Genomic DNA, 113,608 nt, shown 5'->3' with positions numbered 1-113,608 from the left:
AGGCAGTCGACGACGCCGTCCGCACGGCGGTCCGGGCGGCGATGGAGGAGGCGCGGGCGGCGGGAGCGGGCCAGCCCGCGCCGGCGCTGCCGGCGAGCCCGCCCACCCCGCCAGCACCGAGCATCGACGTCGTGCGCACCGGGCTCACGACCTGGCCCGCCGACCTGCCGGAGCTCCCGGAGGTCGTCGAGGTCGGCAAGGTCCGCGCCTTCCCGTCCCTGGTCGAGGAGAAGGGCTCGGTCGCCGTGCGCGCGCTGGCCGACGAGTCCGCCCGGCCGGAGGCGGCCCGCCGAGGCCTGCGCCGCCTGCTCCTGCTCGACGTCGGCCTGACCCCCGGCCGGATCACGACCCGGTGGACGGGCACGCAGGCCCTCACGCTCGCCGCGAGCCCGTACCCCAGCACGGACGCGCTGGTCACGGACGTGCAGCTGGCCGCGATCGAGTCTCTGCTCACCGCGCCGGCCGACACCGTCCGGACCGCCGACGCCTACGCCGCGGCGCGCGCAGGAGTGCGGAACCGGCTCGAGGACACCGTGTTCGCCGTGGTCACCGACCTCGTCGCGGTGCTCACGGCCTGGCACGAGCTGGACGCCGAGATCCGCGACCGGTCCAGCCTCGCGCTGCTGGCCACCGCCCAAGACCTGCGCGCCCAGGCCGCCCGCCTCGTGCACGCCGGCTTCGTCAGCGAGGTCGGCGCCGCACGCCTGCCCCACCTCGCCCGGTACCTGCGGGCCGCACGCCACCGGCTGGTCAAGGCGGCCGAGAACCCGCAGCGCGACGCCGACCTGGCGTGGCAGGTCCAGGACGTCGAGGCGCTCTACGACGACGTCGTCGCCAAGCACCCGCGCGACGCGGAGCTCCGGGAGCTGCGCTGGATGCTCGAGGAGCTGCGCGTCAGCCTGTTCGCCCAGCAGCTGGGCACGCCCGTGCCGGTGTCGACCACCCGCATCAAGAAGGCGCTCGCCGCCTACTGAGGCTCGACGGGCCCGTCGTCGGTACCGGCCACCAGCTCGCCGCAGCTGACCTCCTGCGCCGTCGTCACCACGGGTTCGTCGGCGCCGGCCCCGAGGGCCACCTGCTCCGGCGCCGCGTTGGTCGCGTGCCGGCCGTCGGCGTCGAGATCCACGAACGTCCGGGTCACCGTGTAGGTGCCGGCGTCGTCGGCCACCGCGTTGAGGCCCGCGAGCCGGAGCGAGCCGCCGTCGGTCGAGCACCCGACACCGGTCCCGGTGCCCGCGAAGCCCCGGTCGAACGTGTACGGCTGACCCTGCTCGTTGGCCACCGGGGTCACGGCGCAGCCGGCGAGCGAGTAGACCAGGGCCTCCCGGCTGAGGTCGACCAGCGCGATGGGGATCTGGTCGGCCTGGACGCGATTGACGATCGCGGAGGCGGGGACGGGCGAGGCGGAGTCGATGGTCGCCGAGAACGTCGCGCCCGACGCCGTGGTGATGCCGAACTCGCGGCCGGCGCCGCCGCTGAGCCAGGCCTGGTCGGGTCGTCCGTCGCCGTCCACGTCGATCACGGCGACGACGTCGGCGCCCGCGGGTGCCGTCTCGTCGTTCGGGGCGCAGCCCGCCGCCGCAGCCGTCGACGGTTCCCCCGACGGCTCCTGCGAGGGCACGGGCGACGAGGACGGGGACGGCGAGGTGGTCGACGAAGCGACCGGCTCCGCTCCCTCGTCGTCGGCGGTCACCAGCAGGTACACGATGACGCCGACCGCCGCGGCGAGCAGGACGGCGAGCGCGATGATCCAGCCCCGACGGCGGTTCGGCGGCTCCTCGGGCGGCTCGGAGGCACCGGTGGGCGGGAACGGGCTCGTCATGTCCCTGGTCTACCGCATGCCGGAGGCCGCGCGGCGTACCGCGCGGCCTCGGAGCGGCACTCAGGCCTTGCGACGGAACAGCACCCCCGCCGCGACCCGCGCCACGACGAAGATCCCGACGCACCACGCCACGGCGGCCACCCACGAGTCGCCGATTGGCAGTCCGAGCAGGAGCCCGCGCAGGGTGTCGGTCACGGGCGTGATGGGGTTGTACGTCGCGATCGTCTCCAGCACCGACGGCATCGACTCCGGCGGCACGAACGCGCTCGACACGTACGGCAGGAACAGGATCGCGAAGGTGAACCCGGACGCAGCCTCGGGCCCGGACGCGACCACCCCGATGGCGACCGCCACCCAGGTGAGCGCCAGGACGAACAGCGCGATGAGGCCGATGGCCGCGGCCCAGTCCAGGGGCGACGCCGCGGCGTCGAAGCCGATGAGGAAGGCCACGCCGATCACCAGCGCGGTGGAGACGGCGTTGCGCGCCATGCTCGCGACCACGTGCCCGGTGAGCACGCCCGTGGGCCGGATGGGCAGTGACCGGAACCGGTCGATGATGCCGCCGGTCATGTCGCTGGCGACCTCCACGGCGGTGTTGGCGGAGCCGTACCCGGCGGTGAGCAGGATGATGCCGGGCACCACCCAGTCGACGTAGGCGCCGCCGGTGTCGATGGCGCCGCCGAACACGTAGACGAACATCAGCAGCAGGGCCAGCGGCAGGATCACCGCCATGAGCACGGTGTCCATCTGGCGCAGGGACCGGCGCAGGCACCGGCCGATCAGCGCGGACGTGTCGTGCCAGCTCCAACCGAGGGCGGGCACCTCTGTGGGTGCGGTGAGCGTGGTCATCAGTACTCCCGGGAGGCGACGAGGGCGGGCGTGGTGGTGGTCTCGGGCTCGGTGGGCCGGCCCGTCAGGGTGAGGAAGACGTCGTCGAGCGTGGGGGAGCGGACCTCCCAGGCGTCGACGGCGACGCCGCGGTCCTCGATGCCGGCGAGGATCCGGCGCACGTCCGGCACGGAGCCGTCGGTGAGGATGCGCTCCTCGGACCCGTCCTTGAGGTGGAGCTCGACGTGCGCCGAGCCGACGGCCCGCTTGAGCTCGCGCGCCGTGCCGTCAGCGATCACGCGCCCGCGGTCGATGACGGCGATCCGGTCGGCCAGCTGGTCGGCCTCCTCGAGGTACTGCGTCGTGAGCAGCACGGTGGTGCCCTCGGCGACGACCTCCCGGATGACGTCCCAGAGGTCGTTACGGCTGCGCGGGTCGAGGCCCGTCGTCGGCTCGTCGAGGAACACCACCTGCGGCCGGGCCAGGAGGCCGACCGCGAGGTCGAGCCGGCGCCGCATGCCGCCGGAGTAGGTCTTGACCACCCGCTTGCCGGCGTCGGTCAGGTCGAAGAGCTCGAGCAGCTCCGCGCTGCGGGTGCGCACCTCCGAGCGGCCCAGGTGCGCGAGCTTCGCCATGAGGTGCAGGTTCTCGACGCCCGTGAGCAGGTCGTCGACCGCCGCGAACTGGCCGGTGAGGCTGATCGCCGCCCGCACCTGCTCGGCCTGCCGGACCACGTCCTTGCCGACGACGTGCGCCGTGCCGCCGTCGGGCCGCAGCAGCGTGGACAGGATGCGCACGGTCGTGGTCTTGCCGGCGCCGTTGGGGCCGAGGAGCGCGAGCACCTCGCCCCGAGCGACGTCGAGGTCGACGCCGTCGAGCACGGTCAGGTCGCCGTAGGACTTGCGCAGCCCCCGGGCGACGACAACAGGAGCGGTCATCGCGATCTCGCCTTCTGTGTATGCCATAAACTGTGTGTGTACCTCATACACACTTGTAGGATCGACCGTCAAGGAGGTGTCGTGGACAACGACGACGAGACGCGTGCGGCCGAGGCGCTGCGCCGCGACCGCGAGAAGGCCGAGCGCGCCGAGGCCAAGGAGGCGGACCGGCTGCGCCGCGAGCTGGAGAAGGCCGACCGCGACGCCGAGCGCGCCGCGCAGAAGGAGGCCGAGCGCTCCCGCAAGGACGCCGAACGGCTCGAGCGCGAGCGCCTGAGGGCCGAGCAGGACCTGGCCAAGGAGGCCGAGCGGCTGCGCAACGAGCGCGAGCGCGAGGCGCAGCAGGCGGTCAAGGAGGCCGCGCGGCAGCTCCGCGAGGCCGAGAAGGCCCAGCGCGCGGCAGCCCTGGCCCAGCAGCAGGCGGCCCGCGCGGCCGAGAAGGCCCGACGCCAGGCCGTGCGCGTGGCGGGGGCCGAGGGCCCGCCGGTGGAGCTGCCCCCCGGCATCGCCGTGCTGTGGCGCACGCCGGTCGAGGGTCGGCCGGGTCCGCGCCCCAGCCTCACGCTCGAGCAGATCGCCGATGCGGGGATCGCTCTGGCGGACGCCGAGGGCATCGACGCCGTCTCCATGGCCCGGCTTGCCGAGTCCCTCGGCTTCACGACGATGTCGCTCTACCGGTACGTGTCCTCCAAGGACGAGGTGCTGGCCCTCATGTCCGACCGTGCCGCCGGGCGCCCGCCCGTCCTCGGGCCGGAGGTCGGCGGTTGGCGCGAGCGGCTCGAGCTGATCCTCGCCATCCAGCGGCCGATCCTGCGCGCGCACCCGTGGCTGGCGCGCACGACCACCGTGCTGCACGCGGTGGGTCCCGGCCGGCTCGCGTGGATGGAGGGGATGCTGTCCGCCCTCGAGGACACGCCCTTGTCCGAGCGGCAGAAGGTGGGCGCGATCGGTCTGCTGGCCACGCACGCCCTGGACCAGCTGCGCGTCACCGAGGAGCTGACCGACAGCCGGCGCACGGCGGCCGTGGGTGCGGCGGACGGCGCCGACGAGTCCCCCGACCTGGGCGCCCTCCTCGGCGTCCTGGCGTCGCCGTCCGCGCACCCCGCGCTGCTGAGGGCGGTCGACGAGGGCGCGTTCTCGTTCGGTCCGGACGACCGCGCCGACGACGGCGAGAGCCTCGACTTCGGGACCATCCTCATCCTCGACGGCATCGAGCGCCTCATCGCGCTCGCGACCCCGACGGCCTGAGCCGCCCACAGCCCCCGACACGCACAGAGGGCCGGCGTCGGTGTCGGCGGTCCCGGGCAGACTCGACGCATGACCTCGCAAGACGTCCCGCGCACCGGCCGCTGCTTCGGCGACGGCAACCCGCTCTACGAGCAGTACCACGACGAGGAGTGGGGCGTGCCCGTCCACGACGAGCACGCGCTCTTCGAGCGGTTCGCGCTCGAGGGCTTCCAGTCCGGCCTCGCCTGGATCACCGTGCTGCGCAAGCGGCCGGCCTTCCGCGCGGCGTTCGCCGGGTTCGACCCGGAGGTCGTCGCGGAGTTCGGCGACGAGGACGTCGCGCGACTCATGGGCGACGCGGGCATCGTGCGCAACCGCGCCAAGATCGAGGCCACCATCGCCAACGGGCGCGCACTGCGGGAGCTGCACGCCGCCGGCGGCACCCTGGAGCAGGTCCTGTGGTCGCACGCACCCGACCGGACCGCCCACGTCCGGCCCGTGACCTGGGCCGACGTCCCGGCGCAGACGCCCGAGTCCCGCGCGCTCGCCACGCAGCTCAAGTCGCTCGGCTTCCGGTTCGTCGGTCCCGTCACCGCGTACGCCGCCATGCAGGCCTGCGGAGTCGTCGACGACCACCTCGCCACGTGCCCGTCGGCCGGCGCGCCTCACCCGTCGGAGTGAGCGCTACTCCTGCCGGGTGACGCTGCTGTGCAGCTCTCGGAACCGGGTGTGACGCGGACTACAGTGCGGGCCTATGACGGAGATGCCCGACGACGACGCACGGCGCGATGCCGAGCGCGCGGCGGCGGAGGCTCTCGCGGACAACGTCGCCCCCGACGCCCGGACCCTCGCCGCGGTGCAGGACGGGCTGCTGTCCGTCCCCGCCGGATCCCCGACGTCGTGGTTCGACGTGCCGTCGCAGCGGAGCCGCATGCAGTCGGGGAACCTGTTCCCTCGCCGCCCGCACTGAGGAGGCTCAAGCCACCCGCGCACGCGCCGCTCCTCGCCGGTTGGACGGCGCCGGACACTCACGTCTCACAGGTCGAGCAAGGTTGCCCAGCATGTGATCGCCGGTCTAGCATCGCGCCTACCATCCAGAGCGGCCGAGAGACCTGGCTCGACGACGCCGCAGCAACCCCCCTCCCCGCCGAGGGTGTGGGTGCTTCCGCCAGGGACGATGGAGTGAGCAATGTCCCCGCAGACCACGTGTCCCCGCACCGCACCGGTGCCGACGACCGGACCGGTCGCGCCGTGAGCGCGGCCGCCGTGGAACCGCGCACGCCCGGCCTGCACGCCGCGCCGGCGGCCCGCCCGCAGACCGCGAACGACCGCCCGACGATCTCCTTCGAGCTCTTTCCGCCGCGGAACCCCGATGCGGCACCCCGACTCTGGGCGACCATCCAGGCGCTCGAGTCCGTCCACCCGGACTTCGTGTCCGTCACCTACGGCGCGTCGGGCAAGACCCGCGTCACCACGCGCGCGCTGGTCCGCCGGCTGCTGCGCGAGACGACGCTCAACCCGATCGCGCACCTGACCTGCGTCGGCACGTCGCGCGCGGAGATCACGGAGATCGTCGGGGAGTTCCTCGACGAGGGCCTGCGGTCGTTCCTCGCGTTGCGCGGTGACCCGCCCACCGAGCAGAGCGACTGGGCGGCCCACCCCGACGGTCTGCAGACGGCCGGCGAGCTGGTCGAGCTGCTGCGCGACATCGAGGCCCAGCGCTGCGCGGACAGCCCGTCGCAAGCGGTCCGGGCGAGGGTGCGCCCGCTGTCCGTCGCGGTCGCGGCGTTCCCCCGCGGCAACCACGCCACCGGCGGCACGCGCGCTCAGGACGTCGCCTCGCTCTTGGCCAAGCAGCAGGCCGGCGCCGACTTCGCGATCACGCAGGTGTTCTTCGACGCGGACGACTACCTGGGTATCGTGGCCGAGGCCCGTGAGGCCGGCGTGACCATCCCGATCATCCCGGGCATCATCCCGACCACGGACCCGGCCCGCCTGCTGCGGGTGCAGGAGCTGACCGGCGTCCCGGTGCCGGACAAGCTCCTGGACCTGCTGGGCTCCGCCGACGACGAGCTCGACCGCCACCGCCGGGGGATCCGCGCGAGCGTCGACCTGGTCAACGGCGTCCTGGACGGCGGAGCACCCGGCGTCCACCTGTACACGTTCAACCAGCACCATGCCGCACTTGACCTGCTCGAGGGTGCACACCTCGACGGCGGAGCTCGGACAGCTCCCGACCTGGCCGGATGGCCGCAGGACACGGCACCCGCCCGACCCCCGAGGGACTGAGAAAGCAATGAGCACTCCGAACTTCCCCGCCAGCTCCGTGCTCGGTTACCCGCGCATCGGCCCGCGCCGCGAGCTCAAGAAGGCCCTCGAGGCGTTCTGGGCCGGTCGCACGACGGCCGAGGAGGTCGAGGCGACCGCCGCCGGCCTGCGCAAGCGCACGCGCACGCGCCTGGCCGAGCTGGGCCTGGCCACCGACGTGCCGGCCATCCCGAGCGCGTTCTCCTTCTACGACCACGTGCTCGACGCGACCGCCGTGGTGGGTGCCGTGCCGGCCCGCTTCGCGGACGTCGTCGGCGCCGACGGCGCCCTCGACCTGGCGGGCTACTCGACCGTGGCCCGCGGCCGCGGCGACGACCTGCCGCTCGAGATGACCAAGTGGTTCGACACCAACTACCACTACCTGGTCCCCGAGATCGGTCCGGAGACCGAGTTCCGCTTCGCCAGCGACCGCCCCGTGCGGGAGTTCGCCGAGGCCCTCGCGGACGGCGTCCTAACGCGCCCGGTCATCGTCGGCCCCGTCACCTACCTCGCCCTGGCCAAGGCCACCGAGGACGCGCCCGAGGGCTTCGCGCCGATCGACCGCCTGGCCGACCTGCTGCCGGTCTACGCCGAGCTCCTGCAGGCCCTCGCGGCCGCCGGCGCCACCTGGGTCCAGCTCGAGGAGCCCGCCCTGGTCTCCGACTCGATCGCCGTGCCCGCCGAGCAGCTGCTCGCGTCCGTCATCGAGGCGTACCGCGCGCTGGCGACGGACCTGACCGACCGTCCGGCCATCCTCGTCGCGGCGCCCTACGGCGACCTCGGCGCGGCGTTCCCGGTGCTCGCCGCCACGGACGTCGAGGCCATCGGCATCGACCTGGTCCGCGGCCACGCGCCGACCGAGAAGGTCCCGGGCCTGGAGACCAAGACGCTGGTCGCCGGCGTGATCGACGGCCACAACATCTGGCGTGCGGACCTGGACGCGAAGCTGCAGATCCTCGAGCAGCTCGAGGGTCTCGGCGCCGCCGCGGTCACCGTCGGCACCTCGACGTCGCTGTTCCACGTCCCGCACACGCTCGAGGACGAGCCGAAGCTCGACGCCACGCTGAAGACGTGGCTCGCGTTCGCCGACGAGAAGGTCGTCGAGGTCGTCACCCTGGCCGAAGGTCTCACCGAGGGTCGCGAGGCCATCCACGAGCAGCTGCTCGCCGCGACCGACGCCGCCACCTCCCGCCGCACGGCGCCGGGCGTCGTCAACCCGGCCGTCCGCGACCGTGTGGCCGCGCTCGACGAGGCCGCGTTCAGCCGCGGCTCCTTCGACGAGCGCAAGGCCGCCCAGGCTGCCCGGCTCAACCTGCCGCCGCTGCCGACGACGTCCATCGGCTCGTTCCCGCAGACCACCGAGATCCGCACCGCCCGCGCCGCGTTCGGCAAGGGCGAGCTGACCGAGGAGCAGTACGACGACGAGATGAAGGCGGAGATCCGCCGCGTCGTCGAGCTGCAGGAGAAGATCGGCTTCGACGTGCTGGTGCACGGCGAGCCCGAGCGCAACGACATGGTCCAGTACTTCGCGGAGAACCTCGACGGGTTCGCCGTGACGCAGAACGGCTGGGTCCAGTCGTACGGCTCGCGCTGCACGCGTCCGTCGATCCTGTGGGGCGACGTCTCGCGGCCCAAGCCGATCACGGTCGAGTGGTCGTCGTACACGCAGTCGCTGACCGAGAAGCCGGTCAAGGGCATGCTCACGGGTCCGGTCACCATCCTCGCGTGGTCGTTCGTCCGCGACGACCAGCCCCTCGGCGACACCGCCAACCAGGTCGGCCTGGCCCTGCGCGACGAGATCGCCGACCTCGAGGCCGCCGGCATCGCCGTCATCCAGGTGGACGAGCCCGCGCTGCGCGAGCTGCTGCCCCTGCGCGTCGAGGACCACCCCGCGTACCTCGACTGGTCGGTCCGCTCGTTCCGGCTCTCCACCGCCGGCGTCCGCCCCGACACGCAGATCCACACCCACCTCTGCTACTCGGAGTTCGGCGAGATCATCGGCGCGATCGACGGCCTCGACGCCGACGTGACGTCGATCGAGGCAGCCCGCTCGAAGATGGAGATCCTCGGCGACATCTCGGCGGCCGGCTACCCGCGCGGCATCGGCCCGGGCGTCTACGACATCCACTCGCCCCGGGTGCCCAGCGAGGCCGAGGTCGAGGAGCTGCTCACCGAGGCCGTCAAGGCCATCGCGGTGGACCAGCTCTGGGTCAACCCGGACTGCGGCCTGAAGACCCGCCGCTACGAGGAGGTCGCCCCGTCGCTGGAGCACATCCTCGAGGCGACGCGGAAGGTGCGCGCGACGCTCTGATCCTCCTCACGACGGCCCCGGACATCGCCAAGGTGTCCGGGGCCGTCGTGCGTCCTAGGGTCGGCGCGTGACGATCTTCGACACCGTCCCGCTCGACCAGCTCCGCCGCCGCACCAGCGGCAAGTGGCGGACCTACCCGCCCGACGTCCTGCCTCTCTTCGTCGCCGAGATGGACGTCCCCCAGCCCGAGCCGGTGATCCGCGCGGTGAGCGACGCCATGCGTGCCGGCGACACGGGCTACCCGCACGGCCACGCCTTCGCCGAGGCGATGGCCGAGTTCGCCGCGCAGCGCTGGGGCTGGCAGGTCGACGTCGCCGCCTCGCGCCTGGCGTCCGACGTGATGGTGGGCCTCGTCGAGGCACTGCGGATGGTCACGGACCCCGGCAGCGCCGTGGTCATCAACCCACCGGTCTACCCACCGTTCCGCGCGTTCCTCGAGCACGCCGGCCACCTCGTCGTCCCCGCCCCGCTCGGCCCGGACGGTCGGCTGGACCTGGACGCGCTCGACCAGGCGTTCGCCCGCGCCCGCGCGCACACCTCCCGTCCGGGGTACCTGCTGTGCCACCCGCACAACCCGACCGGCACCCTGCACACCGCGGCCGAGCTGCGGTCCGTGGGCGAGATGGCCGCACGCCACGGAGTCCGCGTCGTCGCCGACGAGATCCACGCGCCGCTGGTGCCGGGCGGGCGGACGTTCGTGCCGACCACCACCCAGATCCCCGACGCCATCGCGGTGCACTCCGCCTCGAAGGCGTTCAACCTCGCCGGCCTGCGCGCCGCGGTGCTGGTCCCCGGTCCGCAGGCCGCCGCGGACCTGGCCCGGATGTCCTACGTCGTGGGCGACGGCGTCATGCACGTCGGCACGCTCGCCGAGACGGTGGCCTACCGCGAGTGCGGGCCGTGGCTGGACCAGGTGCTCGACGGGCTGGCCGACAACCAGCGGCTCCTCGCGGGGCTGTTGGCCGACCGCGTGCCCGACGCCGTCTGGTCCCCGCCCGAGGGGACCTACCTGGCGTGGATCGACCTGCGGGCGTTCGCCGCCGTCCGCGCGGGTGCCGACCCGGCCGAGCTCTGCCTGCGACGCGGGCGCCTCGCCGTCACCTCCGGGCCGACCTTCGGCGACGGGGGCCAGGGGCACGTGCGGCTCAACCTCGCGGCATCGACCTCCACGCTCACCGACGCGGTGGGACGCATGGCCCTGGCCCTGACCGACTGACATCGATTCGTGACGATCTGACCGTCGTCGGGGCTCATGTCCCCCCCATGTGCGTGCCGATCTCGTGAACAGGGCCCGCAAGGCCGATGTCGACGACGACGTAGGGGGAGACCGACGTGACGAAGTGCGACGAGTGCAGCGCAGCCGTGCAGTTCTGCGAGCGGTGCGACGGCGCCGGCCGCAAGCGCTGGTCGGGGGAGTGCAGCTACTGCCGGGGAACCGGTCAGCTCTGCATGAAGAACTCGAACCACCGCTGGTGAGCTGGACCTAGGCCAACCTGACGTACCGCGCCGCCAGGGCCTCGACGATGCGCACGTCCGCGTCGAGCCACGGGACGTCGAGCCACTGGTGACCATGCAGCCACCGCAGCTCGTCGTGCTCGACGAGGGGCTCGGCCGTGCCGTCGACGATCTCGGCCAGCCAGATGCGCATGACGTACTCGTCCGACAGCCGCCACAGGCCGTCGTCGGGACCGGGGAGCTCGTCGCCCAGCCCGATCCGCACGCCGAGCTCTTCGCGGATCTCGCGGTGCAGCGCATCCTCCGGCGTCTCGTCGCCGTCCACCTTGCCGCCCGGGAACTCCCAGCGGCCCGCCAGCCTCGCCGGCACGGCGCGGCGAGCGGCCAACAGCTCACGGGGGTCGTCCAGGTCGTCCACGATCGCGGCGGCAACGACGAGCACGGGTGGGGTCATGCGTGGAGTCTGCCAGGCCCGCGTTGCGCGGACGTGGCTCCCCTGGGTCGGCCCGATTTCTTGAGCCGAGGAGTCCTGCTGAACCTCTGTCAGCGGATGCCGTGCTCGACGGCCCAGGCGACGGCCTCGGACCGCGTGGACACGCCGATCTTGCGGTAGACGCTGCGGACCTGCGACTTGACGGTGTTACGGGTCACGAAGAGACGCGTGGCGATCTCCTCGAGAGTGACGTCCTCGGCAAGCTCGGCCAGCACGACCCGCTCGCGGCGCGTCAGTGCGTCGTTCGAGAGACCGACCGACCTGCTCGTCTCCACCATGCTCATGATGTCCTCCGGTGTGCTGCTGACCCGGGGGGTCCGGGTCGCCACGCTATGGCTGCGTACCGGATGAGAGAGGGCTGGTCGTGAGCCATGACGCCACTTCCAGCAATCTCGTCATGCGCGGGTTCCCCCCCGCCATGCGCCGATCGCGCCTGCCACCCACAATGAACGTCGCACCGCTTCGTTGATACGCCGATCGTGTGAGCACCGTCGGGTTTTCACCCGGACGGCTGATCGGTTTGGCGAGGCAACAAGTCCGTGCCGGTCGAGCTCAGCCCGCGTTCTGCGCCGTGTACTCCTCGGCGGAGAGCAGCGGACCGGTCGATGCCACGTCGACCTTCAGGAGCCAGCCGGCCCCGTACGGGTCTGAGTTGACCACCGACGGATCGTCGACGGCACCCTGATTGATCTCGACGACCGTGCCCGATACCGGCGAGTACAGCTCGGAGACGGACTTGGTCGACTCGATCTCGCCGACGACCGCGCCGGCGACGATCTCCTCGCCGACGGCGGGGAGCTCCAGATAGACGATGTCGCCGAGCGCGTCAGCCGCGATCCCGGTGATGCCGACGGTCGCGGGGGCGCCGTCATCCAGCCATTCGTGCTCGACCGTGTAATGGAGGTGGGTGGGCAGCTCCGTCATGTATCTGGCTCCTGTCGAATTCTCTAGGGCTTGGTTTACCGGGGTCGGCGGTAGAAGGGAAGGGGCACGACGCGGACGAGCTCACCGCGACCGCGCACGTCGACCGCCAGCTCGGTGCCCGGAGCGCTGACCTCGGGGGTCACGTACGCCATCGCCACCGGGTGGCCGAGGGTCGGCGACGGTGCTCCGGAGGTGACGGTACCGACACTGGGGGCGTCCGCCGCGGTCGACCTCTTGACCGGGTAGCCGTGCCGGGCGGCGCGCCGGCCGAGGCCTTCGAGCCCGACGAGCACGCGCGCGGGCTCCGACTGCGCGCGCGCTTCGAGGGCCGCGCGGCCGACGAACGGGAGGGGCTCGCCCTCGTCGTCGACCTTGTCCAGCTTCACCACGCGGCCGAGGCCGGCGTCGTGCGGCGTGGTCGTGCGGTCGAGCTCGTTGCCGTACAGCGGCATGCCGGCCTCCAGCCGGAGGCTGTCGCGCGCAGACAGCCCGGCGGGGACCAGCCCGAACGGCTCGCCGGCGGCGAGGAACGCCTGCCAGAGGGCCGGGGCCAGCGGGGCGTCGAGGAAGAACTCGAAGCCGTCCTCGCCCGTGTAGCCGGTGCGCGCGACGAAGACCGGCTTGCCCTCGAACGTCATCGGGATCGCCGCGTAGTACTTCAGCGCCTCGGCGTCGTGCCCGGCCTCGGCCAACCCCTGGGTGGCGCGGAGGATCTCCAGCGCACGGGGGCCCTGCACGGCGATCAGCGCGGTCTGCGGGGAACGGTCCTCGACGGCGACGTCGAAGCCGTCGGTACGCTCGCCGAGCGCCTCGAGCACCGTGGCGTGGTTCGACGCGTTGGCGACGACCATGAACGTGGACTCGGTGTCGCGGTAGACGATCAGGTCGTCGACGACCCCGCCGTCCTCCGCGCAGATCATCGTGTAGCGCGCACCCAGGACCCGCAGGGCCGACAGGTTGCCGACCAGCGCGAAGTCGAGAAACGCGCCGGCGTCGGGGCCGCTGATCGCGATCTCGCCCATGTGCGACAGGTCGAACAGCCCCGCGGCCGTGCGGACCGCGGTGTGCTCGGCGATGTCGGAGGTGTAGCGCAGGGGCATCTGCCAGCCGGCGAAGCTGGTGAGGGCGGCGCCCAGGGCGACGTGCTCGTCGTGCAGGGGGCTCAACGTGTCCACGGTGTCGTCGTCCTTCATTCGGCGTACGCCTCGATGGGCGGGCAGGAGCAGACCAGGTTGCGGTCGCCGTGCGCGCCGTCGATCCGGCGGACCGGCGGCCAGTACTTGCCCTCGCGCAGCGCGGCCACCGGGAAGGCGGCGAGCTCGCGTGGGTAGGCGTGGTCCCACACGTCGGCGCTGAGCGCGGCCGCGGTGTGCGGCGCGTGGCGCAGCGGGGAGTCGGCGACGGGCCAGCGACCGGCCTCGACGGCGTCGATCTCGTCGCGGATGGCGACCAGGGCGTCGACGAACCGGTCGAGCTCCGCCAGGTCCTCGGACTCGGTCGGCTCGACCATGAGCGTGCCGGCCACCGGGAACGACAGGGTCGGCGCGTGGAAGCCGTAGTCCATGAGGCGCTTGGCGACGTCCTCGGCGGTGACCCCGGTGTCCTTGGTGATGTCGCGCAGGTCGAGGATGCACTCGTGCGCGACGAGACCGTTCGGGCCCGTGTAGAGGACCGGGTAGTGGCCCGACAGGCGCGTGGCCAGGTAGTTCGCCGCGAGGACCGCGGTCTCGGTGGCGGTCTTCAGGCCGTCGGGACCCATGAGCGCGACGTAGGCCCACGAGATCGGCAGGATGCCGGCCGAGCCCCACGGCGCCGCGCTGACCGGCGCCACGGTGTTCTCGGCCGCCGACGCGGGCGTCGGGTCCCCGGGCAGGAACGGGGCGAGGTGCGCCGCGACCGCGACCGGCCCGACGCCGGGGCCACCGCCGCCGTGCGGGATGCAGAACGTCTTGTGCAGGTTGAGGTGGCTCACGTCGCCGCCCAGCTCGCCCGGTCGGGCCAGCCCGACGAGGGCGTTGAGGTTGGCGCCGTCGATGTACACCTGGCCGCCGGCCTCGTGGACGAGCTCGCAGACCGTGCGCACGCCCTCCTCGTAGACACCGTGCGTCGAGGGGTACGTGATCATGATCGCGGCGACCTCGGGGCCGTGCTTCTCCAGCTTGGCGCGCAGGTCGTCCAGGTCGATAGAGCCGTCGCCGGCCGTCGCGACGACCACGACGCGCATGCCCGCGAGCGCCGCCGACGCCGCGTTGGTGCCGTGCGCCGAGGCGGGGATCAGGCACACGTCCCGCTTGTCGCCGCGGCTCGCGTGGTAGCCGTGGATGGCCAGCAGGCCGGCCAGCTCACCCTGCGAGCCCGCGTTCGGCTGCACCGAGACGGCCGCGTAGCCGGTGATCTCGGCCAGCCAGTCCTGCAGCTCCGTGACCAGCTCGGCGTAGCCCTCGGTCTGGTCGGTGGGGGCGTACGGGTGGATGGTGGCGAACTCCGGCCAGGAGATGGGCTCCATCTCCGCCGTCGCGTTGAGCTTCATGGTGCACGAGCCCAGCGGGATCATCGTGCGGTCCAGCGCCAGGTCCTTGTCCGACAGGCGGCGCAGGTAGCGCAGCATCGCGGTCTCGGAGCGGTGCAGGTGGAAGACCGGGTGCGTCAGGTAGGCGCTGGTCCGGCGGAGCTCGGCGGGCAGGGCGTCGGAACCGTCGGTCCCGAGGAACCCGAACGCGTAGGTGCCGTCCTCGGCCTCGAGCGTCGTGGTCCCCGCCGCGGCGAACGCGAGCACGATGCGGAGCAGGTGGTCGTCGCTGGTGCGCTCGTCGGTGGCGATCTGCACGTGGTCGTCGTCGGGCGCCCACAGGTTCACGCCGGCCTGCGCCGCCTGGGCGACGACCTCACGGGCCTTGCCGGGGACGACGGTGCGGACGGTGTCGAAGAACGTGTCGTGCTCGACGGTCACGCCGACGCCCGTGAGCAGCTCGGCCAGGCCGGCCGCGCGTGCGTGCACGGTCGAGGCGATCGCCCGGAGGCCGTCGGGCCCGTGGTAGACCGCGTACATCGAGGCGACGATCGCCAGCAGGGCCTGCGCCGTGCAAATGTTGCTCGTCGCCTTCTCGCGGCGGATGTGCTGCTCACGGGTCTGCAGGGCGAGCCGGTAGGCGCGTGCGCCGTCGGCGTCGATCGAGACCCCGACGAGGCGGCCGGGCAGCATGCGCTCGAGGCCCGTCCGCACCGCCATGAACGCGGCATGCGGTCCGCCGCCGAACAGCGGGACGCCGAAGCGCTGGGCCGAGCCGACCGACACGTCCGCGCCGAGCTCCCCAGGGGAGGTGAGCAGCGTCAGGGCGAGCAGGTCAGCGGCGACCGTCACCAGGCCCCCGCGCTCCTTGGCGGCCGCGACGACGGGGCGCAGGTCGCGGACCCGACCCGATGCGCCGACCTGCTGGACGACGACACCGATGAGGTCGCCCTCGAGCTCGGGCAGCCCATCGGTGAGGTCGGCAACCACGACCGGGAGGCCGATCGCCTCGGCGCGACCGAGCGTCACGGCCAGCGACTGGCCGAACAGGTCCGCGTCGAGCACGACGGTGCCCGGCTTGCCGCGGGCCGCGCGCCACATGAGCGCCACGGCCTCGGCGACCGCGGTGGCCTCGTCGAGGAGAGAGGCGTTCGCCAGGTCGAGGCCCGTGAGGTCGGTGACCATGGTCTGGAAGTTGAGGAGGGCCTCGAGCCGGCCCTGCGAGATCTCCGGCTGGTACGGCGTGTACGCGGTGTACCAGGCGGGCGACTCGAGCACGTTCCGGCGGATCACCGCGGGCGTGATCGTGTCGGAGTAGCCCTGGCCGATCATCTGCGTCATCACCCGGTTCTTGCCGGCGATCGTGCGCAGCGCGGCGAGGACCTCCTCCTCGGAGCGCGCGGCCGGCAGGTCCAGCGGGCGGTCCGTCCGGATGCTCGCGGGGACGGCGTCGTCGACGAGCTCGTCGAGGGATCCGTAGCCGACGACCGACAGCATGTGTGCCGTCTCGCCGCCGCGGGGGCCGATGTGCCGGTCCGCGAAGACCTGCGCCGCGGGCGTGTGCTCGACGCTGGTGAACGCGACGGAGTCGTGGGAGGGGTCCAGGTGGACCGCGGGGACGCCGTTCACGACGGCGGTGGCCAACGAGCTGAGATCGGTCACGAGCTGCTCCGCAGGGGTCGTCCGGACGTGCCGGGACGGTGGGTGGGCTCCCCGCTCTGTCATCCGCACGAGTGGCTACGTGCGACCTGAGAGTTTTGCCGGTCCGCCTGTCGGGGCGCGCCGGCTTGCACCGTCGGTGGGACCTCGTCGCTCGAGCGCGTCGGTCCGCTTTCCAGAGTTGCCTCGCCGTGGCGGTACAGGGGCCTGAGAGATTCCCGGGGAGGATTGCTCCTTCGGCGCCCCGCACGTTCTGCGGGAGCTCTCCCGCCGCGGTTCGAGCAGCATGTGAAGTTGTGGGCTCAGAGTACCCGGCGATGTCCAGGGAGCAGGCGCGCCGTCCGCGCATCCGGGCGCATGCGTAGATTTGGCCGGGTGCAGACGTCCACGCCCCCGCTGGCCGCGGTCGTCGTCGTGTCCGACCGGTCGGCGGCCGGGGAGCGCGAGGACCGGTCGGGTCCCGTCGCCGTCGAGAAGCTGTTCAGCGCGGGCTTCGCCGTCGCCGAGGTGACGGTGGTGCCCGACGGCGAGCTCTCCGTCGAGCGCGCGCTGCGAGCGGCCCTGCAGGCCGGGGCCCGGGTCGTCGTGACCTCCGGCGGCACCGGCGTCGGGCCGCGGGACCAGACGCCCGAGGGCACGCGCCCGGTGCTGGACCGGCATCTCCCCGGCATCGCGGAGCTCCTGCGGCGCGAGGGCGCGAAGACCGTCCCGACAGCGGTCCTCTCGCGCGGCCTCGCGGGCGTGACCGAGAACGGCGCCCTCGTCGTGAACCTGCCGGGCTCGCCGTCCGGCGTGGCCGAAGGGCTCGACGTACTCCTGCCGCTCGTCGACCACCTTCTCGACCAGCTGGCAGGAGGCGACCACTGATGATCGCCCGCGTCGTCGATCATCCACTCGACCTGCAGTTTCACGTGGAACACGTGAGCGACGCGCGCGCCGGTGCCGTCGCCACGTTCGTCGGGCTGGTGCGGGACCACGACCCGTCCGTCGAGGGCCGGGTGGTCGGGCTCGATTACACCGCCCACCCCACGGCGCAGGCCGTGCTCGAGCGTCTCGCCGCCGCGGCCCTCACGGACGGCGTCCTCGGCATCGCGGTGAGCCACCGGGTCGGGCATCTGGCCGTGGGCGAGGCGGCGATCGTCGCCGCCGTGTCCACCGCGCACCGGGCCGAGGCGTTCGACGTGTGCCGCGCCCTCGTCGAGACGGTCAAGGCCGAGCTACCGGTGTGGAAGCGCGAGATCCTCGCCGACGGGTCGCACGTCTGGGTGGGGCTATGACGGGCGAGCAGCTGGTCGACCGGTTCGGGCGCGTGCACCGCGACCTGCGGATCTCGCTGACCGACCGGTGCTCGCTGCGCTGCACCTACTGCATGCCCGCCGACGGTGTCCCGTGGCTGGCCCGCTCGACCATGCTCAGCACCGACGAGATCGTGCACGTCGCCCGGGTGGGCGTGGAGCTGGGCATCGAGGAGATCCGGCTGACCGGCGGCGAGCCGCTGCTGCGCGTGGACATCGTCGACGTCGTCCGCCGGCTGACCGCGCTGACCGGCCCGTCGGGCAGCCCCGAGGTGTCGCTCACGACGAACGCGCTGCGGCTGCCGGGCCTGGCCTCCGAGCTCAAGGACGCCGGGCTGTCGCGGGTCAACATCAGCCTCGACACCCTCGACCGCGCGAAGTTCCTGGAGCTGACGCGTCGGGACAAGCTGGTGGAGACCCTGGCCGGGGTCGCGGCCGCCGACGCCGCCGGGCTGCAGCCCGTGAAGATCAACGCGGTCGCGATGCGCGGGGTGAACGACGACGAGGTGGTCGCGCTGACCCGGTTCGCCGTGGAGCGCGGCTACCAGATGCGGTTCATCGAGCAGATGCCACTCGACGCCGGGCACACCTGGGACCGGGCGGAGATGGTCACGCAGGCGGAGATCCTGGCGCGGCTGACGGCGGAGTTCGAGCTGACCGAGGTGCCCGGCCGCGGGTCCGCGCCGGCCGAGCTCTGGTACGTGGACGGCGGACCGGCGACCGTCGGCGTCATCGCGTCGGTCACCGCGCCGTTCTGCGGGGCGTGCGACCGGTTGCGGCTGACCGCCGACGGCCAGCTGCGGGCGTGCCTGTTCTCGCAGACCGAGACCAACCTGCGGGATCTGCTGCGCGGGGAGGCCCCGGCGGTGGACGGGTCGGCGATCGGCGTCGGCCCTGGGCAGGCGGTGCGGATCGGGACGACGGCGCCCGCTCGCCCCGCACCGGTGCCGACCGACATCGACGCCTCGATCGCCGACGCGTACCGCCGGTGCCTGGCGGGCAAGAAGGCCGGGCACGACATCGACGACCCACGCTTCCTGCAGCCCGACCGCCCGATGAGCGCGATCGGCGGCTGAGGCTCAGCCGCCCGCGAAGGGCGGCAGCACGTCGAGGGTCGCGCCGGCAGCGACCGTGTCGTCGCCCTCGACCCTCGTCCCGTCCGCGAGCAGCGCGCACCGGCCGAGCACGCGCTCCAGCGCCGCGCCATGCCCGGCCACCATCGCGGCCCTGACCTGCGCGGCCGAGCCCGCGGGCAGCTGCTCGGTGTCGACCCCGGCGGCCTCCGCCGCGGCGGCGAAGTAGCGGACGGTGATCACGAGTCGGCGGTCCATGCCTGCGCGCGGGCCTCGATCCAGGCCAGGACGTCGGACGGGTTGGAGCTCGCGGCCGCCAGGCCGGCGACGAACATCGTCACCGGCACGGCCGGCCGGGCCACCTGGTGCGCGACGTCGGACGCCACCTCGAGCAGGCGGTCGATGTCGACGAGCTCGCGCTCGACGCCGAACGCGGTGGTGATCTGGTCGATCCACTCCGGCAGGTCTGCGCCCGGGGCGCGGCGGGGGTCGTCGGTCATGGTCCGATCCTGTCACCGAGCTCCGCGTCGAGGCGCTCGACGTCCGCCCAGGTGTCCGCGTCGGCCGCGGCGTCGGCCGGGTCCGGGACGTCGACCAGGTGCAGCCCGTCCACGAGCCGGTGCATCGCCGCTCCGTGGGCCGTCTGGAGCGCCGCGAGCGCGCGTCCGAGGGCGTCGGCACGGTAGACGGCGACCAGGTGCTGGGGGCGGCCGTCGGCGCTGACCAGCCGGGAACCGTCGACGTCGGCGGCGGACGCTGCGGCGAGCAGCGCCGGGAGCGCCGAGCCGGCACGCGGGACGTCGCAGGCCAGCACCGCGACGAGGCCGTCGGTTTCGAGAAACGCGAGCCCGGCGGCTAGGCCCGCCACCGGACCGCCGTCGGGCGGGTCCTCCAGCACGGTGGGGATGCCGGGGCGGGCGAGGGCCGGGGGTCCGACGACGACGATCTGCCCTGCCGAGGCGACCGCCGCGAGCGCGTGGTCGAGCAGCGCGCGGCCGCCGACCCGCACCTCGGGCTTGTTCCCGCCGAGGCGTCGTCCTCGTCCGCCGGCGAGGACGACCGCGTCGAACGGGACGGCGGCGGGGGTCACGCCTCGCGCCGCCAGTCGCCCGAGCGGCCGCCCGACTTCGCCTCGAGCTGCACGTCGGTGATCCGCACGGACTTGTCGAGGCCCTTGACCATGTCGACGACCGCGAGCGCCGCGACCGAAACCGCGGTGAGCGCCTCCATCTCGACGCCGGTGCGGTCGGCGGTGCGGACCGTGGCGGAGACGGACACGCCGTCGTCGGTGATCTCGAGGTCGACGACGACGCCGTGCACGCCGATGACGTGCGCGAGCGGGAGCAGCTCGGGGGTCCGCTTGGCGGCCGCGATGCCGGCGATGCGCGCGACCGCCAGCACGTCGCCCTTGGGCACCGCGCCGTCGCGCAGCGCCGCGACCACGTCCGGCCCGCAGACCACCCGACCGGTCGCGGTMGCCGACCGGACCGTCGGCTGCTTGGCGGTGACGTCGACCATGCGGGCGTGCCCCGAGGCGTCGAGGTGCGTGAACTCGTCAGTCATGGGCTCACTCTCAGGACGGTGACGGGATCGCCGGCGGCGACCCGGTCGATCTCGGCCGGGATCACGGCGAGCCCCTCGGCCAGGACCAGGCGGGCGACCAGGTGCGAGCCGGACCCGCCMGCGGTGGCGCGCGCGACGCGGTCGGGCGCCACCCAGCGCACCGGCATCAGCTGCGCGCGGCCGGACGGGGTGGTCCAGCCCTCGTCGGCGATCGCGATCTCCGTGGGCCGCTCGACGTGCGCCAGCCCCCGCATCCGGAGGAGCACGGGTCGGACGAACACCTCGAACGACGCGAACGAGCTCACCGGGTTGCCGGGCAGCGTGAAGATCGGCGTGCCGCCCGGGAGGCGGCCCAGGCCCTGGGGCTTGCCTGGCTGGACGGCGACGGCGACGAACTCGACGGACGGCTCGTCGGCGAGCGCGGCCTTCACCACGTCGTACGCGCCGACGCTGACCCCGCCGGAGGTGACGATCGCGTCGACCGACGAGTCCTCGTCAAGGCTCTGCAGGAGTGTCCGCAAGGTCGTGACGTCGTCGGGCACGGGTCCCAGGCGCAGCGCGACACCGCCGGCCTCGCGGACCGCGGAGGCGAGCAGCCACGAGTTCGAGTCGGGCAGCTGCCCGCGGCGCAGCGGGTTGCCCGGCGTGACCAGCTCGTCGCCCGTGGAGATCACGGCGACGCGGGGTCGGCGGTGCACCCGGACGGTCGGGTGCCCGAGGGACGCGACGGCCGCGATCGCGGCGGGGCCCAGCAGCGTGCCGGCCGCCACCACGACGTCGCCCGGCACCGCGTCCTCGCCGGCACGGCGCAGGTGCACCCCGGCGTCGGGCGCATCCCGCACCAGCACGGTCACCGTCCCGGCGTCGGTGAGCTCGACGGGGACGATGGTGTCCGCGCCGGGCGGCACGGGCGCGCCGGTCATGATCCGGGCCGCCGTCCCGGCGGTGACCACCGGCTCGTCGGGCGAGCCCGCGGGCAGGTCGGCCACCACCCGGAGCGTGACGGGGACGTCCACGACGTCGACGTGCCGGACCGCATACCCGTCCATCGCCGAGTTGTCCCACCGGGGCAGCGGCTCGTCGGTGCGCAGGTCGTCGGCCAGCACCAGCCCGTCGGCGTCGTCGAGCGGCACCTCGACCGGGGCGAGCGGCGCTGCGAGCGCGAGCGCGGCCGCGCGGTGGTCGTCGAGGCTGCGCACCGTCAGCGGACAGCCATCCAGGCGAGGATGCCGCCCTCGAGGTTGGACGCCTCGAACCCGGCGTTCTGCAAGATCCGCGCGGCAGTCAGGGATCGGCCGCCCACCTGGCACTGCACGACGATCTCGACGTCGTGCGGGAGGTCGGCCAGCGCCGACCCGTCGAACACCGTGCCCAGCGGCACCAGCACGGCGCCGGGGATCGAGGCCTCGGCGTACTCCGACGGCTCGCGCACGTCGATGAGCAGGAAGTCGTCGGTGCCGGCCTCGCGGGCGGCCAGGCGCTGGACCAGCTCGGGGGCGGTGATGACGGGGACGTCGGACATGGCGGGGACCTCGGGTTCGTCGGGGAGTTCCAGGGATACTGCGGGCCGGGCGGTGGCGACCAGGGGGACCTCGGTCCACCGGCCGCGGAGGGCGTCGACGACGAGCACACGGCCGAGCAGGGGCTCACCCGTGCCGGTGAGGAGCTTGACCACCTCGGTGGCCATCACGGAGCCGATCTGGCCGCACAGCGCGCCGAGCACGCCGGCCTCCGCGCAGGAGGGGACCTCGTCGGCGCGTGGCGGCTCCGGGAACAGGTCGCGCAGCTGCGGCCCGCGGCCCTCCCAGAACACGGTGGTCTGCGCGTCGAACCGCAGGACCGAACCCCACACCTCGGGCAGGCCGAGCCGGGCGCAGGCGTCGTTGACCAGGTAGCGGGTGGGGAAGTTGTCGGTGCCGTCGACGACGACGTCGTACTCGCGCAGGATCTCCTCGACGTTCTCGCTGGTCAGCCGCGTGCGGTGCACCACGACGTCGATGTCCGGATCGAGCGCCTCGATCGCGTCGCGCGCGCTGTCTACCTTCGCGCGGCCCACGTCGGCGGTCCGGTGGATCACCTGGCGCTGCAGGTTGCTGACGTCGACCACGTCGTCGTCGACGATCCCGATCGTGCCGACGCCCGCCGCCGCGAGGTACTGCAGCACGGGCGCTCCGAGGCCGCCCGCACCGACGACGAGCACCCGGGCGTTACGCAGGCGGCGCTGGCCGTCGACCCCGAGCTCGGCGAGCAGGAGGTGCCGCGACCCGCGCGCGACCTGCGCGGGGGTCAGGGGCGGTCCGGGCGGGACCAGGGCGGGCATAGGCACGAGCACCAACCTACGTCGCGGCGGGCGCCTGCAGGTTCCGCTGCCACGCGACGATCCGGTCGACCGCCTCGTGCACCACGTCGACCGACGACGCGAACGACAGCCGCACCCAGCGGTGCCCGTCGACGGGGTCGAAGTCCGTACCGGGCGTCAGTGCCACGCCGGCCTCGTCGAGAAGCCGCGCGCACCACGTGATCGAGTCCAGGCCGCTCGCGGAGACGTCGGCATACAGGTAGAACGCGCCGTCGGCGGGGGCGATGCGCGACCACCCGAGCTCCGGCAGGCGCGCGAGCAGGTGCTCCCGGGCCGCGGCATAGCGCTCGACGTTCGCGCGGGCGGCGGCGTAGCCCTCCGGGCTGAACGCGGCGACGCCGGCGTGCTGCGCGAGCGCCGGCGGGCAGAGGGCGACGTTGCCGGCGAGGGCCCCGATCGGAGCCACGAGGTCCTCGGGCAGCACCAGCCAGCCGAGCCGCCAGCCCGTCATCGCCCAGTACTTGGAGAACGAGTTCACGACGACGGCGCCGCGGTCGAGGTAGTGGGCGGCGGTCGCCGTCGCCTCGGAGCCGTAGGTGATGCCGTGGTAGATCTCGTCGCTGACCAGCCGGACGCCGTGGTCGCCGCACCAGCCGGCGATCGCGGCCAGCTCGGCGGCGTCGATCATCGTGCCCGTCGGATTGGCCGGGCTCGCGATCACCAGGCCCTCGACCGGCGGGTCCAGCGCCTCGAGCTGCGCGACGGTCGGCTGGTACCGGGTCTCCGGGCCGCACGGGACCACCACGACCTCGCAGCCGAGCGCGGACAGGATGTTGGCATACGCCGGATAGCCCGGGACCGCGAGCGCCACGCGGTCACCGACGTCGAACGCCGCGAGAAACGCCAGGAGAAAGCCGCCGGACGAGCCCGTCGTCACCGCGACGCGGCGGGGATCGACGTCGACCGAGTACCAGTCGCGGTAGTGCTGGGCGATCGCCGCACGCATGGGCGGCGCGCCCATCGACTCCGTGTAGCCCAGGTCCCCGGCCGTGAGCAGGTCGATGGCGCGCTGCCGGACCACCTCCGACGCCCCCGTCGACGGTTCTCCGGCGCAGAGGTTGAGCACGTGCTCGCCGGCGGCCTTGCGCGCGTTGGCCGCCGCCAGGATCTCCATCACGGCGAACGGCGGGACGTGGGCTCTGGCGGCGACCTTCATGGGGCCATCGTGGCGTATCAGCTCCGAGGATCGTCCCGGGGTGCCGTCGGCGTGCGTCGACGGTGCTGCCGGTCTGTCGCGCCGGGCGGGGCGCCGCCCGGTCTAGCCTTCGACTCGTGATCGTGGACTGCGCCCTCTACTCCGCCGGCCGGCGACGCCACCGGATCGACGACGTGCGGCTCGCGCTGCGGGAGGCCGAGAAGGAGGACGGGTTCGTCTGGATCGGCCTGAACGCGCCGACGGCCGAGGAGTTCGACCTGCTCGCCGAGGGGTTCGACCTGCCCGAGCTCGCCATCGAGGACGCGATCCTGTCCCACCAGCGGCCCAAGCTCGAGAAGTACGGCGGCGTCACGTTCGCCGTCGTCAAGCCCGTCCACTACGTCGACCACGTCGAGGTGGTCGAGGTCAGCGAGCTGTCGATCTTCCTGGGCGAGCGGTTCGTCATCGTCGTGCGGCACGGCGACACGACGATCCCCGCCCTCGTCCGCACCGCGCTCGAGGCCGACCCCGAGATGCTCCAGCACGGACCGCCCGCGGTGCTGCACGGGATCCTGGACAGGACCGTCGACCAGTACCTCGACGTCACGGCGGCGATCGACGAGGACCTCGACGAGATCGAGGACCAGGTGTTCGGCGACGACCCCGGCAGCGACCACGCCGAGCGCATCTACAAGCTCAAGCGCGAGCTCCAGCAGTTCCGCCGGGCCGTCGTGCCGCTGGTGCAGCCGTTGACCCGGCTCGCCGAGGAGGACGTGACCTGCATCCCCGCGTACTCCCGGCCGTACTTTCGCGACGTCCAGGACCACGTCCTGCGCGCGGCGGAGCTCATCGAGGCCGCCGACGCCCTGCTCACCGGCGTCATGCAGGCCGACCTCGCCCAGGTGACCGTCGAGCAGAACCGCGTGACCGTCCAGCAGAACTCCGACATGCGCAAGATCTCGGCGTGGGCCGCGATCGCGCTGGTGCCCACCGCGATCACCGGGCTCTACGGCATGAACTTCGACAACATCCCCGCCCTGCACACCCGGTTCGGCTTCTGGGTGGTGCTGGCGGGCATCGGCGTCGTCTGCCTGGCGCTCTACCGGGCGTTCCGCCGCAACCTCTGGCTCTAGGCGGGCAGCGACGTCTCGATCAGCTCGACGATCTCCGCGGCGTCCGGCTCAATGGTCGGGCGGAATCGGTGCACCGAGCCGTCCGGGGTGACGACGAACTTCTCGAAGTTCCACGTGATGCGACCGGCCTTACCCGAGGCGTCCGGCGCCTTGGTGAGCTCGGCGTAGAGCGGGTGCTGGTGGCGGCCGTTGACCTTGGTCTTCTCGAACATCGGGAACGTCACGCCCCACGTGGTCGAGCAGTACTCGGCGATGGCCTCCTCGGAGCCGAGCTCCTGGAGGAACTGGTTGCTGGGGAAGCCGAGGACGGTGAACCCGCGCTCGCCGTAGGTCTTCTGGAGCTCCTCGAGCTTGGCGTACTGCGGGGCCAGGCCGCACCGCGAGGCGACGTTGACGACAAGCTTGACCTTGTCCGCGTACTCGCCGAACGTCGTGGCGTCGCCGTGCAGCGTGGTAAGCGGGATCTCGTTGAGGGACATGCCTCGGTCAACCGTTCTGCAAGCGCCGCGCATTCCCCAGATCGTTGCGGACGTGCTCGACGATGCCGTCGGCGGCCGCTTCGATCTGCGCGAGGCAGTCCTCGAAGTCGCGCGGGCCGCCGTACCAGGGGTCCGCGACGTCGAGGTCGCCGACCGCGTCCGGGTCGAACGTGCGGAACAGGACCGGCTCGGCGCCCAGCCGGCGCAGCGCGCGGGCGTGCGCGTTCGTCATCGCCAGGACCAGGTCGCGCTGGTCGCCCGGCTCGACCTGGCGGGCCCGGTGACCGTCGCCGGTCGGGTAGCCGTGCCGCTCGAGGACGGCACGCGCGCGGCGGTCGACCGGGTTGTCGCGCTCCTCGTCGCTGATGCCCGTGGAGTCGACGACCACCTGGTCGGCCAGGCCCGCGGCGGCGAACCGCTCGCGCAGCACGATCTCGGCCATCGGGGAGCGGCAGATGTTGCCCGTGCAGACGACCATGACGGAGTAGGGGTTCGACACCCCGTCATGATCGCCTGCCCGGCGCCACCTGTCAGGGCTTGCTGTTGCCGCTGCCGTTCTTCAGCTGGGCCTTGAACACCTTCGACGCGTCGCCGAGCCGCAGGAGCACGGTCTCGCCCGTCGCGTCCTTGAGCCCGTCGTTGTCGGTCACGGCGTAGACCTGCCCGTCCCCGCCGATGGTGAGGCCCTCGAGCTTCTCCTGCGTCCAGCCGTCGGTCGCCCGCAGGTCCGGGACGACGTCGCGGACCAGCGTCTTGGTCAGCGTGCCGACCGTGCCCGGCGCCGGGTCCGTGGCGGGGATCTGGACCGCGTACACGGCCTTGACCGACGCGTTGGGCCCGTTGAGCTTGTCGCGCTCGATCACCGCGAGGGTGTCACGGTCCACGACCGTGATCTCGGACAGGCCGAGCCAGTCCCCGGCGGTCGTCGTGGTGCCCAGCGGGTAGGCGAACCACGCCCACCCGCCGGTCGACACGTCGTACCGCCCGATCCGCGCAGCGCCCGCGAGCCCGCCCGGGTCGGTGGTCAGGCCGCGCTGCAGGGCGACCCAGACGTGCTCGCCGGCGGTGTCCTGCGCCACGGCCACCCCCTCGATGCCCCACTTGGACAGCCCGGCCGAGACGTCGGCCGGCAGCGGAACCGTCTGCTGCACCGCGCCGGCCGCGTCCGTCCTGACCAGCGCGTTCGCGGCCCCGGTGGCCCCCTCGGAGCCGAGCCAGAACCCGCCCTGACGACGAGCCGAGAGGCCCTCGATGTCCAGCGACGCCGCCGTGCCCCCCTGCGTCACGGCGACGTCACGGTCGATGACGGCCGGCGTGCGAGACACGTCCAGCCGAAGGATGTGCGCCGCGCTGTAGGCCGCGTCGGTCGCGGTCCACAGGTGGTCGCTGTCGGTCGGGTCGGCGCTCAGCGCGCCGAGCGCGCCCCACCCGATCGGGTTGCCCGCGGCGTCGTCGGCCGAGACCACGCTCGGGAACTCCGGCGTGCCGGCCTGCTTCGCGTACGCCTTGCCGCGGCCGAACACGCTGACCGACGAGCGGACCAGCACGCTCGCGTCGTCGGTCTCGCTGGACACCAGCAGCAGGTCGCGGGACGGCACCGGGAGGATGCCCTCGGGGCCGTTGGTCGTCGCGAGCACCTGGACGAACCGCGGGTGAGCGGCGTCGTCGACGTCGTAGACCGCGACGAAGTTCGACCGCTCGGAGCCGACGAACGCGTACTGCTGCCCGCCGAGCGTCGCGACCGCGAGGCCCTCGATCTCCACGCCCTTCTTGCCGGCGCGCGACTCGTTGTGCAGCCCGGTGCGGACGGCGAGCCGCTCGAGCTCGGCGCCCCCGTCCCACACGACCGTGCCCTCGGTGTCGAAGACGGTCCAGCCACGCGTGCCGCCCTTCCAGTCGCCCTCGTTCGCGGTGGCCAGGTGCGTCTCGTCCAGCCACGCCACGGCGTCGGGCTCGCGCGGGGTCAGCGGGATCGAGCCGGTCTGGTTGATCACGCCGTCCTGCGCGCTGTCGATGCCGGTCAGGGCCACGCTTCCCGTGCTGAACACGCGCGTGATGCGACCGGTCGCGACGTCGACGAGCGCGACCCCGTTGTTCTCCTGCAGCGTCACCGCGACGGTCCGGCCCGTCGGGTCCACAGCCACGTACTCGGGCTCGGGGTCCTGCGGAGTGTCGACGCCGGCCGCGACGAACGCCGGCAGCGCGGTCCCGTCGGCCGCCGTGAACGGCACCGCTCGCGTGCTCCACGCCGCCGGGTCGGTGCCCGGCAGGTCGACCAGCTGGAGGAACCCGGCGGGAAGCTGCGGCAGGTCGCCCTTCTTGGCGCCGGCGGGCGTGGCCTCCTCGTCGCGCTGGTTCTCGATGGCGATCGCCGCGTGGGCGCGGTCGGGCGTGAGCGCGATGGAGTCGGGCTGGCCGCCCAGGTCGAGCGTGCGGACCAGCGCGTGGGTGGCCAGGTCGACGACCGCGAGCACGCCGCTGGGTGCCGTGAAGCTCTCCGAGGTGTCGACGACGACGAGCACGTAGCCGCCCACCACAGCGACGGACGTCGGTTCGGCGTGCGCCCCGACGCCGAGGTCCGCCTCGAGGTCGAGCGTGCCGAGACCCGTTGGCGTGCTGGGGTCGCTGATGTCGACGAAGCCGATCCGGCCCGCGAGCGCGTCGGTGTGGATGAAGGTCTTGCCGTCCTCGCTGACGGCGGAGATCTCCGCGACCGTCGGGTCGGCCGCGGCCGCACCCGCCGGTCGGTTGAGGTACACGGGATACGTGGCGAGTCGGTGGAACGTCTCGTTCGCCGAGGGGGAGGTCCACACGGGCAGGGGCTTCGGCTTGGGGCCGGCCGCCGCGGCGGTCGCGCCCAGGCCCGCGCAGAGCACAGCGGTGCAGGTCAGCGTCGCGACGGCGCGGCGGGACGGGCGGGCGTGCAGCATCGAGGTCCCCTTCGGTCGGTGTCGGTCGAGGGTGGCCTGGACCCGTGTCCGAATTCCGGCACCTGGGTGAACGCTGAGAGGCGGATGGATGACGATTGGGACGGAGATCACGAAACACCGGCCGCCGCCACCCGGTTGTGCGAGGCATGCGAGCCATCACCTACTCCCGCTACGGCGGCCCCGACGTCCTCGAAGTCACCGACCTGCCGACCCCCAAGGTCGGGCCCGACAGCGTCCTCGTGCGCGTCCGGGCTGCGTCGGTCAACCCCGTGGACTGGAAGGTCCGCGCGGGCTACCTCGACGCGATCATGGACGTCACGTTCCCCGCGGTCCCCGGCTGGGATGTCGCCGGCGTGGTCGAGCGCGTCGGCCTGGACACCCCTGAGCTGAGCGTCGGCGACGAGGTCTACGGCTACGTCCGCCGCGACTGGGTGCAGGGCGGCACGTTCGCCGAGTACGTCGCGGCGCCGGTCCGGACGCTCGCGCGCAAGCCGGCGAACCTGAGCTTCGAGGAGGCGGCGGCCGTCCCGCTCGCCGGCCTCACCGCGTACCAGGCGATCCGCCGCACCGGCGTCCACGAGGGCCAGACCGTCCTCGTGCACGCCGCGGCCGGCGGCGTGGGCGCGTTCGCGGTGCAGATCGCCACGGGCCTCGGCGCCCGCGTCATCGGGACCGCGTCCGAGCGCAACCACGAGCACCTGCGGGGCCTGGGCGCCGAGCCGGTCACCTACGGCGACGGGCTGGTCGAGCGCGTCCGCGCCCTCGCGCCCGACGGCGTGGACGTCGTCCTCGACTTCGGCGGCGACGACCTGGTCGAGACGACGAAGGCGCTGCTCGCCGACGGCGGCACCGTCGCGTCGATCGTCGACGCCGCCGCGCGCGACGAGCTGGGCGGCCACCACGTCTGGGTGCGCCCCAGCACCGAGGACCTCGACGCCCTCACCGGCCTGATCGAGGCCGGCACGGTGACCGTCGACGTCGCCGAGGTGTTCGAGCTCGCCGACACCGCCGCGGCGCACGAGGCCAGCCAGACCGGTCACGTCCGCGGCAAGGTCGTCGTCCGCGTCGCCTGACCAGCCCGTCCGCAACGGCCCGCGTCCTGTCGCCAGGACGCGGGCCGTTCTGCTTGGCAAACGCGTAATAGTCGAGATATATTCTGGTTCGGACATTCGGAGTCGGACCCGCGAGGAGAAGCCATGGCAGCGCGCAGCCGCAGCAACCCGCTGGCCCTCGCCGTTCTCGCGCTCCTGTGGGAACGCCCGATGCACCCGTACGAGATGTCGATGACCCTGCGCGAGCGGCGCAAGGACGAGTCGGTGAGGCTCAACTTCGGGTCGTTGTACTCGGTGGTCGACTCGCTGGTGAAGCACGGCCTCATCGAGGCGGCGTCGACCGAGCGCGACGGCAACCGCCCGACCCGCACGGTGTACCGGATCACCGACGCCGGCGCGACGGAGGCCATCGACTGGCTCACCGACCTGGTGCGCACGCCGGTCAAGGAGTTCCCGCAGTTCGAGGCCGCCCTGTCGTTCCTGCCGCTGCTGGGCCCCGACGACGTCGTCCGGCTCCTCCGCCTGCGCCTCACGTCGCTCGACCGGCAGGTGGCGGGCATCGAGGCCTCGCTGGCCGACGCGCGGGCCATGGGGCTGCCGGCCATCTTCTCCCTCGAGAGCGACTACGAGCTGGCGATCGTCCGCGCCGAGCGCGCCTTCGTCGCGACCCTCACCGAGAGCATCGCCGACGGGTCGTTCGAAGGCGTCGCCCTCTGGCGCGACCTGCACGAACGCACCGCCGAGCACGGCCGGCTCGACCCCGACGCGCTCGCGGAGGCGCTCGCGCCCTATCTGAGTCCTCCGTAAGGAAGAAGGTCGGCCCGGGTGCTGGAACACCCGGGCCGACCACCACGAACCGACCGGGACCCGTGAGGGCACCTGCGCGATCCGCCGCACGAATCAGCATAGGTGGCAGCTCGGTCGGACCACTCGCCGTCCCCGGACGGCACGACCGAGAGAAGGCGGCAGCATGCCGACACCACCGGTGGTCGAAGCACTCGACCTCGTCAAGAGGTACCCGGGCGGCCGCGGCCGACCCGACGTCCAGGCCCTCGACGGCCTCACGCTCAGCATCCCCGGCGGCACCGTGCACGGGCTGCTCGGCCCCAACGGCGCCGGCAAGTCCACGACGACGAAGGTGCTCACCACCCTCGCCCGGGCCACGTCCGGCACCGCCCGCGTGGCCGGTCACGACGTCGTGCGCGACTCCGACGCCGTCCGGCGCCGCATCGGCTACGTGTCGCAGGGCACGGGCGCCGACCCGCTGCTCAGCCCTCGCGAGAACCTCGTGATGGCCGCGCGGCTCCGTGGGCTGTCGCGCGCCGCCTCCACCGACCGGGCCGCCGCGCTGGTGGACCGGTTCGGCCTCGCGGAGGCCGCCGACCGAGGCGCCGGGAAGCTCTCCGGCGGCACCCGGCGCAAGCTCGACGTCGCGCTCGGCCTAGTCGGCACCCTGCAGGTCCTGTTCCTCGACGAGCCGACCACAGGCCTCGACCCGGAGGCGCGCGCGGCGATGTGGGAGGAGATCCGCAGGCTGGCCGGGGAGGACTCGCTCACCGTCGTCCTCACCACGCACTACCTCGAGGAGGCCGACCGCCTGGCCGACGGGCTCACCATCGTCGACCGCGGCCGCGTGGTCGCCGAGGGGTCGCCGGAGTCGCTCAAGGCCACGCTCGAGGGGGACACGCTCACGGTGGACCTGGTCGAGCCGGTGGAGCCGGCCGTGCGGTCGGCGGTCGCGACCGTCACCGCCCTGCGCGACGTCGTCGTGCACGTCGAGGGGCCGACGGGCCGGCTCGTGGCGCGGACGGTGGATGGCCCGGCCATCGTCGGCACCGTCATCGCCGCCCTGCAGGCGGCCGGCGTGCGGCACGGGGCCGTCGCCGTCTCGCGTCCCACGCTCGACGACGTCTACCTGCGGCATGCCGGCCGCTCGTGGACCTCCGCCGACGTCGCCTCGAAGGAGGCCGTCCGATGAGCACGCTCACCCTCACCCGTCCGGTCACGGCTCCGACCCGCGCGTCCTGGGTCACGCAGACCGCCGAGGTCACGCGCCGCTGGACCGTCGACTCGCTGCGCCAGCCGTGGGGCCTCGGCGTCGCGATCATCCAGCCGGTCATCTGGCTGGTCCTGTTCGGGAACGTCTTCTCGTCGGTCGGCTCGGTGCCCGGCTTCGGGGGCGAGGACTACATGACGTTCCTGGTCCCGGGCATCCTCATGATGACCGTCCTGTACTCGGGCGCCTGGGCGGGCACCGGGTTCATCGACGACATCAACAGCGGCGTCATGGACCGGATGCTCACGTCGCCGGTCTCGCGGTCGTCGCTGGTGGCCGGGCAGCTGGTGCAGCAGCTGCTCATCTGTGTCGTCCAGGGCATCTGCGTCATCGGGATCGGTGCCCTCGCGGGGGCGCACTACGCCGGCGGCGCCGGTGGCATGGCCCTCGCCATCGGAGCGTCGCTGCTGCTCGCGGCCGCGTTCTGCTCGCTGTCGGCGGCCGTCGCGCTGCTGGCCCGCGACCAGACCGCGCTGATCGGGATCTCGACCATCATCGTGCTGCCGGCGACGTTCATCTCGACCGCGCTCATGCCCGCGGCGCTGCTGCCCCAGTGGGTGCAGGCCGCGGCGCGCTACAACCCGCTGACGTGGGCCACGGAGATCGCCCGCACGGCGATGTCGGACGCGGTCGACTGGTCGGTGGTGGCCACCCGCGGCGCCCTGCTGCTGGCCCTCGCGGCGCTGGTCGCGTGGTGGTCGGTCCGCGCGATGCGCACGTACCAGCGCTCCCTGTAGAACTCGCAACGTCCGAGCAGATGAAGGCCAGGGCCCTCATCTGCTCGGACGTTGCGGTGGGTCAGTGCGACGTCGTGCGGCCGAAGTGGAACTTGGCCGTGGCCGGGCTGCTCGGCCAGCGGCTGGTGACCACCTTGGCGCGCGTGTAGAAGCGGACCGCCTCGGGGCCGTAGATGTGGCTCTCGCCGAACAGCGAGTCCTTCCAGCCGCCGAACGAGTGCCAGCCGACCGGCACCGGGATCGGGACGTTGATGCCGATCATGCCGACCTTCACGGCCCGCTGGAACGTGCGGGCGGCGTCGCCGGACGACGTGAACAGCGCCGTGCCGTTGCCGTACGGGTTGGCGTTGACCACCGCGATCGCCTCGGCCAGGTCGGCGACACGGAGCACGACGAGCACCGGCCCGAAGATCTCCTCGACGTAGGCGCGCATGTCGGTGGTGACGCCGTCGAGGACCGTGGGGCCGACGAAGAACCCACCCTCGTGCCCGGCGACCACGTGCCCGCGGCCGTCGACGAGCGCCGACGCACCGCTCTCGACGGCGTCGGTGACGATCTCCTCGATCCGCAGCTGCGAGGCCTTGGTGATGACCGGGCCCATGTCGGAGTCGGGGTCGTTGCCCGGTGCGACCCGGACCTTCTCCGCGGCCGCCGTGAGGCGCTCGAGCAGGGCGTCGGCCACCTCGTCGACGACCACGGCGACCGAGATGGCCATGCACCGCTCGCCCGCTGCGCCGAATGCGGCACCTGTGAGGTGCGTCGCGGCGAGGTCGAGGTCGGCGTCGGCCAGCACGACCGCGTGGTTCTTGGCGCCCCCGAGGGCCTGGACCCGCTTGCCGTGCGCGGTCGCGGTCGCGTGCACGTGCTGCGCGACTCGGGTTGAGCCGACGAACGACACCGCGGCGATGTCGGGGTGTGTGAGCAGCCCGTCGACCGCGACCTTGTCGCCCTGCAGCACCGAGAAGACGCCGTCCGGCAGGCCGGCGGCCTTCCACAGCCGCGCCAGCAGCAGCGACGACGACGGGTCCCGCTCGGACGGCTTGAGCACGAAAGCGTTGCCGGTCGCGATGGCCATCGGCGCCATCCACAGCGGCACCATCGCGGGGAAGTTGAACGGCGTGATGCCCGCGACCACGCCCAGCGGCTCGCGGAACGAGAAGACGTCGACACCCGTCGCCGCCTGGTCCGTGTACTCGCCCTTGAGCAGCGACGGGATGCCGCACGCGAACTCGACGACCTCGAGTCCGCGGCCGACCTCGCCCAGGGAGTCGGCGATGACCTTGCCGTGCTCGGCGGTGATCAGCGCGGCGAGCTCGTCGGTGTGCGCGACCAGCTGCTCGCGGAACGCGAACAGCACGCCGGCCCGCTTGCCGATGGGCTCCTGCCCCCAGCTCTCCGCGGCGGCGACGGCGCCCGCCACGACGGCGTCGACGTCGGCCTGCTCGGCCAGTAGCAGCCGACCCGACACCTCACCGGTCGCGGGGTTGAGCACGTCCTGGGTCCTCGAACCGTCGGGGGTGGTCACCTGACCCCCGACGACGTGGCCGATGAGCGGGACGGTATCGACGAGCGCGGACATCAGAGCCCTCTTTCGTGCCGGATCCGACGGCGTTGCCGGACCCGGCCAATCTAAGTCCGCCGTCAAGAACAGCCGGCAACGTCCGCACATCTGGTCGCTGGGACGCACGTGGATGCCGCACGTCCGCACATTCGGTCGTCGGGACGCACGAATCCGCGGACGTCCGAGCAGATGGAGGTCTGGGGCTACATCTGCTCGGACGTTGCGAGGTGGTCAGTCGCGGGCCGTGAGGACCAGCGGGCCGTCCGCGGTGATCGCGACCGTGTGCTCCGCGTGCGCGGCCAGCGAGCCGTCGCCGGTACGGATGGTCCAGCCGTCCGGGTCGATCGTGTACTCGTCGCCACCCGCCATGAACCACGGCTCGATGGCGATGACCAGGCCCGCCTTGAGCTTGAGGCCCGTGCCGGGGCGCCCGAGGTTGGGCACGTGCGGGTCCTCGTGCATGGTCCGGCCGACGCCGTGGCCGCCGAAGTCGGCATTGATCCCGAACCCGCCGGCGCGTCCGATGGTGCCGATCGCCGACGAGATGTCGCCCATCCGGGCGCCGGGCCGGGCTGCCTTGATGCCGGCGTCGAGCGCCCGCTCGGTGGTCTCGATGAGCTTGGCGACCTCCGGGTCCTGCGTGCCGATCTGGAACGTCAGCGCGGAGTCGGCCACCCAGCCCTGCAGCTGCGCGGCGAAGTCGATGCTCAGCACGTCGCCGTCGGCCAGCACGTAGTCGGACGGGAGGCCGTGCAGCGCGGCGTCGTTGACGGAGGTGCACAGCACGCCCGGGTAGGGCATCGCGCCGAACGACGGGTGGTAGCCGAGGTAGACCGAGTGCGCGCCGGCCGCGTCGATCATCTGGTGCGCGTGGGTGTCCAGCTGCTGGAGGGTCATCCCCTCGCGGGCGACGTCACGCAGGGACGACAGCACGCCCGCGACGAACTTGCCGGCGGGGCGCATCTGGTTGATCTGAGCGGGGTTCTTGAGGGACACGGCTCCACCCTGCCACGAGATGGGCAGGCAACAGCCCGTGGGCCAGGCCTCCGAGGAGGCCCTGCCGCGAAGGACGAGGTCGCGGCTCCCACGGGCTGCGGTGACTGCCATGGATTCGCTCGCCGGTCCGGGTGGGCCTGCGGGCGGATCGTTGTGGGCAATCCGTCCGAGTACTTTCGGGCGACTAGCGGACAGTCACCTCACGCGTCCTGGAATCGAACATGTCCTGGACCACCTCCTTCCCGTGTCCGACGACCGTACGTCCGGCGCCCGGGCCGCGCAAAGGGGTTTTCCGGCTGGCGAACACGGGAACACGTGGCGACGCTGGAGCGATGATCGCCGCGCTGCACGTGCTGCTGGCCAGCTCCGACCCGCCCGCGGACCGGGCGTTCCTGCGGGACGTGCTCGGGTGGTCCTCCGTCGAGGACGTGACCTCGGGCGACGGGTGGCTGATCTTCGCGCTCCCGCCGGCCGAGCTCGGGGTGCACCCCGGCGACAGTGCGGACGGCGCGACGCTGCACCTCATGTGCGACGACCTGGACTCGACGCTGGCCGACCTCGCGACGAAGGGGGTCCGGCCGCTCGAGCCCCCGCGGACCGCTTCGTGGGGCGTCGTCACCCGGATCCCGTTGCCCAGCGGCGGCTGGCTGGGCCTCTACGAGCCGAGTCATCCGTCGCCGCTGACGATCTTCGACGGCCCGGCCGTCCGTGAGCCGAGCACGCGGCAGGCCGGCCTCGACTGGGCCTTGTCGACGACGGTGCTCGAGGCGCGCGACGCCAACGCGCTGGCCGACTTCTACCGCCGGCTGCTCGGCTGGCGGGTCATGGGCGAGGAGCCCGGCTGGGTGCTGCTGCGGCCGCCGGCCGGCGGGACGGGCGTGGCGTTCAGCTCCGACCCGCTCTACGAGCCCCCGGTCTGGCCCGCGACGACCGACCACCAGCGGATGATGGAGCACCTCGACATCTGGGTGAACGACCTGACCGGGGGCGTCGCGCACGCGCTGGCCACGGGTGCCACGCTCGCCGGGTTCCAGCCGCAGGAGGAGGTCCGGGTGCTCCTGGACCCCGCCGGGCACCCGTTCTGCCTGTTCGAGACCTGAGCGGCCTCATCAGACAGCAGGATTCGGGCGTGCGACAGCCGGGACGGCCCCGGGTCCCGTAGACCCGGGGCCGCACCCGTCACTCGTGCGCGACGAGAAACTGCGTGTACGCGGGCACGGTGAGGAACGTCGGGAAGTCCTCGGCCAGCGCGACCTGCCGGAACAGGTCGGCCGCGTCGTCGTACCGGTCTCCGTCGCTGCGCGGGAGCTCGGCCAGGACCTCCTTCAGCACCTGCTCGACCCGAGTCGCGTCGATCCGCGTGCCCTCGGCCGTGACCACCTCCTGGTGCACCCACTGCCACACCTGGGACCGCGAGATCTCGGCCGTCGCCGCGTCCTCCATCAGGTGGTCGATGGCGACCGCGCCGATGCCCCGCAGCCACGCCTCGAGGTATCGGACGCCCACCGAGACGTTCCCGCGCAGCCCGGCGTCGGTGACGGCCCCCGGCTCACCGCCGCCCGCCGAGGGGATGTCCAACAGGTCCGCGGCGGTGACGTGCACGTCCGACCGGAGGCGATGACGCTGGTCGACCCGGTCGCCCAGCGCCTCGTCGAACACCGCGCGCGCCACCGGGACGAGGTCGGGGTGGGCCACCCACGTGCCGTCGTACCCCTGACCCGCCTCCCTCTCCTTGTCCGCGCGCACCTGTGCGAGAGCTGCGGCGGCGACCTCGGGGTCGCGACGGTCGGGGATGAACGCGCTCATGCCGCCGATGGCCTGCGCGCCGCGCTTGTGGCAGGTGGCGACGAGCAGCTCGGTGTACGCCCTCATGAACGGGACCGTCATCGTCACGCTGGCCCGGTCGGGCAGGACGAACCGCGGTCCGCGAGCGCGGAAGTTCTTGATGACGCTGAAGATGTAGTCCCAGCGCCCGGCGTTCAGGCCCGCGCAGTGGTCCCGCAGCTCGTAGAGGATCTCCTCCATCTCGAAGGCGGCCGTGATGGTCTCGATGAGGACCGTCGCGCGGATGGTGCCGTGGCGCAGGCCGAGGTACGTCTCGGTGAACCGGAACACCTCGTCCCACAGCCGCGCCTCCAGGTGCCCCTCGAGCTTGGGCAGGTAGAGGTACGGCCCGTGGCCGGAGTCGATCAGCGCCTGCGCGTTGTGGAACAGGTACAGCCCGGCGTCGACCAGGCTCGCCGACGCCGCGCAGACCTGACCCGCGCGGTCCGTGAACTCGAGGTGCTTCTCGGTCAGGTGCCAGCCGCGGGGTCGGAAGACGATCGTCGGCGTGGTCGCACCGACGCGGTACTCCTTGCCCTCGGGCGACGTGAAGTCGATCTGCCCGCGGACGGCGTCGAACAGCGAGTGCTGCCCGCCGATGACGTTGGCCCAGGTCGGGCTCGTGGCGTCCTCCATGTCCGCCAGCCAGACCTTCGCGCCGCTGTTCAGCGCGTTGACCGTCATCTTGCGGTCGGTCGGGCCGGTGATCTCGACGCGGCGGTCCTCCAGGCCCGGGCCCGGGCCCGCCACGCGCCAGCCCGGATCGGCCCGGATGCCCGCGGTCAGCGGCAGGAAGTCGGGGTCGGCGCCGTTGCTGAACCGGGTCCGGCGGTGCTGGCGGCCCAGCAGGAGGTCGTGGCGTCGGCCGGAGAACCGGACGTGCAGGTCGGCGAGGAAGTCGACCGCCTCGGACGTGAGGATCTGGTCGGACCCGGCGACGGTGGGCCCGCTCAGCGACAGGTGAGGTCGGATCAGCGGCGGGGGGATGGTGATGGTCATGGTCATGCTCCTGAACAGGTCAGTGGGTGAACTGGGCGGTTTCCGTCGAGCCGGCGAGCGCGAGGGTGGCGCTCTGCGGACTGATCGCGGTGGCGACGCGGTCGAAGTAGCCGGTGCCGACCTCGCGCTGGTGGCGCGTGGCGGTGTAGCCGTCGGACTCGGAGGCGATCTCGGCCTCCTGCAGCTCGACGTAGGCGCTCATGCCGCGCTCGGCGTAGCCGCGGGCGAGCGAGAACATCGAGTGGTTCAGGGCGTGGAACCCGGCCAGGGTGATGAACTGGAAGACGTACCCGTGGCCCGCCAGCTCTCGCTGGAAGCGCGCGATCTGCAGGTCGTCCAGCTGCGAGCGCCAGTGGAACGACGGCGAGCAGTTGTAGGCCAGGAGCTTGCCGGGGAACCGGTCGTGGATCCGCTCGGCGAACTCGATGGCCAGCGCGGCGTCGGGCGTCGACGTCTCCACCCAGAGGAGGTCGGAGTGCGGCGCGTACGCCTCGGCGCGCGCCACGACCGGGTCGAGGCCAGAGCGCACGCGGTAGTAGCCCTCCGCCGTGCGCTCCCCGGTGAGGAACGGCTCGTCCCGGGAGTCGACGTCGGACGTCAGCAGGTCCGCGCCCAGGGCGTCGGTGCGGGCGACGATGACCGTCGGCACCCCCGCGACGTCGGCCGCGAGCCGCGCCGCAGACAGCGTCCGCACGTGCTGCGACGTCGGCACCAGCACCTTGCCGCCCAGGTGACCGCACTTCTTCTCCGCCGCGAGCTGGTCCTCCCAGTGCACGCCCGCCGCGCCGGCGGAGATCATCGAGTGCATGAGCTCGTAGGCGTTGAGGGGGCCGCCGAAGCCCGCCTCGGCGTCGGCGACGATCGGCGCGAGCCACTCGCGGGTACGCCGGCCGTTCTCGGCGAACTCGATCTGGTCGGCACGCAGCAGCGCGTTGTTGATCCGACGCACGACGGACGGCACCGAGTTGGCCGGGTACAGCGACTGGTCCGGGTAGGTCTGGCCGGACAGGTTGGCGTCGGCGGCCACCTGCCAGCCGGACAGGTAGATGGCCTCGAGCCCCGCGCGGACCTGCTGCACGGCCTGGTTGCCGGTCAGCGCGMCCAGCGCCGGCAGGAGCGTGCGGGAGTGCAGCAGCTCCCAGAGCCGCTCGGCCCCCCTGCGGGCGAGCGTGCTCTCCTCCCGGACCGAGCCGCGGAGGGCGACGACGTCCTCGGCCGAGTGGGAGCGGCGGATGCCGGCCCAGCGCGGGTCGAGGTCCCAGCTCGCCGCGAGCTCGGCCGCGGTCTGCGTATGGTCGCCGTGCCTGGTGGTGCTCATGGTGTCCTCCGTCATTGGCGCGTTCTTCTCGGCCCTGCGGCCTGACCTCGACTTTCCTCGGTGTTCGGTAGTTCTTTCCGGCCCAGGGCCGCAGAAGATCCGCATTCCTTCTCCTGGACAGAAGCGAGGGCGCCGAGCGAGGGTGAACGGCATGACGACGACGGCCAACGGCGGCCTGGACACGCTGGTGCTGGGACGACGGATCCGGCACCTGCGCACGGGCCGGAACATGACGCTCGACGACCTCGGCACGGCCATCGGCCGCGCGCCCTCGCAGGTCTCGATGCTGGAGAACGGTCACCGGGAGCCCAAGCTCTCGCTGCTCGCGCAGGTGGCCGAGGCGCTCGACGTGCCGCTGTCCGAGCTTCTGCGCACCGAGCCACCCACCCGGCGTGCGGCCCTGGAGGTCGAGCTTGAGCGGGCGCAGCGCGGTCCGCTGTTCGCGTCGCTCGGCGTCTCACCGGTCAAGGTCGGGCGGTCGCTGCCTGCCGACGCCCTCGAGGCGCTGGTCCGTCTGCAGGCCGAGATCCAGCGCCTGCTGACGGAGAACGCGGCGACGCCCGAGGAGGCCCGGCGCGCCAACGCCGAGCTGCGGATCCGGATGCGCGCGCAGGACAACTACTTCCCCGAGCTCGAGGCCCACGCGCGCACGCTGCTCGCCGCGATCGACCACCCGGGTGGCCCCCTCTCGCAGCGCGCCACGGCGGACATCGCCGCGCACCTGGGCTTCGCCCTGCACTACGTCCCGGACCTGCCGCACTCGACCCGGTCCGTCACCGACCTGGCCAACGGCCGCATCTACCTGCCGCAGGGCAACCCCGGCACCAGCGACGCCCGATCACCGCTGCTGCAGGCCATCGCCAGCCACGTCCTCGGCCACGCCGAGCCCAAGGACTACGGCGACTTCCTGCGCCAGCGCGTCGAGGCGAACTACCTCGCCGCGGCGCTGATGCTCCCGGAAGACGGCGCCGTGCCGTTCCTGCAGGAGGCGAAGGCCGAGCGCCGGCTGTCGGTCGAGGACCTTCGCGACGCCTTCGCCGTGCCCTACGAGACCGCCGCGCACCGGTTCACCAACCTGGCGACCCGCCACCTCGGCATCCCCGTGCACTTCATGAAGGTCCACGAGGGCGGCACGCTCCACAAGGCCTACGAGAACGATGGCGTGAAGTTCCCCGCGGACGCGCTGGGTGCCATCGAGGGCCAGCCCGTCTGCCGGCAGTGGACCGCCCGCGTCGTGTTCACGCTGCCCGACCGGTTCACCCCGTACTACCAGTACACCGACACGTCGTCCGGCACGTACTGGTGCACGTCCCGCGTGCAGCCGTCGTCGCAGGGCGCGTTCTCCGTTTCCGTCGGCGTGCCGTTCGCGCACGTCCGGTGGTTCCGCGGCCGCGAGACCACCGAGCGGGCGGCGTCGAAGTGCCCTGACCCGATGTGCTGCCGGCAACCCCCGACCGACCTCGCCGAGCGTTGGTCAGACAAGTCATGGCCGAGCGCCCGCCCGCACGCATCCATGCTCGCGGCGCTCCCCGTCGGGGTGTTCCCCGGCGTGGACACGACCGAGGTCTACCGGTTCCTGGACCGGCACGCGCCGCAAGCGTGAACGGCAGCCACTACTCGCACGCGATCCCGTCACCGTCGCGGTCCAGCTTGCGGCTGTAGCCGGGCTCACCCACGTGGATCGGGTCCGCGCCGGCGGCCCGCACGGCGGTGCAGTTCGCGTAGTAGGCCGACCCACCCGAGGGCGCCGCCGGTGCCTCGACCTCGGCTGCGGCAGCCGCCGCCGCTGCTGCTGCGACGCGCGCGGCCTCGGCATCGGCCGCAGCCTGAGCCTGGCGCGCTGCCTCGTCGGCCGCCGCCTGAGCCGCAGCGGCCTCGGCCGCGACGCGCTGCTCCTCCGAGGCCCGCACCTGCTGGACCGTCGAGGACGCGCCGACGAGGCGCTCGTTGACCGCGACCGTGCGGTCGCGCAGGTCAGAGGCCACGGGCGCGGGGTACCGCGCCGCCGTGTCTCCGTCGAGCAGGGACGCCAGCGCCGTGCCCGCCGCGACCGCTGCCGTGACGGCCGCCCCGCGTCGGTCGACCTCGTCGACACCGACACCCGCGGCCAGCGCGCCGGCCGCGTCGGCCGCCTCCGAGCCGGCCTTCTCCAGGGCGGCGACCTGCGCGGGGACGGTGCACTCCGCGTCCGCACCGAACAGCCCGACGGCGCCCGAGACTGCTTCCTCCTGCGCCTTGCCGACCTGCTTGGCGATCGCCCCCGCCGTCTCGTCGACCGCGAAGCTCAGCCCGAGTCGCGCGAGCTCGGCGTTGACCAGCACGTCACCCGCATACACCGCGGCGGCGACCCCGTCGGCGCCCGCGGCGTCGCCCGTCTCGAGACGCACCTCGGTACCGGGCGGCAGGAGGTCGGACAGGGCGGCCGCGGACTCAGCGCCCAGGCACTCGTCCGGTGCCGGCGACTCGAGCCCGGCCAGCCGGACAGTGAGTGCCTCGTCGCCCTGCACCACGTCGACGGTGTGCCCGTCGACGACACCGACGACGGTCGCGGTGGACGGGTCCGCGCTGGACTTCGCGTGCGGCTCGGCGCCGGCTCCGCACCCGGTCAGGCCCACCGCGAGGACGAGGCCGAGCGCGGCGATCGTGAGCGGACGCGGAGGCAGGCTGAGAGAGCGCATCTCCTGACATCGGCGCCGTGGCGCGCCGGGCCGATCGAAAGCCCGGGTGAATAGTTGCTCCGGGGCACCGCATCCGCGCCACAGCGGCGAGTCGAGCTACGCCGCCGCGGTCGAATCGACGCCGATGCGCTCCGCCGCCCATTGCGCGACCTCGGCCGGGAAGAGGTCACCCGGGAGCCCGGGGATCGTCGCCCACACCGTCGTGCCGTACCGGGCGTTGGCCCACGTGATCGCGTCGAGGAGCATCTCGTCCTGATCCGCGGCGTCCTCGACGGGGAACCGTCGGGCCTTCGACACGTGCGAGACGTCCGCGACGGTCCAGCCCGACACGCGCCAGTCGCGGGCGGCGGCCTTGGTGCGATGGGCGAGGTAGACGCCGGCACCCACACCGGCGGCCTTGGCCCTGGCGACCAGGTGCCAGGAGTTGACCAGGCCGACGTCAAGCAGCGCGTCGTGCGCCGTGCCCATGCTGAACCTCCGAGTGTGATTTCTGTCCGGCGCACCTCGCGTCTTTTTCCAGCATGGCGGACCCGAACGGCCGCCGCGGAGGGCCGAAGTCCCAGAGACGGCGTGTGCGGACCCTAGTCACGACCGACTGCCTTCCTCGCCCGCCGCGTGCGGACCGTGCGAAGCCGGTAGCGTGCCGGACGGACCAGGCAGTCCGCGGCAAGGGGGACAGGTGAGCGGTTTCTCGGTCGACCTGACCGCGCTGAGCAACGCGACGCAGGCGATCCTCGACACCATGGACCAGATGGCGACGACGAAGGTCGCGGACCTGCAGCCGTCGGGGTCGTCGGTCGGGCACGACGGGCTCGCAGACCGGCTCGGTGAGTTCTGTCGGCGCTGGAACATCGGCGTCGAGAACCTCGAGAAGGACGTCAACGCGGTCGTCGGCCAGCTCGTCGACACCGTGCGGGCGTACAGCGGCACGGACGAGGCCGAGGCGGCGAGCTTTGGCGGCGTCATCGGCAGCTCCACCGGCGCGGACCCGGGCGCCTGATGGCGGGGCCACGGGAGCTCGGCCAGACCACCGACCCGGTCGCGCTCGTCCCCGGTTCGGTGGCCGAGCTGGCGGACCTGGTGTGGAAGCTGCGCGCGTACGGCGACTCGCTGATCGAGGCCGGCGAGGGCCTTCGCCGGATCAGCACGGGCGACGGCTGGAGCGGTGAGGCCGCCGACCGGTTCCATGACACCTACCGGGCCCAGCCGAAGAAGTGGCTCGAGGGCGGCGACTCGTTCCACGAGGCGGCGGACGCCGTCGACCGGTACGCGTCGACGTTGTCGTGGGCACAGGACCAGGCCGTCGAGGCGATCCGGCAGTACGCGATGGGCGAGCAGCAGACGACGACCGCGACGAACGAGCACAACGCGCGCGTCGACGACTACAACCGCGTCGCCCACTCGGGCGGCACACCCACGCCCGTCCCTGAGTTCCACGACCCTGGCGCCGCCACGCGCACCGCCGCGCGCGAGCTTCTGGAACGTGCCCGCGACCAGCTTCGGGACGCCGGCGACAGCGCCGAGCGGACCGTGTCCACGGCACGCGACCGGGCGCCCAAGGAGCCCGGCTTCTGGGACAAGGTCGGCTCCGCGCTCGGCGACGCCGGCGAGTGGGTGCTGCACGGCGTCGAGGACGTCGGCATCGGGGTGGTGAACGGCCTGGCGTCGTACGGCAACGCGATGATCCACAACCCCGGCGACACCGCGATGATGCTGGGCGGCCTGCTGCTCATGGGCATCAGCGGCGTCGGAGAGGGCGGCGGCCTGGCGCTCGACGCGACCGGCGTCGGAGCCATCGCGGGCGTGCCCCTGAACATCGTCTCTGCGGCAGGCCTGGCGGCCGGTGCTACTGCGGCGGGCGCGGGGGCCCTGTCGCTGGCGAACCACGCCGCCAACGAGAACCGTGTGGAACCGCTCGAGTCCCGGGCAGAAGAGCCGTCGCCCGGCTCGCAGGGGCAGTCGGGCACCAAGACCGACCGGCTCAAGGAGCACCTGACCGATCGCGACCTGGACGCGGCGCGACGCGAGCTCGACGGCGAGGTCGTCGCGACGAAGTCCGGCGGTCAGCCGTGGGACCACGTCGGTGAGGTGCGCGACGCCCAGCGTGGGCTGGTCAACCGGATCGACCAGCTCAAGCGCATGCTGGGGGACTCGCGACTGTCGGAGGGCGCGAAGGCCGACGCACAGTCCGAGCTCTCCGAGGCCAGCCGCCTGCTGGACTACTCCCGCAACTTCGTGCCCCGCCCGTGAGAGAGGACGTCCGATGACCGAGGTGCCCCCGGAGATCGTCGCCCTCGGCGCGAGCACGCTCGACGAGGTCGACCCGCCGGCGTGGGGGCCCGCGCCCGAGGACGCGAGCAGCCTGGTCCGACGCGTGCACGCTCTGCGCACCGTGCCGCTCACCGCGCTCGGCATCGACGACCTGCGCGTGCTCATCGCCCAGGACGTCGCCCGGGAGACGCTGGTCCCGCTCGCAGTCGGCATGCTGCGCTACCGGCCGTTGCTCGAGGGCGACTTCTATCCCGGCGACCTGCTCCTGGCCGTCCTCCGCGTCCCCGAGCCCCACTGGTCGGCCCACCCCGAGCAGCTCGCGGCTCTGCAGGAAGGCCTCGCCCGGCTCGACCCCGAGGACCCGGACTACCCCGTGTTCGACGACGACGAGTTCGAGACGGCAGTGGCCCGAGCGCGCGCCTGGTGACGCCCTACGCGACGGCCGACCGGCTCCGCTCGCCGTGCTGGGAGAGCTGGGCGATCGCGGCCGCGAGCCCGAGCCGCGCGGCGAGCACGTCGACCCGCGCGAGGCCCTCGCGCCCGTAGGCGCGGTGGGCGGCGACCAGCGCGGGCAGGAGGTCGGCGTGCGGGACCGGCACGGTGGCCTCGAGCAGCGTCTCGGTGCCCTCGGTGACGACGTAGGACATGGCGGGTCCGAACTCGTCCGCGGGGCCGACGCGGAAGCGCACCGGTCCGACCTCGACCGGCGCGGGGAGGGCCTGGCCGCGCACGTGCCCGACCTCGAGCAGCGCGCGGATCGCGGAGGCGCCGTCGGCGTCGAGGCCCGCCGAAGCGTCCAGCGAGTCCAGGTCCGCGAGCACGACGCACGCCTCCGTGGGGGCGTCGGAACCGGGGTGCCAGGAGGCGTCGACCTCGAGGGCCAGGAAGCCCCCGCTCACCGAGAAGGCGTCCCGGATCAGCGCGGCGCGCTCGTCGGCGGACAGGCCGCGCATGGGGTGGCGACGGGTGGTGCCGGTCGAGCCGCACGAGCACGAGAGAGTGATCATGCGACCAGGGTGCACGCGACCACTGACAGACGGTGGGACGACGCGCTGCCTAGAGGTGGCCCGCCGCCCCGCCCGCGCCGCCGATCTTCCCGGCGTTCAGTGCGCCGCGGGTCACGCGAGCGGCCAGCGGCGAGGTTCGCGCGGACCCGCCCGCGGCGACGTGGTCCGCCTGGGCCCGCAGGTCAGCGGCGACACGCGTGCCGCCCGCGGCCTCGTGTGCGACGACCGCGTCGGCGAGCAGGCGGAGCAGGTCCGCCGGCAGCGACCGCTCGACGTAGTCGCTCAGGAGCAGGACCTGGACGAAGACAGCCCTCCCGCCCCGCGGCTGCGCGGCGAGCAGCAGGCCGCCGGCGCGGTTGGTCACCAGGCGGACGTTCGTCGTCGGCCCGAGGGCGACTCGGCGACGCAGGAACCAGAGCCGCGAGCTCTCGACGGTGCCGTGGGTGACGTCGAGCGAGCGGGTGTCCGAGACGGCGAACGCGACCCCGAGCGCGAGAAGCACCAGCACGACCGCGGCCGCCCACCGGTTCTGCGGCTGCGTGACGGCCAGGTACCCGACGACCGCGAGCGTCACCAGGACGGTCGACCCCAGCCAGACCAGCGCCGAGCGCGAGGTCAGCCGCGGGATCCGCACCGTTCCGCTCATCGCGTCGCCCGAGCCCTCGCGACCACCAGGGCCACGTCCCCGCGCAGCCGGGACTCGAGCGCCTCGCGGGTGCTGGGCGTGGCGACGAGCGCATCGCCGGAGCCCTCGTGCGCCTCGACCACCCAGGCGCCCGACGGACCCGTGAACAGGCCGAGCAGGGGCGCCCGGTCGTCGCCGGCCCAGCGGATCACGACGTCGGAGCGCAGCAGCGCGGTGCCGAGCTGCTCGGCGATCTCGAGGGGTGGCTCGGTCGCGCCCGGGTCCAGCTCGATCGGCTCGCCTGACCCGTCGCCGGTCTCCGGGTGGACGACGGCGCCGACGACCAGCGCCGGGAGCTCGTCGGCCGTCGCCAGCGCGAACCGGTGCATGCCGTCCAGGCCCACCTCCTCGAGCAGCGCGACCTCCTCGACCACGTGGGCGTACCAGAAGTCCTGGTGGGCGACGCTCGTGCGCGCCACCGCGACCACGGCCGAGGCCGCGGCGCGCAGCGTGACGATGGAGAGCACGTCCTGCCGCACCTGGAGCTCGACCGCCGGCTCGCCGATCGCGTCGACGCGGGCCTGCGGGGTGGGCGGGTCGACGATGCCGCGCGCGACCAGCCCGCGGTAGGCGGTGCGCAGGGCGACCTCGCGCTCGGCGGCGTCGAAGCCTTCGGCGAACGGCGTCACGACGAGACCGCCGTCGCCGGCCAGGATCGCCAGCTCCTCGTCGGTCAGCACGGCTACGGGCACGGTCGTCGGCTCGGTCATGCGCTCGCTCTCGGGGAGGTGTTGGACGGTCACAGGAAGCCCAGCGACACCACGTGCAGCGCGCCCTTGCCCACGTCGGCGACGGCGTCACCGGCGTCCTCCAGCCGGTCGCCAGCCCACTCCGTGGCGTCGGAGACGGCACCGGTCGTCGCGTTCCAGGCCGCCGAGGCGCCGTCGGCGATGTGCCCGCCCACCGACTGGAAGAAGTCGCCGATCGCCTCGCGGTTGTCGTACACGAGGTTGCCCAGGCTCCACGCGCCGTACGCGAGGACGGCCGCACCGGCGATGCCGAGCCCGACCGGGCCCAGCGCGATGAGCCCCGCACCGGACGCCAGCAGCGCGCCCGCACCGAGGGCGCCGGCGGCGCCGAACCCGCGCGTGGCCCAGCCTCGGCCGCCCTCGTAGCCGCCGCCGGTGACCGCGTCGATGCCACCGGTCAGGACCGTGAGCGGCAGGAAGACCTTGCCGACGGCGGTCGCTGCCTTGGCCCCGACGACGAACCGGAGGATGCCCCCGTTGGTGGCGCCGTTCGAGAAGATGTCGAGCATCTCGTCGGCCTTGGCGAAGTTCTTCACCATCGTGCCGTAGTCGGTGATCGGCGCGAACGACGCCTTGAGGAACGACAGGTAGGCGCTGCCCTTCGTCGCCGTCCCGATGCCCTTCTTGATCATCATCGCGAGCGCCACGCCGCCGGCCCCGACGCTGCCGAGCGAGCCCAGGAGGTCGTGGCTGTCCAGGGCGCGCTGCAGGTAGGCCTGCACGGCCGACTCCAGCGTCTGCGGGACGTCGACCTTGGCCAGGCTCTCGGCCACGTGCTGGTCGGCGACCGCGACGACGGCCAGCGCCGTGCCGATCTGCGCGGCATGGTCCTGCGCGGCGCTGTTCAGCTTGCGCTGCTCGGCGTCGCGCGCCGCCGCCGCGCCCGTGGGGTCGCCCGGCTCCGTCATCACCGGCGGCAGGGTCCGCGGGGTGACCGCGCCGTTCGGGGCGACGGTGAAGCCCTCGCCCTGGACGGACGCCACGGTGGACAACAGTGCGCTGCGCGCGGCGCCGAGGTCGGAGGAGCCGGTCTGGAGCGCGGCGCGCGCGTGCTCGAGCGCGTCCGCGAGCGCGAAGCCCGTCGTCGCCTCCTTGGCCATCCGGTCCGCGGCGGCATCCGCGGCGGTGCCGTGCCAGACGGCGGTGAGCCGGGAGACCGCCGCTTTCGCGGCCTTGACCTCGGCGTCGACGGCCTCGTGCGCCTTGCCGACGCCGATCGCCGCCTCGGCCAGCGCCTCGGGCCGCCAGGCGCGGACGGCGTCGATCGTCAGGGTCGTCGTCACCGGGCCTGCCCCATCGCCCCGAACCGTCGCTGCACGCCGGCGTCCGTGCGCCGGTACGACTCGGCGGTCCCGCGGGCGCTCGCCGACATCCCTCGCAGCCGGTCGCCCATGACCTGGACGGCCGCACCCGCGCGGGTGGAGACCCACACGGCGGCCTCCGCGGTCTGCGTGCCCGGCAGGGCATCGGCGATCGGGCCGAACGGTCCGGCCACGTCCGCGGCCTGCAGGCCGGCGGCGGCGGACTCGAGCTCGCCGGCGGCGGTGTCGAGTGCGGCGATGTCCACGGAGACGCTCATGCAGGGATCCTCTCGTCCGACGACGTCTACTGCAGGCCGAGCTTGGCGATCCGCTCGAGGCCGCCGGCAACCTTGGCGGCGAGCGGTGAGGACTGTACGGGACCGCCGTCGTTCTGCAGGTAGCGGACCTGCGCCTGGAGCAGGGCGAGCGCCTGGTCGGCACCGGACGGTCGGCGGCGGTCCACCTCGGTGATCAGCGCGCGAAGGAGCTCGATCGACTGGCCCACTGCCGCGTTGCCCGTCACCTCGAGCAGCGGCACCGCGGCGGAGCGCCACCCGTTCGCCCGCTCGACCACGAGGTCGACGCCGTTCTTGCGGCCCGAGACGTCGACCCGCGCGCGACCGTCGACGACGACGGGCTTGTGGCGCCACGACCTGGCGGCCGGCGTGAGCAGACCGGTCGCCACGTCCCAGCGAGCCGCCTCCACCCCGCCGGCGGCGGGATCGAGCGCCGGGAAGACGAGCACACCCTGCTGACCGTTCTCGACCACGGCGTCCTCCTGCATCGTTCGCACCACCGGCAGCTGCCCAAGGAGACTAGCGGTCAGAGCGCCAGGAACTGGTGCACAAAGGCGATCGCCATGCCCCCCTCGCCCACCCCGGCGGCCACGCGCTTGACGGAGCCGGAGCGCACATCGCCCGCGGCGAAGACGCCCGGCACGGTGGTCTCGAGCGCGAACGGCTCCCGCTCCGGCACCCACCCGCCGGACGCACGGGCGGCGGGACCGGTCAGCACGTACCCGTGGTCGTCGCGGGCCACCTGCGGCGGCAGCCACCCGGTAACGGCGTCGGCGCCGATCATCACGAAGAGGACCTCGACGTGCCGCGTGACCACCGCGCCGGTGCGCCGGTCGACGACCTCGATCTGCTCGAGGTCGTCCTGCCCGTGCAGCGCCACCACCTCGGAGCGGGTCTGGACGGTGATGCGCCCGTTCGAGCCGAGCTGCTCGATCAGGTACTGGGACATGCTCGCGGCCAGCGACTCGCCGCGCACGACCATCGTCACGCTGCGCGCGTGGCGGGAGAAGAACAGGGCGGCCTGGCCCGCGGAGTTCCCGGCGCCGATGATGACGACGTCCTGGCCGTGCGCGAGGCCCGCGTCACTGCGGGCTGCTCCGTAGTACACGCCCTTGCCGACGAAGCGGTCGACGGCCTCGAGCTCGACGTGCCGCCACTCGACCCCGGACGTCAGCAGGACCACCTGGGCGCCGATCCTGGCGCCACCGTCGAGCGTCAGCGAACGCGTCCCGGGATCGAGGGACTCGACCTGCCGGGTCACCACGATCTCCGCGCCGAGCCGCTTCGCCTGCCGTAGGGCCTTGCTGGCGAGCTCGTCGCCGGAGACCCCGAAGGGGAACCCCGTGTAGTTCTCGATCCGGGTCGAGGTGCCGGCCTGGCCGCCCGGCGCGAACTTCTCGACGAGCAGCGTCCGCAGCCCCTCGGCCGCGCCGTTCACCGCCGCCGTGAGCCCGGTGGGTCCGCCGCCGACGATGACCACGTCGTACTCGTCGTGCGCCGGGGCCACCCCGAGCCCGCCCGCGAGTGCGACCTCGCGCATGGTCGGCTCCACCAGCCTGCGGCCGTCCGCGAGCTCCACGACGACGGCGGCGTCGGGCGTGTTCACGGTGTCGAACGAGATGCGGTTGCGATGCAGGAAGGTCCGCACCTCGTGCACGCGCGGATCCACCAGCGGACCGATGACCACCATGTCGGGCGTGGGCTTCTCGGACGCGAGCTCCTTGAGCCCCTCCATCCGGCCCTGGGCCAGCGCCCCCACGGTCGCCACCACCTGCGGGGCCATGGCCGCCAGCGTGAAGAACGTTCCGACGTCCACCTTGAGCACCCGCGACGGCTCGACCGCCACGCAGCCGGCCGGCATGGCCATGCTGAGCATCACGGGCACCTCGCCGTACAGCTCGCCCGGGCCGCGCGGGCCGATCACCCGCTCGACCCCGTTGACCTCCTTGGTGAGGTCCACCCGTCCTTCGATCACGACGAACAGCGCGCGCTCGTCGCCCTCGTGGACCGCGTACTCCCCGGGCAGCAGCGCGATGTCCTCGACGGCCCGGGCCAGAAAGGTGAGCTGGTCGGACGTGAGGTCGGCGAAGAGCGGGACGGCGGACAGCTCGGCGGCGCTGATCACGTGGCCTCGTGCGCCTCCGCTACCGCGTCTCGGCCGGAACGGTCGCCGTCCCGCAGGCACCGCAGTAGGGATCATCCTCCGCCACGTGGTAGCGGGGGCAGCTCTCGTTCGGGCAGGTCCGGGTCTGCCGCCCGACCGCCGCGGGGGCGTTCTTGGGAGGCATCGGCATCGTGTAGATCGGCCCGATCACCTGGCCCGAGCCTGCCGGCGGGACGCGCAGGACCGTCCAGGTGGTCGGCTTGCCGCACACCGCGCACGTCTTGCCGGTCTGGACCCTGCCCTCCGCGGAGCAGGCCGGGTTGGTGCACCGCAGGGCGACGTTGGCCATCGGATCCCTCAGCTCTCAGCGTCGATGTGACTCGGCCAGGCTAACCGGCCGACGCCTGTCGACGGGCCCGGACGATCAGGGGCACACCGACCCCGGCGCCGACGACGAGGAGGGCGAGCAGCCACCAGACCCACGCCGGTGTCCCGCCCTCGTCGGCCTCGACGGCGTCGTCGGCCGACGGCGACGGAGACGGCGTGACCGTCGCTGTCGGGGTCGGCGTGGGCGTCGGGGTAGGCGTGGGGGTCGGCGACGGCGTGGGCGTCGGCTCCGGTGCGGGGGTCGTCGGTGCGGGCTCCGGGGCGACCGCCGTCTCGCTCGGCTCGCTCGTGGGCACCGGCGCGGGCTCCTCGGTGATCGTCGGCTCCGGCGTGGGGGCCGGCTCCGACGGTTCGGGGACGACCGGCAGCGTGACCGTGGGGGTGGGGAGCGATGGGATGGTGACGGTGGGGGTGGGGGTCGGCCGCGCCGGACGCGTGAAGGTCGGCGTCGGACGCGCGGGGAGGGTGACGGTCGCGGTCGGCGAGATGTCCGGCCGATCGATCGCGTCGCACGACGCCAGGAGGAACATCGTCAGCAGGACGCCGATCACGCTCGCCGGACGGACGACCTTCTTCGGTGCGGTCATGCCACGCCCTCTCGGCTCACTCAGTCCGGCGACACTCGCCGCCGCGGCTGCCGGCGCCGGAGCGCGGAACTGCCTGCGCAGAAGGTACCTATCCAGGTCGCCACTGAAAAGGACCCAGCACCTGCGGGTTTGTCCGACGCTAGCGAGGCGCGACCGGCTGCCGCAGGATCGTCCGCTGCTTCTCGGGAGCGACCCGGCGGAAATCGCTCAGGTAGATCTCGTGATGGGTGCCGACCATCCGCAACCCGTTCTCGGGGATGAACTCGTGGTGCATGCGGGCGAGCACGTCGGCCTCGTCGTCGAACGAGCCGATGTGCAGCGTCTGCACGCACCGCCCCTCGGATAGGGTCGCCAGGCGGAGGTCGCCCAGGCGAGCCGGGCGCTCCTTGGCGTCGACGCGCGCGATCGCGTCCGTGACCATCTCCGGCGCGATCCAGTCCGGGACCAAAAGCATCAGCGTCCAGTCCCACCGCGACTTGTCCCGTGCCGAGGTGAAGGCCTCCATGTCGTCGGCCCGCCACAGTCCCTCCAGCGGCGGGACGACGTAGTCGCGCCCGAGCTCGCGCTTGCTCGCGAACTTCACTGCGTAGGCCACGGGGTAGAGGGTCTCGACCGCCTCGGCGAACGCCGGCGAGGTGTTGGGGTCGCCGCGTCCGTCGACCATCAGGTACTGCAGGTCCGGCACGTCCAGGAGCCGGAACCGGCCGCGTCGCGCCTGGTAGGCGTCGAGGCTCTTCTTGACGTCGGTCTTCTCGTCCATCGCCGTCGATGATCCTCCGCCACAACGACGAACGGCCCGGATCCCGAGGGATCCGAGCCGTTCGATCTGTGCGCGAGGGGGGATTTGAACCCCCACGCCCTTTCGGACACTGGCACCTGAAGCCAGCGCGTCTGCCGTTCCGCCACTCGCGCGCGCCGCAGAACATTAGCACGATCGGGGAGGGCCTCCGGACCGTCCTGGTGCGAGGCCGGGCGGCGGCGCGCACACATCACCCGGCATCCCGGCCCGTACCGGTGGGTCCCGGATACGATCAGGGCGGATCGTCGGCACGCTACGTGCAGGTGGACGCGCGAGAGGGACGGGGGAGGTGGCAGTGGGCATCCTCGACAGGTTCGAGAACGGCGTCGAACGCGTGGTCAACAACGCCATCGCCAAGGCCTTCAAGAGCGAGCTCAAGCCGCTCGACCTCTCCAGCGCCCTGCGCCGCGAGGTGGACGACCGTGCGGCCGTCGTCGGACGGGACCGGACCGTCGTCCCCAACGAGTTCACCATCGAGCTCGCGACCGCCGACTACGACCAGGTGGAGTCGTGGGGTGCCGAGGCGCTCGCCGACGAGTTTGCCAACAACGTCACCGACTACGCCGCCAGCCAGCGGTACGCGTTCGTCGGGCCGGTCACGGTGTCGTTCAGCGAGGACGGTGAGCTCGAGGCCGCGCGGTTCCGGGTGCACAGCGCCACGGTGCGCGGTGCGGTGGCCCCCGCGTCGGCCAGCTCGGCGCCCAGCGCCAGGCACCCCCTGGTCGACATCGACGGGCAGCGCTACATCCTCACGGGTCCGGTGACGGTCATCGGGCGCGGGTCGGAGGCGGACATCATCGTCGACGATCCCGGCGTCTCCCGGCGGCACCTCGAGATCCGCGTGACGGCCGACGGTGTTGTCGCCACGGACATGGGCTCCACCAACGGACTCTTCGTCGAAGGCCACCAGGTGCCGGCCGCGACCCTGCTGGACGGCAACACGCTGACCATCGGGCGCACCCGGATCCTGTTCTGGACAGGCGGCGAGCCGGACCTGGACGAGTGACGCCGGCACATGAGTGAGCTGACGATCACCCTGCTTCGGCTGGGTTACCTGGCCCTGCTGTGGGTGCTCGTGCTCTTCGCCATCGGTGTGCTGCGTCGCGACCTGTACGGCACGAGGATCACGGACCGCCGACGCCGCAAGGCACCGGTGCCGGCCGCCGCAGCCGGCCCGGCCACAGCGGCCGAAGCCCCCGAGGCGCCCCCGGTCCGCACACCGCGCTCCGCCCGCAGCGGTTCCGGCCCCAGCAGGCTCGTCGTCACCGAGGGTCCGCTGCGCGGCACGATCGTGCCGCTGGCTTCGTCGGCGGTGCTCATCGGCCGGGCGCCGGGCTGCACCCTGGTGCTGGACGACGACTACTCCTCGTCGCGGCACGCCCGGATCTTCCCGCAGGGTGGCCAGTGGTTCGTCGAGGACCTCGGATCGACGAACGGGACATTCGTGGCGGACCAGCGCGTCGAGGCTCCGACTCCCGTCCCGACGGGTACACCCGTCCGCGTGGGCCAGAGCGTTCTCGAGCTGCAGAGGTAACCGGTGACCGTCGCACTCAGGTATGCGGCGCGGTCCGACGTCGGACTCGTGCGCTCCAACAACCAGGACTCGGCGTACGCCGGGCCGCACCTGCTCATGGTCGCGGACGGCATGGGCGGCCACGCCGGGGGCGACGTCGCCTCCTCGGTCGCCGTCGCGAGCTTCGCGCCCCTCGACGGCGAGTCCCACGGCCCCGACGACGCGCTGGACCAGCTGGAGACGGCGCTGGCCGACGCGCGGGACGAGATCATCGCCCGCAGCGACGCCGACCCCGAGCTCACGGGCATGGGCACCACCGTGCTGGCCATCCTGCGCGCCGGCAACAAGCTCGCGATGGTGCACCTCGGCGACTCGCGCGGGTACCTCATGCGCGACGGTGTGCTCACGCAGGTCACCACCGACCACACGTTCGTCCAGCACCTGGTGGACATCGGCCGGATCACGCCCGAGGAGGCCGAGCACCACCCGCAGCGGTCGGTGGTCATGCGCGTGCTCGGCGACTTCGACCCGGAGGTCACGCCCGACCTGTCGGTCCGCGAGGCGCGGCCCGGGGACCGCTGGCTGCTGTGCTCCGACGGCCTGTCCGGCTTCGTCAGCGCGGACACGATCGAAGAGACCATGGCGACGATCGACGACGTCGATGCCTGTGCGGACCGCCTCGTGCAGCTCGCGCTGCGGGCCGGGGGTGGCGACAACATCACCGTGGTCCTGGCCGACGTGATCGAGCTCGACTCCGTCGCCGACGGGGCAGGTCCGACGACGACCGCGACGGTGGTCGGCGCCGCGGCGCTGACCCGCAACGACCCCACGTCGGCGGCGGACGGTCCGGCGGCCCGCGCCGCGAGCCTGACGCGCGCGACGAAGGAGCCGGCGGAGGACGACGGCACCGACGCCACGCCGGCACCGACGGAGGACGACGACGACGAGAACCCGCCGACCCGCCGCCGGTGGCGCACGGTCGTGGCGTGGGTGGCCGTCGCCGTCGTCGTGATCGGTGGCGCCGCGATCGCGTACGCGTGGACGCAGTCGCAGTACTACGTGGGCGTCGACGACGGCGAGGTCGTCATCTTCCGCGGCCTGCCGCAGACCATCGGCTCGATCCCGCTGTCGTCGGTGGTCGAGCGCACGGGCACCGACGTGGAGGACCTCTCCTCGGGCTACCTGCAGGTGCGGGTCGAGCAGACGATCCACGCGGACTCGCTCGAGGACGCCCGCAACCTGGTCGCCATGCTCGACGTGGACACAGAGAACACAGCGGACACGGTTCCGTCTCCCACCGCGACCCCCAACCCGACCCCGTCCGGGACGGCCACGCCGTGAGCCGCGCGTGATGGCCACCGTCCAACCGCACCGGGTGCGGGCCGGTCGGGGCGTGGAGCTCGGCTTGCTGGTGCTCGCCCTGGCCATCGGCATCTCGTCGTACGCCCTGGCCGGCATCGGCACCTCCGACAAGATCCCGCCCGACGTGATCGGGTACGGCGCCGGGCTGACCGCGCTGGCCGTCGGCGTCCACCTGGTGCTGCGCTGGCGCGCCCCGTTCGCGGACCCGGTGATCCTCCCGATCACCGTCGCGCTCAACGGCATCGGGCTCGCGATGATCTACCGCATCGACTTCGCGTACACCGCGCGCGGCCGCGACGACACGTTCGCCCAGCGCCAGCTGGTGTGGACCGCGGTCTCGGTCGTGCTCGCGGCGCTCGTCATCGTGCTGCTCCGCGACCACCGGACGCTGCGGCGCTACACGTACACCGCGATGGTCGCCGGTCTCGTGCTCGTCATGCTGCCGCTCGTCCCGGGCCTCGGCGTCCTCATCAACGGCGCCCGGATCTGGGTGCGTGTCGGCGGGGTCGGGTTCCAGCCCGCCGAGTTCGCCAAGATCGCGTTCGCCATCTTCTTCGCCGGCTACCTGGTGACCCACCGCGACACCCTCGCGCTCGCCGGCCCCAAGGTGCTGGGCCTGCAGCTGCCACGCCCGCGCGACCTCGGTCCGATCCTCATCGTCTGGGGCGCGTCGGTCGCCGTCCTCGTGCTCGAGCGCGACCTCGGCACCTCGCTGCTGTTCTTCGGCCTCTTCGTCGCGATGCTCTACCTCGCCACCGAACGGCTGAGCTGGGTCGTCATCGGCCTGCTCCTGTTCCTCGTCGGCGCCGCCCTGGCCGCCAGCGCGTTCTCGCACGTCGGAGCGCGATTCGACGCCTGGCTGCACGCGTTCGACCCTGCCATCTTCGACCAGAGCCCCGGCGGCTCCGGGCAGCTGGTGCGCGGGTTGTTCGGCATGGCCAGCGGCGGGCTGTTCGGCACCGGGTGGGGCCAGGGGCGACCCGACCTCGTGCCGTTCGCGGAGTCGGACTTCATCGTCGCGTCGCTCGGCGAGGAGCTCGGCCTGACCGGGCTGATCGCGATCCTGCTCTTCTACGCCATCCTCACCGAGCGTGGCATGCGCACGGCGATCGGGGTCCGCGACGGGTTCGGCAAGCTGCTGGCCGGCGGCCTCGCGTTCATCGTCGCGCTGCAGACGTTCGTCGTCGTCGGCGGCGTCACACGGCTCATCCCGCTGACCGGGCTGACCACGCCGTTCCTCGCCTACGGCGGCTCGTCGCTGGTGGCGAACTGGGTGATCGTGGCGCTGCTGCTGCGCATCTCCGACGAGGCCCGACGTCCGGCCCCCTCGATGAAGCCCGTGCTCACGCCGATCGCGGGCACGCCCGTGGTCGTGGGCGGCAGCGGCGACGACGACCAGCCGACCGAGATCATCGGCGGTGTCCGGTGAACACACCCCTGCGCCGCCTGGCGACGGTCGTCCTGGTCATGTTCGTCGGCCTCATGGCGGGCGCCACCTGGATCCAGTACTTCCAGGCGGACACGCTCAACAACGACAGCCGCAACGTCCGCACGCTCTACCGGGAGTTCGGCAACGCCCGCGGCCCGATCGTCGTCGCGGGCGAGGCGATCGCTCAGTCCACCAAGGTCGAGGACTCCTACGGCTACCAGCGGTCGTACACCAACGGCGAGCTCTACTCGGCGATGACGGGCTTCTACTCCGTGGTGAACGGCCGCACGCAGCTGGAGAACGCGGCCAACGACGAGCTCACCGGCCGGGGCGACCGGCTGTTCTTCTCGCGCATCCGGGACCTGCTCACCGGCCGCCAGCCCGAGGGTGCCGCGGTCGAGACCACCCTCAATCCGGCCGCCCAGCAGGCCGCGCTCGACGGGCTCGCCGGGCAGCAGGGGGCGGTCGTCGCGCTGGAGCCGTCCACCGGCAAGATCCTCGCGCTCGTCTCGACCCCGGGCTTCGACCCCAACGTGCTGGCGTCGCACGACACTAAGGCCGCCGGCGCCGCGTACAACCAGCTCGCGTCGGCCCCCGGAAACCCGCTCCGCAGCAACGCGACCCTCGAGCGCTACCCCCCGGGGTCGACGTTCAAGCTGGTGACGGCGGCGGCGGCGCTCGAGAGCGGGCAGTACACGCCCGAGAGCACGCTGCCCGCGCCGGTCGAGCTCGCTCTCCCGCAGACCACCGCGACCATCGGCAACTTCGGCGGCGGCGGCTGCGGCAGCGACCCGATCACCCTGGCCGACGCCCTGCGCGTCTCGTGCAACACCGCGTTCGCCCAGCTGGGCATGGACGTCGGCGCCGACGCCCTCCAGGCCCAGGCCGAGCGGTTCGGCTTCAACGACCCGGGCCTCACCATCCCGATGAAGGTCGTCGAGAGCGTATTCCCCGACGACATGAACGCGCCGGTCACCGCCCAGTCCGCCATCGGGCAGCGCGACGTCCAGGCGACGCCGATGCAGATGGCGATGGTCGCGTCGGCGATCGCCAACGGCGGCCAGCTGATGACGCCGTACGTCGTCCAGACGGTCCGCTCGGCCGACCTGCACAAGGTCTCCGAGACCGAGCCCACGTTGTACTCGACCGCGATCTCGCCCGGCACGGCCGCGTCGCTGCGGGACATGATGATCGGCGTCGTGAACGGCGGGTCCGGCACGGCCGCGCAGATCCCCGGCGTGCAGGTGGCCGGCAAGACGGGCACGGCGCAGACGGCCGACGGGCAGCCGCCGCACGCGTGGTTCACCGCCTTCGCGCCCGCCGACGCCCCTCGCGTGGCGGTCGCGGTGCTGGTCGAGCACGGAGGCAACGTGGGCAACGAGGCCACGGGCGGCAAGGTGGCGGCGCCCATCGCCAAGGCCGTCATCGAGGCGGTGCTGGGCTCGTGAAGACGGCATCCGGGGTCCTGCTCGGCGAGCGCTACCGGCTGGTCCGGCAGATCGCCGTCGGCGGCATGGGCGAGGTGTGGGAGGGGTACGACGACGCCCTCGCCCGGCCGGTCGCGGTCAAGGTGCTGCGCTCGGAGTTCGCGGGCGACCGCGGCTTCCTCGAGCGGTTCCGCACCGAGGCCCGCAACTCGGCGTCCCTGTCACACCCCAACATCGCGCAGCTGTTCGACTACGGCGAGCAGGAGGGCTCCGGCTTCCTGGTCATGGAGCTCGTCGTCGGCGAACCCCTGTCCGACCTGCTCGAGCGCGAGCCGGTGCTGCCCACGCGCCGCCTGCTCCCGATCCTCGCGCAGACGTCCCGGGCGCTGCACGCCGCGCACCTGGCCGGCGTCGTGCACCGCGACGTCAAGCCCGGCAACATCCTGCTGGGCCGCGGCGGCCGCGTGAAGATCACCGACTTCGGCGTCTCGCTGGCCCGCAACCAGGTGAACATGACCGCGACCGGCATGGTCATGGGCACCGCCCAGTACCTCTCGCCGGAGCAGGCCGTGGGCAAGCCCGCGACCCCGCTGTCCGACCTGTACTCGCTGGGGATCATCGCCTACGAGGCGCTGGTCGGGCACCGGCCGTTCACCGGGCCGACGGCGGTCGACATCGCCGTGGCGCACGTGAACAACCCGGTGCCGCCGCTGCCCGCGAGCGTCGACAAGCAGCTCGCCGCGCTGGTCACCCGGCTGCTCTCCAAGGAGCCCAGCGCCCGGCCCTCGTCGGGCGAGGAGCTCGCGCAGCTGCTCGACAGGCTCGTGCCCCGCACCCCGCCCTCAGGCGTGCCCGTGTTCGTCGCCACCCAGGAGCGGACGCCGGACACGTTCGCCACCGCCGTCGCGTCGGCGCCGCCCCCCGCCGTCGCACCGCCGCCGTCCTACCCGCCGCGCCGCACCCGGCGCGCCGAGGAGCCGGCGACCCGCCCGGCGGTCCGCAAGAGCACCCCGACCTCGGGCACGCGGCTCGGCCGCACCGGCCGGCTGACCTGGCCCTTGCTCGCCCTCCTGCTGCTGCTCGTCGGCCTGCTCGGCGCCGCTCTCGCGGCGCAGCTCACCAAGGCGGACAGCCCGCCCGACGGCCAGACCCGGCTGTCGGCCACGGCCTCCCATTACTCTCGTGGCGTCACCCTCGATGGGATGATCACCGAGAACGGGTCCACAGCGCTCGCCGCGGACCCGGCATCGACGGAAGCAAAGGACGCCTAGTGGTGGACGACGGATCCCGCATCCTCGCCGGACGGTACGAGGTCGGCGAGCTCATCGGCCGTGGTGGCATGGCCGAGGTGCACATCGGCCACGACACCCGGCTCGGTCGCACGGTGGCCATCAAGATCCTGCGCTCGGACCTCGCGCGCGACCCCAGCTTCCAGAACCGGTTCCGGCGCGAGGCCCAGTCGGCCGCCGCGCTCAACCACCCGGCGATCGTCTCCGTCTACGACACCGGTGAGGACGTCTTCACCGAGCCCACCGGCGTCGTCGCCCACGTGCCGTTCATCGTCATGGAGTACGTCGAGGGCCACACCGTGCGGGACATCCTGCGCGACGGCGCCGCGGTGCCGATCGAGGAGGCCGTGGAGATCACGGCCGGCGTGCTCTCGGCGCTGGAGTACTCGCACCACGCGGGGATCGTGCACCGCGACATCAAGCCGGCGAACGTCATGCTCACGCCGACGGGCGCGGTCAAGGTCATGGACTTCGGCATCGCCCGCGCGGTGGCCGACTCGGCCGCGACCATGACCCAGACGCAGGCCGTCATCGGCACCGCGCAGTACCTGTCGCCCGAGCAGGCGCGCGGCGAGACCGTCGATGCCCGCTCCGACCTGTACTCGACCGGCTGCCTGCTGTTCGAGCTCCTCACCGGCCGCCCGCCGTTCACCGGCGACTCGCCCGTCGCGGTCGCCTACCAGCACGTCCGCGAGGCCGCGCCGGTGCCCAGCACCTTCGCCTCCGACGTGCCGGACGCCCTCGACCGGATCACGCTCAAGGCCCTCGCCAAGGAGCGCGACTCCCGCTACTCGACGGCCGCCGAGTTCCGCTCCGACCTCGAGGCCGCCGTCCGCGGGGGCGCGGTCGGAGCGCCCGCCGTCGGGGCMCTCGCCGCCGCCGCCCTCGTCGCGACCCCCGCCACCGACGCCACGCAGCTCATGGCCCCGCCCGTCGCGACCACGCAGGCCATCCCGCCGGMCACGCCGTGGGCCTCCACCGGTGCCGCGGTCACCACGACGGGTCTCGACGACGAGGAGGAGGAGAACCGGCGTCCGTGGCTGCTGCCGCTGCTCATCGCGATCGCCGTCCTCGCCGTCGCCGGCATCGTCGCGCTGCTCGTCGCCAACGGGCAGAAGAACGACAAGCCGACGACGATCGATGTGCCCTCGCTGGCCGGCATGACCGCCGAGCAGGCCGAGACCACGCTCGACGACCTTGACCTGGTGTTCGTCCGCGCCGAGGAACCCTCCGACACCGTCCCGGCCGAGCAGGTCACGCGGTCGGACCCGGCGGAGGGCACGCCCGTCGAGCCCAAGTCCGACGTCAAGGTCTACATCTCGACCGGACCGTCGAGCCTCGCCGTCCCGGACGTCTCCGGGAAGACCGAGCAGGAGGCCGTCGACCTCCTGACCGCCCAGGGCCTCCAGGTCTCGGCCAACCGCCAGGACGACGACAACCCCGCCTTCCCGCAGGGCCAGGTCACCAAGACGGATCCGCCGGCCGGCCAGGCGGTCGCCGCGGGCTCGCAGGTGACGCTCTTCGTCTCCACCGGCAACGTGCAGGTGCCCGACGTCACCGGCAAGACCAAGGCCGAGGCGACGCAGATCCTCAACGACGCCAAGCTCCAGGCGAACACGAGCCCGGTCGAGTCCGACCAGACGCCCGACACGGTCGTCGCCCAGGACGTCGCGGCCGGCACGCTGGTCAAGCAGGGCCGGGCGATCAACCTGTCGATCGCCGTCGCGCCGACCACCGCGACCATCCCGAACGACCTGGTGGGCAAGCCCTACGACCAGGTCGTCGCCGAGCTGCAGGGTCTGGGCCTGCAGAACGTCAACCGGATCGACGAGCAGTCCGACGAGCCGGCCGGGAACGTGATCCGCACGGACCCGACGGCCGGCGACGAGGTCCCGCTGGACCAGCAGATCGACATCCACGTCTCGAAGGGCCCGAGCGGCAAGGGCGCGAACCCGACGCCGGCGCCGTCGACGACGCCGTAGCAGGAACGACGAAGGGCCGTCCCGAGGTCGGGACGGCCCTTCGTCGTTCGCTCAGAGCCGGACGAGCGGGTGCAGCCCCGCGGAGCGCGCGACGGMCTCGTCGTCGCCGCAGATCTCGAGCCAGTTGGCGAGCAGGCGGTGGCCACCCTCGGTGAGCACCGACTCGGGGTGGAACTGCACGCCGTGAAGCGGGAGCGACACGTGCTGCAGCCCCATGATGATCTCCCGACTGTCGCCTGCGACGACCGCCGTGACCTCCAGCTCGTCCGAGATCGTCCCGTTCACCACCGCCAGCGAGTGGTAACGCGTCGCGGTGAACGGGTCCGGCAGCCCGGCCAGCACCCCGACGCCCTTGTGCTCCACCTGGCTGGTCTTGCCGTGCATGAGCTCGGGCGCGTGGGTGACGACGCCGCCGAACACCTCGCCGAGGGCCTGGTGACCGAGGCACACCCCGAGCATCGGGAGGCCCGCGGCGGCGCAGTCCCGGATCACCTGCATGCTCTGGCCGGCGTCCGCCGGCGTGCCGGGGCCGGGCGAGACGAGCACGCCGTCGAACCCGGTGCGCTCCTCGACGGGCGGCACGGCGTCGTTGCGCACGACCACGGTCTGTGCGCCCAGCTGGTTGAGGTAGCCGACGATCGTGTAGACGAACGAGTCGTAGTTGTCGATCACGAGGATCTTCGTCACGTCATTCCCCCACGGTCGTCTGGTTGAAGGGCATGTACGGCGAGACGGCCGGGAACACCCAGGCGAAGCAGACCGCCAGGACCGCGAGTGCCGCGACCGCGAGGATCAGCACACGCACGGCGACCGGGCCGGGCGTGTGGCGCCACAACCATCCGTACATCTAGCGCTCTCCAAGTCGTTCGAGGGTGCCCATCATGCGCCACCGACCAGCTCGGCCGGAATGCCGTCCGCCGTCGGAGCCCAGTAGTCGAGCACCCCGTGGACGATGAACCGCTGCTTCGCCGAGAACATCGGGTGGCACGTGGTCAGCGTGATCATCCGCTCGGTGGGGACCGCGCCCGGGACGCCCGGTACGGGGGCGATGACGTCGACGTCGGTCGGGGCGACGATCTCGGTCGAGGTCACGCGGTACACGTACCAGATGTTGTCGGTGGTGCGGATGACCAGCGGGTCGCCCACCTGCAGCTCGGCCACGCGGTTGAACGGCTTGGCGTAGGTGGTCCGGTGACCGGCCACCGCGAAGTTGCCGATGCCGCCCGGCATCGCCGTGCCTTCGTAGTGGCCGGCGCCGAGCACGTCGAGCACGGTGGCCCGGTCCGTCCCCTGGCTGATGGGTCGCTCGGGCTCACCGTCCCACCGAGGCACCTGGATGGTCGCGAACGTCGTCGCGTGCGGCGGCTCGGCCATCACCGGGGGGTCGTCGTGGCGCGGCGGCGCGATGACCGGCCCCGCGGGCGCGCTGGCGGACGCGCTGGGGGTGGCGGTGGGCACCGGCTCGAACGGCAGCTCGCGCACGATCTCCGCCTGCGCGCGGTTGCCCACGACGTCGGTCCACCACAGCTGCCAGACGAGGAACGCGAAGAGCAGCACGCCGAGGGTGATGAGGATCTCGCCGATCACGCCGATGGTCGTGTAGACGACGTGGCGCGCTCGCCCGGTGCGCTGCTGCTTGCGGCCTGCCCGCCGGCTGGTCGGTGCGGGTTCGGTCGCCGTCTCGCCGCTCACCGCGTGCCTCCGGGGGTCGGGTCGGACGAGGACTCCGCCCGCTCGCGCTGCTCGGCCTCGGCCGCTTCCAGCCCCGGCAGGATCTCGACGCCGTCGGGCACGGTGGCGGACGACAGCTCGGTGGTCCCCGAGTACGCGGGCAGGTCGAGCGGATCCTGCGCGTCGGTCACGGACCAGCCGAGCCCGACGTCCGCGGCGTCCCGCAGGTACGACTGGACCGGCGGCGACGACGTGAGCGCCTTGCGCAGGTCGGCGGGGTTTCCGATCGCGCGGACCACGTACGGCGGCGAGTACAGCCGGCCATGCAGCCGCAGCACGTTCCCCACGCACCGGACCGCGCTGGTGGAGATCACCCGCTGGTCCATGAGCTCCATCGCCTCGGCCCCGCCCGCCCACAGCGCGTTCATCACGGCCTGGATGTCCTGCTGGTGCACCACGAGCACGTCGGGGCTGACGGTCTCGCGCCGAGGGGAGTCCGCCGGGGCGTCGTCGAGCTCGACCGTGAGGCCGGGGCCGGAGACGGGAACGAGCCCGCCCTCCACCAGGTACCCCACGCTCGGCTCGCCCACCTGCGTCCCCGCGGCCTCGTTCTCGCTCGCGGTGAGCCCGTCGACGTCCGAGCGCAGCGCGTCGACCTCGGTGGACAGCTGCGCGACGCGCTTGACCTCGACCTGCGCCAGCTCGCGCAGGTCCTGCGGGTGGCGCTCCCCGGTCGCGCGCGCGAACTTGGCGTTGGCGGCGAAGAGGGCCCCGGAGAGGGCCAGCACCAGCGCGACCGACAGCGTGCCGCGGGCGACCACGCGACGCGCACGGTGCACGCGGTGCGGGTGGTCGGTCACGAACGGCTCCTGGGGGTGGGACGCCTGAGTACGGGCGGGCACTACGCTAGGTCACGATGCGACGCGTCCGTGACGAAGCGGGCCTGCCGCGTCACGATCGACCGCCCCCCGGCCACGCCGTCACCCCGCGTGGTCCCCCGCGACCGTCGGGTCGCACAGCCGCAGGACAGGAGCACCGGACGTGCCTGAGTCGAAGTCGCGCAAGAAGGCGACGTACACACCGCCGCCCGCCAAGTCTTCGGGGCCCAAGGTGAACCCGCCCTGGTTCCTGCCCGTGATGCTCGGGCTGATGATCCTCGGGCTGGTCTGGATCGTCGTCACGTACCTCACGCGCTCGCAGTACCCGATCCCGGGCATCGAGCAGTGGAACCTGCTCATCGGGTTCGTCCTCATCATCGCTGGCTTCGGCATGACGACCCGCTGGCGCTGACCTGCACATTCGTTCGACCCAGGCGCCGTCCGCACATGCGGGCGGCGCCTTCGTCTATCCGTCGTCCCCACCGTCACCCCCACCCGGGCCCGCACGCGTCCGTCCACAGCCACCGCACCTGACCTGCGCAAACGTCGCCGTTGTCCCCAGCGGTGCACAAGTCTGTGGATAACTACAGCGGTGTAGTTCCACAGGTGTGAGTAACCCTGTTGAGATCGTGCGAGGCCCGCAAACGTGCTGTGGGAGGGCCTGAGAGGCCAGGTCAGCGGACGAACCCGGCCGACGCGTAGACGAGCACGGTGGGGACCAGCAGCAGGGCACCGAGCACGACCGGTGCGACGACCGCGACGAGTCGGCGGCGGTCGGGCGGGGCGTAGGCGTAGGCCGCCGCGAGCAGCCCGCCGGTGACCAGGCCGCCGACGTGCGCCTGCCACGCGATGTTGGCCATGACGAAGCCGAGCGCCAGGTTGATGCCGATGAGAACGAGGATGCCGCGGACGTCGCCACCCAGCCGCAGGCTGACCACGAGGATCGCGCCGAACAGGCCGAACACCGCACCGGACGCGCCGACGCTCCCGGTGGTCCAGCTGTGGGTCGCGTCCGCGAGGAGCACAGAGCCGACCGAGCCGCCGATCGCGGACATCAGATAGAGGGTGATGTACCGCGCGCGGCCCAGGGTGTTCTCGAGAGTGGGCCCGACGTACCAGAGCGCGACCATGTTGAAGACGATGTGCAGGTACTGGCCGGGCGAGTGCAGGAACGCGGCGGTGACGAACCGCCACGGCTCGTAGAACCCGAGCGCCGGTGAGAAGAGCCACCGGGCGGTCCACGACGGCAGCACCAGCTGCAGGATGAAGCTGGCGACGCAGAGCCCGATGAGCGTGAGGGTGACCACGGGGCGGCCGGCATGGCGCACGCCGCCCAGAACGGTCCGGGTGGTCGGTAGCGCCCGTGCAGCCTCGGCGACGCAGTCGACGCAGTGGATGCCGACCGCGGCCTGGCGCTGGCACTCGGGGCAGGTGGGCCGGCCGCACCGCTGGCACCGCACGTACGACACCCGGTCGGGGTGTCGAGGGCAGACCGGCGGCGCGACCGGCGCGCCCGGGACTCCGTCGACTGAAGAGCTGATGGTCGGTCTCAGTCCTCGATGGTGATCGAGTTGATGACGATGTCCTCGACCGGGCGGTCACCGGGGCGGACGCGCGTGTTCTCGATGGCGTCCACGATGGCGCGGCTCTCGTCGTCGGCGACCTTGCCGAAGATCGTGTGCTTGCCGTTGAGCCACTCGGTGGGTGCCACCGAGATGAAGAACTGCGAGCCGTTGGTGCCGCCCACCTTGCCGGTGGTCGGGTCGAGGCGCTTGCCGGCGTTGGCCATGGCCAGCAGGTAGGGCTCGTTGAACGACAGCTCGGGGTGGATCTCGTCGTCGAAGGTGTAGCCCGGGCCGCCGCGGCCGGTGCCCAGGGGGTCACCGCCCTGGATCATGAAGCCGGAGATCACGCGGTGGAAGACCACGCCGTTGTACAGCGGGTCTGTGCGCTCCTCGCCGGTCGTCGGGTCGGTCCACGGGGTCGTTCCCGTGGCCAGTCCCGTGAAGTTCTGCACCGTGCGGGGCGCGTGGTTGGGGTAGAGCTCGATCCGGATGTCTCCGGCGGTCGTGTGCAGGGTCGCAAACATGCGAGAAGTCTCGCACGCGACCCTGGAGCACACCGGTGAATGTGCGGTTGTGCAGGCCACAGGCTCTGTTCTGCACAAAGACCATCCTGCGCTGCCGCTCTCGCGGTGGCAGAGTGGGAGGCCAGTGCAGCCGAACGAGCCGGGAGCCGAGATGCCGTTCACGAAGAGCCCGAAGATCGACGTCGACACGGAGAAGCTGAAGGACCAGGCGGCCGACCTGGGCGCCACCCTCGCTGATGCCGCCAAGACCGCGAAGGATGGCGCCGGGTCAGCGGCCGAGACGCTGAAGGACGCCGCCGCCAAGGCCGGTGACGCGGCGTCGACCGCGAAGGACTGGACGACCCCGAAGGTCGAGGCCTTCATCGACTGGCTCCTCCCGCGGGTGGAGCACCTGTACAAGGAGAGCGTGAAGGCCGCCGCTCCCAAGGTGGAGACGGCCGCGGACAGGGTCTCGCCGGCCATCGACACCGCGCACGACAAGATCGTCGACGACTTCCTGCCCAAGCTCGTCGCCGCCATGAACGAGGCGGCGGTGAAGGCCGGCGCGGCCGTCGAGAAGGCGGCCGACGCTGCGGCCGTGAAGGGCAAGGGCTCTGCCGCGTCGATCGCCGCTGCGGCCGCGGAGGCCTCGGGCAAGAAGAAGCACACGGGCGCCAAGGTCTTCTGGCTGCTCGCGGCCCTCATCGGCCTCGGTGCGGCTGCGGCCGCCTGGACCCGGTCGCGCTCGAGCGTCGACCCGTGGGCCGAGCCGTGGGAGCCGACGGACGCCGGTACGGCGCAAGCCCGGGTCGCCGACGCCGCGGACGCGGTCGGGGAGGCCGCCGGCAGCGCCGTCGCCAAGGGCCTCGACGCCACGCGCAAGGCAGCCGAGAAGGTCAGCGCGGCCACCGGGTCGCTGACCGAGAAGGTGTCCGAGGCCAAGGACGACCTGACCGAGAAGGTCGCGGGCGCCACCGAGGCCGCGAAGGACAAGGTCAGCGAGGCGACCGAGGCAGCGAAGAAGGCGACCGCGCGCCGGACGACGAAGCCGGCAGACGATGCGCCGGAGACGCCGACCGTCCCGCCGACTGAGCCGCCGGCCGAGGGTGGCGCGCCCGCCTTCTGACCCGAGGGCCCCGCGCACCGCCCGACCCCCGGATCCCTCGCGGAGCCGGGGGTCGCGCGCTGTCCGAAACGTTTTGGCCGTTGACCCTCCCGGGAGACGGTCTGCACGATGCGCGAGGCGCGTCGTGCCGGTGCCGCAGCGAGGCGACTCCGGGGCCATCCGCCGACCCCAACGCCTCCAGCGCCGTGGAAGAGGACCCCCATGTACCGCCCCAGAACCCGCGGTCGCGTCGCGATCGCGTTCAGCACCGTTCCCGCGGTGCTCGTCGCAGCCGCCGGACTGCTCGTCGCCCCGCTCGCCGGAGCCGCGACCGCCGCGGACCCGACGTACAACTACGCCGAGGCCCTGCAGAAGTCGATGTTCTTCTACGAGGCCCAGCGCTCGGGCGACCTGCCGGCGAGCAACCCGGTCTCGTGGCGCGGCGACTCCGCGCTGACGGACGGCGCCGACGTCGGCAAGGACCTCACCGGCGGCTGGTACGACGCAGGCGACCACGTGAAGTTCGGGCTGCCGATGGCGTTCAGCGCGACGATGCTCGCGTGGGGCGCCATCGCGTCACCGCAGGGCTACACCAAGGCCGGGCAGCTGGACGAGGTCAAGGACAACCTGCGCTGGGTCGACGACTACTTCGTCAAGGCCCACACCGCACCGAACGAGCTCTACGTGCAGGTGGGTGACGGCGAGGCGGACCACAAGTGGTGGGGTCCCGCCGAGGTGATGACGATGGCCCGACCGTCGTACAAGGTCAGCGCGAGCTGCCCCGGGTCCGACGTCGCCGGGGAGACCGCCGCCGCGCTGGCGTCGTCGGCGATCGTCTTCAAGACGGACGACCCGACGTACTCGGCCAAGCTGCTCACGCACGCCAAGCAGCTGTACACGTTCGCGGACACCTACCGCGGCGCGTACTCCGACTGCGTCACGGCCGCGTCCGCGTACTACAAGTCGTGGTCGGGCTACCAGGACGAGCTGGTCTGGGGCGCCTACTGGCTCTACAAGGCGACGGGCGACGCCTCCTACCTGACGAAGGCCGAGACCGAGTACCTCAAGCTGAGCGTCGAGAACCAGACAACCACCCACTCCTACAAGTGGACCGTCGCGTGGGACGACAAGACGTACGCCATGTACGCGCTGCTCGCCATGGAGACGGGCAAGCAGCAGTACATCGACGACGCCAACCGCTGGTTGGACTACTGGACGGTCGGCGTCAACGGCCAGCGCGTGCCCTACTCACCGGGCGGCCAGGCCGTCCTGGACTCGTGGGGGTCGCTCCGATACGCAGCCAACACGTCGTTCGTCGCGCTGGTCTACTCGGACTGGTTGACGGACGCCACCCGCAAGGCGAGGTACCACGACTTCGGCGTGCGGCAGATCAACTACGCGCTCGGCGACAACCCCCGCAAGTCCAGCTTCGTGGTCGGCTTCGGCGCCAACCCGCCGCAGAGCCCGCACCATCGGACCGCGCACGGCTCGTGGCTCGACTCGATCGCTGACCCGGTGAAGACCCGGCACACCCTGTACGGCGCCCTGGTCGGTGGGCCGTCGTCGGCCAACGACGCCTACACCGACAGCCGGTCGGACTACACCTCCAACGAGGTGGCCACCGACTACAACGCGGGCTTCTCCAGCGCGCTGGCGCGGCTCACGCAGGAGTACGGCGGCACGGCGCTGGCCGGCTTCCCGGTCGCCGAGCAGCCCGACGGCGACGAGATCTTCGTCGAGGCCATGCTCAACCAGCCCGCCGGCGGCACGTTCACCGAGATCAAGTCCATGATCCGCAACCAGTCGGCGTTCCCGGCGCGGTCGCTGAAGAACGGCACGCTGCGCTACTGGTTCACGCTCGACGCCGGTGACTCGGCCGCGAACCTCACCGTGTCCGCGAACTACAGCGAGTGCGGGCCGCAGACCACCAAGCCGGTCAGCGCGGGAGGCTCGCTGTACTACGCCGAGATCAGCTGCATCGGGCAGAACATCTACCCGGGCGGGCAGTCCCAGCACCGGCGCGAGATCCAGTTCCGCATCACCGGTGGTTCCACGTGGAACGCTGCCAACGACGCCTCGTTCGCCGGCCTGAGCACCACGGCGCTCGCCAAGACCAAAGCAATCACGCTCTACGACGGCGGCAAGCTCATCTGGGGCACCGAGCCCACCGGCACCGTCACGGACACCACGGCGCCCACCGTCCCGGGCACCCCGACGGCCTCCGGGATCACCTCGACGGGCGCGTCGCTCACCTGGACGGCGTCCACCGACGCCGGCAGCGGCCTCACGGGCTACGACGTCTACCGGGTGCAGGGCACCACCTCGACGCTCGTCGCCTCGACCACCACGGCGTCGACGGTGCTCTCCGGCCTCACGCCCAGCACCGCGTACTCGTACGCGGTGAGGGCCAAGGACGTCGCGGGCAACGTGTCGGCGGCCTCGGCCACCGGCACGTTCACCACCTCGTCGCCGCCTGTCGACGTCGTGGCACCGGGCAAGCCTGGGGCGCCCGTCGCCTCCGCGATCACCTCGACCGGCGCGACGCTCACCTGGACGGCCTCGACCGCCGGCACGTACGCGGTGGCCGGGTACGACGTGCTGCGGATCAACGGCACGACGTCCACGGTCGTCGGCACGGCGACCGGGACGACGTTCTCGCTCACCGGGCTCACGGCCGGCACCTCGTACACGTACGCCGTCCGGGCCAAGGACTCGGCAGGCAACGCGTCGACCACGTCGTCGTCGGTCGCCTTCACCACGACGGCCGCCGCCGACACCACCGCACCGACCGTCCCCGGCACTCCGGCGGCGTCCGCGGTCACGCAGACGGGGGCGACCCTCACCTGGGCGGCGTCCACCGACGCGGGCGGCAGCGGGCTGGCCGGCTACGACGTGTACCGGGTCCAGGGGACCACCTCGACCCTGGTGTCCTCGTCGACGTCGGCGTCGACGACGCTCACCGGCCTCACGGCGGGCACCGCGTACACCTACGCGGTGCGGGCCAAGGACGGCGCCGGCAACGTCTCGGCGGTCAGTGCGCCGGTGACCTTCACGACGCTCCCGACGACGACCGCGAGCAGCTGCGCCGTGACGTACTCCGCCAACAGCTGGAACGTGGGCTTCACGGGGAGCATCAAGATCACCAACACCTCGACGGCACCGGTGACCTGGACGCTCGGGTTCACGTTCCCGTCGGGTCAGCAGGTGACCCAGGGCTGGAGCGCGACGTGGTCCCAGACCGGGAGCGTCGTCACGGCCACCGGGCTGGGGTGGAACGCCACGCTGGCCCCGGGCGCGAGCACCGACGTCGGGTTCAACGGGTCCCACCCGGGCACCAACACCGCCCCGACCGCCTTCACCGTAAACGGGGTGACCTGCTCGGTCTCCTGATCGCGACCACGAGGGCGCCGCACCACCCGGTGCGGCGCCCTCGTCATCCCCGGGAGGCCGCCCGACGCGTGAGCCGGCGCATMGCCGGCGGCGTGGCCCCGATGCCACCCGCGAGGACGAGCGCGCCGAGCACCGCGGTGACCACGTGGAACACGGGCGACGTCGGCGCCGCGATCCACGGGAGCGCCAGGAGGACGACGCCGCCACCGGCGTAGGCGAGCGCACGGAACCAGGCGACCGCCGTGAGCGCCCGCACGTGCGGCATGACCCCGGGCAGCTCGCGCTCGAGCCCGGCGGTGTCGCCCGTGAAGTCCCGGTCGGCCCAGATCAGGCCGGCCTCCTGGGCCGCGGCCCGCACCGTCGTCACCGGGTACCACCCGGCCTGGTGCTCGGGCAGCGCGGACCCGCTCACGCCCCGCCCCGACGGGAACGAGCCGAGGACGGCGCCGGACGCATCCGTGACGGCGTACCGGTCGACGACGCCCTCGGTGCCGCGGGCAGGGAACGCGGCCTGCACGTGGGTGATCGTGCGCGCCTGCCCGGGCCCGTCCCCGACGGGGACGTCGAACCCGCCGCGGGCATCGGCGGACGCGGGCGGCGCGACCCAGCGGACACGCTCGGGACTGATCTCCAGCCAGGATCCCTCGTACTGGCGGCGCACGAACGCCTCGTCATAGTGGCCGACGTTCGGGGCGAGGATCACGTGCTCATGCTGCCCGACCGGCGCCGGCGGCGTGGGCGTTCAGTCCGCGCTGTGCACCGGGCGGACGCGCTCGCCCAGCTCCCCGAGCTGCGCCTTCATCTCCCCGACGGAGAGCGTGTGCTCGACGCGCGGCGAGTAGAGCATCGAGCTGACGATGGCGCCGGTGGCCCCGATGGCGAAGGCCTGGCTCACGTGGCTGACCAGACCGGCGCCACCGGACGCGATGACGGGCAGCTGGACGGCCTCGGTGATCATGCCGGTGATGTCCAGGTCGTACCCCGCGCCCGTGCCGTCGCGGTCGATGCTGTTGACGACGATCTCGCCGGCGCCCAGGTCCTGCCCGCGCTTCGCCCACTCGACCGCGTCCATGCCGGTGTAGGTCCGTGCGCCGTCGATCGCGATCTCGTACCCGCTGGGGATCTTCGCGGTCTTCTCCACGCGCTTGACCTGCATGCTCAGCACGATGCACTGCCGGCCGAACTCGACCGACCCGTGCGTGATGATCTCCGGCTCGCGCACGGCCATGGAGTCGATGCTGATCTTCTCCGCGCCGGCGCGCAGCACCGCGTGCATGTCCTCGAGGTGCCGGATGCCACCCCCGACCGTCAGCGGCACGAAGGTCCGGTGCGCGGCCTTGCGGACCATGTCGAGGTCGATCTGGCGCTTCTGGGCGCTGGCCATGATGTCGTAGATGACGATCTCGTCGACGTCCTCGTGGTACAGCCGGTCGGCCAGCTCGGCCGGGTCCCCCACGTCGATGTTGTCCTGGAACTGCTGGGCCTTGGTGACCCGGCCGTCCTTCACGTCGAAACAGGCGATGAGCCGGTTAGCGAGCATCGAGATCCTTCACGTCTGAGAGGTCGAGGTCGCAGAACGACTTGAGCACCTGCAGGCCGGCCCGCGCGCTCTTCTCGGTGTGAAACTGCGTCGCCATGATGTTCTTGTGCGCGACCGCGGCGGCGAACTCCTGGCCGTAGGTGGTCACGCCGACCAGCGTGGAATCATCCGTCGGACGGGCATAGAAAGAATTCACGAAATAGTAGAAGCCGCCCGGTGTGAATGACCGTGAGAACGGGTGGTCGCCGCGGACCTCGACATTGTTCCAGCCCATGTGCGGAACGCGGACCTCGGAGCGGTCGAACTCGTGCACGCTCCCGGGCAACCAGCCGAGGCACTCGACATCGCCCTCGGCCGAGTGCTCGAACAGCACCTGGAGACCGACGCAGACACCGAGAAAGGCCTGGCCATCGCCCCGGACCTTCTCGTTCAGGTGGTCGATCCACCCCTCCTGGGCCAACGACTCCATGGTCACGCCGGCAGCCCCGACGCCGGGAAGGATGTACCTGTCGACCTCGTCGCACTCGCTCGGCTTGGCCACGAGCGCGTGCGGGACACCGAGGTGCTCGAGCGCATAGGAAATGCTCTGCGAATTCCCGGTGCGATAGTCGATGATCCCGATCACTTGCCCAATCCTACACGGCACGCGTGTCTCAATATGTGGTCGGAGTCAGTCGAGGAACAGGGCACGCAACCGCACGGTCGTGAACGTCAGACCGAGCCCGATCATGACGACGAAGTACGCGACGTGCACAAGCATCGAGCCGTCGAGCACCCCGAGGGTCAGGCCGCGCACCAGCTCCACCGCGTGCCACAGCGGCAACGCCTTGATGACCCCCTGCAACCACCCCGGGTACACGGTGATGGGGTAGAAGGTGGCCGAGAACAGGAACATCGGGAGCATCACGAAGTTGATCCAGTCCATCTGCTGGAAGGTCTTCATGTAGCTGGTGACGGCCATGCCGACGCTGGCGAACCCGAACGCCACGAGCAGCACCGCCGGGATGGCCAGCGCCGCGGACCACGCGAGGTTGAGCCCCATGACCTGCATGACCGTGAGGAACCCGAGGGCGTACACGCCGCCGCGGAGCAGCGCGTAGGAGATCTCGCCGAACGCCACGTCCAGCGGCCCGAGGGACGTCGCCAGCATCGCGTCGTAGAGCTTGCCGAAGTGCATCTTGAAGAACACGTTCCACGTGGAGTCGTAGACGGCCCCGTTCATCGCGGACACCGCGAGCAGTGCCGGCGCGATGAACGCCGCATAGGACACCGAGCCCCCGGTCGGCAGCTCGACGTCGCCGATGTACGAGCCCAGCCCGACGCCCATGGCGAACAGGAAGAAGACCGGCTCGAAGAACCCGGACAGCACCACGATGCCGCTCGAGCTCTTGGTGGCCTTGAGCCCGCGGGCCACGACCGACCGCGCGTTGCGGGCGTACAGGGCGCTCACGGCGGTGCTGCGCGAGGGGGCGTCAGCGGTGGTGGCGGTCATCCGCGCAACCTCCTGACGAAGGCGCGGCGCGCCAGCACCCAGCCGAGGGCGGCCATGACGAGCAGGATGGCGAGGTGCCAGCCGACGGGCCACGCCCCGGGCGGCGAGCCGTACGACAGGGTCCGGCCGATCTCGCTCGCGTGCCACAAGGGGGAGATCCAGCCGACCCACTGCAGCCAGACCGGCAGGGTGGCCAGGGGGTAGAACGTCCCGGAGAACAGGAACAGCGGCGTGAAGACGAACCGCTGCACCAGCGCGAACTGGCCCTTGTCCTCCGTCAGGCTCGCGGAGAACGCCATGAGGGGTAGCCCGAACGCCAGCCCGGCCAGGACGCCGACCAGCGGCATCAGCGCGCCCCTGACCGGGTCGCCGACGGCGCCGAACGCCACGATCAGCAGGTAGTAGATCGTCGTCGTGAAGAGCATCCGCAGCACCACGGACAGCACGAGCCCGGCCATGATCTGCGGCGGTGCGATCGGCGAGGCGTTCATGCCCCAGAAGATCCGGCGCCACTTGAACCCGGCCATGATGACGAACGTGAACTCGTCCATCGCGACGGTCACGCCGGCGGTCGCCAGCAGCGCGGGGGCGACGAACCACACGTAGCTCACGGGACCGTCGGCGCCGGAGGCCACCGACTGGTCGAGGAACGTCGCCAGGCCCAGCCCGATGCCGAGCAGGTACAGCAGGGGGCTGCCGACGGACCCGACGACGATCGTCCAGCCGTACGCCTTCATGCCGCGCAGCTGGTGCTCCGCGACGTACCAGGCGCCGAACCGGCGCGGTCGGGCCGCCACAGCGACGGCGGCGTCGGGCAGGGTGGTCGTCATTCGATCAGGCTCCGCCCTGTGAGCCGCAGGAACACGTCCTCGAGACTGGAGCGCCGGACCAGTGAGGTCGTGGGGTGCAGGCCGAGGTCGGTGACGCGCTCGAGCACCGCCTCGCCGTCCTCGGCGTACAGCAGCACGCGGTCCGGCAGCACCTCGATCCGCTCCACCAGGCCGGCCATGCGCACGGCGGCATCGGCGTTGCGGTCGGACCCGAAGCGCAGCTCCACCACCTCGCGCGTCGAGTACTGCCGGATCAGGCTCGACGGGCTGCCCTCGGCCATGATCCGGCCCTTGTCGACGACCACCAGGCGGTCGCACAGCTGCTCGGCCTCGTCCATGTAGTGCGTGGTGAGCACCAGCGTGGTGCCGCGCTCCTTGAGCCGGAACAGCCGGTCCCACAGCACGTGGCGCGCCTGCGGGTCGAGCCCGGTGGTCGGCTCGTCGAGCATGAGGATGCGCGGCTCGTTGATGAGCGCCCGGGCGATGGTCAGCCGGCGCTTCATGCCGCCCGAGAGGTCGTCGACCTTGGCGTTGCGCTTCTCCTCGAGCTGCGCGAAGCCCAGGAGCTCGTCGGCCCGCGACGCGCACACCGACCGCGGGATGCCGAAGTAGCGGCCGTAGACGATGAGGTTGTCGCGCACGCGCAGCTCGGTGTCGAGGTTGTCCTCCTGCGGGACCACGCCGAGCAAGGATCGGATCTCGGGCCCGTGCGTGTCCGGGTCGAGGCCGAGCACCCGCAGCTCGCCGGCGGTCCGCGACGAGACCGCGCCGACCATCCGCATCGTGGTGGACTTGCCCGCGCCGTTGGGTCCCAGCAGCCCGAAGGACTCACCGGGCGGCACCTCGAAGTCGATGCCGTCGACGGCGGTGAAGTCGCCGAAGCGCTTGGTGAGACCCTGGGCGGCGATGACGGGAGCGGTCACAGCGGACCAACCTAGACGAGTGCGCCGACAGGCGCTGCAGACTTTGATCTTGACCGCCGCCGCGTCCGACGACACCCTGCAGCGATGACGGACCTCGCCGACCTCTGGCCCCTGGCAGACCTGCGTGTGACCTGCGGCGACCTCGAGCTGCGCTACCTCGACGAGCCCACGCTGACCGGCCTCGCCCAGGTCGCCTCGGAGGGCATCCACGCGCCCGAGACGATGCCGTTCACCGGCACCTGGACCCGCGGCACGCCTCAGGAGGTGGCGCGCAGCATCCTCACGTACCAGTGGGGCAAGCGCGCGGCGACCACCCCGGACGACTGGCACATCGACCTCGCGCTCGTGCGCGCCGGCGAGGTGCTGGGCACGCAGGGGATCATGGCCAAGAACTTCCCGGTCGCGCGCTCTGCGGAGACGGGCTCATGGCTCGGTCGTCGGCACCAGGGCCAAGGGCTCGGCACCCGGATGCGGCTGATGATCCTGCACCTGTTGTTCGACGGCTTCGACGCGCAGGTGGCGACGACCACCGCCTTCGCCGACAACGCCGCCTCGAACGCGGTCACCCGGCGGCTCGGCTACGCGCCGAACGGCGTCGGCGTCGACGCGCGCGAGGGACAGCCCGCGCTCAGCAACCGCTACGTCCTGGACCGGGCCGCCTGGGACGCGCGCCCGGCGGAGCTGCGGCCCGAGGTGACCCTCGTCGGCGTGGACCGCGCACGGGAGCAGCTCGGACTCTGAGCCCGACGACGAAGGCCCCGGACCGCACGCGGTCAGGGGCCTTCGTCACGCCTGTGGAGCCAAGGGGACTCGAACCCCTAACCCCCTGCTTGCAAAGCAGGTGCGCTACCAATTGCGCCATGGCCCCGTGCCCGAGCACACGGCGGGGGCGTCCTTACTCGAAGGTGTCAGTGACCTCGGCCCACAGGTCTCGCTCGTCGCGATCCTGTGCGTACTTCTGCCACACGACGAATCCGAGGGCGGCCAGGGCCACCAGGAGCAGGAGCTTCTTCATCGGTTCCCCCACGGGTCGGGAGTGGGCCTAACAGGACTTGAACCTGTGACCTCTTCCTTATCAGGGAAGCGCTCTAACCGTCTGAGCTATAGGCCCGTGCACTGCCATTGCCTGCGCCGCAGTGGCGCCGGATGAGACTACCCCAGGGCAGGGGTGGCGCCCAAACCGGCTACGGAGTGGCTGTGGTCACTCGTCCGTCATGGTGACGTGCACGCCGCCGACGAGGGCCGCCACGATGTTGTACAGGAACGCGCCGATGGTCGACAGGGCCGTCAGCAGGAAGACGTCGATGACCGCGATGAGCGTCGCGCCGGAGATGATCCGGGAGAACTCGACGTACTGCAGGATGTCGATGCCGCTCTCCGTGCCGGTGATCTGCGTGACGAGGTTGTCGGCCTTGGTGAACACGTGGAGCCCGTTGAGCGTGAACCACACCACCGCCGCGGCGACGACGAACATCACGCCGATGGCGACCGACAGCAGGAACGACAGCTTCATCACCGACCACGGGTCGACGCGCGAGATCGCGAGCCTGACGCGGCGCGGGGCGCCGTGCTGGCCGATCGTCGGGATGCGACCCGTGCTCGGCCGCGCACCGGTGAGGTTCTCGGTCGAGGTCGCCGTCCGCGGGGGGGCGCTCGTGGTCGCCGCCGGGGCGGCTGCCGGGGTGGTCGTCATGGTCGGTTCCTTGGGGGGCCGGGGTCGAGTGGCCGCGGCGAACGCGGTGGTCGTGGCGACACCGGCCTTCTTGAGCCAGACCGTGGCGGTGTCCACTGCGACCATCATCGGGGACGGCGGGTCCTGCTCGTCGTCCACCGTGGCGGTGGTGGTGTCACGATCCTGTGGAGATATCGCGGTGGCGGCCGTGGCGGCCGCCACCGGCGCCGCCGAACCGTTGCTCGTCGACCGCTCCGCCGTGGGCCCGCTCGACGGCTCCGCGCGTGCATCCGGCCGCGTCGACGTCCGTGTCGGGCTCACCGTCGGCGGCATGACGCTGGCCGGCACCGTGAACGCGGTGGTCCCGTTGGTGCCGTTGAGGCCGGGCACCTTCGTCGCCGCGTCGTCGGCACCTGCACCCGGCTCGCTCCACGCCGAGGTCGATCCCTTGCGTGGCGTGGACGTCGTGGTGCGACCTGAGGTCGTCGGCGTCGTCGGGCGTTTGCGTGGTGGGATCGAGGGGGGCGTGGAATCGGTCATGCGTCCTCCGCGGGAAGGTCGTCGGTCACGGCGTCGTCGGCAGGCGCCTCGGCGTCACTGATGACGTCCGCTGAGCCGTCCGTGGCGTCCGATCCGTCGGAAACCTGGCCATTCTCAGCGCCCACGGTACCTGGCTCGTCGGCCAGGTGTCGCTCAGTGTTGCGCGCGACCGCGATGATCCGGTCCCCGCTGTCGGGCTTCGCGAAGATGACGCCCTGCGTCGTGCGACCCGTCGCGTTGACCTCCGACGTGGCCGAACGCACGATCTTGCCGCGCTCCATGATGACCAGGACCTCGTCGTCGGGGTCCACCACGAGCGCCCCGACGAGGTCGCCGTTCGCCTCGGGCAGGTTGGCCACCTTGATGCCCAGACCACCGCGGCCCTGCTGACGGTAGTTCTCGACCGTGAGGGCGGTCCGCTTGGCGATGCCGCCCTCCGTGACGGTGAACAGGAACGCGTCCTCCCGCACGACGTCCATGGCCAGCAGCTCGTCGTCGGCGCGGAACTTCATGCCCGTGACGCCGGACGTGGCCCGGCCCATGGGCCGCAGCGACTCGTCGGACGCGGTGAAGCGCACCGACTGCCCCTTGCGCGACACCAGGATGAGGTCCTGGTCGGAGTCGACCAGCCGCGCGGAGACAAGCTCGTCCGGCAGGCCCTCGTCGTCCTCGCGCAGGTTGATCGCGATGACGCCGCCCGAGCGGTTGGAGTCGTAGTCAGTCAGGCGCGTCTTCTTCACCAGGCCGCGCTGCGTGGCCAGGACCAGGTACTCCGCCTTGGTGTAGTCGCGGATGTCGAGCACTTGCGCGATCTTCTCGCCCGGCTGGAACGCGAGCAGGTTGGCCACGTGCTGACCCTTGGCGTCGCGGCCGCCCTCGGGCAGCTCGTACGCCTTGGCGCGGTAGACGCGGCCGAGGTTGGTGAAGAACAGCAGCCAGTGGTGGGTCGTCGTGACGAAGAAGTGGTCGACCAGGTCGTCCTCGCGCAGCTGCGCGCCGCGCACGCCCTTGCCGCCACGGCGCTGCGCCCGGTAGTTGTCCGAGCGCGTCCGCTTGGCGTACCCGCCGCGGGTGATGGTGACGACCATCTCCTCCTCGGCGATGAGGTCCTCGACGCTGACCTCGCCGTCGAACGGCAGGATCGTCGTGCGTCGCTCGTCGCCGTACTTCGCGACGATCTCGCCCAGCTCGTCGGAGACGATGTCCCGCTGGCGCTGCTCGGAGTCGAGGATCGCCTGGTACTCGAGGATCTCGGCCTCGAGCTTGGCGTAGTTCTCGAGGATCTGCTGGCGCTGCAGGGCCGCGAGCCGTCGCAGCTGCAGGTTGAGGATGGCGTTGGCCTGGACCTCGTCGATGTCGAGCATCTCCATGAGGCCCGTGCGCGCCTCGTCGGAGTCGGGGGAGCGCCGGATGAGGGCGATGACCTCGTCGAGCGCGTCGAGCGCCTTGAGGTACCCGCGGTAGATGTGGATCTCCGCCTCGGCCTCGCGCAGCTTGTACCGGGTCCGGCGGACCACGACGTCGAGCTGGTGGGTGACCCAGTGGCGCACGAACGCGTCGATGCTCAGCGTGCGGGGGACGTCGTCGACGAGCGCGAGCATGTTCGCGCCGAACGTGTCCTGCAGCTGCGTGTGCTTGTAGAGGTTGTTCAGCACGACCTTCGCGACGGCGTCGCGCTTGAGCACGATCACCAGGCGCTGGCCGGCGCGACCACTCGTCTCGTCGCGGATGTCCGCGATGCCGGTGACGCGGTTCTCCTTGACCAGGTCGGCGATCTTCTTGGCCAGGGTGTCGGGGTTCACCTGGTACGGCAGCTCGGTGACCACCAGGCAGATGCGGCCCTGGATCTCCTCGACCTCGACGATCGCGCGCATCGTGATCGAGCCGCGACCGGTCCGGTACGCCTCCTCGATGCCCTTGTGGCCCAGGATCGTCGCGCCCGTGGGGAAGTCGGGTCCCTTGATCCGCACCAGGAGCGCCGCGAGCAGCTCCTCGCGCGACGCCTCGGGGTGGTCGAGGTGCCACTGCACGCCCTCGGCGACCTCGCGCAGGTTGTGCGGCGGGATGTTGGTGGCCATGCCGACGGCGATGCCGGACGAGCCGTTGACCAGCAGGTTCGGGAACCGCGAGGGCAGGACCGTGGGCTCCTGCGTGCGGCCGTCGTAGTTGTCCTGGAAGTCGACGGTGTCCTTGTCGATGTCCCGGACCATCTCCATGGACAGCGGCGCCATCTTGCACTCGGTGTACCGCGGGGCGGCCGCCGGGTCGTCGCCCGGGGAGCCGAAGTTGCCCTGGCCGGCCACCAGCGGGTACCGCAGCGACCAGTCCTGCACCAGGCGCACCAGGGCGTCGTAGATCGCCGTGTCTCCGTGCGGGTGGTACTTGCCCATGACGTCGCCGACGACGCGCGAGCACTTGGAGAACTGGCGGTCCGGCCGGTAGCCGCCGTCGTACATCGCGTAGAGCACGCGGCGGTGCACCGGCTTCAGGCCGTCGCGGACGTCCGGCAGGGCGCGGCCGACGATGACGGACATCGCGTAGTCCAGGTACGAGCGCTGCATCTCGAGCTGCAGGTCGATCTGGTCGATGCGGCCGTGCTCGATCTCGTTGCCGGTGGTCTCGCTCAACGTGTTTCCTTACGTCAGTTGCTCTGCTTGGGGCCCGTACTGCGGAGCGGCCTAGATGACTGTGTTGTCTGTCGACATCTTCCGGGGCTCGCTTCGCTCACTCCTCAGATGTCGAGGAACCGCACGTCCTTCGCGTTGCGCTGGATGAACGAGCGACGGGACTCGACGTCCTCACCCATGAGGACCGAGAAGATCTCGTCGGCCGCCGCGGCCTCGTCGAGCGTGACCTGCAGCAGCGTGCGGTGCTCGGGCGACATCGTCGTCTCCCACAGCTCCTGGTAGTCCATCTCGCCCAGGCCCTTGTAGCGCTGGACCGAGTTCTCCTTGGGAAGCCGCTTGCCGCTGGCCTGCCCGTCCGCGATGACGGCATCCCGCTCGCGATCCGTGTAGACGTAGTCGTGCTCGGCGTTCGCCCACTTGATGCGGTACAGCGGCGGCTGCGCGAGGTACACGTGCCCGTGCGTGATGAGGTTCGGCATGTAGCGGAACAGCAGGGTGAGCAGCAGGGTCCGGATGTGCTGACCGTCGACATCGGCGTCGGCCATGATCACGATCTTGTGGTACCTCAGCTTGGACAGGTCGAAGTCCTCGCCGATGCCGGTGCCGAAGGCCGTGATCAGCGCCTGGACCTCCTGGTTGCCCAACGCCCGGTCCAACCGCGCCCGCTCGACGTTGAGGATCTTCCCGCGGATGGGCAGGATCGCCTGCGTCCGCGGGTTGCGGCCACGGACCGCCGAGCCGCCGGCCGAGTCGCCCTCGACGATGAAGACCTCGCACTCCTCGGCGCGGTTGGACTGGCAGTCGCGGAGCTTGCCCGGCATGCCACCGGACTCGAGCAGGCCCTTGCGCCGGGTGGCCTCGCGGGCCTTGCGCGCTGCCATGCGCGCGGCGGCCGCCTGGATCGACTTGCGGATCACGTCGCGCGCCTCGGTCGGGTGCGACTCCAGCCAGTCGCCCAGCTGGTCGTTGACCACGCGCTGCACGAATGTCTTCGCCTCGGTGTTGCCGAGCTTCGTCTTGGTCTGGCCCTCGAACTGCGGCTCGCCCAGCTTGATGGAGATGACGGCCGTGAGGCCCTCGCGGATGTCGTCGCCCGTGAGGTTCTCGTCCTTCTCCTTGAGGATGCCCTTGTCGCGCGCGTAGCGGTTGATCAGGGAGGTCATCGCCGCACGGAAGCCTTCCTCGTGCGTGCCGCCCTCCGTGGTGGAGATCGTGTTCGCGTACGTGTGGACGGACTCGGAGTACGCGTTGGTCCACTGCAGGGCGATCTCGACGGCGATCCGGCGTTCGGTGTCCTCGGACTCGAAGTCGATGATGTCCGGGTGGACGACCTCCACCTTCTTGGCGCTGTTGAGGTGCTTCACGTAGTCGACCAGGCCGTCGTCGTACTTGTAGGTGACGTTCCGGGAAGGGGCCGGGGCGCCCTCCTCCTTCTCCTCCTCGCCGGCGACCTCGTCGCCGGTGTCGAGGTGGGCCGGACGCTCGTCGGTGAGCGAGATCTGCAGGCCCTTGTTGAGGAACGCGTACTGCTGGAACCGCGCGCGCAGCGTCTCGAAGTCGTAGTCGGTCGTCTCGAAGATGGCCGGGTCGGCCCAGAAGGTCTGCGAGGTCCCGGTCTCGTCGGTGGGCTCGCCCTTCTGCAGCTCGCCCAGCGGCTTGCCGCCGTCGGAGAAGTTCTGCTGCCACGTGAAGCCGTCGCGCTTGACCACGGTCTCCACCCGCGTGGACAGCGCGTTCACGACGGAGATGCCGACGCCGTGCAGGCCGCCGGAGACCGCGTAGCCGGCGCCCCCGAACTTGCCGCCGGCGTGCAGGATCGTCATGACGACCTCGACGGTCGGTCGGCCCTCGGTCGGGTGGATGGCGACCGGGATGCCGCGGCCGTTGTCGACCACCCGCACGCCGCCGTCGGCGAGCAGCGTGACCTCGACGTGGTCGCAGTAGCCGGCCAGGGCCTCGTCCACGGAGTTGTCGACGACCTCGGACACCAGGTGGTGCAGGCCGCGCTCGCCGGTGGAGCCGATGTACATGCCGGGGCGCTTGCGCACCGCCTCGAGCCCCTCGAGCACCGTGATCGCGCTGGCGTCGTACCCGCCGTTGCCGCTCTTCAAGGTGCTGGACGGGGGGGTGCTCTGCTCGGTCACGGGCGGTGGTGCTCCTCAAGCTCTCACACGCGACGGAGGGGGCCGACCGAACTTCACCGGATCGGATCACTCCATGACGCTGGAGTTCCAGGCACAGATGCGCCAGGAATGACCTTTACAGTCTACCTGGTGGAGCGGCCTGGACCGTCTTTTCACACGGCAGTCGGCGCGCGGTGTTCGTGCGGGTCGACCCGCTCAGCGGAACGTGTCGCGCTCGCCCCGCCCGGCGACGCGCTTCGGGCCCGTCTTGAACCGGGGTCCGCCCGGGTTGAGCACGGTGATCTCCAGCACGATCCCCTCACCCAGGTCGGCCGCGAACCGGCCCAGCATCGCGGGCGCCAGGAACTTCAGCTGAGTCGCCCACGACGTCGAGTGTGCGCGCAGCGTCAGGGATCCCCCCTCGAAGGACACGTACTCGCAGTGCTCGGCCACCTGCGGCCCGACCAGCTCGGACCACCGGTGCTTGAGCACGCCGGCGACCTGGTCCGACGTGCCGCCCAGCTGGTCGAGCAGCCCACCGACCGTGGAGCCGATGAGCTGGGGGTCGCGCGCGCCCGGACCTGCCGTGCCCATCTGCACCTGGAGCAGCGGCTTGCGGCGCGCGGGGTCGCCCGGTCGGAAACCTCGCTGCGCGGCGGCGGCCTTCGCCCGGCCCAGCGCGCCGAGCGCCACCTGTCGCGGGGGCGTCAGCTCGACCAGGTCACGCAGCGGCGTGCCGTCCGGCGCCTTGGTCGGGGGAAAGAGGCCGTCGTCAGAGGACACGAGCCACCTCGCCACCCATGACATCGACGCGCGCACCGGCCAGCGGTGCCGGTACGTCGTCGGCGACCGCTGCCGTGATGAGGACCTGCCGCGCCGGGGCCACGAGCTCGGCCAACCGGTCCCTTCGGCGGGCGTCGAGCTCGGCGAACACGTCATCGAGGATCAGCACCGGCTCGCCGTCGGGGCCCCAGTCGCCGCCACCCCATCCGTCGTCGCCCTCGTCGCCGTGGGTGAGCAGCTCGTAGGACGCGAGCCGCAGCGCGAGCGCGAACGACCACGACTCGCCGTGGCTCGCGTACCCCTTGGCCGGCAGCCCGCCCAGGGTCAGCACCAGGTCGTCCCGGTGCGGACCCACCAGGCTGACCCCACGTTCGATCTCCTTCGTGCGCAACCGCCCCATCGCCTCGAGCAGCTGCGCCTCCACCAGGTCGACCGAGGCCGTCTCGTCGTCGGTCTCCAGCACCGCGTCGAGGGACGCCTTGTAGGTGACGATCGCGGCGCCCTGCCCCGCGCTGACCTGCGCATACGCGCGATCGACGTGCGGCGCGAGGGACCTGACCAGGTTTCGTCGTGCCACGATGATCTGCGCCCCGGTCTGCGCGAGCTTCGCGTCCCAGACGTCGAGCGTGCGCAGATCCGCGCCGCCCCCGCGCCGGGCGGCGCCGGCTGACTTCAGCAGGGCCGACCGCTGGCGCAGGACCCGGTCGTAGTCCGCGATCACGCCGGCGACCCGCGGGGTGAGCTGGACCAGGAGGTCGTCGAGGAACCTCCGGCGCCCGTCGGGATCTCCCTTGACCAGCGAGAGGTCCTCCGGCGCGAACAGCACCGTCCGCAGGATGCCGAGGACGTCCCGCGCCCGCGTCGGCGAACCGCCGTTGACACGCGCACGGTTCGCCTTGCCGGGCGTGACCTCGATCTCGACCAGCGACGACCGCGGCTGACCCGGCTCGAGCTCGCGGACGACCTTCGCCCGGACGACCGCCCTCGTCGTCCCGGCCCGCACGAGCGCGGCATCCGTCGGGACCCGGTGGCTGCCCAGGGTCGCGACGTACCCGAGCGCCTCGACCAGGTTCGTCTTGCCCTGCCCGTTCGGTCCGACGAGCGCCGTGATGCCCGGCTCGAGCGGGAGCTCGACCTGGGCGTACGAGCGAAAGTCCGTCAGGGAGAGGTGCGCGACGTACATCGGGTCCCGGCTAGACCGACTGTGCCGGCGGCGTACCCGTGACCGGTCCCGTGGTCCCGGCGGGCTTGACCGCGTGGCCGCCGAACTGCTGACGGAGCGCGGCGACGGCCTTCATGGCGGGCGACTCCTCCTGGCGGGAGGCGAAGCGCGCGAACAGCGACGCCGAGATCACCGGGGCCGGCACGGAGAGGTCGATCGCCTCGTCGACCGTCCACCGACCCTCACCGGAGTCCTCGACCCAGTCGTCGATCGCGCCGAGGCCCGGGTCCTGCTCGAGGGCCTTGACCAGCAGCTCGAGCAGCCAGGAGCGGACGACCGTCCCGCGCTGCCATGCGCGCATGGTGCCGTGCACGTCCGTGACCAGGTCTTTCGCGGCGAGCAGCTCGTAGCCCTCGGCGTACGCCTGCATCAGGCCGTACTCGATCCCGTTGTGCACCATCTTCGCGAAGTGACCCGCGCCGACGGTCCCCGCGTGCACGAATCCCTCGTTGCGCGGGCCTTCCGGCCGCAACGCATCGAACACCGGCATGACCTTGGCGACGGTGTCGGCCTCGCCGCCGACCATGAGCCCGTACCCGTTGGCCAGGCCCCACACGCCGCCCGAGACGCCGGCATCGAGGAATCCGATGCCACGCGACGCCAACAGCTCGGCGTGCGGCAGGTCGTCCTGGTAGTACGAGTTGCCGCCGTCGATGACCACGTCACCGGCCGTGAGCAGGTCGGACAGCTCCGTGATCACGGCATCGGTGATCTTGCCGGACGGCACCATCACCCAGACCACGCGCTCGCCGGCCGGGAGCGCCTCGATCATGGCGGCCAGCGACGGCACGTCGGTGACGTCGGGACTGCGGTCGTACCCCGTGACGTCGATGCCGGCGGCGCGGATGCGCTGCCGCATGTTCCCGCCCATCTTGCCCAGACCCACCAGACCGATGTGCATGCCGTCTGCCTCTTCTTGAGTTCGCGTCGTGCGTGTCCCGCTCACTCTGCCGCAGCAGAGCGTGGTGCGCCGGTCAAGCGTCAGCCGTCAGCTGGCGAATCGGATCGGCACCAGCAGGTAGCGGTACTCGGGGTTGTCCTCGCCGTCCAGCGACTCCTGGCCGGTGAACTCCACGGGCTTGTTGGGGTGCGTGAACGACAGGCGCACGAACGTGGTGCTCAGGGCGCCCAGGCCGTCCAGGAGGAACTGCGGGTTGAACGCGACGGAGATGTCGTCGCCGACGAGCGTCGCCTCGAGCGCCTCGGAGGCCTGCGCGTCGTCGCCCTGGCCGGCGTCGAGAACCACCTGGCCCTCGCTGAACGACAGACGGATCGGGGTGTTCCGCTCGGCGACGAGAGCCACGCGCTTGGCGGCGTCCGCGAGGGCGTGCGTGCCGACGACCGCGTGGATCGGCGTCTCGTCCGGGAACAGCCGGCGGACGGCGGGGTAGTCGCCGTCGACGAGCAGGCTGGTGGTCTGGCGGCCGGCGGCCTCGAAGCCGATCATGTCGACGCCCGAGCCGGTGGACAGCGCGACGGTGACCGACCCGGCGCTGCCGAGCGACTTCGCGGCGTCCGACAGCGTGCGAGCCCGGACCAGCGCGACGGTGGAGATGTCCGGCGACGCCGGCTTCCACGTGAGCTCGCGCAGCGCGAGCCGGTAGCGGTCCGTGGCCAGGAGCGTGACCTTCTCGCCCTCGATCTCGACCCGCACGCCCGTGAGCAGCGGCAACGTGTCGTCGCGGCTGGCGGCGACGGAGACCTGAGCCACCGCGTGCGTGAGCTCGTCACCGTCGACGGTGCCCGTGGTGGGCGGCATCACCGGAAGGTTCGGGTAGTCCTCGACCGGCATGGTCAGCAGCGTGAACCGGCTGGCACCGCAGGTGACGACGACCTTGGTGCCCTCGAGCACCACGTCGACGGGCTTGTCCGGCAGCGCACGGGAGATCTCCGCGAGCAGACGTCCCGAGACGAGCACGGAGCCGGCCTCGCTGACGTCCGCGGGGATCTGCGACCGGGCGGAGACCTCGTAGTCGAAGCTCGAGAGCTGCACGGTGCCCGTGGTGTCGGCCTCGAGGCGCACACCCGCCAGGACGGGGACTGGGGGCCGTGTGGGCAGGCTGCGCGCCGTCCATGTGACGGCGTCCGCGAGAACATCGCGGTCGACCCGGAACCTCATGCCTCAAACCTCTCGTCGTGCGGGCCTGCCGGCGTGCCGTCACAGGTTGTGAGGAGGTCCGGTCGGACAGGCGTCAGGCGAACACTACGCGAGTGGTCCGACGCTCGGTACGGGCATGCGGATGACAACGACAACCGTGTCGTTCGTGGAGCGCCGCAGCCCTCTGGCGGTGTGTGGATCCATGACAGAGAGAAGTGTCGTCATCGTCATCGGTCCTGTGCACTGTGTGGATCATCGATGTCCGCGCAGGTCAGGCCTCGTTCTTGCTGTGCACGCCGCTTGTGGGCCAGATCGGACACACCGTGGACGGGCGTGGAGAGCTGTGATTCGCCGATTCCGCGTCCACCAGAGCCAGCCCTCCCGTCCACATGACACGTGGGGGTCGTCCACCGTCATCCACAGGTGTACGCACAGGTGTGGAGATTCGTCCCATGCCTGTCTCATCCGCAGGGTGAAGGTTGTGGTCAAGCCCCCCGGATCGTTCCGACGGTGAGAGTTGTCTCATGGCGGGACGACCCGAATGCCCGTTTGTGAACTCACACAACGCACCGATTTGCCCAACTTTCCGCATCGCCGCAGGTCAGCGCGGCGCGGGGATCGCGCGGCGTCGTTGATGCGCCGAACGGGTGAATCCCGTCACAAGCATCCCCAGGTACCTGTGGACAGCTGTGGATAACTGTGGGGAAGTGGTCGGTCGAACAGGGCAAAAACGGGCGTTGATCAGCCCCGGTTCTGCTGCTTGATCCGGTTGGTGAGCTCGGTGACCTGGTTGTAGATCGACCGGCGCTCGGCCATGAGCTCGCGGATCTTGCGGTTCGCGTGCATGACGGTCGTGTGGTCGCGACCACCGAACGCCTGGCCGATCTTCGGTAGCGACAGATCAGTGAGCTCACGGCACAGGTACATGGCGATCTGGCGTGCGGTGACCAGCACCCGCGAGCGGCTCGAGCCGCACAGGTCGTCGATGCTCAGTCCGAAGTAGGCGGCCGTCTGGCCGATCACCTGGGTCGCGGTGATCTCGGTGGTCTGGTCGTCGGTGATCAGGTCCTTGAGCACGATCTCCGCGAGGGAGAGGTCGACCTGCTGCCGGTTGAGGTTGGCGAACGCCGTCACGCGGATGAGCGCACCCTCGAGCTCGCGGATGTTCGTCGAGATCTTCGAGGCGATGTACTCGAGCACGTCCGGCGGCGCCTGCAGCCGCTCGCTGCCGGCCTTCTTGCGCAGGATCGCGATGCGCGTCTCGAGGTCCGGCGGCTGGACGTCGGTGATCAGGCCCCACTCGAAGCGGGAGCGCATCCGGTCCTCAAAGCCGTTCAGCTGCTTGGGCGGCAGGTCGGAGGTGATCACGACCTGCTTGTTGGCGTTGTGCAGGGTGTTGAACGTGTGGAAGAACTCCTCCATCGTCTGTTCCTTGCCCTGCAGGAACTGGATGTCGTCGATGAGGAGCACGTCGACCTCGCGGTAGCGCCGCTGGAACGCGCCGGCCTTGCCCTCGCTGATCGAGTTGATGAAGTCGTTCGTGAACTCCTCGGAGTTCACGTAGCGCACACGCACGCTCGGGTAGAGGTTCTGCGCGTAGTGGCCGATCGCGTGCAGCAGGTGCGTCTTGCCCAGGCCCGAGTCGCCGTAGATGAACAACGGGTTGTAGGCCTTGGCCGGCGCCTCGGCGACCGCGACGGCCGCGGCGTGCGCAAAGCGGTTCGAGCTCCCGATGACGAACGTCTCGAAGAGGTACTTCGGGTTGAGGCGCGCCGGCTCGGCCGGCTGGCGTCGGTTGGTGCTCGCTGACGACGGGCGGTCGTCGCCACGCCCGTTGTATCGACCGCCCCGGCGAGAGTCGTGGTCGGTCTCGTCGTCGTCGGACACCAGCGACAGGTCCGGGCGAGCCTCGCGTCGGGCGTCGGCCTCGTCCGCCTCGCGCTCGTCGCGCGAAGGGCTGTACGCCTCGTGTCGCTGCTCCGTGCCGACCACCCGCAGCGCCGGCGGCGCGTCCTCGGCCAGCTCGGGGTCGACGGTGATGGCGAACCGGGCCTCACGGTCGAGGGCTGCGCTCAGGGCGACGGTCACCTCGCCGCGGACGCGAGACTCCAGGTAGTCCTTGGTGAGGTCGTTGCCGACCGCCAGCAGGAGCGTGCCGTCGAGGAGTCCGAGCGGACGGGCCAGGCGGACGAACGCGATCTGCCGTGGCGTGATGTCCGGGCTCGACTCGAGGGTCGACACCACGTGCCCCCAGACCCGGGAGAGCTCTTCGTCCTGTGACACGTGCTACCTCGGCTGTTCGTTCGCGTGGGTGGTCGAGTCTCGCACGAGACTGTGTTGTCCACACAGTTGTCCACACCTGTGAGCAGATGATCAGGGCGGTGTCAGGAGCTTCCACGACACGGTGAGGACGGCGTTCGCTCGGTTGGTCGTCGGGGCTGGCTCGTCGTGTCCTGGGTCTGTCCACCACGTCGTGGTCCACAGGCCGTCGGCCCCCGTGACGATCCTCGATGCTAGTGGCAGACCGTCGACCCGGCGAGGGCTCGGGCGGGTGACGTCGCGGGTGCCCGTCGGGGTGTGCTGTGGCACGATCGGTGCGGCGAGTCGCGCGCATTTGACCGGCCACTGCGGCGGGAAGTACGGTATTGCAGCCTTATCGATGGCTCCTCCTGGCGCGCCCTGACGCCGCACGCATGACTTGTGTGTCCCGGAGCATTCGATCTCGGCAGCCTGAACCTGGTCGCGCGGCACATGCGAGGCCCACCCGATGTAGTTGGAGACTCTCGTGACCAAGCGCACCTTCCAGCCGAACAACCGGCGCCGGGCCAAGACCCACGGCTTCCGCCTGCGCATGCGTACGCGCGCCGGCCGGGCGATCCTGGCGGCACGTCGCCGCAAGGGCCGCTCGGAGCTCTCGGCCTGACGCCACCGTCGGTGCTGTCCGCTGCGCATCGCATGCGCCGCGCTGCCGACTTCGAGCAGGCGGTGCGCAGAGGTGCGCGCGGCGGACGGGACACCCTCGTGGTGCATCTGACGACACGGACCGATCACTCGCCCTCCGGGCCGGTGGTCGGTCTTGTCGTGTCCAAGGCCGTAGGGACCGCGGTGACGCGGAACCTGGTCAAGCGCCGGTTGCGAGAGCTCGTGCGAGCGCGCCTCTCCGGTCTGCCGTCCGATGTGGGCATCGTCATCCGGGCACTTCCGTCGGCGGCTGACCGGCCGTTCGCACTCCTGGGCGCCGACCTGGACGGTGCGCTCGAGACGGCCGCACGTCGGGCACGACGTCGGAGCGAGGCGTAGTCATCCCATGAGTTTCCACTCGGTGGTCCGTGCCGTGGTGCGTTCTCCGGCGACGCTGCTCCTGCTGCTGCTCCGGGGTTATCAGCGGTTCATCTCCCCGATGACGCCTCCCACCTGCAAGTTCTACCCGTCCTGCTCGCAGTACGCCGTGATCGCGGTGCAGCGCCACGGAGCGATCCGTGGCACGCGGCTCGCCGTCTGGCGGCTGCTCCGCTGCAACCCGTGGAACCTGGGTGGCGTGGACGACGTTCCACCTGCGCGGTCCGCTCACCGTCATTCCCACGTGGCTGCTGCCACGCACTGACCCCAACGAGGAGTACTGCCACATGTCGTGGTTCGACGGTCTGCTCAAACCCATCATGGTCGTCGTGGCCTGGATCATGGTCCAGTTCCACGCGCTCCTCTCCGCGCTCGGGCTCGACCCCGACAGCGGCGCCGCCTGGGGGCTCTCCATCGTGGGGCTCGTGATCGTCATCCGGATCGCGCTGATCCCGCTCTTCTTCCGCCAGATCAAGGCGTCGCGCGGCATGCAGCTCATCGCGCCGCAGATGCAGGCGATCCAGAAGAAGTACAAGGGGAAGACCGACCCGGCATCCCGGGAGGCCCTGCAGCGCGAGACGATGGCGCTCTACCGGGAGAACGGGACCAACCCGTTCGCCTCGTGCCTGCCGATCCTGCTGCAGTCCCCCATCTTCTTCGCGCTGTTCCGGGTGCTCATCGAGCTCCCGCAGGTCGCGTCCGGCGCCTACCCGCCGATCGGTCCGATGACGGCCGAGCTCGCGGCGTCGGCCGAGAACGCCACGATCTTCGGCGCCCCGCTGTCCGGGACGTTCATGCAGGCCGGCGACAACTGGCACATCCGTGTGGTCAGTGCCGTCCTGATCGTTGCCATGTCCGCGACGACGTTCCTCACGCAGCGCCAGCTCACCATGAAGAACATGCCGCCGGCCGCACTCCAGGGCCCGATGGCGCAGCAGCAGAAGGTGCTCCTCTACGTCCTGCCGCTGATCTTCGCCTTCTCCGGCGTCAACTTCCCCATCGGTGTCCTCATCTACTGGACCACCACCAACCTCTGGTCGATGGGCCAGCAGTTCTACACGATCCGCCGGATGCCGGCGCCCGGCTCTCAGGCCGAGATCGCGATGAAGGAGCGCAAGGCTCGCAAGGCTGCCGGGCATGCTCCGTCGATCGAGGACGCCCCGTCGACGCCGACCCTCCTCATCGAGGAGAAGCCGCGCGGCCAGCGGCAGCAGCCGAAGCGCAAGGACCGCAACAAGCCTCGTGTCGTCGCCGATGACGTCACAGACAAGCCCGTGAGGTCGACTGACGACGATCCCGACGGGCCGAGCACCAAGGCGCCTGGCGCCCCCACCAAGCCAAAGAAGTAGCGCAGACGCGCGACGTTGATCGGGAGAGACTCCATGACTTCGACCCAGCCTGACGCCCCCGTCGAGACGGTCAGCACCAAGCGCCTCGAGGAAGAGGGCGAGATCGCCGCTGACTACCTCGAGGAGCTGCTCGACATCGCCGACCTCGACGGCGACATCGACATCGACATCGACCACGGCCGTGCCGCCGTGGAGATCGTGTCCGAAGACCCCGCCGACAAGTCGCTGGAGCGGTTGGCCGGCCCCGACGGGGAGGTGCTGGACGCGCTCCAGGAGCTGACCCGCCTGGCCGTCCAGGCCAAGACCGGCGAGCGCAGCCGGCTAATGCTCGATGTGGCCGGCTACCGCGCCGGTCGCCGCGCCGAGCTGGTGACGGTCGCGAACGAGGCAATCGCGCGAGTGCGCGAGTCCGGCGCGGCCGTCGCGCTCGATGCGATGAACCCGTTCGAGCGCAAGGTGGTCCACGACGCCGTGGCCGCCGCTGGGATGTCGAGCGACTCCGATGGTGTCGAGCCCAACCGGCACGTGGTGATCCGTCCGGCGTGACGTGCTAGTTTCCGCTGCTGCGGATGACTCAAGGGGCGGGTTCATTGAGCCGGCCCCTTCGTCATGTCCGGGCGTTCGCACGCGTGGATCCGCGACCGCAGGGCCTGGCTGTTCCACGTGAAACAGTCGTGCGCGGCGCGGCGGGGCCTTCCGGGTGGCCGGACTTTTTCGGTGAGTCAGGTGGTCGTGTTGCGGGGGCGGAGCTGGGACCGTCCGTGAAAGGAACCACTGCCGTTGAGCAGCAGGTCTGGCAGGGGCGCCGTCGTCGCCGGGGGCTGAAACCTGGCGTCGGGGCCCTGGATGCACCGTCGGCCGGATTGAGGCTTGCCCCCTTCACACCATCGCGAGGCGTTGTTCGCATGCAGGTGGCAGTCGAAGCTTCTCTTTAAGTTGCGCGGTTCGGCGTCGGCGGAGGAGGCGCTGCATCCGGACGCGAGACGAGACCTCGTGCCAGGGCCCCAGGTCTGCGGGCTTCGGGGTTGGTCGGAGTCGAGGCTGACCGACCGCCCCGGCGCACTGGGCTCAGCTACCGGCGGCGGTGTTGCGCCGTGCCGGCTTCGATGCGCAAGGGCGACAGCGGTGTTCCACGTGAAACGGTCTTCGCCGCGTGATGAGGCCCCGGCGCGCTTGGCGAGCGAATCACGCACGGTCGCGTGGCGCAGGGTGCGGTGCGCTCGACCGTCGCGCCACGTCAGCGCCGACCGCTGAGAAGGGGCCTCTCGTCACGAGTGGTGCACTCTTCACAGAGCCTCATGCGGCCGCTGCGCACCCGCCTGTTTCACGTGGAACCGTGGAACCCGGGCGGTCTGAGGTGCACGTGGTCGAAGTTCGTCGCAGTCGGCGGGCAGGGAGCTCCCAGACTTTCGGCGGTGCAGGATTGGTGCTCTCTTAAGACGTGTGCCCATGCAACAGGGATGCTCGTGCAGGCAGGCAGGCAGGCAGGCAGGCAGGCAGGCAGGCAGGCAGGCAGGCAGGCAGGCAGGCAGGCAGGCAGGCAGGCAGGCAGGCAGGCAGGCAGGCAGGCAGGCAGGCGGACTGTCCCCGTTCTGGCCTCACGCTGCAACGGACGCCGATGCGGGGTGGGTGTGCTTGGGGCTGGGTCACGTCTTCACAACCCTGGGATGTAGGGCTCGCGGGCCTGCATCGCCACAAGTCTTCGCCACTCGGTGATCGGTGCTCCGCACCTCCGACACCCCATGGAGCGCCGGCGGCACGGCTGTGATCCGCGAGCGCCGTGGTTTCACGTGAAACAGCCCGTGATGGCGCTGGTTGGCGGGCGCCATCAATCCATCCAGCATGCGCTGTGGTCCGCTCCGGTGCTCTCGTGTGCCGCGCAGTCCTTCGCCGCCATGGCTTCGACCGGGGCGGTGTCGGTTTGGCCAACAGAGCCGTGTGGTCAGCACCGTTCAGATCAGGGTGTGAACTGCACGAACGACCACGATCACTTCCCGGGCGCTGAGAAGTCGCCGCGTCCGCGTCCGCCCTTTGGGGGCAGATTCATGTCTCTGGTGGGCGCCCCAGGCGACCGGAACCATGCACGCAACCCGGAGACCCTGCACATGGCGAAGCCCGGACTTGCCCGCGGGACGGGTCGGTCCTCGAAGTCGAGGGGTCGAGCCCAACCGTCGCGCCGCCCGACACGAGGAACCGGAGAGCGGGCACTGCAGCGTGCGGAGTCGTCCCGACAGGGCCCGGGACGGGAATTCCCGGCCTGAGACCGGTATTGATTGCCGATCAGACGCACTCATGCCGTGGCTGTCCCTCGGATGGCAGCTCGCGCCGGTATCACGCGGATGCGCCTGGGCGTCGCCCCGACCGTATAGATCGGCGTGTCTGACGGAGGAACAGCGCCACGCGCTGTACCCGCTCCCAGGCGCCCACCGCGACGCCCGAGCGCTGTTTCACGTGAAACCGAGGCGACGGGCATCTACAAACTCGGGTCACTGCGCGGGTCGCTTCGCGATGTCGCAACTGCGCGAACAATCCGCGAAGGTGGCGTTGGCTGGCGTGCCATGCATGTGGCTTGCCGTTGGCCTCGGGGGATTGGCACTCCGCCTTCTTCGTGCCTGTCTGGCGCACCTCTGCGAGGCGGGGCCGCTCGTGTTCTTCGGTGGTTCTGGATTGATCGACCGAATCAGCCACCGTCTAGATCCTCAGCGGCCCGCGGCGCCGGGCCTTCAGAGGCCGGTGAGCGATTTCGCCTGCGGGGCCCCCGGTCAGGTCCTGGCGAGCTCGGCCGACCTCAGCCGGCGGCGCTCACCCGGGGCGCAACCGTCCGCTTGGGGCAGGACGCGGTCACCGGCACATCCTCACTGCTGGTCACCGACGCCATAGTCGCCACCACACACAGACGGCGTGGTCTAGTGGGAACGTCGAACTCCCAACTGGCCTGCGCGGCCCACCCGGCTGCGACCGCCGATGATTCGTCTGCCGAAAGACCCCCGGGCGAAAAGAGGGCTCCGAAGCAATCAGGAAATGCGGTCAACAGCACCGAGTCTGTTCTGGCGGCATCCAGGCTCACAAGGTCCAGGTGGTGTGCAGCCGCGAACTCCATGGGGAGGCACGCGCGAATGCAGGTGGCCACGGACTTGCGGATGAGGTCGCGCACGGCCTTCGCGGGCCCGGACTGAGGAATTGCGCGACGCCTGGCCGACGCCGCGGGCTTGGCGGATCCGGCAAGTCTGGCTGTCATCTAGCGAGAGTGGGGAGTCTGGTTGTTTGACTCGTAGGTCCGTCCACATGCTCCGGCGGGGGTACGGAGCGAGGGCGTCGCGGCACGGTACGGTAGGGCCGCGCCGATCGGGTGAGGTGTCGGCAGGGCGGCACCGTGGCACTCGCGCGGAGCTCGTGTGCAGTTCGTTTCACGTGAAACCAAGGGGATCAGACGGTGACGGAAGCTCAGTCGATGGACGTCGACGGAGCCGACCCTCTTGACGGTGACCCCCGGCTGGAGCACTTCTTCGGTAGCTCGTGGCCCACCATCCTCGGCTTCCATGACCTGCTCGTCCGCGAGGGCGAGCTTCGTGGGCTGGTCGGGCCGAGGGAGTTTCCCCGGCTCTGGGAGCGTCACATCCTCAACTCTGCCGCTGTGGTGCCGTTCCTTCCGACAACGGGGCGAATCATCGATCTCGGCAGCGGAGCCGGACTTCCCGGGGTGGTGGTCGCCGCAATGTTGCCGGACGTCGAGGTCGTGCTCCTCGAGCCCATGGAGCGGCGAACCGACTGGCTCAGTGAGGTCGCTGAGGCGCTCCGCCTCGAGAATGTCGTCGTGCGCCGAGGACGGGCACAGGACGAGCACGGCCAGCTGACCGCGGACGCGGTGACCGTCCGGGCGGTCGCCTCGCTCGACAAGCTCTACCGATGGGCGCTGCCCCTTCTGCGTGCGGGCGGCTCACTGGTGGCCCTCAAGGGTGGCCGGGCAGAGGAGGAGATCGAGGCGGCCAGGCATGTCGGCCGCAAGCTCGGTGCTGGGGCGGCCTCCGTGGTCGAGGCTCCGACAATCGAGGGAGTCGAAGTGACGAGGGTGGTCCGCGTCGTACGGGAGGCTGTTCCTGGTGTTCGGTAGGAAGAAGCGGCGTCACGACGACCCCGCGATCTCGGAGAACGCGCCCAGCGAACTGGACGCGGGCAGACTCGCCGGTGACGCGGCGGTCCCGAGCGAGGCCGCCGGGCGCGCGGCGGTCCCGAGCGAGGCCGCCGGGCGCGTGGGGGTGCCGAGCGAGGCCGCCAGGCGCGTGGGGGTGCCGAGCGAGGCCGCCAGGCGCGTGGGGGTGCCGAGCGAGGCCGCCGGACGCGCGGTGGTGGCGAGCGAGGCCGCCGGGCGCACCGTGGTGCCAGGGGCATCGGTTGCCGCTGCACCTGTTGTCCCCTCACCGGGCGCGTCCGGCACTAACGACTCGGCGCCGTGGGGCGGCGAACCTGCGCCTGGTTCGCGTGGAGGCACGCCGGGCGCAGAAGGTCCCCGGGTGTTCGAGCCGCGTGTCGCGGCGCCCGCGCCTGCTGGCAGCGCGGTCTCTCCGGGGAGTAACACGTCGAGTTCGGACGGCGGTGGGGATGGCCGATCGATAGCTGCCGCACCCGCGAGCGGAGTCGTCCTCCCCGCGAGCATCCGCGAGGAGGCGAACGGCGCAAGCGGTCCGGCGGACACGACCACCGTCGGCGCTTCACGTGAAACGGAGGAGTCCGAGGGAACTGCCGCTGTGCCGGCCGAGCAGCCGTCGGATCATCACATCGATGCCACGGCTGCCGTTTCACGTGAAACAGATGCAGCCGACACCCCGAGGCAAGCGTCGGCTGAGTCGTTGCCGCCATCGATAGGCGTGCGGGATGCAACTGGGCCCATGGGCGGCGATTCGACGGCGAGCGATGGTGTTGGCGCCGTTTCACGTGAAACAGCAGCAACGTCAGCGATCGCAGAGGGTGGCGTCGCCGATGTGAGCGACGCGTCAGCGCGTGAGGGGGCCGATGGCACCGAAGCAGACGCTGCGCGTGACACCATCTCGCCCATGGCGTCGCGACACGAGCTCGATCCCGAGGAGAGCCGTCGCGCTGCGCTGGTCGAGAGTCTGCCGACCGTCACTGACGACACCCCGTTGATGGCCGAGCTGAAGCAGGACGCCCGGCGACGCATCGAGCTCCGCGGCCGGCGTTTCCCGCGTCCGCCGCAGACGCGGGTGATCACGGTGGCGAACCAGAAGGGTGGCGTCGGCAAGACGACGACGACGGTCAACCTCGCCGCGGCAATGGCTCAGGCGGGCTTGAACGTTCTCGTTCTCGACAACGACCCGCAGGGCAACGCGTCTACCGCGCTCGGCGTCGAGCACCGCGCCGGCACCCCGTCGATCTACGAGGTCCTGGTCGATGGGTCCCCGATGTCCGAGGCAGTCCAGGAGAGCCCCGACGTCCCCAACCTGTGGTGCCTGCCGGCGACGATCGACCTGTCGGGCGCTGAGATCGAGCTCGTCTCCATGGTTGCTCGGGAGACCCGCCTCCGGAACGCGCTCGATACCTACCTCGAGTGGCGGACGGCGACCGGACAGTCGCGCATCGACTACGTCTTCGTCGACTGCCCGCCGAGCCTCGGCCTGCTGACGGTCAACGCGTTCGTGGTGGCTCGTGAGGTCCTCATCCCGATCCAGTGCGAGTACTACGCGCTGGAAGGGTTGAGCCAGCTGCTCAAGACGATCCAGCTCATCCAGGCGCACCTGAACCCTCGGCTGCACGTCTCGACCATCCTGCTCACCATGTACGACGCGCGGACAAACCTCGCGCAGCAGGTGGCGACCGAGGTCAGGACGCATTTCCCCGAGCGCACGCTCAAGACGACCGTCCCGCGCTCTGTCCGCATCTCTGAGGCGCCCAGCTACGGACAGACGGTGATGACGTACGACCCCGGGTCGTCCGGCGCGCTGGCCTATCTCGAGGCTGCTCGGGAGGTGGCCGAGCGGGGTGCCGCGGGGATCGACGACGATGCGGCCGGCGCGACCTCCCACACGAACGGGCAGCCGTCCGGCGAGCCCGCCCAGCACGTACACCACGAACACCAGTCGGCCACGGCCGTGCTTCAGGAGGAACAGTGAGCGAGAAGCGACGCGGCCTGGGCCGGGGCCTCGGAGCCCTCATCCCCACCGGGCTGGACGGCCAGCGTCCCACGGGGGCGGGGCGTCCGGTCGACGTCTTCTTCCCCGACCCCAAGCGCGACAACGGCGACGGCGCCGTCGCGCAGGGGAGCAGTGCGACGGCCGTGCTCACCGAGGCGCCCCCGGTGGAGGTGCCGCCGACCTCGGTCGAGGACCTTCCGGACGCGGTGTCGACGGCCGAGGCAACCACCGCCATCACTGAGACCGTCGAGGCACCGGCAGCGGTCAATGGCGCTGCTGTCGTGCCCCCGGTCGCCTCCACACCGGCCGAGCAGGGCGCTTCCACGCCGGCCGAGGAGACCGTCGACGGCCTGGTGCCCGTACCGGGTGCCCGTTTCGCTGAGCTGCCGGTCGGGGAGATCCGTCCCAACCCGAAGCAGCCCCGCACCGTCTTCGACGAGGACGCCCTCGACGAGCTGGTCGGGTCGATCCGCGAGGTCGGCGTTCTCCAGCCGATCGTCGTCCGCGACGCAGGCGACGGATACGAGCTGATCATGGGTGAGCGCCGCTGGCGCGCCACCCAGGCGGCCGGCCTGGCCACGATCCCCGCGATCATTCGCGACACCGAGGACGGGGACCTGCTGCGCGACGCGCTGCTCGAGAACCTCCACCGGTCGGAGCTCAACCCCCTCGAGGAGGCTGCCGCGTACCAGCAGCTGCTCGACGACTTCGGCTGCACGCACGAGCAGCTGGCCACCCGCATCCAGCGCTCCCGGCCGCAGATCTCCAACACGCTCCGCCTGCTGAAGCTCCCGCCCCTCGTCCAGCGACGCGTTGCTGCCGGGGTGCTGTCGGCCGGCCACGCTCGTGCGCTGCTCGGTCTGAACGACGGCGCGGCGATCGAGCGGCTGGCTCAGCGCATCGTGGCCGAGGGCCTGTCGGTCCGGGCGGTGGAGGAAATCGTGTCCCTCGGGGGTGACTCCGAGCCCGCCGCGCGACGGGCCGCCCCGCGCGCGGGCGTGAAGAACGATGCGCTCGACCACCTGGCCGCCCGGCTCTCCGATCGATTCGACACGCGCGTCAAGGTCAGCCTGGGCAAGTCTCGGGGTCGTCTGACCGTCGAGTTCGCCTCCGTGCAGGACCTGAACCGGATCCTCGCCAGCCTGGCGCCCGAGGACCCGGGTCTGCTCAAGGGCTGATCGGGGCGACGGGGACGTCGCGCGCCGAACGACCGGAACGACGCCGCGAGCGGCTCTCCTGCGGCTGTGCGGTGGATGAGCCCGACGCTGAGCCGATCTGTACATCAACTGAGATACATACCGTACAAATCAGGCGTTGCTGCATGTCAGCGCGTCAGCGCGGCGTCGACCAAGGCGCGATACAGCTGACCGAGGGGCAACCCAGCAGCCTCGGCTGCCTGGGGAAGCAGCGACGTCTCGGTCATGCCGGGGGCCACGTTGACCTCGAGGAACCACACGGTTCCGGCGTCGTCGACGATCAGGTCCGTACGCGACAGTCCATCGAGCCCGAGCGCCACGTGAGCGGCGACGGCGACCTCGGCGACCCGCTCGCTCAAGGCCGTCGAGAGCCGCGCCGGGGCGAAGTACTCGGTGCGCCCGGGGTTGTAGCGGGCATCGAAGTCGTACGGTCCCTCGGTCACGATCTCCACGGCGGGGAGCGCGAACGGACCGTCGCCCGTGTCGACCACGCTGACGGCGACCTCGGTTCCGGACACGGCTCGCTCGACCAGCGCGGTGTCGCTGTAGGCGAAGCAGTCGACCATGGCCTGCGGCAGCGCATCGGCGTCGCTGACGAGCGTGACGCCCAACGCGGAACCGCCGCGGGACGGCTTGACGACGACCGGGAGGCCGAGTCGACGGACGATCGCCCGGAGCACCTGGGCCGCGCCCAGCTCACGGAACAGCGACTGCGGGAGCGTCACGAAGTCGGGCGTCGCCAGGCCCGCGCGCGCGGCGACGGTCTTGGCGATGGGCTTGCTCCACGCGATCCTGCTCTCGCGCGGGCCGGTGCCCAGGAGGCGGAGGCCGAGCATCTGGACGACGTCGCGCACGGAGCCGTCCTCACCGCTGGTCCCGTGCAACAGCGGCCACACGACATCGGGGTTGAGCTGGACGAGCGCGGGGACCAGGTCGGCGTCGACATCGTGCACCGAGACATCGACCCCGACGGAGCGGAGTGCGTCGGCCACGCGACGGCCGGAGCGCAGCGAGACGTCGCGCTCGTGGGAGAGGCCCCCGGCGAGGACGACGACGCGGGGCGACGGTGTGGTGGTCACGGCTGGACGACTCCGATGGCGAGGCGAACGAACGACGCAGGACGGGACAGGTGGGCGGATTGAAAGACCGTCACCGGGACGGACAGACAAACCTGCAGGTCAGAAGGCATCGGGGGCGGGCGACTGGACGTCCCGCTGCCCCGCAGATCCCGTCGTGCCGAAGAGCTCGACGAGCTCCCGCTCGCCGGCGACGACACCCGCGAGGCGTCGGACTCCCTCGCGGATGCGCTCGGGCGTGGGGTAGCAGAACGAGAGCCGCATGTGGTCCGCGCCCGAGCCGTCGAAGTAGAAGGCGGTGCCGGGAACGTACGCGACCCGTGCGGTGACGGCTCGCGGCAGCATGTCCTTGGCGTCGAGGCCGTCGGGGAGCTTGACCCACGTGTAGAAGCCGCCGTCGGGCACGTTCCAGGACGCATCGGGAAGATGTTCGGACAGCGCGGCGACCATGGCGTCGCGCCGCTCGCGGTACTGCTCGCGGTACGACTTGATCTGTCCCTGCCAGTCGCAGGTGGCCAGGTACGTCGAGATGGCGATCTGCGACGCGTTGGACGGGCAGAGGATCGCGGACTCGCTGGCCAGGACGAGCTTCTCGCGGACGGCGTGAGGGGCGACCACCCAGCCGACGCGGTACCCAGGGGCGAACGTCTTGGAGAACGAGCCCAGGTAGAGCACGCCGTCGTCGTCGAGCGACCGCATCGCGGGGCGCGGGTCGCCGGAGAAGCCGAGAAGGCCGTACGGGTTGTCCTCGAGCACGAGGACTCCGTAGCGCTGCGCGATCGCGAGGATCTCGGGCCGTCGTGAGACGGACAGGGAGACGCCGGCGGGGTTGTGGAAGTTGGGCACGGTGTAGAGGAACTTGACCCGGCGACCCTCGCGGGCGAGCGAGGACAGCGTCGACTCCAGGGCGGCCGGGATCAGGCCGTCGGCGTCGATGGGCACGTGCACGACGTCGGCCTGGTACGCCCGGAACACGCCGAGGGCGCCGACGTAGGACGGCGCCTCCGCGACGACGACGTCGCCCGGGTCGATGAAGATGCGAGTGACCAGGTCGAGCGCCTGCTGCGAGCCGGTGGTCACGACGACGTCGTCGGGGTGGGCGTCGATGCCCTCGAGCGCCATGACGTCGAGGATCTGCTCGCGCAGCGTCTCGTCGCCCTGGCCGGACCCGTACTGGAGCGCCTGCAGTCCGCGAGTAGCGACGACGCGCTGGGCGAGATCGCCCAGGATGTCGAGCGGGAGGCCCTCGAGGAACGGCATGCCACCGGCGAGCGAGACGACCTCGGGACGGTTGGCGACGGCGAACAGCGCGCGGATCTCGCTTGAGCGCATGCCGTGCGTGCGTTCGGCGTAGGAGCCGAGCCAACGGTCGAGGCGCGTTCMGGTGCCGGCGGCGGAGGACGTGGGGGGGCCCGACGTCTCGCCGTCGGGAACCGGGTGCTCAGTCATGCACCCGAGTTTCGCATGCTGTCGGCGATGGTCCGTGCACCGTCCCAGCGACACGAGAGCCCCCTGCCGCGGGGCAGGGGGCTCTCGGGGAAGGAACTAGACGGAGGCGAGCACGCTCTCGATGTCCTCGGCGATCATCGACTTGGGCCGGGCGCCGACCACGGACTTCACCAGCTCACCGCCCGCATAGAAGTTGAGCGTCGGGATGGACACGATGCCGTAGTCGCCCGTGACCTGCGGGTTCTCGTCGGAGTTGAGCTTGACGATCTTCACGCGGCCGTCGTACTGCGCGGCGAGCTCCTCCAGCACGGGCGCCACCATGCGGCACGGGCCGCACCACGGCGCCCAGAAGTCGACGATCACGGGGACGGTCGACTCGAGCACCTCGGCCTGGAACGTGGCGTCGGTGACGGGGGTCGTTGTGCTCATCGGATCTCCTGCACGTAGGACTCGATCGGGGGGACGGGCGCGACCAGGTCGCCGAGCGACGCCAGGAAGTGCTGGGCGTCGAGCGCGGCGGCACAGCCCGAGCCGGCAGCCGTGATGGCCTGGCGGTACGTGTGGTCGACGAGGTCGCCGCACGCGAAGACGCCGGTGACGTTCGTGGCGGTCGAGCGACCGATGACCTGCACGTAGCCCTCGTCGTCAAGGTCGACCTGGCCGCGCAGCAGCTCCGAGCGCGGGACGTGGCCGATGGCGACGAACACGCCGGTCGCGGGGTGCTCACGGGTCTCGCCGGTCACGGTGTCGCGCAGGGTCACGCCGGTGACCTTGTTCTCGCCATGGATGGCCACGACCTCGCTGTTCCACGCGAACTCGATCTTCGGGTCGTTCTCGGCGCGGTCGGCCATGATCTTCGAGGCGCGCAGGTGGTCACGACGGTGCACGAGCGTGACGCGCTTGCCGAACCGAGTGAGGAACGTGGCCTCCTCGACGGCCGAGTCGCCGCCGCCGACCACGATGATCTCCTGGTCGCGGAAGAAGAACCCGTCGCAGGTGGCGCACCACGACACGCCGCGGCCCGACATGCGCTTCTCGTCGTCGAGACCCAGCTCGCGGTAGGCGGAGCCGGTGGCCAGGATGACGGCGCGCGCCTGGAAGGTCTCGCCGCCGAGCGTCTCGATCGTCTTGATCTCGCCGGTCAGGTCCAGCGACGAGGCGTCGTCCCACAGCACCTCGGCACCGAACTTCTCGGCCTGCTTCTGCAGACCCTCCATGAGCTCGGGGCCCTGGATTCCGTCGGGGAAGCCCGGGAAGTTCTCGACCTCGGTGGTGTTCATCAGCGCGCCACCAGCGGTGACGGAACCCGCGATGACGAGGGGCGCCAGGCCCGCGCGGGCCGCGTAGATCGCGGCGGTGTAGCCGGCCGGGCCCGAGCCGACGATGACGAGATCGCGGATGGTGGTGGACTGCTCGGTCACGGGGACTTCCTTGCGGCTCGACATGCCGGAGACGTTCCGGCGGGGCTGACGGGATCAACCGATCCTAGGCGGGATCTGTTCCGGAACCGGCGTCAGGACGCCTCAGGAGAGGGCGATCTCGGTGAGCTCGAGCCGGAACGAGCCGTCGGGCATCGTCGGGAGGTCGGTGATCCACAGGACGAGGCTCTGCGTCTCGGTGGCCGGGTTGAGCGTGAAGACGGAGTCGGGGCCGAACGGCCCGGAGGCCAGCACCGGCCCCGTGGTCGGGTTCGCCGCGTCCGTCGCGCGGATCTCGACGTTGCCCCCCGTGGCGTTGGAGTGCAGCGTCACGGTGCTCACGGTCGTCTTCGTCGTGAGCGTGATCGCGTAGCCGACGGCGTCCTTGAAGCCGGCGAAGTCCGAGCGCTTGTACGTCTGGGTGTACCAGAACGTCGACGGGTCGCCGTCGTAGGCCTTGGCGACGTCCTCCTGGTGCTCTCCGTCCGCGTCGGAGGGGTCGATCGTCGTGGCCGAGGCGATGACCGGCGGACCGGCGGCCGGCGCCGCGGGCTCGGCGGGTGGCGCGGCKGCTGCGTCTGTCGGGGCGGCGGGCGTCGCCGCCGCGGAGGTGCTCTGCGCGGGCTCGGGCGACCCGGTGGGGGTCGTGGACGAGAACAGCGCCTTGAAGGCCAGGACCACGCCGATGATCACGGCGATCGCGACGATGATCAGCACCAACGCGGTCGGGTCGAACCGGAGTTTTGTCTGCCGGGGCGCCTGCTCCGCGCCGATGACGTCGCCGAAATCGAATGCCGAGGTCGGCTGGTCGGGCGGCGGTACCGGAACCGGCGGGACGGGAGGGGGCGCAGCCGGCGGCACCGACGGCGGCGCTCCGGCCCCGGTCGTCTGAGCGACGGGCCGGCGGATCACGGTCGGCACGACGGGGGGCGGCGGCGCCGTGGGCGGGAGCGGTGTGGTGGCCGAGAGCGCTGCGGCGGCGGCGATCGGCGGGACGGCCAGGCCGATCGCGGGCGTGTCGTCGGCCGGACCTGCGCCCAGCGAGCCCGCGCGTGCGGGGGTGGCGGGCGGCGGCGTGCCGGGCCGGTTCGCCCCGGGTGGGTCCTGCTGCTGGAACGCCGTCCGCACCGACTGGCGCTGCACGACGACGGGTGCGGTGTCCTGCTGGTCGTCCTCGTCGGGGACGGGAACGCCGCCGCCGGGCGCGGCCGCGCCCGTGGGTGGGAACTGCGCGGCGGCGACCGCTCCGCCGACGGCTGCGACGTTGCCGCCGGAGGTCCGGATCTCGCCCCACGGCTCGAGCTCGCGCACGAGCTCGCCGGGGCTGTGCGGACCGTCGTCGTTCGGGCCGAGCGTCACGACGCACAGCGTGTCGAGGTCGTTGGGCACGCCCGGGACGAGGTCCGCGGGGGCGACGAACGAGCCGTCGACGATCGGCGCGGGCGGGAGCGTCTCGCCGCCCGGGGTCTGGGGTGCGCGGGGGTCTGCCGGCCAGAGACCGGTGAGGGCGGCGTACAGGAGCCGGACGAGCCCGACGGCGTCGGCACGCGTAGTGAAGCGGGCATCACCGCCGGAGTCGCCGAGCAGCGCGGCGTCGAGCGCCAGCCCGCCCAGGAGCACGCGCCCGTCGGGGCTCACGTGCAGCACGGACGGGCGCAGCGCCAGGTGGTGGACGCCGCGCCGCCGAGCGACCTCGAGCGCCGAGGCAGCCTCGCCGACGACCGCGCGGGCCTGATCGGCCGTCAGTGGCGCCTGCGCGACGAGCGCGGCGAGGGACGGCCCCACCAGCTGCTCCGAGACGACGTAGCCGTACCCCTCGTGGGTGCCGACGTCGAGCACGCGGACGAGCCGGGAGTCGGTGACCAGCGCCGCGCGACGGGCGGCATCGAGTGCGGGCGCGACGGCGCCGTGCTCGAGGATGCGGACCCGGACGGGGCGGTCGAGGATCTGGTCGGTGGCCTGCCAGGCGCTGGCCCCCTCGAGGTCTGACTCCACCGGGGCCAGCACGCGGTAGCGGCCCGCGAGCACCGTGCCTCGTCCGACGACCTCGCTCACCAGCACCTCCGTGTCGATCACCTGCCCTGCCACCGGCACGACACCCTGCATGCTAGACGTGCCGGATCAGCGGCGTCCTCCGCGCATGCGGCGGAGCAGCGGCAGAAGCAGGCTGTCGAGCTCGTCGACGCGCAGCAGCCGCAGGCCACCCACGTAGACCAGGCCCATGACGGTGCCGACGACGGCGCACTGGATCAGCGATGCCACGAACCCGGTCGACAGGACGAGACCGAGCAGCTGCAGCACGCCGAACCCGACGCCGGCGGTGACGAGTGCCACGACGCTCGCCCGAGCCAGAACCCGGAGCACCCGGGTGCCGTCGATGCCCCCGAGCCGACGCCGGAGCCGCCACTGCGCGATCCCCGCGCCGACGAGATAGGAGATGCTCATGCCCGCGCCGGCGCCGGCGACCCAGTACATCGGGTCCAGGATCGCCCTCGACAGGACGGCGCCGACGACCACGACGGCCGCCATCACCACCTGGATGGGGACCATGGCGCGGGCGTCCTCGTACGCGTAGTACGCGCGCTGGAACATCGACCAGGCGCCGAACGCGGGCAGCCCGACGATCATCGTCAGCACCACGGTCGCGACGGCGTCGGCGGACCCGGCGGACGCGGTGGCCAGCACGACGCGCGTGAGCGGCAGGGCGAGCACGGCGATGGCGACGGTCGCGAACACGGTGAACACGCCGACCACCCGCAGCCCCGAGGAGAGCGTCGACCGCACGCCGGCGACGTCCTTGTCGTGGGCCTGCCCGGACAGCCGGGTGAACAGGGCCGTCGCGAGGGAGACCGTCACCAGCGAGTGGGGAAGCATGAAGATGAGGAACGCGACGTCGTAGGCAGCCGGGCCGGCGACGGCGGTGGCGGAGGCGCCCTGCGCGACGGCGGCGGCCGGGGCCGAGGAGGACACGCGGGAGACGACGAGGTAGCCCAGCTGCCCCACCGTCAGGCCCAGGAGCGTCCAGGTGGCGACGCCGCCGGCGGTGCTGAGGCCCGAACCGCGCAGCCCCCAGCGCGGCCGGTAGTGCACGCCGGCCCGGCGCAGGGCGGGGAAGAGCACGACCGCCTGCGCGACCACCCCGAGCGTCGCGGCGGCGGCGAGCAGGGTGGTCTGCCCGGTGGTCCACGACGACGCGTCCACGACGCCCGAGCTCTTCCAGCCGCCGAAGAGCACGATGAACACGCCGAACCCGGCGATGGCGACGATGTTGTTGACCGCCGGCGCCCACATGTACGGGCCGAACGACCCGCGTGCGTTCAGCACCTGCCCGAGCAGGGCGTAGGCGCCGTAGAAGAACAGCTGCGGGATGCACCAGTACGCGAAGGTCGTCGCCAGCTGGTTCTGGGCGGCGTTGTCGAAGTCCGAGTAGAGGTCCACCAGCCACGGCGCGAGGAGCGTGAGGACCAGGGTGGCCGCGGCCAGCAGCACGAAGCCGAGCGTGAGGAGGCGGTCGACGTACTCCTGCCCCGCCTTGCGCTTGTAGGCGCGCACGACCTGCGGCACGAGGATCGCGTTGAGCACGCCGCCCGCGAGCAGCATGTAGAGGACGTTGGGCAGCTTGTTGGCCACGGCGAACGCGTCGGCCGCCTGGCCCGTGGCGCCGATCGCGGTGGCCAGGACCATCCCGCGCAGCAGGCCGAGCACGCGCGAGGCGGCCGTGCCCGACGCCATCAGGGCCGCGCCGCGGCGGATCCCGCCATCGGTCGTGGAGCTCATCGGGAGTCCTCTTCGGCCGTCTCGTCGGGGGTGCCACCGAGCACCGGGAGGGACGTCGGTGCGTCTGACTCCGCCACCCTCTTGGCTCCACGGCGGGCGCTCTGGCCGCGGCGGACCGTGCGCACGATGCCGAGGATGAGACCGAGCGCGAGCAGGACGCCGACGACGATGGTGCCGATGCTCTCGATGGTCGGCGCGACCTGCGCCGTGAAGCGCACGGCCGGCGACACGGGGAGGCCGTCCGTGGCCGTGAGCCGGGCGGTGACGACGACCGAGCAGTTCGCCCGGGCGTGGAGGGGGATCCGGACGTTGACCTCGCTCTGCGCGTCGACCGCCACCGGCGAGACCTCGCCGACCTCGAGGCACGCCTTGCGGGGAGTGACCTCGAGCAGGACGGTCGCGGGGACGGCGAGGGTGTTGCGCACGATGACGGGCAGCACGCTGTCCGCCGCAGCGACGCGGACGTCGCTGACCTGCGCGATGCTGAGGCCGGTGGTGCGCGCGTCGACGTCCGCGACCACCGAGGTGACGAGCGCGTCGCGGGCGACCGGTTCCGTGCGCCAGGCGACGGCCAGCGGCGCGAGCACCTCGTCGTCCACGCCGTCCAGCAGGATCGCGGGCTCGCTCGTCACGCTCGCGAAGGCCACGGCCCTGCTGCGGGCGTCGGCCAGGGCGTCGACGCTGGACGGCGCCAGCTCGGCGGGGTTCGTGCTGTCCGCCGGGAGCACGGTGCGCGCCGGGTCGGTCGAGTCGAGCAGCGTGGACACCGAGGTGAGCCGGACCCAGGGGGCGGACTGCAGCGCGGTGAGCTGCGCGGCGACGTTCGCCTGGTCCGGGACCCATGCGCGCCCGGGCGCGAGGAGCATCCGCGGGGGCTCGGACGACTCTCGGCTGATCACGGCGAGCTCCGCGAGCGTCCTCTGCGCGGCCGTCGCCGGCGTCGCACCGGGCTCGACCTTCTCCGGGTTGGCCAGCAGCTGCGTGAGCGTCGCGTCCGGGCCGAGCGTCGCGACCGTGCCCGCGGACGTGCGCGCCGCCCCGCGGGCGTCGGGCGTCTGAGCGGCGTCCGTGTCGGTGCGCGGAGGCAGCACGAGGAGATCGGCATCCACCTGCGGGGTCACGGCCGCGGTCGCCTGGTCCGGCAGGTCGGTCCCGGGCGCCCACAGGAGTCCGGTCGTCGCCGCGAGGCCGGGCACGCCGGCCTGTGCAGTCCGGTCGACGGCCAGCTGCACGAGGTCGTCCTGGTTCGCGTGCGCCGCGGCCGCGAGATCCGGGTCCGACCAGGGCAGCGCGATGACGTCGTGCGAGGTGAGGGCGTCGGTGAGCTCCTCGGCCCAGGCCTGGGTCCGCGGCGTGCCGGCGCCCGCGGAGGCGAGCAGCGCGGGGTCCACGGCCACGCCGATGTCGCGATCGGTCGCGATCGCGGTGGACAGCGCGTGCAGCCGACCGCCCGGTGCGGTCGCCTGGTCGAGCTCGGCGGTCGCCGCGTCGTCGGCCGTCTGCGGGGCGGGCGACGGAGGGCCGACGGCCGGGACGAGGATCGACACCGGCGTCTGCGGGACATCGTCGGTGGTGAGCCAGAGCAGGAACGTGCGCTGCAGGCCGACGCGGTCGGACCCGTCGAGCGCCTCGACCACGAGGCCGCGGGGGCCCCACGTGTCCGGACCCTCGAGCAGGCGGATCCCCGCCGCCGGGACGACGAGGTCGACGGTCGCGCTCGCGCCAGGAGCCAGCGGCGCGGCGACGGGCGCGGTGGCGACCCGGGACGTGCGGCTGAGTCCGACGGTCCCGGCGGAGGACCAGGCCTCCACCTCGGTCCGTGAGGCGATGCGGAACCGGCTGAGCCGCAGTGCGGCACTCGGCGCGGCGATCTCGGTGTCGCCGTCGTTGCGCAGGACCGCCGTCACGTGCAGGTCGTCGCCCGGCTGAAGCACGCTCGGGGAGACCGCCGTGATCTGCACGGAGACAGGCAGGTCAGGGTCGTCGGTCGCCGCCTGCGCGGGGACTGCGAGGCCCGCGAGCGCGCCCGCGACCGCCAGGGCCGCGCAGAGCACCCGGCGTCGCAGCGAGCGGGCGCTCATGCCTCGCCGACGAGCACGAGGAGTGCTGCCTCGGCGAGCCGGCGTTCGTTCGGGTACGCGAGGATCCCGTGCAGCTCGGCCACGGGGATCCACGCGGCGTCCTCGGCCTCGCCGTCCGGGTCGCCCTCGACGGTCAGCGACCCGCCCGTCGCACCCAGCAGGAAGTGGTGCACCACCTTGTGCACGCGGCGGTCGTCCCCGCTGAACCAGTAGTCGATGACACCGAGACGCCGCAGGACCTCTCCGGTGATACCCGTCTCCTCGGCGATCTCCCGCACCGCGGCCTGCTCCGGCGTCTCGTCGCCCTCGAGGTGCCCCTTCGGCAGGCACCACTCCAGGCGGCCGGCTCGGTTGCGGCGGGCGATGACGGCGGCGTGGTCGACGCCGTCGCGGCGGCTGACGACGATGCCGCCGGCCGAGGTCTCGTCGACGACGGGCAACGGGACGGAGGGCACCCGGACGAGCGTGTGACGCGGGTCGATGCGCAGCGGATGACCGCCCGGTGGCGATGGGACGCCCCCGGGGACGGGTGGGTGCGCCGGGCTCGACATATCGACACTGTAACTACTCGGCACGCAGGGTCCCGTCCGCATCGCGGCAGATCCCTCGCTCGCGCTGGGTTGCGCTCCGCTGCGGGCGGGTGCGCTGGCGCGCCCCCACCCTCCGCTGCACTCCACCCAGCACTCGGGACATGGCAGGCTTGGACGAGTGCCGTCCCTCGATCCGCCCGTCAACCCCGAGACCCCCGACCTGAGTGCTGCCCTCGTGGCGCTGCAGAAGCGTGCGCTGGGAGTGCTCGCGGGTCTGCCGCCCGACGCCCTCGAGCTGGGCGAGCTCTTCCGTGCGGCGGGGCACGAGCTCGCGCTCGTCGGTGGCCCGGTGCGCGACGCCTTCCTCGGGCGGGCGTCGGCGGACCTCGACTTCACGACGTCGGCGTCGCCGGAGCAGACCGAGGCGATCCTGGCGCGCTGGGGGGACGCGCACTGGGACATCGGCAAGGAGTTCGGCACGATCGGCGCGCGCCGGTTCGCGGGGCGTCGCTCGCTCGCCCAGGATGTCGTCGTCGAGGTCACCACCTACCGCACCGACGAGTACGACCCCGCGTCGCGCAAGCCGCAGGTCGCGTTCGGCGACTCCCTCGAGGGCGACCTGTCCCGGCGCGACTTCACCGTGAACTCCATGGCCGTCCGGCTCCCGGAGCTGACGTTCGTCGACCCCTTCGACGGCCTCACCGACCTCGCGGCTGGCGTCCTGCGCACCCCGGTGGACCCGCGGCAGTCGTTCGACGACGACCCGCTGCGGATGATGCGTGCCGCGAGGTTCGCGGCTCAACTCGGGTTCGCGGTCGACCCGGCCGCGCGCGAGGCGATCGTCGACATGGCCGACCGCATCGCGATCGTGTCGGCGGAGCGGGTGCGGGACGAGCTGAGCAAGCTGCTGGTCTCGGCGCAGCCGCGGGAGGGCCTCGAGGTGCTCGTCGACACGGGCCTGGCCGACCACGTGCTGCCCGAGCTGCCGGCGCTGCGCCTCGAGATCGACGAGCACCACCGCCACAAGGACGTGTACCAGCACTCGCTCATGGTGCTCGAGCGCGCGATCGCCCTGGAGACCGGCCCGGACGGTGCGGTGCCCGGCCCTGACCTGGTGCTGCGGCTGGCGGCGCTGCTGCACGACATCGGCAAGCCGAAGACCCGGCGGTTCGAGGACGGCGGCGGGGTCAGCTTCCATCACCACGAGATGGTGGGCGCGAAGCTCGTCGCCAAGCGCCTGAAGGAGCTGCGCTTCGACAAGGCGACCGTCCAGGCGGTCGCGCGGCTGACCGAGCTGCACCTGCGCTTCCACGGCTACGGCGAGGGTGGCTGGACCGACTCGGCGGTGCGGCGCTACGTAACCGACGCCGGCCCGCTGCTGGAGCGGCTGCACCGGCTGACCCGGTCCGACTGCACCACGCGGAACCTGCGCAAGGCGGCCAAGCTGTCCGCCGCGTACGACGACCTCGAGGAGCGGATCGCGCGCCTGCAGGAGCAGGAGGAGCTGGACTCGGTGCGGCCGGACCTCGACGGCACACAGATCATGGAGATCCTCGGGCTGGCGCCCGGTCGTGAGGTGGGCGAGGCGTACCGGTACCTGCTCGAGCTGCGGATGGAGCGCGGACCGCTCGGTCCCGACGCGGCGCAGGCAGAGCTGCTCAGCTGGTGGGCAGCGCGCGCCTGACCACGAGCAGGCACACGTCGTCCTCCTGGTGGGTGCCGACGAACGCCTCGACCAGCCGGTCCTTCACCTCGGCCGCGTCGGCGTCGTCGGGCAGCGCCGACAGCACCGCGGTGAGTGCGTGGATCCCCTCGCGCAGGCCGCGGTCGCGCCGCTCGACCAGCCCGTCGGTGTAGAGCACGAGGGTCGCGCCCGGCGGGACGTCGACCTTCCCTTCGGCGCCGCCTGGACCGGCCAGCCCGATGGGCGTCGACAACCCCTCGTCCAGCGCGACCACCTCGCCTCCCGCGAGCCGGAGCAAGGGCGGCGGGTGACCCGCGCGGGCGTAGACGACCTGTGCGCCGTCCACGGTCGAGTGCCAGCGCAGGTACGCGCAGGTGGCGATGTCGGCGATGTCGAGACCGCGCACCAGCTGGTCCGCGCGGGCGAGCACCTCACTCGGCGAGGAGCCCTCCCACGCGTAGGACCGCAGCAGCGACCGCAGCTGGCCCATCGCGGCGGCCGCCCGCAGGTCGTGGCCGACGACGTCGCCGACCGCCAGGCCGATCGCACCGTCGGGTAGGGAGAGCACGTCGAACCAGTCGCCACCCACCTCGGTGCGCCGGGTGGACGGCACGTAGGCGGTGGCGACATCGAGGCCCGCGATGTGGGGGATCTCGGGCAGCAGGCTGTGCTGGAGCGTCAGTGCGGCCGTGCGCTCCGCGAGGAACAGGCGGACGTTGTCCAGCGCCAGCCCCGCGCGACGCCCCAGGTGGGCGGCGGTGACAACCGCGTCGGGACGGAACCCGTCGACGGCCACCAGGCAGAGCACCCCGATCACCCGGTCACGGGCACGCAAGGGCACGATCATGGCGCTGCCGAGGCCCAGTCGGAGCAGGAGGTCGAGCTGCACCGGCGTCATGCGCCCCGGAAGATTCGGGAGGTCGACCTGGTACGGCGTCGCGACGAACCCCGGGCTGCTGTTCAATGCCTCCTGGATCTTGGGTGAACGCGTGAGCCAGCCGTAGTCCTCGTTGGCCAGGGCGTGGGCGATCTCGCGGTCGTCGGGGTCGCCGACGACGAGGTGGACCCGGGCGAAGCGGCCGCGGTCGTCGGTCACCGCGACGAACCCCCACGTCGCCAGCGCCGGCACGGCGATGTCACCGAGCGTGTCGACGGCGCCGTCGTACTCCAGGTGCTGCGCCATCTCGTCGCTGATCCGGGCCAGCAGCTCGAGCCGGGCCGTCGACTCGTGGACGAGGTCGAGCTCCAGGTCCCGGACGGTGTCCACCCGGTCGGACACGTCCACCTGGATCCCCACGTGGTGCGTCACCTGCCCGGCCTCGTCGACCACGGGGCTGATCACGACCTGGTTCCAGAACGCCGAGCCGTCGCGCCGGTAGTTGCGGATGACCGTCGCGACGGCGCGGCCCTCGTCCATCGCGGTCCGGATGCGTCCCACGGCGGTGGGGTCGGTGTCCGCACCCTGCAGGAACCGGCAGTTGCGACCCAGCACCTCGTCGACCGGGTACCCGGTGAGGCGGGAGAACGCGCCGTTGACCCACACCAGCGGGTCGTCGGGCCGGAGCGCGTCGGAGATCGACAGAGCGAGGTCGCTCGAGAGCACCGCGTGCAGCGGGAGGTCGTCCCGGCTGCCGACAAGCTTGTCGTCGCTGCTCACGAGGCCAATCGTGCCTCGGCGACCTCCGCCGCCGGTACCCCCCGAGAGGTGTACCCGTAGAGAGCGGCGAACCCGGCATACGCGAGCGCGAGGACGAAGAACAGCCCGCGGGAGTACCCGGTGTCGGGCAGAGTCAGGGCGCCGAGGGCCGCGGCGCCGACGAACGCCGCGTTGTAGAGGACGTCGTAGAGCGCGAACGCCCGGCCCCGGAAGTCGTCGTCGGTGTCCCGCTGCACGATCGTGTCGACCGAGATCTTCGCGCCCTGCGCGGCCAGACCCAGGGCGCCCGCGGCGACGAGCACCGCGGTCTTGCCCGCCGACGCGACGAGCAGCAGCTGGCTGACCGCGGCCAGCAGCAGGCAGAGCACGATCCACAGGTGCGGGCCGGTGCGCCGGGAGAACACCGGCGTGAGCACCACGGCGAGCACGAACCMGGCCGCCGACGCTGCGAGCACCAGCCCGAACGTGCGCAGCCCCTCGCCGGCGTCGGCCGGGTCGGAGAGGAGGTTGCGGGCGATGAGGATGCTGGCGATGAACGTGACGCCGTAGAGGAACCGGTGTGCAGCCATGATCCCGAGCGCCCGAGCCGGAGTCCGCCGCGCGATCAGGTGCCTTGCGCCCGCGACCAGACCGTGGGCGAGCGTGCCGAGCGCCGCGCGCATCTGGCGGGCGTCGGCGCGTTCGTCGGGACCCAGCCGGTCCTTGCCCAGCCGCGTGGCCAGCCCCGCCGCAGCCGCCATGACRGCCGCCGCGACGAAGAGCGCCGCCGCGTCCTTGCCCCGACCGGCCGGCAACGCCAGGCCCAGGACGAACCCGATCGCGCCGCCGAGGCCCGCGGCCGCCGCCCCGAGGGTCGGGGTCAGGGAGTTCGCCGTGAGCAGCAGCGGGCCGTCGACCGTCCGCGGCAGGGACGCGCTCAGGGCCGACAGCAGGAACCGGTTGATCGACAGGTTCACCAGCGCCAGCACGTACACGGCGGGGCCGACGCCGTCCGTCACCATGATCACGGCGATGAGCAGCGTGATCGCGACGCGCACCAGGTTGCCGACGAACAGCACCTGCCGGCGCCGCCACCGGTCCAGCAGCACACCGGCCCACGGTCCGACGATGGTGAACGGGAGCAGCAGCACCGCGAACGCCGTCGCGACGCCGACAGCCGTGCTCGCGTTCTCCGGCGAGAAGAAGAACAGCGTGGCCAGCCCGACCTGGAACATGCCGTCGGCCGTCTGGCTCGTGAGCCGGACGGCGAACAGCTTGCGGAAGTCCTTCAGGGGCCACAGGGCCTTGAGGTCGGCGATCACCTGCACCGTGTCATCCTCGCACCCGCTTGTCGGCGCCCCCGCCGCCCCGCTCGGCACATCGCGCCGACCTTGTCCCGCGAGGTAGGACGAAGTCGACTCGATCTGCCTCACGGCCGGACCGGGCAGGCGGCGCCGCAGGGTCGGGGGTGGCCCGGCCAGCCTCGCGACCGGAGCGCCGCGACCACCTGCGCCGCCGTCACGCACGGCGCGGCGACGACGTGCCGCCATCGGTAGCGCAGCGTGAGGTCGCCGCGCGCAACCAGGACGGCGTTGTCCCGCCAGGTGTCGTCGTCTGTCCGCCCGAACGGGTGGGCCAGCTGCCCGTCCAGCTCGACCCGCACGCCCAGCCCGACGTAGACCCGGTCGGCCCGGATCCATCGACCCTCCACCTGCTCGTGCGCCTGCGCTCGGGCCGCCGGCAGGCCGTGCCGCCGCTCGACGTCCCGCACGTACCGGTGCTCCAGCGGCGACTCGATGCCGCGACCGGCGTCGCCGAGCAGGTCGAGCAGCAGGGCGCGGTGCCGCACACGGGGCCGGTCGGCGGCGTGCATGAGCACGCGACCCGGCATGACGCCCTGGCGTACCGCGTCGCAGACGAACCCGACGAGGTCGTCCTCGGACTCCAGCTCGTCGGCGACGTCGAGCACCGTCGCGTCCACGCCGACCGTCCGGAGGGCACCGCCGGCGAACGGCATCCGGTTCCGGCGGTGGACGACGAGGCCCGGCTGCGCCGTGACCTTGTGTCCGGCGGGCACGCTCACGACCAGGTCAGCGCCCGTCCGACGGACGAGCCC

108 protein-coding genes, 3 tRNA genes and 2 riboswitches (2 of these 113 cut by a window edge) are annotated in these 113,608 nt (G+C 72.0%); of the genes, 41 read left to right on the top strand and 70 right to left on the bottom strand.

Translation table 11 applies throughout. The features are described from left to right. On the top strand, positions 1-974 hold the 3' portion of the coding sequence (gene hrpA / locus AC1DYZ_RS08520; protein WP_477064762.1) for an ATP-dependent RNA helicase HrpA. It extends 3,172 nt beyond the left edge of the window; only the last 974 of its 4,146 coding nucleotides appear in the window; the start codon falls outside the window, past its left edge; it ends in the stop codon at positions 972-974. On the opposite strand, the gene AC1DYZ_RS08515 is transcribed toward hrpA, so the two are convergent. The 3 genes from AC1DYZ_RS08515 to AC1DYZ_RS08505 are packed head-to-tail and all read right to left on the bottom strand — an operon-like array spanning position 968 to position 3,615. Next, complete coding sequence (locus tag AC1DYZ_RS08515) at positions 968-1,822, bottom strand: hypothetical protein (protein ID WP_477064761.1); 855 nt, start codon at positions 1,820-1,822, stop codon at positions 968-970. The genes hrpA and AC1DYZ_RS08515 overlap by 7 nt on opposite strands. 60 nt (positions 1,823-1,882) lie before the next feature. Next, positions 1,883-2,671, bottom strand: coding sequence for an ABC transporter permease (locus AC1DYZ_RS08510; RefSeq protein ID WP_477064760.1), 789 nt, complete (start codon positions 2,669-2,671; stop codon positions 1,883-1,885). Then, complete coding sequence (locus AC1DYZ_RS08505; RefSeq protein ID WP_477064759.1) at positions 2,671-3,615, bottom strand: ATP-binding cassette domain-containing protein; 945 nt, start codon at positions 3,613-3,615, stop codon at positions 2,671-2,673. Before AC1DYZ_RS08505 ends, AC1DYZ_RS08510 begins: the two co-directional genes overlap by 1 nt. A 54-nt stretch (positions 3,616-3,669) precedes the next feature. Here AC1DYZ_RS08505 and AC1DYZ_RS08500 point away from each other — a divergent pair, with 54 nt between their 5' ends. The 7 genes from AC1DYZ_RS08500 to AC1DYZ_RS08470 all read left to right on the top strand — a co-directional run bounded on the left by AC1DYZ_RS08500 (position 3,670) and on the right by AC1DYZ_RS08470 (position 10,909). Beyond that, positions 3,670-4,836: a TetR/AcrR family transcriptional regulator gene (locus tag AC1DYZ_RS08500; RefSeq protein WP_477064758.1), complete on the top strand. Its 1,167-nt coding sequence runs from the start codon at positions 3,670-3,672 to the stop codon at positions 4,834-4,836. 69 nt (positions 4,837-4,905) lie between these two features. After that, a complete protein-coding gene (locus AC1DYZ_RS08495; RefSeq protein WP_477064757.1) occupies positions 4,906-5,496 on the top strand; it encodes a DNA-3-methyladenine glycosylase I in 591 nt (196 codons plus the stop codon). Positions 5,497-5,569: 73 nt separating this feature from the next. Then, the gene (locus AC1DYZ_RS08490; protein ID WP_477064756.1) at positions 5,570-5,785 is read left to right on the top strand and encodes a hypothetical protein; all 216 of its coding nucleotides are present in this window, start codon (positions 5,570-5,572) and stop codon (positions 5,783-5,785) included. A 117-nt stretch (positions 5,786-5,902) separates the two neighbouring features. Next, a riboswitch (SAM riboswitch) is annotated at positions 5,903-5,999 on the top strand. A 67-nt stretch (positions 6,000-6,066) separates the two neighbouring features. Continuing rightward, the gene (locus AC1DYZ_RS08485) at positions 6,067-7,104 is read left to right on the top strand and encodes a methylenetetrahydrofolate reductase (RefSeq protein WP_477064776.1); all 1,038 of its coding nucleotides are present in this window, start codon (positions 6,067-6,069) and stop codon (positions 7,102-7,104) included. A gap of 7 nt (positions 7,105-7,111) precedes the next feature. Next, positions 7,112-9,433, top strand: coding sequence for a 5-methyltetrahydropteroyltriglutamate--homocysteine S-methyltransferase (metE, locus tag AC1DYZ_RS08480; RefSeq protein ID WP_477064755.1), 2,322 nt, complete (start codon positions 7,112-7,114; stop codon positions 9,431-9,433). A gap of 67 nt (positions 9,434-9,500) precedes the next feature. Continuing rightward, complete coding sequence (locus AC1DYZ_RS08475; RefSeq protein WP_477064754.1) at positions 9,501-10,649, top strand: MalY/PatB family protein; 1,149 nt, start codon at positions 9,501-9,503, stop codon at positions 10,647-10,649. 116 nt (positions 10,650-10,765) lie between these two features. Next, positions 10,766-10,909, top strand: coding sequence for a hypothetical protein (locus tag AC1DYZ_RS08470; protein WP_477064753.1), 144 nt, complete (start codon positions 10,766-10,768; stop codon positions 10,907-10,909). 7 nt (positions 10,910-10,916) lie between these two features. Here the strand turns inward: AC1DYZ_RS08470 and AC1DYZ_RS08465 are convergent, their stop codons facing one another. The 5 genes from AC1DYZ_RS08465 to gcvP form a co-directional block, all read right to left on the bottom strand. Further along, positions 10,917-11,342, bottom strand: a complete 426-nt coding sequence (locus tag AC1DYZ_RS08465) for a (deoxy)nucleoside triphosphate pyrophosphohydrolase (RefSeq protein ID WP_477064752.1) — start codon at positions 11,340-11,342, stop codon at positions 10,917-10,919. 89 nt (positions 11,343-11,431) lie between these two features. Beyond that, positions 11,432-11,665: a LuxR C-terminal-related transcriptional regulator gene (locus AC1DYZ_RS08460; RefSeq protein ID WP_456824944.1), complete on the bottom strand. Its 234-nt coding sequence runs from the start codon at positions 11,663-11,665 to the stop codon at positions 11,432-11,434. 268 nt (positions 11,666-11,933) lie between these two features. Further along, entirely contained in the window at positions 11,934-12,305 is a 372-nt protein-coding gene (gene gcvH / locus AC1DYZ_RS08455; protein WP_456824945.1) for a glycine cleavage system protein GcvH, read from the bottom strand. 35 nt (positions 12,306-12,340) lie between these two features. Further along, positions 12,341-13,498 (bottom strand): glycine cleavage system aminomethyltransferase GcvT, encoded by a 1,158-nt coding sequence (gcvT, locus tag AC1DYZ_RS08450; RefSeq protein ID WP_477064751.1) that lies wholly within the window; start codon positions 13,496-13,498, stop codon positions 12,341-12,343. Then, positions 13,495-16,419 (bottom strand): aminomethyl-transferring glycine dehydrogenase, encoded by a 2,925-nt coding sequence (gene gcvP / locus AC1DYZ_RS08445; protein WP_477064775.1) that lies wholly within the window; start codon positions 16,417-16,419, stop codon positions 13,495-13,497. Before gcvP ends, gcvT begins: the two co-directional genes overlap by 4 nt. A gap of 239 nt (positions 16,420-16,658) precedes the next feature. Beyond that, positions 16,659-16,753, bottom strand: a riboswitch (glycine riboswitch). A 77-nt stretch (positions 16,754-16,830) separates the two neighbouring features. Between gcvP and AC1DYZ_RS08440 the strand changes: the two genes are divergently transcribed. The 3 genes from AC1DYZ_RS08440 to moaA are packed head-to-tail and all read left to right on the top strand — an operon-like array spanning position 16,831 to position 18,844. Next, positions 16,831-17,340: a MogA/MoaB family molybdenum cofactor biosynthesis protein gene (locus AC1DYZ_RS08440; RefSeq protein WP_477064750.1), complete on the top strand. Its 510-nt coding sequence runs from the start codon at positions 16,831-16,833 to the stop codon at positions 17,338-17,340. After that, positions 17,340-17,750, top strand: coding sequence for a molybdenum cofactor biosynthesis protein MoaE (locus AC1DYZ_RS08435; RefSeq protein WP_477064749.1), 411 nt, complete (start codon positions 17,340-17,342; stop codon positions 17,748-17,750). Before AC1DYZ_RS08440 ends, AC1DYZ_RS08435 begins: the two co-directional genes overlap by 1 nt. After that, positions 17,747-18,844 (top strand): GTP 3',8-cyclase MoaA, encoded by a 1,098-nt coding sequence (gene moaA / locus AC1DYZ_RS08430; RefSeq protein WP_477064748.1) that lies wholly within the window; start codon positions 17,747-17,749, stop codon positions 18,842-18,844. The genes AC1DYZ_RS08435 and moaA overlap by 4 nt, the downstream gene beginning before the upstream one ends. Before the next feature lie 3 nt (positions 18,845-18,847). Here the strand turns inward: moaA and AC1DYZ_RS08425 are convergent, their stop codons facing one another. From AC1DYZ_RS08425 to AC1DYZ_RS08395, 7 genes are read right to left on the bottom strand one after another with little or no spacing between them, the layout of a single operon-like run. Then, positions 18,848-19,084, bottom strand: a complete 237-nt coding sequence (locus AC1DYZ_RS08425) for a MoaD/ThiS family protein (RefSeq protein ID WP_477064747.1) — start codon at positions 19,082-19,084, stop codon at positions 18,848-18,850. Further along, on the bottom strand, positions 19,081-19,341 hold the full coding sequence (locus tag AC1DYZ_RS08420) for a DUF6457 domain-containing protein (RefSeq protein ID WP_477064746.1): 261 nt from the start codon (positions 19,339-19,341) through the stop codon (positions 19,081-19,083). Before AC1DYZ_RS08420 ends, AC1DYZ_RS08425 begins: the two co-directional genes overlap by 4 nt. After that, positions 19,338-19,931, bottom strand: a complete 594-nt coding sequence (gene mobA / locus AC1DYZ_RS08415) for a molybdenum cofactor guanylyltransferase (protein ID WP_477064745.1) — start codon at positions 19,929-19,931, stop codon at positions 19,338-19,340. Before mobA ends, AC1DYZ_RS08420 begins: the two co-directional genes overlap by 4 nt. Then, positions 19,928-20,404, bottom strand: coding sequence for a cyclic pyranopterin monophosphate synthase MoaC (gene moaC, locus AC1DYZ_RS08410; protein ID WP_477064744.1), 477 nt, complete (start codon positions 20,402-20,404; stop codon positions 19,928-19,930). The genes mobA and moaC overlap by 4 nt, the downstream gene beginning before the upstream one ends. Further along, positions 20,401-21,603, bottom strand: a complete 1,203-nt coding sequence (locus AC1DYZ_RS08405) for a molybdopterin molybdotransferase MoeA (RefSeq protein ID WP_477064743.1) — start codon at positions 21,601-21,603, stop codon at positions 20,401-20,403. The genes moaC and AC1DYZ_RS08405 overlap by 4 nt, the downstream gene beginning before the upstream one ends. 2 nt (positions 21,604-21,605) lie before the next feature. Next, on the bottom strand, positions 21,606-22,724 hold the full coding sequence (gene moeB / locus AC1DYZ_RS08400; RefSeq protein WP_477064774.1) for a molybdopterin-synthase adenylyltransferase MoeB: 1,119 nt from the start codon (positions 22,722-22,724) through the stop codon (positions 21,606-21,608). A 16-nt stretch (positions 22,725-22,740) separates the two neighbouring features. Then, complete coding sequence (locus tag AC1DYZ_RS08395) at positions 22,741-23,919, bottom strand: pyridoxal phosphate-dependent aminotransferase (protein WP_477064742.1); 1,179 nt, start codon at positions 23,917-23,919, stop codon at positions 22,741-22,743. 116 nt (positions 23,920-24,035) lie between these two features. Between AC1DYZ_RS08395 and AC1DYZ_RS08390 the strand changes: the two genes are divergently transcribed. Beyond that, entirely contained in the window at positions 24,036-25,031 is a 996-nt protein-coding gene (locus AC1DYZ_RS08390; protein WP_477064741.1) for a magnesium and cobalt transport protein CorA, read from the top strand. On the opposite strand, the gene AC1DYZ_RS08385 is transcribed toward AC1DYZ_RS08390, so the two are convergent. Genes AC1DYZ_RS08385 through AC1DYZ_RS08375 form a run of 3 tightly spaced genes read right to left on the bottom strand, consistent with a single transcriptional unit; the run spans position 25,028 to position 28,440 of the window. Continuing rightward, on the bottom strand, positions 25,028-25,510 hold the full coding sequence (locus AC1DYZ_RS08385) for a glutathione peroxidase (protein WP_477064740.1): 483 nt from the start codon (positions 25,508-25,510) through the stop codon (positions 25,028-25,030). The two genes, AC1DYZ_RS08390 and AC1DYZ_RS08385, sit on opposite strands and share 4 nt — an antisense overlap. A 7-nt stretch (positions 25,511-25,517) precedes the next feature. Then, complete coding sequence (locus tag AC1DYZ_RS08380) at positions 25,518-25,988, bottom strand: low molecular weight protein-tyrosine-phosphatase (protein ID WP_477064773.1); 471 nt, start codon at positions 25,986-25,988, stop codon at positions 25,518-25,520. A gap of 52 nt (positions 25,989-26,040) precedes the next feature. Next, the gene (locus AC1DYZ_RS08375) at positions 26,041-28,440 is read right to left on the bottom strand and encodes an esterase-like activity of phytase family protein (protein WP_477064739.1); all 2,400 of its coding nucleotides are present in this window, start codon (positions 28,438-28,440) and stop codon (positions 26,041-26,043) included. A 146-nt stretch (positions 28,441-28,586) separates the two neighbouring features. On the opposite strand from AC1DYZ_RS08375, the gene AC1DYZ_RS08370 reads away from it, so the two are divergent. The 4 genes from AC1DYZ_RS08370 to AC1DYZ_RS08355 all read left to right on the top strand — a co-directional run bounded on the left by AC1DYZ_RS08370 (position 28,587) and on the right by AC1DYZ_RS08355 (position 32,285). Continuing rightward, positions 28,587-29,513: an NADP-dependent oxidoreductase gene (locus AC1DYZ_RS08370; protein ID WP_477064738.1), complete on the top strand. Its 927-nt coding sequence runs from the start codon at positions 28,587-28,589 to the stop codon at positions 29,511-29,513. A gap of 123 nt (positions 29,514-29,636) precedes the next feature. Then, a complete protein-coding gene (locus tag AC1DYZ_RS08365; protein ID WP_477064737.1) occupies positions 29,637-30,299 on the top strand; it encodes a PadR family transcriptional regulator in 663 nt (220 codons plus the stop codon). 163 nt (positions 30,300-30,462) lie between these two features. Beyond that, positions 30,463-31,470, top strand: coding sequence for an ABC transporter ATP-binding protein (locus AC1DYZ_RS08360; RefSeq protein WP_477064736.1), 1,008 nt, complete (start codon positions 30,463-30,465; stop codon positions 31,468-31,470). Continuing rightward, positions 31,467-32,285 carry an ABC transporter permease gene (locus AC1DYZ_RS08355; protein ID WP_477064735.1) on the top strand — a complete coding sequence of 273 codons (819 nt, stop codon included), beginning with the start codon at positions 31,467-31,469 and terminating at the stop codon, positions 32,283-32,285. Before AC1DYZ_RS08360 ends, AC1DYZ_RS08355 begins: the two co-directional genes overlap by 4 nt. Positions 32,286-32,346: 61 nt before the next feature. Here AC1DYZ_RS08355 and AC1DYZ_RS08350 read toward each other — a convergent pair whose 3' ends face one another. After that, positions 32,347-33,864, bottom strand: a complete 1,518-nt coding sequence (locus AC1DYZ_RS08350; RefSeq protein ID WP_477064734.1) for a CoA-acylating methylmalonate-semialdehyde dehydrogenase — start codon at positions 33,862-33,864, stop codon at positions 32,347-32,349. Positions 33,865-34,077: 213 nt separating this feature from the next. Further along, positions 34,078-34,842, bottom strand: coding sequence for a type I methionyl aminopeptidase (gene map, locus AC1DYZ_RS08345; protein ID WP_477064733.1), 765 nt, complete (start codon positions 34,840-34,842; stop codon positions 34,078-34,080). Positions 34,843-35,174: 332 nt separating this feature from the next. Between map and AC1DYZ_RS08340 the strand changes: the two genes are divergently transcribed. Then, positions 35,175-35,942 (top strand): VOC family protein, encoded by a 768-nt coding sequence (locus tag AC1DYZ_RS08340; RefSeq protein WP_477064732.1) that lies wholly within the window; start codon positions 35,175-35,177, stop codon positions 35,940-35,942. Between the two features lie 79 nt (positions 35,943-36,021). Here the strand turns inward: AC1DYZ_RS08340 and aceB are convergent, their stop codons facing one another. Both aceB and aceA read right to left on the bottom strand, forming a co-directional pair. Next, a complete protein-coding gene (gene aceB / locus AC1DYZ_RS08335; RefSeq protein WP_477064731.1) occupies positions 36,022-37,671 on the bottom strand; it encodes a malate synthase A in 1,650 nt (549 codons plus the stop codon). A 13-nt stretch (positions 37,672-37,684) separates the two neighbouring features. Then, positions 37,685-38,983: an isocitrate lyase gene (gene aceA / locus AC1DYZ_RS08330; RefSeq protein ID WP_477064730.1), complete on the bottom strand. Its 1,299-nt coding sequence runs from the start codon at positions 38,981-38,983 to the stop codon at positions 37,685-37,687. A gap of 151 nt (positions 38,984-39,134) precedes the next feature. Here aceA and AC1DYZ_RS08325 point away from each other — a divergent pair, with 151 nt between their 5' ends. Then, a complete protein-coding gene (locus AC1DYZ_RS08325) occupies positions 39,135-40,586 on the top strand; it encodes a helix-turn-helix domain-containing protein (RefSeq protein WP_477064729.1) in 1,452 nt (483 codons plus the stop codon). A 10-nt stretch (positions 40,587-40,596) separates the two neighbouring features. On the opposite strand, the gene AC1DYZ_RS08320 is transcribed toward AC1DYZ_RS08325, so the two are convergent. Continuing rightward, positions 40,597-41,661 (bottom strand): thermonuclease family protein, encoded by a 1,065-nt coding sequence (locus AC1DYZ_RS08320; protein ID WP_477064728.1) that lies wholly within the window; start codon positions 41,659-41,661, stop codon positions 40,597-40,599. Positions 41,662-41,757: 96 nt separating this feature from the next. Then, positions 41,758-42,129, bottom strand: coding sequence for a hypothetical protein (locus tag AC1DYZ_RS08315; RefSeq protein WP_477064727.1), 372 nt, complete (start codon positions 42,127-42,129; stop codon positions 41,758-41,760). Between the two features lie 211 nt (positions 42,130-42,340). On the opposite strand from AC1DYZ_RS08315, the gene AC1DYZ_RS08310 reads away from it, so the two are divergent. From AC1DYZ_RS08310 to AC1DYZ_RS08300, 3 genes are read left to right on the top strand one after another with little or no spacing between them, the layout of a single operon-like run. Beyond that, positions 42,341-42,661, top strand: coding sequence for a hypothetical protein (locus AC1DYZ_RS08310; protein WP_477064726.1), 321 nt, complete (start codon positions 42,341-42,343; stop codon positions 42,659-42,661). After that, positions 42,661-43,911, top strand: coding sequence for a putative T7SS-secreted protein (locus AC1DYZ_RS08305; protein WP_477064725.1), 1,251 nt, complete (start codon positions 42,661-42,663; stop codon positions 43,909-43,911). Before AC1DYZ_RS08310 ends, AC1DYZ_RS08305 begins: the two co-directional genes overlap by 1 nt. Positions 43,912-43,924: 13 nt before the next feature. Continuing rightward, entirely contained in the window at positions 43,925-44,359 is a 435-nt protein-coding gene (locus tag AC1DYZ_RS08300) for a contact-dependent growth inhibition system immunity protein (protein ID WP_477064724.1), read from the top strand. 4 nt (positions 44,360-44,363) lie between these two features. Here the strand turns inward: AC1DYZ_RS08300 and AC1DYZ_RS08295 are convergent, their stop codons facing one another. The 11 genes from AC1DYZ_RS08295 to AC1DYZ_RS08245 all read right to left on the bottom strand — a co-directional run bounded on the left by AC1DYZ_RS08295 (position 44,364) and on the right by AC1DYZ_RS08245 (position 51,960). After that, the gene (locus AC1DYZ_RS08295) at positions 44,364-44,939 is read right to left on the bottom strand and encodes a hypothetical protein (protein WP_477064723.1); all 576 of its coding nucleotides are present in this window, start codon (positions 44,937-44,939) and stop codon (positions 44,364-44,366) included. A 49-nt stretch (positions 44,940-44,988) separates the two neighbouring features. Further along, positions 44,989-45,585 (bottom strand): hypothetical protein, encoded by a 597-nt coding sequence (locus tag AC1DYZ_RS08290; RefSeq protein WP_477064722.1) that lies wholly within the window; start codon positions 45,583-45,585, stop codon positions 44,989-44,991. Next, positions 45,582-46,334, bottom strand: a complete 753-nt coding sequence (locus tag AC1DYZ_RS08285; protein ID WP_477064721.1) for a hypothetical protein — start codon at positions 46,332-46,334, stop codon at positions 45,582-45,584. The genes AC1DYZ_RS08290 and AC1DYZ_RS08285 overlap by 4 nt, the downstream gene beginning before the upstream one ends. Positions 46,335-46,363: 29 nt before the next feature. Further along, positions 46,364-47,656: a hypothetical protein gene (locus AC1DYZ_RS08280; RefSeq protein WP_477064720.1), complete on the bottom strand. Its 1,293-nt coding sequence runs from the start codon at positions 47,654-47,656 to the stop codon at positions 46,364-46,366. After that, positions 47,653-47,952 (bottom strand): hypothetical protein, encoded by a 300-nt coding sequence (locus AC1DYZ_RS08275; RefSeq protein ID WP_477064719.1) that lies wholly within the window; start codon positions 47,950-47,952, stop codon positions 47,653-47,655. The genes AC1DYZ_RS08280 and AC1DYZ_RS08275 overlap by 4 nt, the downstream gene beginning before the upstream one ends. Before the next feature lie 26 nt (positions 47,953-47,978). Then, entirely contained in the window at positions 47,979-48,458 is a 480-nt protein-coding gene (locus AC1DYZ_RS08270; protein ID WP_456824979.1) for a hypothetical protein, read from the bottom strand. A gap of 38 nt (positions 48,459-48,496) precedes the next feature. Beyond that, the gene (locus AC1DYZ_RS08265; protein WP_477064718.1) at positions 48,497-50,095 is read right to left on the bottom strand and encodes an FAD-dependent oxidoreductase; all 1,599 of its coding nucleotides are present in this window, start codon (positions 50,093-50,095) and stop codon (positions 48,497-48,499) included. Between the two features lie 19 nt (positions 50,096-50,114). Continuing rightward, positions 50,115-50,423 carry a hypothetical protein gene (locus AC1DYZ_RS08260; RefSeq protein WP_477064717.1) on the bottom strand — a complete coding sequence of 103 codons (309 nt, stop codon included), beginning with the start codon at positions 50,421-50,423 and terminating at the stop codon, positions 50,115-50,117. A gap of 40 nt (positions 50,424-50,463) precedes the next feature. Then, positions 50,464-51,048 (bottom strand): hypothetical protein, encoded by a 585-nt coding sequence (locus tag AC1DYZ_RS08255; protein WP_477064716.1) that lies wholly within the window; start codon positions 51,046-51,048, stop codon positions 50,464-50,466. A gap of 139 nt (positions 51,049-51,187) precedes the next feature. Further along, positions 51,188-51,808, bottom strand: coding sequence for a GyrI-like domain-containing protein (locus AC1DYZ_RS08250; protein WP_477064715.1), 621 nt, complete (start codon positions 51,806-51,808; stop codon positions 51,188-51,190). A 69-nt stretch (positions 51,809-51,877) separates the two neighbouring features. Then, positions 51,878-51,960 (bottom strand) — tRNA-Leu (locus AC1DYZ_RS08245). A gap of 182 nt (positions 51,961-52,142) precedes the next feature. Here AC1DYZ_RS08245 and AC1DYZ_RS08240 point away from each other — a divergent pair. The 7 genes from AC1DYZ_RS08240 to pknB are packed head-to-tail and all read left to right on the top strand — an operon-like array spanning position 52,143 to position 60,849. Next, complete coding sequence (locus AC1DYZ_RS08240; protein WP_477064772.1) at positions 52,143-52,853, top strand: FhaA domain-containing protein; 711 nt, start codon at positions 52,143-52,145, stop codon at positions 52,851-52,853. A 9-nt stretch (positions 52,854-52,862) separates the two neighbouring features. Further along, positions 52,863-53,381, top strand: a complete 519-nt coding sequence (locus AC1DYZ_RS08235; protein WP_477064714.1) for an FHA domain-containing protein FhaB/FipA — start codon at positions 52,863-52,865, stop codon at positions 53,379-53,381. 3 nt (positions 53,382-53,384) lie between these two features. Beyond that, positions 53,385-54,701 (top strand): Stp1/IreP family PP2C-type Ser/Thr phosphatase, encoded by a 1,317-nt coding sequence (locus AC1DYZ_RS08230; protein ID WP_477064713.1) that lies wholly within the window; start codon positions 53,385-53,387, stop codon positions 54,699-54,701. Between the two features lie 10 nt (positions 54,702-54,711). Then, entirely contained in the window at positions 54,712-56,151 is a 1,440-nt protein-coding gene (locus tag AC1DYZ_RS08225; protein WP_477064712.1) for an FtsW/RodA/SpoVE family cell cycle protein, read from the top strand. Next, positions 56,148-57,599 carry a peptidoglycan D,D-transpeptidase FtsI family protein gene (locus tag AC1DYZ_RS08220; RefSeq protein ID WP_477064711.1) on the top strand — a complete coding sequence of 484 codons (1,452 nt, stop codon included), beginning with the start codon at positions 56,148-56,150 and terminating at the stop codon, positions 57,597-57,599. The genes AC1DYZ_RS08225 and AC1DYZ_RS08220 overlap by 4 nt, the downstream gene beginning before the upstream one ends. Further along, positions 57,596-58,849, top strand: a complete 1,254-nt coding sequence (locus AC1DYZ_RS08215; protein WP_477064710.1) for a serine/threonine-protein kinase — start codon at positions 57,596-57,598, stop codon at positions 58,847-58,849. The genes AC1DYZ_RS08220 and AC1DYZ_RS08215 overlap by 4 nt, the downstream gene beginning before the upstream one ends. Then, entirely contained in the window at positions 58,849-60,849 is a 2,001-nt protein-coding gene (gene pknB / locus AC1DYZ_RS08210; protein WP_477064709.1) for a Stk1 family PASTA domain-containing Ser/Thr kinase, read from the top strand. The genes AC1DYZ_RS08215 and pknB overlap by 1 nt, the downstream gene beginning before the upstream one ends. A gap of 51 nt (positions 60,850-60,900) precedes the next feature. On the opposite strand, the gene AC1DYZ_RS08205 is transcribed toward pknB, so the two are convergent. The 4 genes from AC1DYZ_RS08205 to AC1DYZ_RS08190 are packed head-to-tail and all read right to left on the bottom strand — an operon-like array spanning position 60,901 to position 63,380. After that, positions 60,901-61,536 (bottom strand): aminodeoxychorismate/anthranilate synthase component II, encoded by a 636-nt coding sequence (locus AC1DYZ_RS08205; protein WP_477064708.1) that lies wholly within the window; start codon positions 61,534-61,536, stop codon positions 60,901-60,903. 1 nt (position 61,537) lies between these two features. Then, positions 61,538-61,696, bottom strand: a complete 159-nt coding sequence (locus AC1DYZ_RS08200) for a hypothetical protein (RefSeq protein WP_477064707.1) — start codon at positions 61,694-61,696, stop codon at positions 61,538-61,540. A 32-nt stretch (positions 61,697-61,728) separates the two neighbouring features. Continuing rightward, complete coding sequence (locus AC1DYZ_RS08195; protein WP_477064706.1) at positions 61,729-62,541, bottom strand: class E sortase; 813 nt, start codon at positions 62,539-62,541, stop codon at positions 61,729-61,731. Further along, positions 62,538-63,380, bottom strand: a complete 843-nt coding sequence (locus AC1DYZ_RS08190) for a DUF881 domain-containing protein (RefSeq protein WP_477064705.1) — start codon at positions 63,378-63,380, stop codon at positions 62,538-62,540. Before AC1DYZ_RS08190 ends, AC1DYZ_RS08195 begins: the two co-directional genes overlap by 4 nt. A gap of 181 nt (positions 63,381-63,561) precedes the next feature. Here AC1DYZ_RS08190 and AC1DYZ_RS08185 point away from each other — a divergent pair, with 181 nt between their 5' ends. Then, positions 63,562-63,810: a cell division protein CrgA gene (locus AC1DYZ_RS08185; protein ID WP_477064704.1), complete on the top strand. Its 249-nt coding sequence runs from the start codon at positions 63,562-63,564 to the stop codon at positions 63,808-63,810. A gap of 262 nt (positions 63,811-64,072) precedes the next feature. Here the strand turns inward: AC1DYZ_RS08185 and AC1DYZ_RS08180 are convergent, their stop codons facing one another. After that, entirely contained in the window at positions 64,073-64,867 is a 795-nt protein-coding gene (locus tag AC1DYZ_RS08180) for a rhomboid family intramembrane serine protease (protein ID WP_477064703.1), read from the bottom strand. A gap of 80 nt (positions 64,868-64,947) precedes the next feature. Further along, positions 64,948-65,487, bottom strand: coding sequence for a peptidylprolyl isomerase (locus tag AC1DYZ_RS08175; RefSeq protein ID WP_477064702.1), 540 nt, complete (start codon positions 65,485-65,487; stop codon positions 64,948-64,950). 151 nt (positions 65,488-65,638) lie between these two features. On the opposite strand from AC1DYZ_RS08175, the gene AC1DYZ_RS08170 reads away from it, so the two are divergent. Both AC1DYZ_RS08170 and AC1DYZ_RS08165 read left to right on the top strand, forming a co-directional pair. Further along, complete coding sequence (locus AC1DYZ_RS08170) at positions 65,639-66,592, top strand: hypothetical protein (protein ID WP_477064701.1); 954 nt, start codon at positions 65,639-65,641, stop codon at positions 66,590-66,592. Between the two features lie 201 nt (positions 66,593-66,793). Continuing rightward, a complete protein-coding gene (locus AC1DYZ_RS08165; protein ID WP_477064700.1) occupies positions 66,794-69,961 on the top strand; it encodes a glycoside hydrolase family 9 protein in 3,168 nt (1,055 codons plus the stop codon). A 43-nt stretch (positions 69,962-70,004) separates the two neighbouring features. Here the strand turns inward: AC1DYZ_RS08165 and AC1DYZ_RS08160 are convergent, their stop codons facing one another. From AC1DYZ_RS08160 to AC1DYZ_RS08135, 6 genes are read right to left on the bottom strand one after another with little or no spacing between them, the layout of a single operon-like run. Next, the gene (locus AC1DYZ_RS08160; RefSeq protein ID WP_477064699.1) at positions 70,005-70,664 is read right to left on the bottom strand and encodes a hypothetical protein; all 660 of its coding nucleotides are present in this window, start codon (positions 70,662-70,664) and stop codon (positions 70,005-70,007) included. 39 nt (positions 70,665-70,703) lie between these two features. Further along, the gene (gene hisF, locus AC1DYZ_RS08155) at positions 70,704-71,501 is read right to left on the bottom strand and encodes an imidazole glycerol phosphate synthase subunit HisF (RefSeq protein ID WP_477064698.1); all 798 of its coding nucleotides are present in this window, start codon (positions 71,499-71,501) and stop codon (positions 70,704-70,706) included. Next, positions 71,491-72,126, bottom strand: a complete 636-nt coding sequence (hisH, locus tag AC1DYZ_RS08150) for an imidazole glycerol phosphate synthase subunit HisH (protein WP_477064697.1) — start codon at positions 72,124-72,126, stop codon at positions 71,491-71,493. The genes hisF and hisH overlap by 11 nt, the downstream gene beginning before the upstream one ends. Positions 72,127-72,171: 45 nt before the next feature. Next, complete coding sequence (locus tag AC1DYZ_RS08145; protein ID WP_477064696.1) at positions 72,172-72,993, bottom strand: ABC transporter permease; 822 nt, start codon at positions 72,991-72,993, stop codon at positions 72,172-72,174. Continuing rightward, positions 72,990-73,823, bottom strand: a complete 834-nt coding sequence (locus AC1DYZ_RS08140; protein ID WP_477064695.1) for an ABC transporter permease — start codon at positions 73,821-73,823, stop codon at positions 72,990-72,992. Before AC1DYZ_RS08140 ends, AC1DYZ_RS08145 begins: the two co-directional genes overlap by 4 nt. Continuing rightward, entirely contained in the window at positions 73,820-74,746 is a 927-nt protein-coding gene (locus AC1DYZ_RS08135) for an ABC transporter ATP-binding protein (RefSeq protein ID WP_477064694.1), read from the bottom strand. Before AC1DYZ_RS08135 ends, AC1DYZ_RS08140 begins: the two co-directional genes overlap by 4 nt. A gap of 84 nt (positions 74,747-74,830) precedes the next feature. Here AC1DYZ_RS08135 and AC1DYZ_RS08130 point away from each other — a divergent pair, with 84 nt between their 5' ends. Next, entirely contained in the window at positions 74,831-75,487 is a 657-nt protein-coding gene (locus tag AC1DYZ_RS08130) for a GNAT family N-acetyltransferase (RefSeq protein WP_477064693.1), read from the top strand. Between the two features lie 54 nt (positions 75,488-75,541). Here AC1DYZ_RS08130 and AC1DYZ_RS08125 read toward each other — a convergent pair. From AC1DYZ_RS08125 to dnaA, 11 genes are all read right to left on the bottom strand, one after another. Beyond that, positions 75,542-75,614, bottom strand: a tRNA-Ala gene (locus AC1DYZ_RS08125). A 27-nt stretch (positions 75,615-75,641) separates the two neighbouring features. Further along, positions 75,642-75,761, bottom strand: coding sequence for a DLW-39 family protein (locus AC1DYZ_RS08120; protein ID WP_456825014.1), 120 nt, complete (start codon positions 75,759-75,761; stop codon positions 75,642-75,644). 22 nt (positions 75,762-75,783) lie between these two features. After that, positions 75,784-75,857, bottom strand: a tRNA-Ile gene (locus AC1DYZ_RS08115). Between the two features lie 90 nt (positions 75,858-75,947). Further along, complete coding sequence (locus tag AC1DYZ_RS08110; protein ID WP_477064692.1) at positions 75,948-76,958, bottom strand: DUF3566 domain-containing protein; 1,011 nt, start codon at positions 76,956-76,958, stop codon at positions 75,948-75,950. Further along, positions 76,955-79,585 (bottom strand): DNA gyrase subunit A, encoded by a 2,631-nt coding sequence (gene gyrA / locus AC1DYZ_RS08105; RefSeq protein WP_477064691.1) that lies wholly within the window; start codon positions 79,583-79,585, stop codon positions 76,955-76,957. The genes AC1DYZ_RS08110 and gyrA overlap by 4 nt, the downstream gene beginning before the upstream one ends. Positions 79,586-79,689: 104 nt before the next feature. Continuing rightward, positions 79,690-81,729 (bottom strand): DNA topoisomerase (ATP-hydrolyzing) subunit B, encoded by a 2,040-nt coding sequence (gene gyrB, locus AC1DYZ_RS08100; RefSeq protein ID WP_477064690.1) that lies wholly within the window; start codon positions 81,727-81,729, stop codon positions 79,690-79,692. 195 nt (positions 81,730-81,924) lie between these two features. Beyond that, positions 81,925-82,491 (bottom strand): DciA family protein, encoded by a 567-nt coding sequence (locus AC1DYZ_RS08095; RefSeq protein ID WP_477064689.1) that lies wholly within the window; start codon positions 82,489-82,491, stop codon positions 81,925-81,927. Next, the gene (gene recF / locus AC1DYZ_RS08090; RefSeq protein ID WP_477064688.1) at positions 82,481-83,674 is read right to left on the bottom strand and encodes a DNA replication/repair protein RecF; all 1,194 of its coding nucleotides are present in this window, start codon (positions 83,672-83,674) and stop codon (positions 82,481-82,483) included. Before recF ends, AC1DYZ_RS08095 begins: the two co-directional genes overlap by 11 nt. Positions 83,675-83,684: 10 nt before the next feature. Continuing rightward, entirely contained in the window at positions 83,685-84,659 is a 975-nt protein-coding gene (gene gnd / locus AC1DYZ_RS08085; RefSeq protein ID WP_477064687.1) for a phosphogluconate dehydrogenase (NAD(+)-dependent, decarboxylating), read from the bottom strand. A 42-nt stretch (positions 84,660-84,701) separates the two neighbouring features. Next, positions 84,702-85,832, bottom strand: coding sequence for a DNA polymerase III subunit beta (gene dnaN / locus AC1DYZ_RS08080; RefSeq protein WP_477064686.1), 1,131 nt, complete (start codon positions 85,830-85,832; stop codon positions 84,702-84,704). 720 nt (positions 85,833-86,552) lie between these two features. Continuing rightward, entirely contained in the window at positions 86,553-88,094 is a 1,542-nt protein-coding gene (gene dnaA, locus AC1DYZ_RS08075; RefSeq protein WP_477064685.1) for a chromosomal replication initiator protein DnaA, read from the bottom strand. 502 nt (positions 88,095-88,596) lie between these two features. Between dnaA and rpmH the strand changes: the two genes are divergently transcribed. The 6 genes from rpmH to rsmG all read left to right on the top strand — a co-directional run bounded on the left by rpmH (position 88,597) and on the right by rsmG (position 94,610). After that, entirely contained in the window at positions 88,597-88,734 is a 138-nt protein-coding gene (gene rpmH, locus AC1DYZ_RS08070; RefSeq protein ID WP_159808264.1) for a 50S ribosomal protein L34, read from the top strand. 11 nt (positions 88,735-88,745) lie between these two features. Further along, positions 88,746-89,111: a ribonuclease P protein component gene (gene rnpA, locus AC1DYZ_RS08065; RefSeq protein WP_477064684.1), complete on the top strand. Its 366-nt coding sequence runs from the start codon at positions 88,746-88,748 to the stop codon at positions 89,109-89,111. 7 nt (positions 89,112-89,118) lie between these two features. Next, positions 89,119-89,415: a membrane protein insertion efficiency factor YidD gene (gene yidD, locus AC1DYZ_RS08060; RefSeq protein ID WP_477064683.1), complete on the top strand. Its 297-nt coding sequence runs from the start codon at positions 89,119-89,121 to the stop codon at positions 89,413-89,415. Positions 89,416-89,437: 22 nt separating this feature from the next. Beyond that, complete coding sequence (yidC, locus tag AC1DYZ_RS08055; protein ID WP_477064682.1) at positions 89,438-90,499, top strand: membrane protein insertase YidC; 1,062 nt, start codon at positions 89,438-89,440, stop codon at positions 90,497-90,499. 33 nt (positions 90,500-90,532) lie between these two features. Then, on the top strand, positions 90,533-91,045 hold the full coding sequence (locus AC1DYZ_RS08050) for a Jag family protein (protein ID WP_477064681.1): 513 nt from the start codon (positions 90,533-90,535) through the stop codon (positions 91,043-91,045). A 2,905-nt stretch (positions 91,046-93,950) separates the two neighbouring features. Further along, a complete protein-coding gene (gene rsmG / locus AC1DYZ_RS08045; RefSeq protein WP_477064680.1) occupies positions 93,951-94,610 on the top strand; it encodes a 16S rRNA (guanine(527)-N(7))-methyltransferase RsmG in 660 nt (219 codons plus the stop codon). A 12-nt stretch (positions 94,611-94,622) separates the two neighbouring features. Here rsmG and AC1DYZ_RS08040 read toward each other — a convergent pair whose 3' ends face one another. Further along, positions 94,623-94,871 carry a hypothetical protein gene (locus AC1DYZ_RS08040; protein WP_477064679.1) on the bottom strand — a complete coding sequence of 83 codons (249 nt, stop codon included), beginning with the start codon at positions 94,869-94,871 and terminating at the stop codon, positions 94,623-94,625. Between the two features lie 373 nt (positions 94,872-95,244). Here AC1DYZ_RS08040 and AC1DYZ_RS08035 point away from each other — a divergent pair, with 373 nt between their 5' ends. Both AC1DYZ_RS08035 and AC1DYZ_RS08030 read left to right on the top strand, forming a co-directional pair. Then, positions 95,245-96,624: a ParA family protein gene (locus AC1DYZ_RS08035; protein ID WP_477064678.1), complete on the top strand. Its 1,380-nt coding sequence runs from the start codon at positions 95,245-95,247 to the stop codon at positions 96,622-96,624. Next, on the top strand, positions 96,621-97,823 hold the full coding sequence (locus tag AC1DYZ_RS08030) for a ParB/RepB/Spo0J family partition protein (RefSeq protein WP_477064677.1): 1,203 nt from the start codon (positions 96,621-96,623) through the stop codon (positions 97,821-97,823). Before AC1DYZ_RS08035 ends, AC1DYZ_RS08030 begins: the two co-directional genes overlap by 4 nt. 146 nt (positions 97,824-97,969) lie before the next feature. On the opposite strand, the gene AC1DYZ_RS08025 is transcribed toward AC1DYZ_RS08030, so the two are convergent. The 8 genes from AC1DYZ_RS08025 to AC1DYZ_RS07990 all read right to left on the bottom strand — a co-directional run bounded on the left by AC1DYZ_RS08025 (position 97,970) and on the right by AC1DYZ_RS07990 (position 108,193). Beyond that, positions 97,970-98,920: a D-alanine--D-alanine ligase family protein gene (locus AC1DYZ_RS08025; protein WP_477064676.1), complete on the bottom strand. Its 951-nt coding sequence runs from the start codon at positions 98,918-98,920 to the stop codon at positions 97,970-97,972. A 99-nt stretch (positions 98,921-99,019) separates the two neighbouring features. Further along, the gene (locus tag AC1DYZ_RS08020; RefSeq protein ID WP_477064675.1) at positions 99,020-100,366 is read right to left on the bottom strand and encodes an aminotransferase-like domain-containing protein; all 1,347 of its coding nucleotides are present in this window, start codon (positions 100,364-100,366) and stop codon (positions 99,020-99,022) included. Between the two features lie 96 nt (positions 100,367-100,462). Next, entirely contained in the window at positions 100,463-100,795 is a 333-nt protein-coding gene (trxA, locus tag AC1DYZ_RS08015) for a thioredoxin (RefSeq protein ID WP_477064674.1), read from the bottom strand. Beyond that, positions 100,792-101,811 (bottom strand): thioredoxin-disulfide reductase, encoded by a 1,020-nt coding sequence (trxB, locus tag AC1DYZ_RS08010; protein ID WP_477064673.1) that lies wholly within the window; start codon positions 101,809-101,811, stop codon positions 100,792-100,794. The genes trxA and trxB overlap by 4 nt, the downstream gene beginning before the upstream one ends. A 78-nt stretch (positions 101,812-101,889) precedes the next feature. Next, positions 101,890-103,872 (bottom strand): protein kinase family protein, encoded by a 1,983-nt coding sequence (locus tag AC1DYZ_RS08005; RefSeq protein WP_477064672.1) that lies wholly within the window; start codon positions 103,870-103,872, stop codon positions 101,890-101,892. A gap of 33 nt (positions 103,873-103,905) precedes the next feature. After that, a complete protein-coding gene (gene murJ / locus AC1DYZ_RS08000) occupies positions 103,906-105,561 on the bottom strand; it encodes a murein biosynthesis integral membrane protein MurJ (protein ID WP_477064671.1) in 1,656 nt (551 codons plus the stop codon). Next, positions 105,558-107,642: a DUF6049 family protein gene (locus tag AC1DYZ_RS07995; protein WP_477064670.1), complete on the bottom strand. Its 2,085-nt coding sequence runs from the start codon at positions 107,640-107,642 to the stop codon at positions 105,558-105,560. The genes murJ and AC1DYZ_RS07995 overlap by 4 nt, the downstream gene beginning before the upstream one ends. Further along, positions 107,639-108,193 carry an NUDIX hydrolase gene (locus tag AC1DYZ_RS07990; protein WP_456825037.1) on the bottom strand — a complete coding sequence of 185 codons (555 nt, stop codon included), beginning with the start codon at positions 108,191-108,193 and terminating at the stop codon, positions 107,639-107,641. Before AC1DYZ_RS07990 ends, AC1DYZ_RS07995 begins: the two co-directional genes overlap by 4 nt. A 214-nt stretch (positions 108,194-108,407) precedes the next feature. Here AC1DYZ_RS07990 and AC1DYZ_RS07985 point away from each other — a divergent pair, with 214 nt between their 5' ends. Then, positions 108,408-109,856 (top strand): CCA tRNA nucleotidyltransferase, encoded by a 1,449-nt coding sequence (locus tag AC1DYZ_RS07985; protein ID WP_477064771.1) that lies wholly within the window; start codon positions 108,408-108,410, stop codon positions 109,854-109,856. Here AC1DYZ_RS07985 and AC1DYZ_RS07980 read toward each other — a convergent pair. The 3 genes from AC1DYZ_RS07980 to AC1DYZ_RS07970 all read right to left on the bottom strand — a co-directional run. Beyond that, the gene (locus AC1DYZ_RS07980) at positions 109,831-111,513 is read right to left on the bottom strand and encodes a PP2C family protein-serine/threonine phosphatase (protein ID WP_477064669.1); all 1,683 of its coding nucleotides are present in this window, start codon (positions 111,511-111,513) and stop codon (positions 109,831-109,833) included. The two genes, AC1DYZ_RS07985 and AC1DYZ_RS07980, sit on opposite strands and share 26 nt — an antisense overlap. Next, positions 111,510-112,820 carry an MFS transporter gene (locus AC1DYZ_RS07975; RefSeq protein ID WP_477064668.1) on the bottom strand — a complete coding sequence of 437 codons (1,311 nt, stop codon included), beginning with the start codon at positions 112,818-112,820 and terminating at the stop codon, positions 111,510-111,512. The genes AC1DYZ_RS07980 and AC1DYZ_RS07975 overlap by 4 nt, the downstream gene beginning before the upstream one ends. Positions 112,821-112,921: 101 nt before the next feature. Further along, positions 112,922-113,608: the 3' portion of a type IV toxin-antitoxin system AbiEi family antitoxin domain-containing protein gene (locus AC1DYZ_RS07970; RefSeq protein ID WP_477064667.1), read on the bottom strand. Its footprint extends 297 nt past the window's final position; only the last 687 of its 984 coding nucleotides appear in the window; its start codon lies off the right edge, out of view; the stop codon is at positions 112,922-112,924.

This window comes from Cellulomonas sp. P1_C4, from assembly GCF_056406355.1.
The sequence above is the reverse complement of the archived record's forward strand: the minus strand, read 5'-3'. Positions and strand labels throughout refer to the sequence as shown.

Bases quoted from the DNA above. Each gene is read 5' to 3' on its own strand.
- AC1DYZ_RS08515 (WP_477064761.1), bottom strand. From the start codon at position 1,822: ATGACGAGCCCGTTCCCGCCCACCGGTGCCTCCGAGCCGCCCGAGGAG.
- AC1DYZ_RS08510 (WP_477064760.1), bottom strand. From the start codon at position 2,671: ATGACCACGCTCACCGCACCCACAGAGGTGCCCGCCCTCGGTTGGAGC.
- AC1DYZ_RS08505 (WP_477064759.1), bottom strand. From the start codon at position 3,615: ATGGCATACACAGAAGGCGAGATCGCGATGACCGCTCCTGTTGTCGTC.
- AC1DYZ_RS08495 (WP_477064757.1), top strand. From the start codon at position 4,906: ATGACCTCGCAAGACGTCCCGCGCACCGGCCGCTGCTTCGGCGACGGC.
- AC1DYZ_RS08490 (WP_477064756.1), top strand. From the start codon at position 5,570: ATGACGGAGATGCCCGACGACGACGCACGGCGCGATGCCGAGCGCGCG.
- metE (WP_477064755.1), top strand. From the start codon at position 7,112: ATGAGCACTCCGAACTTCCCCGCCAGCTCCGTGCTCGGTTACCCGCGC.
- AC1DYZ_RS08465 (WP_477064752.1), bottom strand. From the start codon at position 11,342: ATGACCCCACCCGTGCTCGTCGTTGCCGCCGCGATCGTGGACGACCTG.
- AC1DYZ_RS08460 (WP_456824944.1), bottom strand. From the start codon at position 11,665: ATGAGCATGGTGGAGACGAGCAGGTCGGTCGGTCTCTCGAACGACGCA.
- gcvH (WP_456824945.1), bottom strand. From the start codon at position 12,305: ATGACGGAGCTGCCCACCCACCTCCATTACACGGTCGAGCACGAATGG.
- gcvT (WP_477064751.1), bottom strand. From the start codon at position 13,498: ATGAAGGACGACGACACCGTGGACACGTTGAGCCCCCTGCACGACGAG.
- AC1DYZ_RS08440 (WP_477064750.1), top strand. From the start codon at position 16,831: ATGCGTAGATTTGGCCGGGTGCAGACGTCCACGCCCCCGCTGGCCGCG.
- AC1DYZ_RS08435 (WP_477064749.1), top strand. From the start codon at position 17,340: ATGATCGCCCGCGTCGTCGATCATCCACTCGACCTGCAGTTTCACGTG.
- moaA (WP_477064748.1), top strand. From the start codon at position 17,747: ATGACGGGCGAGCAGCTGGTCGACCGGTTCGGGCGCGTGCACCGCGAC.
- AC1DYZ_RS08420 (WP_477064746.1), bottom strand. From the start codon at position 19,341: ATGACCGACGACCCCCGCCGCGCCCCGGGCGCAGACCTGCCGGAGTGG.
- moeB (WP_477064774.1), bottom strand. From the start codon at position 22,724: ATGCCCGCCCTGGTCCCGCCCGGACCGCCCCTGACCCCCGCGCAGGTC.
- AC1DYZ_RS08395 (WP_477064742.1), bottom strand. From the start codon at position 23,919: ATGAAGGTCGCCGCCAGAGCCCACGTCCCGCCGTTCGCCGTGATGGAG.
- AC1DYZ_RS08385 (WP_477064740.1), bottom strand. From the start codon at position 25,510: ATGTCCCTCAACGAGATCCCGCTTACCACGCTGCACGGCGACGCCACG.
- AC1DYZ_RS08380 (WP_477064773.1), bottom strand. From the start codon at position 25,988: ATGGTCGTCTGCACGGGCAACATCTGCCGCTCCCCGATGGCCGAGATC.
- AC1DYZ_RS08375 (WP_477064739.1), bottom strand. From the start codon at position 28,440: ATGCTGCACGCCCGCCCGTCCCGCCGCGCCGTCGCGACGCTGACCTGC.
- AC1DYZ_RS08370 (WP_477064738.1), top strand. From the start codon at position 28,587: ATGCGAGCCATCACCTACTCCCGCTACGGCGGCCCCGACGTCCTCGAA.
- AC1DYZ_RS08365 (WP_477064737.1), top strand. From the start codon at position 29,637: ATGGCAGCGCGCAGCCGCAGCAACCCGCTGGCCCTCGCCGTTCTCGCG.
- AC1DYZ_RS08360 (WP_477064736.1), top strand. From the start codon at position 30,463: ATGCCGACACCACCGGTGGTCGAAGCACTCGACCTCGTCAAGAGGTAC.
- AC1DYZ_RS08355 (WP_477064735.1), top strand. From the start codon at position 31,467: ATGAGCACGCTCACCCTCACCCGTCCGGTCACGGCTCCGACCCGCGCG.
- AC1DYZ_RS08350 (WP_477064734.1), bottom strand. From the start codon at position 33,864: ATGTCCGCGCTCGTCGATACCGTCCCGCTCATCGGCCACGTCGTCGGG.
- AC1DYZ_RS08340 (WP_477064732.1), top strand. From the start codon at position 35,175: ATGATCGCCGCGCTGCACGTGCTGCTGGCCAGCTCCGACCCGCCCGCG.
- aceB (WP_477064731.1), bottom strand. From the start codon at position 37,671: ATGACCATGACCATCACCATCCCCCCGCCGCTGATCCGACCTCACCTG.
- AC1DYZ_RS08325 (WP_477064729.1), top strand. From the start codon at position 39,135: ATGACGACGACGGCCAACGGCGGCCTGGACACGCTGGTGCTGGGACGA.
- AC1DYZ_RS08320 (WP_477064728.1), bottom strand. From the start codon at position 41,661: ATGCGCTCTCTCAGCCTGCCTCCGCGTCCGCTCACGATCGCCGCGCTC.
- AC1DYZ_RS08315 (WP_477064727.1), bottom strand. From the start codon at position 42,129: ATGGGCACGGCGCACGACGCGCTGCTTGACGTCGGCCTGGTCAACTCC.
- AC1DYZ_RS08305 (WP_477064725.1), top strand. From the start codon at position 42,661: ATGGCGGGGCCACGGGAGCTCGGCCAGACCACCGACCCGGTCGCGCTC.
- AC1DYZ_RS08300 (WP_477064724.1), top strand. From the start codon at position 43,925: ATGACCGAGGTGCCCCCGGAGATCGTCGCCCTCGGCGCGAGCACGCTC.
- AC1DYZ_RS08295 (WP_477064723.1), bottom strand. From the start codon at position 44,939: ATGATCACTCTCTCGTGCTCGTGCGGCTCGACCGGCACCACCCGTCGC.
- AC1DYZ_RS08290 (WP_477064722.1), bottom strand. From the start codon at position 45,585: ATGAGCGGAACGGTGCGGATCCCGCGGCTGACCTCGCGCTCGGCGCTG.
- AC1DYZ_RS08285 (WP_477064721.1), bottom strand. From the start codon at position 46,334: ATGACCGAGCCGACGACCGTGCCCGTAGCCGTGCTGACCGACGAGGAG.
- AC1DYZ_RS08275 (WP_477064719.1), bottom strand. From the start codon at position 47,952: ATGAGCGTCTCCGTGGACATCGCCGCACTCGACACCGCCGCCGGCGAG.
- AC1DYZ_RS08270 (WP_456824979.1), bottom strand. From the start codon at position 48,458: ATGCAGGAGGACGCCGTGGTCGAGAACGGTCAGCAGGGTGTGCTCGTC.
- AC1DYZ_RS08260 (WP_477064717.1), bottom strand. From the start codon at position 50,423: ATGGCCAACGTCGCCCTGCGGTGCACCAACCCGGCCTGCTCCGCGGAG.
- AC1DYZ_RS08255 (WP_477064716.1), bottom strand. From the start codon at position 51,048: ATGACCGCACCGAAGAAGGTCGTCCGTCCGGCGAGCGTGATCGGCGTC.
- AC1DYZ_RS08250 (WP_477064715.1), bottom strand. From the start codon at position 51,808: ATGGACGAGAAGACCGACGTCAAGAAGAGCCTCGACGCCTACCAGGCG.
- AC1DYZ_RS08235 (WP_477064714.1), top strand. From the start codon at position 52,863: ATGAGTGAGCTGACGATCACCCTGCTTCGGCTGGGTTACCTGGCCCTG.
- AC1DYZ_RS08225 (WP_477064712.1), top strand. From the start codon at position 54,712: ATGGCCACCGTCCAACCGCACCGGGTGCGGGCCGGTCGGGGCGTGGAG.
- AC1DYZ_RS08200 (WP_477064707.1), bottom strand. From the start codon at position 61,696: ATGTACGGATGGTTGTGGCGCCACACGCCCGGCCCGGTCGCCGTGCGT.
- AC1DYZ_RS08175 (WP_477064702.1), bottom strand. From the start codon at position 65,487: ATGTTTGCGACCCTGCACACGACCGCCGGAGACATCCGGATCGAGCTC.
- AC1DYZ_RS08170 (WP_477064701.1), top strand. From the start codon at position 65,639: ATGCCGTTCACGAAGAGCCCGAAGATCGACGTCGACACGGAGAAGCTG.
- AC1DYZ_RS08165 (WP_477064700.1), top strand. From the start codon at position 66,794: ATGTACCGCCCCAGAACCCGCGGTCGCGTCGCGATCGCGTTCAGCACC.
- hisF (WP_477064698.1), bottom strand. From the start codon at position 71,501: ATGCTCGCTAACCGGCTCATCGCCTGTTTCGACGTGAAGGACGGCCGG.
- AC1DYZ_RS08145 (WP_477064696.1), bottom strand. From the start codon at position 72,993: ATGACCGCCACCACCGCTGACGCCCCCTCGCGCAGCACCGCCGTGAGC.
- AC1DYZ_RS08140 (WP_477064695.1), bottom strand. From the start codon at position 73,823: ATGACGACCACCCTGCCCGACGCCGCCGTCGCTGTGGCGGCCCGACCG.
- AC1DYZ_RS08130 (WP_477064693.1), top strand. From the start codon at position 74,831: ATGACGGACCTCGCCGACCTCTGGCCCCTGGCAGACCTGCGTGTGACC.
- AC1DYZ_RS08120 (WP_456825014.1), bottom strand. From the start codon at position 75,761: ATGAAGAAGCTCCTGCTCCTGGTGGCCCTGGCCGCCCTCGGATTCGTC.
- AC1DYZ_RS08110 (WP_477064692.1), bottom strand. From the start codon at position 76,958: ATGACCGATTCCACGCCCCCCTCGATCCCACCACGCAAACGCCCGACG.
- recF (WP_477064688.1), bottom strand. From the start codon at position 83,674: ATGTACGTCGCGCACCTCTCCCTGACGGACTTTCGCTCGTACGCCCAG.
- dnaN (WP_477064686.1), bottom strand. From the start codon at position 85,832: ATGAGGTTCCGGGTCGACCGCGATGTTCTCGCGGACGCCGTCACATGG.
- yidD (WP_477064683.1), top strand. From the start codon at position 89,119: ATGAGTTTCCACTCGGTGGTCCGTGCCGTGGTGCGTTCTCCGGCGACG.
- yidC (WP_477064682.1), top strand. From the start codon at position 89,438: ATGTCGTGGTTCGACGGTCTGCTCAAACCCATCATGGTCGTCGTGGCC.
- AC1DYZ_RS08050 (WP_477064681.1), top strand. From the start codon at position 90,533: ATGACTTCGACCCAGCCTGACGCCCCCGTCGAGACGGTCAGCACCAAG.
- rsmG (WP_477064680.1), top strand. From the start codon at position 93,951: ATGGACGTCGACGGAGCCGACCCTCTTGACGGTGACCCCCGGCTGGAG.
- trxA (WP_477064674.1), bottom strand. From the start codon at position 100,795: ATGAGCACAACGACCCCCGTCACCGACGCCACGTTCCAGGCCGAGGTG.
- trxB (WP_477064673.1), bottom strand. From the start codon at position 101,811: ATGTCGAGCCGCAAGGAAGTCCCCGTGACCGAGCAGTCCACCACCATC.
- murJ (WP_477064671.1), bottom strand. From the start codon at position 105,561: ATGAGCTCCACGACCGATGGCGGGATCCGCCGCGGCGCGGCCCTGATG.
- AC1DYZ_RS07995 (WP_477064670.1), bottom strand. From the start codon at position 107,642: ATGAGCGCCCGCTCGCTGCGACGCCGGGTGCTCTGCGCGGCCCTGGCG.
- AC1DYZ_RS07990 (WP_456825037.1), bottom strand. From the start codon at position 108,193: ATGTCGAGCCCGGCGCACCCACCCGTCCCCGGGGGCGTCCCATCGCCA.